The organism is Thauera sp. JM12B12 (assembly GCF_039614725.1).
GTDB lineage: Bacteria > Pseudomonadota > Gammaproteobacteria > Burkholderiales > Rhodocyclaceae > Thauera.
The window spans coordinates 3,470,447-3,581,291 of sequence record NZ_CP154859.1 but is presented as its reverse complement, the minus strand read 5'-3'; the positions used below and the strand labels follow the sequence as shown (position 1 = coordinate 3,581,291).

108 protein-coding genes and 1 pseudogene (2 of these 109 cut by a window edge) are annotated in these 110,845 nt (G+C 68.8%); 77 read left to right on the top strand and 32 right to left on the bottom strand.

Going from position 1 to position 110,845, the window contains the following annotated elements:
• The 6 genes in view from AAG895_RS16275 to AAG895_RS16250 are tightly spaced (at most 3 nt apart) and all read right to left on the bottom strand, a layout consistent with a single transcriptional unit that may run on beyond the window.
• Positions 1-522, bottom strand: the 5' portion of a protein-coding gene (locus AAG895_RS16275) for a type II secretion system protein (protein WP_345793029.1). Its footprint begins 183 nt before the window's first position; the window shows 522 of its 705 coding nt (coding positions 1-522); it begins with the start codon at positions 520-522; its stop codon lies beyond the left edge, outside the window.
• Positions 510-1,841, bottom strand: a complete 1,332-nt coding sequence (locus AAG895_RS16270) for a hypothetical protein (protein WP_345793028.1) — start codon at positions 1,839-1,841, stop codon at positions 510-512. Before AAG895_RS16270 ends, AAG895_RS16275 begins: the two co-directional genes overlap by 13 nt.
• On the bottom strand, positions 1,838-3,370 hold the full coding sequence (locus tag AAG895_RS16265; RefSeq protein WP_345793027.1) for a hypothetical protein: 1,533 nt from the start codon (positions 3,368-3,370) through the stop codon (positions 1,838-1,840). Before AAG895_RS16265 ends, AAG895_RS16270 begins: the two co-directional genes overlap by 4 nt.
• A 3-nt stretch (positions 3,371-3,373) precedes the next feature.
• Entirely contained in the window at positions 3,374-4,573 is a 1,200-nt protein-coding gene (locus AAG895_RS16260) for a type II secretion system F family protein (RefSeq protein WP_345793026.1), read from the bottom strand.
• Positions 4,570-6,285 carry a GspE/PulE family protein gene (locus AAG895_RS16255; protein ID WP_345793025.1) on the bottom strand — a complete coding sequence of 572 codons (1,716 nt, stop codon included), beginning with the start codon at positions 6,283-6,285 and terminating at the stop codon, positions 4,570-4,572. Before AAG895_RS16255 ends, AAG895_RS16260 begins: the two co-directional genes overlap by 4 nt.
• The gene (locus AAG895_RS16250; protein WP_345793024.1) at positions 6,282-8,012 is read right to left on the bottom strand and encodes a secretin N-terminal domain-containing protein; all 1,731 of its coding nucleotides are present in this window, start codon (positions 8,010-8,012) and stop codon (positions 6,282-6,284) included. The genes AAG895_RS16255 and AAG895_RS16250 overlap by 4 nt, the downstream gene beginning before the upstream one ends.
• A gap of 218 nt (positions 8,013-8,230) precedes the next feature.
• Between AAG895_RS16250 and AAG895_RS16245 the strand changes: the two genes are divergently transcribed.
• Genes AAG895_RS16245 through murA form a run of 10 tightly spaced genes read left to right on the top strand, consistent with a single transcriptional unit; the run spans position 8,231 to position 15,372 of the window.
• Positions 8,231-9,052 carry an ABC transporter ATP-binding protein gene (locus AAG895_RS16245; protein ID WP_345793023.1) on the top strand — a complete coding sequence of 274 codons (822 nt, stop codon included), beginning with the start codon at positions 8,231-8,233 and terminating at the stop codon, positions 9,050-9,052.
• Positions 9,049-9,837 carry a lipid asymmetry maintenance ABC transporter permease subunit MlaE gene (gene mlaE / locus AAG895_RS16240; RefSeq protein WP_345793022.1) on the top strand — a complete coding sequence of 263 codons (789 nt, stop codon included), beginning with the start codon at positions 9,049-9,051 and terminating at the stop codon, positions 9,835-9,837. The genes AAG895_RS16245 and mlaE overlap by 4 nt, the downstream gene beginning before the upstream one ends.
• 2 nt (positions 9,838-9,839) lie before the next feature.
• Positions 9,840-10,310 (top strand): outer membrane lipid asymmetry maintenance protein MlaD, encoded by a 471-nt coding sequence (mlaD, locus tag AAG895_RS16235; protein WP_345795316.1) that lies wholly within the window; start codon positions 9,840-9,842, stop codon positions 10,308-10,310.
• Positions 10,311-10,339: 29 nt separating this feature from the next.
• Positions 10,340-11,179, top strand: coding sequence for a VacJ family lipoprotein (locus tag AAG895_RS16230; RefSeq protein WP_345793021.1), 840 nt, complete (start codon positions 10,340-10,342; stop codon positions 11,177-11,179).
• A 16-nt stretch (positions 11,180-11,195) separates the two neighbouring features.
• Positions 11,196-11,855: an ABC transporter substrate-binding protein gene (locus AAG895_RS16225; RefSeq protein WP_345793020.1), complete on the top strand. Its 660-nt coding sequence runs from the start codon at positions 11,196-11,198 to the stop codon at positions 11,853-11,855.
• A complete protein-coding gene (locus AAG895_RS16220; RefSeq protein WP_345793019.1) occupies positions 11,852-12,145 on the top strand; it encodes an STAS domain-containing protein in 294 nt (97 codons plus the stop codon). The genes AAG895_RS16225 and AAG895_RS16220 overlap by 4 nt, the downstream gene beginning before the upstream one ends.
• On the top strand, positions 12,142-13,038 hold the full coding sequence (locus AAG895_RS16215) for an ABC transporter ATP-binding protein (RefSeq protein WP_345793018.1): 897 nt from the start codon (positions 12,142-12,144) through the stop codon (positions 13,036-13,038). Before AAG895_RS16220 ends, AAG895_RS16215 begins: the two co-directional genes overlap by 4 nt.
• Before the next feature lie 34 nt (positions 13,039-13,072).
• Entirely contained in the window at positions 13,073-13,846 is a 774-nt protein-coding gene (locus AAG895_RS16210) for an ABC transporter permease (protein ID WP_345795315.1), read from the top strand.
• A gap of 10 nt (positions 13,847-13,856) precedes the next feature.
• On the top strand, positions 13,857-14,114 hold the full coding sequence (locus tag AAG895_RS16205) for a BolA/IbaG family iron-sulfur metabolism protein (RefSeq protein WP_345793017.1): 258 nt from the start codon (positions 13,857-13,859) through the stop codon (positions 14,112-14,114).
• Positions 14,115-14,121: 7 nt separating this feature from the next.
• Complete coding sequence (gene murA, locus AAG895_RS16200) at positions 14,122-15,372, top strand: UDP-N-acetylglucosamine 1-carboxyvinyltransferase (protein WP_345793016.1); 1,251 nt, start codon at positions 14,122-14,124, stop codon at positions 15,370-15,372.
• Positions 15,373-15,564: 192 nt separating this feature from the next.
• Here the strand turns inward: murA and rnk are convergent, their stop codons facing one another.
• Positions 15,565-15,972, bottom strand: coding sequence for a nucleoside diphosphate kinase regulator (gene rnk, locus AAG895_RS16195; protein ID WP_345793015.1), 408 nt, complete (start codon positions 15,970-15,972; stop codon positions 15,565-15,567).
• Positions 15,973-16,122: 150 nt separating this feature from the next.
• On the opposite strand from rnk, the gene hisG reads away from it, so the two are divergent.
• Together hisG and hisD are read left to right on the top strand one after the other, a co-directional pair.
• Positions 16,123-16,767, top strand: a complete 645-nt coding sequence (gene hisG, locus AAG895_RS16190; protein ID WP_345793014.1) for an ATP phosphoribosyltransferase — start codon at positions 16,123-16,125, stop codon at positions 16,765-16,767.
• A 10-nt stretch (positions 16,768-16,777) separates the two neighbouring features.
• The gene (gene hisD / locus AAG895_RS16185; RefSeq protein ID WP_345793013.1) at positions 16,778-18,085 is read left to right on the top strand and encodes a histidinol dehydrogenase; all 1,308 of its coding nucleotides are present in this window, start codon (positions 16,778-16,780) and stop codon (positions 18,083-18,085) included.
• A 68-nt stretch (positions 18,086-18,153) separates the two neighbouring features.
• On the opposite strand, the gene hisC is transcribed toward hisD, so the two are convergent.
• Entirely contained in the window at positions 18,154-19,239 is a 1,086-nt protein-coding gene (hisC, locus tag AAG895_RS16180) for a histidinol-phosphate transaminase (RefSeq protein ID WP_345793012.1), read from the bottom strand.
• A gap of 182 nt (positions 19,240-19,421) precedes the next feature.
• Between hisC and hisB the strand changes: the two genes are divergently transcribed.
• The 10 genes from hisB to tatC all read left to right on the top strand — a co-directional run bounded on the left by hisB (position 19,422) and on the right by tatC (position 24,995).
• A complete protein-coding gene (gene hisB / locus AAG895_RS16175) occupies positions 19,422-20,009 on the top strand; it encodes an imidazoleglycerol-phosphate dehydratase HisB (protein WP_345793011.1) in 588 nt (195 codons plus the stop codon).
• Positions 20,010-20,070: 61 nt separating this feature from the next.
• Positions 20,071-20,709, top strand: a complete 639-nt coding sequence (gene hisH, locus AAG895_RS16170; protein ID WP_345793010.1) for an imidazole glycerol phosphate synthase subunit HisH — start codon at positions 20,071-20,073, stop codon at positions 20,707-20,709.
• A 49-nt stretch (positions 20,710-20,758) separates the two neighbouring features.
• A complete protein-coding gene (gene hisA, locus AAG895_RS16165; RefSeq protein ID WP_345793009.1) occupies positions 20,759-21,508 on the top strand; it encodes a 1-(5-phosphoribosyl)-5-[(5-phosphoribosylamino)methylideneamino]imidazole-4-carboxamide isomerase in 750 nt (249 codons plus the stop codon).
• 19 nt (positions 21,509-21,527) lie between these two features.
• Positions 21,528-22,289: an imidazole glycerol phosphate synthase subunit HisF gene (gene hisF / locus AAG895_RS16160; protein ID WP_345795314.1), complete on the top strand. Its 762-nt coding sequence runs from the start codon at positions 21,528-21,530 to the stop codon at positions 22,287-22,289.
• Positions 22,286-22,681, top strand: a complete 396-nt coding sequence (gene hisI, locus AAG895_RS16155) for a phosphoribosyl-AMP cyclohydrolase (RefSeq protein WP_345793008.1) — start codon at positions 22,286-22,288, stop codon at positions 22,679-22,681. Before hisF ends, hisI begins: the two co-directional genes overlap by 4 nt.
• Positions 22,678-23,016, top strand: coding sequence for a phosphoribosyl-ATP diphosphatase (locus AAG895_RS16150; protein ID WP_345793007.1), 339 nt, complete (start codon positions 22,678-22,680; stop codon positions 23,014-23,016). Before hisI ends, AAG895_RS16150 begins: the two co-directional genes overlap by 4 nt.
• The gene (locus AAG895_RS16145; protein ID WP_345793006.1) at positions 23,013-23,360 is read left to right on the top strand and encodes a histidine triad nucleotide-binding protein; all 348 of its coding nucleotides are present in this window, start codon (positions 23,013-23,015) and stop codon (positions 23,358-23,360) included. Before AAG895_RS16150 ends, AAG895_RS16145 begins: the two co-directional genes overlap by 4 nt.
• Before the next feature lie 10 nt (positions 23,361-23,370).
• Positions 23,371-23,607 (top strand): Sec-independent protein translocase subunit TatA, encoded by a 237-nt coding sequence (gene tatA, locus AAG895_RS16140; RefSeq protein ID WP_345793005.1) that lies wholly within the window; start codon positions 23,371-23,373, stop codon positions 23,605-23,607.
• A 96-nt stretch (positions 23,608-23,703) separates the two neighbouring features.
• Positions 23,704-24,177: a Sec-independent protein translocase protein TatB gene (tatB, locus tag AAG895_RS16135; RefSeq protein WP_345793004.1), complete on the top strand. Its 474-nt coding sequence runs from the start codon at positions 23,704-23,706 to the stop codon at positions 24,175-24,177.
• Entirely contained in the window at positions 24,174-24,995 is an 822-nt protein-coding gene (gene tatC / locus AAG895_RS16130) for a twin-arginine translocase subunit TatC (protein ID WP_345793003.1), read from the top strand. Before tatB ends, tatC begins: the two co-directional genes overlap by 4 nt.
• Before the next feature lie 53 nt (positions 24,996-25,048).
• Here the strand turns inward: tatC and AAG895_RS16125 are convergent, their stop codons facing one another.
• Positions 25,049-26,206: a Do family serine endopeptidase gene (locus tag AAG895_RS16125; RefSeq protein WP_345793002.1), complete on the bottom strand. Its 1,158-nt coding sequence runs from the start codon at positions 26,204-26,206 to the stop codon at positions 25,049-25,051.
• Positions 26,207-26,294: 88 nt separating this feature from the next.
• Here AAG895_RS16125 and AAG895_RS16120 point away from each other — a divergent pair, with 88 nt between their 5' ends.
• Positions 26,295-27,044, top strand: a complete 750-nt coding sequence (locus AAG895_RS16120) for a Nif3-like dinuclear metal center hexameric protein (RefSeq protein ID WP_345793001.1) — start codon at positions 26,295-26,297, stop codon at positions 27,042-27,044.
• Here AAG895_RS16120 and AAG895_RS16115 read toward each other — a convergent pair.
• A complete protein-coding gene (locus AAG895_RS16115; RefSeq protein WP_345793000.1) occupies positions 27,041-28,855 on the bottom strand; it encodes a hypothetical protein in 1,815 nt (604 codons plus the stop codon). The genes AAG895_RS16120 and AAG895_RS16115 overlap by 4 nt on opposite strands.
• 237 nt (positions 28,856-29,092) lie before the next feature.
• Here AAG895_RS16115 and AAG895_RS16110 point away from each other — a divergent pair, with 237 nt between their 5' ends.
• The 16 genes from AAG895_RS16110 to AAG895_RS16035 all read left to right on the top strand — a co-directional run bounded on the left by AAG895_RS16110 (position 29,093) and on the right by AAG895_RS16035 (position 47,990).
• A complete protein-coding gene (locus AAG895_RS16110) occupies positions 29,093-29,647 on the top strand; it encodes a DUF2889 domain-containing protein (RefSeq protein WP_345792999.1) in 555 nt (184 codons plus the stop codon).
• A 254-nt stretch (positions 29,648-29,901) separates the two neighbouring features.
• The gene (gene sucC, locus AAG895_RS16105; RefSeq protein WP_345792998.1) at positions 29,902-31,062 is read left to right on the top strand and encodes an ADP-forming succinate--CoA ligase subunit beta; all 1,161 of its coding nucleotides are present in this window, start codon (positions 29,902-29,904) and stop codon (positions 31,060-31,062) included.
• 12 nt (positions 31,063-31,074) lie between these two features.
• Complete coding sequence (gene sucD / locus AAG895_RS16100) at positions 31,075-31,968, top strand: succinate--CoA ligase subunit alpha (protein ID WP_345792997.1); 894 nt, start codon at positions 31,075-31,077, stop codon at positions 31,966-31,968.
• Positions 31,969-32,115: 147 nt separating this feature from the next.
• On the top strand, positions 32,116-32,859 hold the full coding sequence (locus tag AAG895_RS16095) for an FHA domain-containing protein (protein ID WP_345792996.1): 744 nt from the start codon (positions 32,116-32,118) through the stop codon (positions 32,857-32,859).
• 120 nt (positions 32,860-32,979) lie between these two features.
• The gene (locus AAG895_RS16090) at positions 32,980-33,747 is read left to right on the top strand and encodes a 3',5'-cyclic-nucleotide phosphodiesterase (protein ID WP_345792995.1); all 768 of its coding nucleotides are present in this window, start codon (positions 32,980-32,982) and stop codon (positions 33,745-33,747) included.
• A gap of 79 nt (positions 33,748-33,826) precedes the next feature.
• Positions 33,827-36,175, top strand: coding sequence for a GspE/PulE family protein (locus tag AAG895_RS16085; protein ID WP_345792994.1), 2,349 nt, complete (start codon positions 33,827-33,829; stop codon positions 36,173-36,175).
• A gap of 64 nt (positions 36,176-36,239) precedes the next feature.
• Entirely contained in the window at positions 36,240-36,935 is a 696-nt protein-coding gene (gene rpe, locus AAG895_RS16080; protein ID WP_345792993.1) for a ribulose-phosphate 3-epimerase, read from the top strand.
• A complete protein-coding gene (locus tag AAG895_RS16075) occupies positions 36,932-37,612 on the top strand; it encodes a phosphoglycolate phosphatase (RefSeq protein ID WP_345792992.1) in 681 nt (226 codons plus the stop codon). Before rpe ends, AAG895_RS16075 begins: the two co-directional genes overlap by 4 nt.
• 285 nt (positions 37,613-37,897) lie before the next feature.
• The gene (gene trpE / locus AAG895_RS16070; protein ID WP_345792991.1) at positions 37,898-39,370 is read left to right on the top strand and encodes an anthranilate synthase component I; all 1,473 of its coding nucleotides are present in this window, start codon (positions 37,898-37,900) and stop codon (positions 39,368-39,370) included.
• A gap of 211 nt (positions 39,371-39,581) precedes the next feature.
• Entirely contained in the window at positions 39,582-40,169 is a 588-nt protein-coding gene (locus AAG895_RS16065; protein ID WP_345792990.1) for an aminodeoxychorismate/anthranilate synthase component II, read from the top strand.
• A gap of 21 nt (positions 40,170-40,190) precedes the next feature.
• Positions 40,191-41,234, top strand: coding sequence for an anthranilate phosphoribosyltransferase (gene trpD / locus AAG895_RS16060; protein ID WP_345792989.1), 1,044 nt, complete (start codon positions 40,191-40,193; stop codon positions 41,232-41,234).
• Positions 41,231-42,031: an indole-3-glycerol phosphate synthase TrpC gene (trpC, locus tag AAG895_RS16055; protein ID WP_345792988.1), complete on the top strand. Its 801-nt coding sequence runs from the start codon at positions 41,231-41,233 to the stop codon at positions 42,029-42,031. Before trpD ends, trpC begins: the two co-directional genes overlap by 4 nt.
• A gap of 60 nt (positions 42,032-42,091) precedes the next feature.
• The gene (locus tag AAG895_RS16050; RefSeq protein ID WP_345792987.1) at positions 42,092-46,318 is read left to right on the top strand and encodes a translocation/assembly module TamB domain-containing protein; all 4,227 of its coding nucleotides are present in this window, start codon (positions 42,092-42,094) and stop codon (positions 46,316-46,318) included.
• A 102-nt stretch (positions 46,319-46,420) separates the two neighbouring features.
• Entirely contained in the window at positions 46,421-46,990 is a 570-nt protein-coding gene (gene msrA, locus AAG895_RS16045; RefSeq protein WP_345792986.1) for a peptide-methionine (S)-S-oxide reductase MsrA, read from the top strand.
• 36 nt (positions 46,991-47,026) lie between these two features.
• Positions 47,027-47,371 (top strand): FKBP-type peptidyl-prolyl cis-trans isomerase, encoded by a 345-nt coding sequence (locus tag AAG895_RS16040; protein ID WP_345792985.1) that lies wholly within the window; start codon positions 47,027-47,029, stop codon positions 47,369-47,371.
• A 160-nt stretch (positions 47,372-47,531) separates the two neighbouring features.
• Positions 47,532-47,990, top strand: coding sequence for an Lrp/AsnC family transcriptional regulator (locus AAG895_RS16035; protein ID WP_345792984.1), 459 nt, complete (start codon positions 47,532-47,534; stop codon positions 47,988-47,990).
• Between the two features lie 49 nt (positions 47,991-48,039).
• Here the strand turns inward: AAG895_RS16035 and AAG895_RS16030 are convergent, their stop codons facing one another.
• Complete coding sequence (locus tag AAG895_RS16030) at positions 48,040-49,380, bottom strand: sodium-dependent transporter (RefSeq protein WP_345792983.1); 1,341 nt, start codon at positions 49,378-49,380, stop codon at positions 48,040-48,042.
• Positions 49,381-49,846: 466 nt separating this feature from the next.
• Here AAG895_RS16030 and AAG895_RS16025 point away from each other — a divergent pair, with 466 nt between their 5' ends.
• The 6 genes from AAG895_RS16025 to AAG895_RS16000 all read left to right on the top strand — a co-directional run bounded on the left by AAG895_RS16025 (position 49,847) and on the right by AAG895_RS16000 (position 59,263).
• The gene (locus AAG895_RS16025) at positions 49,847-53,428 is read left to right on the top strand and encodes an indolepyruvate ferredoxin oxidoreductase family protein (protein WP_345792982.1); all 3,582 of its coding nucleotides are present in this window, start codon (positions 49,847-49,849) and stop codon (positions 53,426-53,428) included.
• A 130-nt stretch (positions 53,429-53,558) separates the two neighbouring features.
• Entirely contained in the window at positions 53,559-54,608 is a 1,050-nt protein-coding gene (locus AAG895_RS16020; protein WP_345792981.1) for a Glu/Leu/Phe/Val dehydrogenase dimerization domain-containing protein, read from the top strand.
• A 390-nt stretch (positions 54,609-54,998) separates the two neighbouring features.
• The gene (gene coxB / locus AAG895_RS16015; protein ID WP_345792980.1) at positions 54,999-56,165 is read left to right on the top strand and encodes a cytochrome c oxidase subunit II; all 1,167 of its coding nucleotides are present in this window, start codon (positions 54,999-55,001) and stop codon (positions 56,163-56,165) included.
• A 3-nt stretch (positions 56,166-56,168) separates the two neighbouring features.
• Entirely contained in the window at positions 56,169-57,767 is a 1,599-nt protein-coding gene (gene ctaD / locus AAG895_RS16010) for a cytochrome c oxidase subunit I (protein WP_345792979.1), read from the top strand.
• Positions 57,768-57,795: 28 nt separating this feature from the next.
• Positions 57,796-58,323 (top strand): cytochrome c oxidase assembly protein, encoded by a 528-nt coding sequence (locus tag AAG895_RS16005; RefSeq protein ID WP_345792978.1) that lies wholly within the window; start codon positions 57,796-57,798, stop codon positions 58,321-58,323.
• Between the two features lie 55 nt (positions 58,324-58,378).
• On the top strand, positions 58,379-59,263 hold the full coding sequence (locus AAG895_RS16000; protein ID WP_345792977.1) for a cytochrome c oxidase subunit 3: 885 nt from the start codon (positions 58,379-58,381) through the stop codon (positions 59,261-59,263).
• Positions 59,264-59,314: 51 nt separating this feature from the next.
• Here the strand turns inward: AAG895_RS16000 and AAG895_RS15995 are convergent, their stop codons facing one another.
• Complete coding sequence (locus AAG895_RS15995) at positions 59,315-59,524, bottom strand: DUF2909 domain-containing protein (RefSeq protein WP_345792976.1); 210 nt, start codon at positions 59,522-59,524, stop codon at positions 59,315-59,317.
• A 26-nt stretch (positions 59,525-59,550) separates the two neighbouring features.
• Between AAG895_RS15995 and AAG895_RS15990 the strand changes: the two genes are divergently transcribed.
• The 4 genes from AAG895_RS15990 to cyoE all read left to right on the top strand — a co-directional run bounded on the left by AAG895_RS15990 (position 59,551) and on the right by cyoE (position 63,144).
• A complete protein-coding gene (locus AAG895_RS15990; protein ID WP_345792975.1) occupies positions 59,551-60,429 on the top strand; it encodes an SURF1 family protein in 879 nt (292 codons plus the stop codon).
• The gene (locus AAG895_RS15985; protein ID WP_345792974.1) at positions 60,416-61,006 is read left to right on the top strand and encodes a hypothetical protein; all 591 of its coding nucleotides are present in this window, start codon (positions 60,416-60,418) and stop codon (positions 61,004-61,006) included. The genes AAG895_RS15990 and AAG895_RS15985 overlap by 14 nt, the downstream gene beginning before the upstream one ends.
• 10 nt (positions 61,007-61,016) lie before the next feature.
• Positions 61,017-62,168, top strand: coding sequence for a COX15/CtaA family protein (locus AAG895_RS15980; RefSeq protein WP_345792973.1), 1,152 nt, complete (start codon positions 61,017-61,019; stop codon positions 62,166-62,168).
• A 67-nt stretch (positions 62,169-62,235) separates the two neighbouring features.
• Positions 62,236-63,144 carry a heme o synthase gene (gene cyoE, locus AAG895_RS15975; protein WP_345792972.1) on the top strand — a complete coding sequence of 303 codons (909 nt, stop codon included), beginning with the start codon at positions 62,236-62,238 and terminating at the stop codon, positions 63,142-63,144.
• A 7-nt stretch (positions 63,145-63,151) separates the two neighbouring features.
• Here the strand turns inward: cyoE and recQ are convergent, their stop codons facing one another.
• Positions 63,152-65,080 (bottom strand): DNA helicase RecQ, encoded by a 1,929-nt coding sequence (gene recQ, locus AAG895_RS15970; RefSeq protein ID WP_345792971.1) that lies wholly within the window; start codon positions 65,078-65,080, stop codon positions 63,152-63,154.
• A 221-nt stretch (positions 65,081-65,301) separates the two neighbouring features.
• Between recQ and AAG895_RS15965 the strand changes: the two genes are divergently transcribed.
• On the top strand, positions 65,302-66,219 hold the full coding sequence (locus AAG895_RS15965; protein ID WP_345792970.1) for a MerR family transcriptional regulator: 918 nt from the start codon (positions 65,302-65,304) through the stop codon (positions 66,217-66,219).
• A 4-nt stretch (positions 66,220-66,223) separates the two neighbouring features.
• Here the strand turns inward: AAG895_RS15965 and AAG895_RS15960 are convergent, their stop codons facing one another.
• Positions 66,224-67,840, bottom strand: coding sequence for a Na/Pi symporter (locus tag AAG895_RS15960; RefSeq protein ID WP_345795313.1), 1,617 nt, complete (start codon positions 67,838-67,840; stop codon positions 66,224-66,226).
• A gap of 276 nt (positions 67,841-68,116) precedes the next feature.
• On the opposite strand from AAG895_RS15960, the gene AAG895_RS15955 reads away from it, so the two are divergent.
• The 11 genes from AAG895_RS15955 to AAG895_RS15905 all read left to right on the top strand — a co-directional run bounded on the left by AAG895_RS15955 (position 68,117) and on the right by AAG895_RS15905 (position 77,473).
• Positions 68,117-68,359 (top strand): hypothetical protein, encoded by a 243-nt coding sequence (locus AAG895_RS15955; protein ID WP_345792969.1) that lies wholly within the window; start codon positions 68,117-68,119, stop codon positions 68,357-68,359.
• The gene (gene folE2 / locus AAG895_RS15950) at positions 68,356-69,162 is read left to right on the top strand and encodes a GTP cyclohydrolase FolE2 (RefSeq protein ID WP_345792968.1); all 807 of its coding nucleotides are present in this window, start codon (positions 68,356-68,358) and stop codon (positions 69,160-69,162) included. Before AAG895_RS15955 ends, folE2 begins: the two co-directional genes overlap by 4 nt.
• Before the next feature lie 5 nt (positions 69,163-69,167).
• Positions 69,168-70,523 (top strand): FAD-dependent oxidoreductase, encoded by a 1,356-nt coding sequence (locus AAG895_RS15945; protein ID WP_345792967.1) that lies wholly within the window; start codon positions 69,168-69,170, stop codon positions 70,521-70,523.
• A complete protein-coding gene (locus AAG895_RS15940; RefSeq protein WP_345792966.1) occupies positions 70,523-71,293 on the top strand; it encodes a DUF1365 domain-containing protein in 771 nt (256 codons plus the stop codon). Before AAG895_RS15945 ends, AAG895_RS15940 begins: the two co-directional genes overlap by 1 nt.
• Positions 71,293-72,534 (top strand): cyclopropane-fatty-acyl-phospholipid synthase family protein, encoded by a 1,242-nt coding sequence (locus AAG895_RS15935; RefSeq protein ID WP_345792965.1) that lies wholly within the window; start codon positions 71,293-71,295, stop codon positions 72,532-72,534. The genes AAG895_RS15940 and AAG895_RS15935 overlap by 1 nt, the downstream gene beginning before the upstream one ends.
• Before the next feature lie 137 nt (positions 72,535-72,671).
• Positions 72,672-73,199: a chalcone isomerase family protein gene (locus tag AAG895_RS15930; RefSeq protein WP_345792964.1), complete on the top strand. Its 528-nt coding sequence runs from the start codon at positions 72,672-72,674 to the stop codon at positions 73,197-73,199.
• A complete protein-coding gene (locus AAG895_RS15925; RefSeq protein WP_345792963.1) occupies positions 73,196-74,662 on the top strand; it encodes an MFS transporter in 1,467 nt (488 codons plus the stop codon). The genes AAG895_RS15930 and AAG895_RS15925 overlap by 4 nt, the downstream gene beginning before the upstream one ends.
• Complete coding sequence (locus tag AAG895_RS15920; RefSeq protein ID WP_345792962.1) at positions 74,659-75,192, top strand: DUF3833 domain-containing protein; 534 nt, start codon at positions 74,659-74,661, stop codon at positions 75,190-75,192. The genes AAG895_RS15925 and AAG895_RS15920 overlap by 4 nt, the downstream gene beginning before the upstream one ends.
• Positions 75,189-76,172: an SDR family NAD(P)-dependent oxidoreductase gene (locus AAG895_RS15915; protein ID WP_345792961.1), complete on the top strand. Its 984-nt coding sequence runs from the start codon at positions 75,189-75,191 to the stop codon at positions 76,170-76,172. The genes AAG895_RS15920 and AAG895_RS15915 overlap by 4 nt, the downstream gene beginning before the upstream one ends.
• Positions 76,173-76,295: 123 nt before the next feature.
• On the top strand, positions 76,296-76,727 hold the full coding sequence (locus tag AAG895_RS15910; protein ID WP_345792960.1) for a nuclear transport factor 2 family protein: 432 nt from the start codon (positions 76,296-76,298) through the stop codon (positions 76,725-76,727).
• A 143-nt stretch (positions 76,728-76,870) separates the two neighbouring features.
• The gene (locus AAG895_RS15905) at positions 76,871-77,473 is read left to right on the top strand and encodes an SCO family protein (RefSeq protein WP_345792959.1); all 603 of its coding nucleotides are present in this window, start codon (positions 76,871-76,873) and stop codon (positions 77,471-77,473) included.
• A 57-nt stretch (positions 77,474-77,530) separates the two neighbouring features.
• Here AAG895_RS15905 and AAG895_RS15900 read toward each other — a convergent pair whose 3' ends face one another.
• The 7 genes from AAG895_RS15900 to AAG895_RS15870 all read right to left on the bottom strand — a co-directional run bounded on the left by AAG895_RS15900 (position 77,531) and on the right by AAG895_RS15870 (position 80,483).
• Positions 77,531-77,740 carry a hypothetical protein gene (locus tag AAG895_RS15900; RefSeq protein WP_345792958.1) on the bottom strand — a complete coding sequence of 70 codons (210 nt, stop codon included), beginning with the start codon at positions 77,738-77,740 and terminating at the stop codon, positions 77,531-77,533.
• Entirely contained in the window at positions 77,730-78,176 is a 447-nt protein-coding gene (locus AAG895_RS15895) for a PIN domain protein (protein WP_345792957.1), read from the bottom strand. The genes AAG895_RS15900 and AAG895_RS15895 overlap by 11 nt, the downstream gene beginning before the upstream one ends.
• A 4-nt stretch (positions 78,177-78,180) precedes the next feature.
• On the bottom strand, positions 78,181-79,032 hold the full coding sequence (gene rpoH / locus AAG895_RS15890; protein ID WP_345792956.1) for an RNA polymerase sigma factor RpoH: 852 nt from the start codon (positions 79,030-79,032) through the stop codon (positions 78,181-78,183).
• Between the two features lie 87 nt (positions 79,033-79,119).
• Entirely contained in the window at positions 79,120-79,539 is a 420-nt protein-coding gene (locus AAG895_RS15885; protein WP_345792955.1) for a type II toxin-antitoxin system VapC family toxin, read from the bottom strand.
• A complete protein-coding gene (locus AAG895_RS15880) occupies positions 79,536-79,799 on the bottom strand; it encodes an AbrB/MazE/SpoVT family DNA-binding domain-containing protein (protein ID WP_345792954.1) in 264 nt (87 codons plus the stop codon). The genes AAG895_RS15885 and AAG895_RS15880 overlap by 4 nt, the downstream gene beginning before the upstream one ends.
• Positions 79,800-79,887: 88 nt before the next feature.
• A complete protein-coding gene (locus AAG895_RS15875; protein ID WP_345792953.1) occupies positions 79,888-80,178 on the bottom strand; it encodes a type II toxin-antitoxin system RelE/ParE family toxin in 291 nt (96 codons plus the stop codon).
• Positions 80,175-80,483, bottom strand: coding sequence for a type II toxin-antitoxin system Phd/YefM family antitoxin (locus AAG895_RS15870; protein ID WP_345792952.1), 309 nt, complete (start codon positions 80,481-80,483; stop codon positions 80,175-80,177). The genes AAG895_RS15875 and AAG895_RS15870 overlap by 4 nt, the downstream gene beginning before the upstream one ends.
• 150 nt (positions 80,484-80,633) lie before the next feature.
• On the opposite strand from AAG895_RS15870, the gene AAG895_RS15865 reads away from it, so the two are divergent.
• The 3 genes from AAG895_RS15865 (at position 80,634) to AAG895_RS15855 (ending at position 82,452) form a co-directional block, all read left to right on the top strand.
• Positions 80,634-80,864, top strand: a complete 231-nt coding sequence (locus tag AAG895_RS15865; RefSeq protein WP_270069311.1) for a type II toxin-antitoxin system Phd/YefM family antitoxin — start codon at positions 80,634-80,636, stop codon at positions 80,862-80,864.
• A complete protein-coding gene (locus AAG895_RS15860; protein ID WP_345792951.1) occupies positions 80,861-81,262 on the top strand; it encodes a type II toxin-antitoxin system VapC family toxin in 402 nt (133 codons plus the stop codon). Before AAG895_RS15865 ends, AAG895_RS15860 begins: the two co-directional genes overlap by 4 nt.
• Positions 81,263-81,435: 173 nt before the next feature.
• Positions 81,436-82,452 carry a porin gene (locus AAG895_RS15855; protein WP_345792950.1) on the top strand — a complete coding sequence of 339 codons (1,017 nt, stop codon included), beginning with the start codon at positions 81,436-81,438 and terminating at the stop codon, positions 82,450-82,452.
• Between the two features lie 450 nt (positions 82,453-82,902).
• Here the strand turns inward: AAG895_RS15855 and AAG895_RS15850 are convergent.
• Positions 82,903-84,171 (bottom strand): annotated as a pseudogene (locus AAG895_RS15850) (IS66 family transposase); the annotation flags it as partial.
• Between the two features lie 644 nt (positions 84,172-84,815).
• On the opposite strand from AAG895_RS15850, the gene AAG895_RS15845 reads away from it, so the two are divergent.
• From AAG895_RS15845 to AAG895_RS15835, 3 genes are all read left to right on the top strand, one after another.
• Entirely contained in the window at positions 84,816-85,685 is an 870-nt protein-coding gene (locus AAG895_RS15845; RefSeq protein WP_345792949.1) for a transposase, read from the top strand.
• Positions 85,682-86,236, top strand: a complete 555-nt coding sequence (gene ampD / locus AAG895_RS15840; protein WP_345792948.1) for a 1,6-anhydro-N-acetylmuramyl-L-alanine amidase AmpD — start codon at positions 85,682-85,684, stop codon at positions 86,234-86,236. Before AAG895_RS15845 ends, ampD begins: the two co-directional genes overlap by 4 nt.
• A gap of 297 nt (positions 86,237-86,533) precedes the next feature.
• The gene (locus AAG895_RS15835; RefSeq protein ID WP_345792947.1) at positions 86,534-87,415 is read left to right on the top strand and encodes a transglycosylase SLT domain-containing protein; all 882 of its coding nucleotides are present in this window, start codon (positions 86,534-86,536) and stop codon (positions 87,413-87,415) included.
• Positions 87,416-87,506: 91 nt separating this feature from the next.
• On the opposite strand, the gene AAG895_RS15830 is transcribed toward AAG895_RS15835, so the two are convergent.
• A complete protein-coding gene (locus AAG895_RS15830; RefSeq protein ID WP_345792946.1) occupies positions 87,507-88,682 on the bottom strand; it encodes a pyridoxal phosphate-dependent aminotransferase in 1,176 nt (391 codons plus the stop codon).
• A 257-nt stretch (positions 88,683-88,939) separates the two neighbouring features.
• The gene (locus tag AAG895_RS15825) at positions 88,940-90,787 is read right to left on the bottom strand and encodes a phosphoenolpyruvate carboxykinase (GTP) (RefSeq protein ID WP_345792945.1); all 1,848 of its coding nucleotides are present in this window, start codon (positions 90,785-90,787) and stop codon (positions 88,940-88,942) included.
• 359 nt (positions 90,788-91,146) lie between these two features.
• Here AAG895_RS15825 and AAG895_RS15820 point away from each other — a divergent pair, with 359 nt between their 5' ends.
• Positions 91,147-93,420, top strand: a complete 2,274-nt coding sequence (locus AAG895_RS15820) for an NADP-dependent malic enzyme (RefSeq protein ID WP_345792944.1) — start codon at positions 91,147-91,149, stop codon at positions 93,418-93,420.
• Between the two features lie 83 nt (positions 93,421-93,503).
• Positions 93,504-94,652, top strand: a complete 1,149-nt coding sequence (locus tag AAG895_RS15815) for a patatin-like phospholipase family protein (RefSeq protein WP_345792943.1) — start codon at positions 93,504-93,506, stop codon at positions 94,650-94,652.
• 61 nt (positions 94,653-94,713) lie between these two features.
• Here the strand turns inward: AAG895_RS15815 and AAG895_RS15810 are convergent, their stop codons facing one another.
• Positions 94,714-95,073, bottom strand: a complete 360-nt coding sequence (locus AAG895_RS15810; RefSeq protein ID WP_345795364.1) for a hypothetical protein — start codon at positions 95,071-95,073, stop codon at positions 94,714-94,716.
• Between AAG895_RS15810 and pbpG the strand changes: the two genes are divergently transcribed.
• A complete protein-coding gene (gene pbpG, locus AAG895_RS15805; protein WP_345795312.1) occupies positions 94,955-95,989 on the top strand; it encodes a D-alanyl-D-alanine endopeptidase in 1,035 nt (344 codons plus the stop codon). The two genes, AAG895_RS15810 and pbpG, sit on opposite strands and share 119 nt — an antisense overlap.
• 51 nt (positions 95,990-96,040) lie before the next feature.
• On the opposite strand, the gene AAG895_RS15800 is transcribed toward pbpG, so the two are convergent.
• Positions 96,041-96,841, bottom strand: coding sequence for an IclR family transcriptional regulator (locus AAG895_RS15800; RefSeq protein WP_345792942.1), 801 nt, complete (start codon positions 96,839-96,841; stop codon positions 96,041-96,043).
• Between the two features lie 250 nt (positions 96,842-97,091).
• Between AAG895_RS15800 and AAG895_RS15795 the strand changes: the two genes are divergently transcribed.
• From AAG895_RS15795 to AAG895_RS15765, 7 genes are all read left to right on the top strand, one after another.
• Positions 97,092-99,953, top strand: coding sequence for a monovalent cation/H+ antiporter subunit A (locus tag AAG895_RS15795; RefSeq protein ID WP_345792941.1), 2,862 nt, complete (start codon positions 97,092-97,094; stop codon positions 99,951-99,953).
• Positions 99,953-100,369 carry a Na+/H+ antiporter subunit C gene (locus AAG895_RS15790; RefSeq protein ID WP_345792940.1) on the top strand — a complete coding sequence of 139 codons (417 nt, stop codon included), beginning with the start codon at positions 99,953-99,955 and terminating at the stop codon, positions 100,367-100,369. The genes AAG895_RS15795 and AAG895_RS15790 overlap by 1 nt, the downstream gene beginning before the upstream one ends.
• A complete protein-coding gene (locus tag AAG895_RS15785) occupies positions 100,366-101,886 on the top strand; it encodes a monovalent cation/H+ antiporter subunit D (RefSeq protein ID WP_345792939.1) in 1,521 nt (506 codons plus the stop codon). The genes AAG895_RS15790 and AAG895_RS15785 overlap by 4 nt, the downstream gene beginning before the upstream one ends.
• The gene (locus AAG895_RS15780) at positions 101,886-102,413 is read left to right on the top strand and encodes a Na+/H+ antiporter subunit E (protein ID WP_345792938.1); all 528 of its coding nucleotides are present in this window, start codon (positions 101,886-101,888) and stop codon (positions 102,411-102,413) included. The genes AAG895_RS15785 and AAG895_RS15780 overlap by 1 nt, the downstream gene beginning before the upstream one ends.
• Entirely contained in the window at positions 102,410-102,679 is a 270-nt protein-coding gene (locus tag AAG895_RS15775; RefSeq protein WP_345792937.1) for a K+/H+ antiporter subunit F, read from the top strand. The genes AAG895_RS15780 and AAG895_RS15775 overlap by 4 nt, the downstream gene beginning before the upstream one ends.
• A gap of 12 nt (positions 102,680-102,691) precedes the next feature.
• Positions 102,692-103,099, top strand: a complete 408-nt coding sequence (locus AAG895_RS15770; RefSeq protein WP_345792936.1) for a Na+/H+ antiporter subunit G — start codon at positions 102,692-102,694, stop codon at positions 103,097-103,099.
• Between the two features lie 603 nt (positions 103,100-103,702).
• Positions 103,703-104,500, top strand: coding sequence for a pseudouridine synthase (locus AAG895_RS15765; RefSeq protein WP_345792935.1), 798 nt, complete (start codon positions 103,703-103,705; stop codon positions 104,498-104,500).
• Positions 104,501-105,021: 521 nt separating this feature from the next.
• Here the strand turns inward: AAG895_RS15765 and mnhG are convergent.
• The 6 genes in view from mnhG to mbhE are tightly spaced (at most 2 nt apart) and all read right to left on the bottom strand, a layout consistent with a single transcriptional unit that may run on beyond the window.
• Complete coding sequence (gene mnhG / locus AAG895_RS15760) at positions 105,022-105,387, bottom strand: monovalent cation/H(+) antiporter subunit G (protein WP_345792934.1); 366 nt, start codon at positions 105,385-105,387, stop codon at positions 105,022-105,024.
• Positions 105,384-105,755 carry a monovalent cation/H+ antiporter complex subunit F gene (locus tag AAG895_RS15755; protein WP_345792933.1) on the bottom strand — a complete coding sequence of 124 codons (372 nt, stop codon included), beginning with the start codon at positions 105,753-105,755 and terminating at the stop codon, positions 105,384-105,386. The genes mnhG and AAG895_RS15755 overlap by 4 nt, the downstream gene beginning before the upstream one ends.
• Positions 105,752-106,261: a Na+/H+ antiporter subunit E gene (locus AAG895_RS15750; protein WP_345792932.1), complete on the bottom strand. Its 510-nt coding sequence runs from the start codon at positions 106,259-106,261 to the stop codon at positions 105,752-105,754. The genes AAG895_RS15755 and AAG895_RS15750 overlap by 4 nt, the downstream gene beginning before the upstream one ends.
• A gap of 2 nt (positions 106,262-106,263) precedes the next feature.
• The gene (locus AAG895_RS15745; RefSeq protein ID WP_345792931.1) at positions 106,264-107,757 is read right to left on the bottom strand and encodes a proton-conducting transporter membrane subunit; all 1,494 of its coding nucleotides are present in this window, start codon (positions 107,755-107,757) and stop codon (positions 106,264-106,266) included.
• Positions 107,754-108,221 (bottom strand): NADH-quinone oxidoreductase subunit K, encoded by a 468-nt coding sequence (locus tag AAG895_RS15740; RefSeq protein ID WP_345792930.1) that lies wholly within the window; start codon positions 108,219-108,221, stop codon positions 107,754-107,756. The genes AAG895_RS15745 and AAG895_RS15740 overlap by 4 nt, the downstream gene beginning before the upstream one ends.
• A gap of 2 nt (positions 108,222-108,223) precedes the next feature.
• Positions 108,224-110,845, bottom strand: partial view of a hydrogen gas-evolving membrane-bound hydrogenase subunit E gene (gene mbhE / locus AAG895_RS15735; RefSeq protein WP_345792929.1) — the 3' portion only. It continues 105 nt past the right edge of the window; the window shows 2,622 of its 2,727 coding nt (coding positions 106-2,727); its start codon lies beyond the right edge, outside the window; its stop codon occupies positions 108,224-108,226.

Here is a 110,845-nt window from a genome sequence, read left to right as displayed (position 1 = left end):
CGACTCGGTGGTGGTGATGCGGCTGCCGTCGTGGCTGCGGATCTGCAGGTTGCCCGTGGGCGCGGTTGCCGCGCCGATGGCGGCGGATGCAAAGGCGGGGTCGACCCGATAGCGCCAGTGTCCGGCCCAATCGTCTTCGGTGCGCAGGCGGGGTCGGCCCCAAGGGTCGGTGGCCGGCAGGGCGAGCGTGCGCCAGGGCAGCCGGCCCTCGGCCGCGTGGTTGCAGGGCGGCGGGTCCTCGACACCATAGGCGGGGGCCGCCGGATCGGTTTCGGTGCTCGGACAGGGCAGGCGGCCGTGGATGATGGCGAAGCCGGTGAGGGCGTGCTGGATGTCGCGCAGGCGCTCCGTTGCGGCCTGGCGGTCGCGCGCCTCGATGCGGCTGGCGAGCGGCACCACCAGGCTGCCGCCGAGCAGGGCGAGAATCACCAGCACCATCGCCAGCTCGACCAGGGTGAAGCCGTGGGTGCGTTGCGGGGACGCGGCGCGCGGCGGGCGTGGGTTCGGTTTCAGGGCAGGCATCGGATCACGTCGGCAGTCGCGGGCTGGGTGCGGTCGGCGACGGAGAACCGCGCTGCGCCGTCGAAGGTGGGGCTCCCCGTGGCGAGGTGGAGGGCGTTGTGCCCCTCGAAGTACTGCGCCGGGTCGGCCCGCTGCGTTTCGTCCAGGCGCTGCTGGGCGCCCGTGCCGCCGCGGATGCGCTCGCCCCCAAAGGCGAGGATCGCGTGGCAGTGCGTGACGTCCCCGTTCTCGCGGCTGACGGCGATGCAGGCGGTGCCGTCTGCGCAGGCGGCAAAGCGCATCTGGTCGCGCCAATGGTCGATCGGCGGGCGCGCGCCGGCGGGCAGGCCTAGCGCTTCGGCCGTGGGCAGGCCGCCGATGACGAGCGCGCCGCGGGCGACGCCGTGGGCCGTCCGCCAGGTCTCGCCGCCGTTCGCGGGGTCGAGCCGCGCCGAGAGCGCGGCTGCGGCACGGTCGATGAGCGCATCGATGTGGCCGGCATGGTCATGGCGGCGGCGCAGGGCATCGAAGACGTCATCGATGCCGACCCAGGCCAGCAGGTCGTTGGTTGCGGACGCGTCGTCCGGGCGCAGCGCGCCCTGGGCGAGGCGCTGGGAGCCGGTATCGCCGACCGCGAACGGATGGTCGAGATAGTGCGGCAGATCCTCGCTCGCCGCGTCGCTGCCGCTGCATCTGAATGGGCGCGCGGGGGGACGCAGTTGACCGGAACGTGCGCGTCCAGGTGCGAAGACGACCGCGATTGCACGGCCGTCGGGGGCCGCGACCGGCAGCGGCGCGCCCCCGGCGTCCTCGAGCGCGAACTGGCCGCGGCTGTCCCAGTTGAGCGCGAGCGGCTTGGGGTTGTGCTTGGCACTGCCGGAGACCGCGTACCACAGGCACTCGCCCCAGCCGTCGCGCAGCTCGGGCAGACCGAGCGTGCGCCAGGGCAGGCGCCCGATCGCGGCCGTGTCGCGCGCACCACAGGCGCCGATCGGGGTGGAGCCCTCGTTGCCGCGGTCCGGGCAGGGCAGAAAGCCATAGCCCTCGCCGGGATGACGCTCCTCGTAGCTGATCGCATAGCCGATCAGCGCGTTGCGCGCCTGGGCGAGCGCCTCGAGGCTACGCGCATGGGCGATGGCCTCGGCGCGCGTGCGCAGCGCGCCGCCGGCGAGCATGGTGCCTGCCGCAAGCACGGCCGCCAGCAGCAGCGCCGCGCTCAGTGCCTGGCCGTGGGAGCGCCCTGCGTCGGAGCCATCGGCGCGGGGGCGGCGCGTCGGGCGTGGCCGGCGATGGAGGTGTTTGCGCGTGCGTTCGGGCAGGCTCAGTCCGGACACGCTCATCCGCCCGCCTCCGCAGTGCTCCGCTCGGCGGCCTCGGAGAGGGGGGTGGTGGGCCCGGGCGGTGGCGCGCGTCCCGTGGCGGGGAGGCTGGAGGGCGCGCTGGCCGCTGCGGGCGGGGTCCAGGTGTCGCCGGTGCGCAGCGTCCTGCGGCCGTCGTGGCGCGCGGAGAGCGCCGGCGCCTGGCCCCGCGGCCGGTGAAGGCCCGCCGCCCGGGCGGTGCCCAGCGTACCGTCGAGCCAGACCAGAGCCTCGCCATCGGGGCGCAACAGGATGCCGTCGATGCGCTGCGGCGTCGGCAGTGGGGATGGCGGCGGCGCGACCGCAGGCGCGCACGGCGGCGGGGTGATTGGAGGCGCGGTTTCCTCCGGTGGGGGCGCGAGGACGGGCGCCTCGATCGGAGCGGTCGGCGGCGCGGGCGGTTGTGTGGGGGCCTGCGCGGCGATCCGTGCCGCCTCCTCGCGCGCGCTGCGGGCTGCGGCTTCGGTGGCCCGCGCCGCGGCGGCGGCTTCCTGCTCGCTGAGCCAGACGCCTGCGCCGACGGTGCCGGCGACGACCACGCAGGCGAGCGCCAGCGCACGCGGCGAGGGGCGCAGGCGTTCGTGCAGGGGCATGCCAGCGCCTGCCGCGTCGAGGCTCCAGCCGATCTTCCCGGGGGCGCGCAGCAGGGCGTGAAGCAGCTGCGTTTCGAAGACGCTGGGCGTCTCGTCGGCATCGCTAGGCCCGCCGGAGGTGCTGCCTGCGGTAGCCGTGCCTGCGAACGTGACGCCGGGACGGCCGTTCTCCGCCGGCGTAGGTGCCGGCGTCAGCGTGTGCACGGCCTCGGCGCGCTCGAGCACGAGGATCGGCGCCACGCTGCCGGACGCCAGGCGGTGCTGGGCGAGCAGGTAGGCGCGGGTGCGCTCGATCTCATCGCGCCAGGCGGGCGACTGGCGGGCGGTGGCGAGCGTGCAGTGCTCGACCAGGCGCGAGAAGTGCAGTCGGCCGTCCTCGATCAGGCTGATGCGCAGACCGCCGCGCGTGAAGCCGGCGACGAGCTGCGGCCCCCGCAGTGGCGCACCGCCCGTCGCCGGAAGCGCGAGAATCAGTGGCAGCAGGCTCCCTGCCGATACCAGCCTGGTCACGCGCAGGCGGCTGGTGCGCACCACCTCCAGCCACGGCAGCAGGGCGTCGGTGCGTTCCAGTCCGGCGAAGACGATGCGCTCGGCGCCGGCGCGGCCATCGGGCGGGGCGCCCAGCGACCAGTTGCGGGCGAACGCGGGGGGCGGGAACCAGGCCGCGCTGCGGCGCGCGAGCAGGGCCTTGCGGTCGCCGCCGCGCAGGCGCGGGAGATCCTCGATCTCGTAGGCCTCGTCGGCGAGGTTCACCACGATGCGGCAGGTTTCGGCGACGCTGCGGCCAGCGAGCCAGGCGGCCAGCGCCGCGTGTTCGCCGACCGCGAAGCGGGCGCCGCGGACGAGTCGGTGGTCATGCATATGCCATACGTCCAGGCCGAGCGCGTCGATGGCCAGCAGGAGAGGTTTGCGCAGCATGGTTCAGACCGGCAGGCGGGTGATGAGGTCGTAGATCGGGCCGAGCACGGCGCTGGCGATCCACAGCAGAAGGCCACCGAGGAGCAGGGTCAGCGCCGGTTCCGCCGCGGCCTGCAGGCGGCCGATGCCATCCTCGACATCGCGCTGGTAGAGGGCCGCGACCTTGGCCAGGGCGTGGTCGAGCGCTCCGGTGTGCTCGCCGAGCTGCAGCATGCGCGTCACCAGGGGCGGGAAGACGGCCGCGTCCGCGAAGGCGGCGGAGATCGTTCTCCCCTGCTCGATGCCCTGGCGGGCGGTGCGCAGGCCCTCGCGCAGCGCGAGGTTGCCGGTGGCGTCCTCGCTCGCGCGCAGGGCGTCGATGACGTTGATGCCGGCACGATAGAGTGTGGAGAAGAGCGCGGCAAAACGGGCCAGCGCGAGCTTGCGCAGGAGCTCGCCGACCAGCGGCAGGCGCAGGCGCAGCGCGTGGGCGCGGATACGCAAGGCTTCGGAGCGGGCGAGGGCGTGGGCCGCAGCCCCGAGCGCCGCAGCGCCGCCGAGGAGGATTGCCCAGCCCCAGTCGCGCACCAGCTGCGACAGGCCGACCAGGATGCGGGTCTGCAGCGGCAAGGCCTGGCCTGTGGTGCGCAGCAGCTTCTCGACCTCGGGGACGACCTGGGTGAGCGCGACCACGATGGCGAGCAGCAGGACCGCGCCGACGACCAGCGGGTAGACGCTGACCCGACGCGCGTGGGCGGCGAGCGCCTCCTCCTGGCTCAGCATGGCGCCGATGTCGCGGATGGCCTGCGGCAGGTGGCCGGCGGTCTCGCCCGCGCGCAGCAGGCTCACCGCCACCGGGGAGAAGGCTTGTGGCTGGCTGGCGGCGGCGTCCGACAAGGGGCGCCCGCGCTCGACGTCGGCGAGCAGGGCGGCGATCGTGCGCTGCAGGCGGGGCTCGGTGACGGCGTCGCGCAGCGCGGAGAGACTCTCGAAGGGCGGGACGCCGGCCTCGAGCAGCTGTTCGAGGTGAAAGCAGAAGGTGATCAGCTCGCGCCGCGGGGGGCGTGCTGCGCCCAGCAGGCCGGGACGGCGGGCGCGGGCAGTGATCAGGAGCAGGCCTTGGGCGCGCAGGCGCAGCTCGAGCCCGGCGAGGTCGTCTGCGTCGAGGGCGCCGCGCACGCGACGGCCGTCCTCGGCGACGGCGCGGTAGCGGAAATGGCTCATGGCTGAGCGGGCCGTGTGGCGCCCGGGGCAGCGGCCAGCGGCGACAGATCGACCACGCGCGCGAGCTCGCGCAGGCTGGTGCTGCCGTCGAGCACGCGGCGCACGCCATCCTCGGCGAGGCTGCGGTGGCCCTTGCGGCCTGCGGCGGCACGCAGTTCGGCCGCGTGCGCGCGGCGGGCGACGAGCGCGTCGAGTTCGGCGTCGATGGGCAGGATCTCGGTGATCGCCAGGCGACCCCGGTAGCCGCGGAAGTCGCACGCCGGGCAGCCTGCGGCTTCGTGCAGCGTCGGCGGATCGGCATCCGCGGCGAGGCCGAGGCGGTTGCGCTCGGTGATGGTGGCTGGACGTGTCCGGCTGCAGTCGGGGCACAGGCGGCGCACCAGGCGTTGCGAGAGCAGGCCGGTGAGGTTGCCGGCCAGAAGCTCGGGGGCGAGGCCGATCTCGACCAGGCGGGGAAGCGCGCCGAACACCGAGTTGGCGTGCAGCGTGGCGAACACCTGGTGGCCGGTGAGCGCGGCGCGCAGGGCCATGGTCGCGGTGTCGGCGTCGCGGATTTCGCCGATCAGGATCACGTCCGGGTCCTGGCGCAACAGGGCGCGCACGCCATCGGCGAAACCCAGGCGCGAGGCCTCGCCGACCTGGGTCTGGCGGATGAGGGCGAGCGGGTACTCGACCGGGTCCTCCAGGGTCATGATGTTCACCGCCTCGGTGCTGAGGTGGTTGAGCATCGAGTAGAGCGTGGTGGTCTTGCCGCTGCCGGTGGGACCCACCACCAGCACCAGGCCTTCCGGACGCGCGAGGATGTGCTCGAGGGCGGCCGCCTGCTCTGGGGTGAGGCCGAGCGCAGCGAGCGGGACGATGCCCTTGTCGCGGTCGAGGATGCGCAGCACGATGTTCTCGCCATGCACCGTGGGCTGGGTGGCGACGCGGAAGTCGATCGGCCGCCCACCGACCGCGAGGCTGATGCGGCCGTCCTGCGGGCAGCGCGATTCGGCGATGTCGAGGCCGGCGAGCACCTTCAGGCGCACTGCGAGCTCGGGCCAGCACGTGCGGGCGAGGGCGCGCACCTGGCGAAGCGCGCCGTCGATGCGGTGGCGGATGCGCAGGAAGCCGGCCTCGGGTTCGAAATGCAGGTCGGAGGCGCCGCGCGCGGCGGCCTCCGCGAGCAAGGCATCGACGAGTCGCACCACCAGCTGCGGGTCGCGCGCCGCGCCGCCGCTTCCGCCGTTGCGCGCCTCGAGCGCATGCACCAGTGCTTCGATCGAGCCCGCCTGGCCGTAGTGCTGCTCGATGGCGCGTCCGAGCTCGTTGTCGCCGGCGAGGCGCAGCTCGATATGCACCTCGGGGCCGAGTTCCGCGCGCAGGCGGTCGAGCGCGACAATGTCATGGGCGTCGGCCATCGCCACGATCAGGCGGTGGCGGGCGGCGTCGTAGTGCAGGGGCAGCAGGCGGTGGCGGCGGGCGAGCGCCTGCGGCACGCGCGCGATCGCGTCCGGATCGGCGAGCGCGGTGGCCAGGTCGACGCAGGGCAGGCCGCTGCGGGCGGCGAGCGCCTCGCGCAGTGCGGCCTCGCTGACGAAGCCGAGTTCGACCAGCACGCGGCCGAGCGGCTGGTGGCGGGTGTGCTGTTCGTGGAGGGCGATGCGCAGTTGATCCTCGCCGATGAGGCCGGCGGCGATCAGGATCTGGCCGATGGGCAGGGGGGCGTTCATGGCGCGAGTCCGGGGGCGGGAGCTGTGTCCGTGGCAGCCGGCACCAGCAGCGGGCGCAACGGAAGGTGCGGAAAGTTGCGTTGCCCGGGGGAGGGCGCGGCGGAGAGGAAGGCGTCGTCGGGAAGATGCGCCGCGTAGCTCGCATAGCCGTCCTCCAGCCCCGGCTCGTCGATCAGCAGCGGGCGCAGGAAGATCAGCAGCTCGGTGCGCCGCACCGCGTTGTCGCGGCGGGTGAACAGCTCGCCCAGCACCGGCAGGTCGCCGAGCAGCGGGATGCGCCCGGTGTCGTGGTCGATGCGGTCTTCCATCAGGCCGCCGAGCACGGCGATCTCGCCGCTGCGCAGGCGCAGCATGGACTCGATCTCGCGCGTGCGGATCTGCGGCACGCGGTTGGGGATGTCGCCGAGCGAGGGGTTGGGGTCGTCCTTGAAGCCGGAGATGCCCGAGATCGTCGGCCGCACGTTGAGCGTGATCTCGCCCTCTGCGCTGATCTGCGGGGTGACCGACATGACCATGCCCACCGACACCGACTGGGGCGTCGTGGTGGCGGTGATGCGCGCCTGCTTGCGGTCGTCGTATTCGGTGGTGGTGCTGTCGACGAGAAAGTACACCACCTCCTCGACCACCTTGAGCATCGCGGTCTGGTTGTTGAGCACCGACAGGCGCGGGCTGGACAGCACCTTCACGGTGCCGAATGTCTCGAGCAGTTCGAGGCGGACGTCGTTGCGGGCCGAGAGGTAGGACACCGTCGGCTGTCCGGGCATGGCGTCGCCGCTCCCCCGTGGGCGCACGTTCCAGCCCGGCACCCCGATCCGCGTCCAGTCGATGCCCTGGCGGTAGCCGTCGGCCAGGGTGACCTCGACGATGGTGGCCTCGATCATGACCTGGCGGCGCGCCGCCTTCTGCACGTGGCCGAGATAGGCGCGCAGTTGCTCGTGCTGGCGGGCGGTGGCGCGCACCATCAGCACGCCGCCCTCGCGGTTGATCATCACGTCCGGGTTGCGGCAGCGACTGCTGTCGCCGCTGCAGCGCGAGGCGCCGTCTGCGTCGGCGAGGATGCTGGCGAGATTGGCCTCGAGCGCCGACCAGAAGTCGTTGCTGGCGCGCGTCTCGATCTGGGTGACGGAGGCATTGCCGGCGGCGTTGGCGCCTGCCTGGTTCGCCGAACCGGTGGTGGCGATCTGCGTGCTGGTGGCGACGGTGCCGCGCATCTCGCGGCTCAGATTGACGTAGTCGAGCGCGTAGCTGCGGATGATCGGGGTGTCGGGGCGGACGACGAGGTGGCGGCCGTTGAGTTCGTAGCGGATGTCCGCCTGGCGGGCGATGCGGGCGAGCAGTTCGCGCAGCGGCTGGTCGTGCGCGCGCAGGGTCACGCGGCCCTCGATGCCGGCGTGCAGGTCGAGCTCGAGGCCGGCATCGCGGCCGATGGCGAGCAGCAGTTCGGCGACCGGGATGTCACGCACGTCGAGCGAGTAGCCTCGCTGCGACCGCGACTGCGCGGCTGGTAGCGGGGCGTCCGGCGCGCGCGCGTCTCCGGCGTCGGTATGCGCGGCCCGCGCCGGCTGCGGCGTGGCCTCGGCCGCGCTCTCGGCCCGCTGCGACGGGGCGGCGGACGCGGTGCGGGCATCGAGGTGGCCGCGGATCTCGGGGGGCGCATGCAGGGGCGCGCAGGCGGTGACTGCGAACAGGCTCGCGATGAAGACGGCATGGGTTGTCGAGGGGTGCATGCGGAAATGCTAAATGGATTAACGGCAAATTGGAATAACCCATTTGCATTTCTTAGGAGGTCTCGGGGAAGCCTGCGCCCGGCGATGCAAGTATCTGGTCGGCAACGCATCTGGAGGCCGCGGGGTCTCGCGCCGGCTGTTGTTGCATTGCAGCAACGGCGGACCGGATGTCGTCCGGCTCTGCTATAGTTCGACGTTTTTCCCGCCCCCGCTTTTTCGTGCGTACCCCTGCCGAATCGACCCCCCCGCTGGTTTGCCTGCGCGACGTGCGCTTCGCCTATGGCGAGCGCGAGGTCCTGCGCGGTATCGACCTGAGCGTGCATCGCGGCCAGGTCGTCGCCATCATGGGCGGCAGCGGTTGCGGCAAGACCACGCTGCTGCGCCTGATCGGTGGGCAGTTGCGCGCGACCGCCGGCGCGGTCGAGGTCGAGGGGCGCGATGTGGCGCGGCTGTCGGGCAGCGAGCTGTACGCGCTGCGGCGGCGCATGGGCATGCTGTTCCAGTTCGGCGCCCTGTTCACCGACATGAGCGTGTTCGACAACGTCGCCTTCCCGCTGCGCGAGCACACCGAACTGCCCGCTGGCATGGTCCGCGACCTGGTGCTCATGAAACTGCAGGCGGTCGGCCTGCGCGGCGCGGCGAAGCTGCATCCGAACGAGCTCTCCGGCGGCATGGCGCGACGGGTGGCGCTGGCGCGCGCGGTGGCGCTCGACCCGATGCTGATCCTGTACGACGAACCTTTCGCCGGCCTCGACCCGATCTCGCTCGGCATCATCGGCCAGCTCATCCGCAAGCTCAACGACGCGCTCGGCGCGAGCTCGGTGATGGTCACGCACGACGTGCACGAGTCGCTCGAGATCGTCGATTACATCTATTTCGTGTCCGATGGACGCATCGTCGCCCAGGGCACGCCGGCTGAGATCCGCGCCTCGACCGATCCCTTCGTGCATCAGTTCGTCAATGCCGAGGCGGACGGGCCGGTGCCGTTCCACTATCCGGCGTCGCCGATCGACAGCCTGCTCGGCGGAGAGGGAGCATGAACGCGATCGCGTCCGCGCTGCGGCGCATCGGTGCGCTGAGCATCGACGGTGTCTGGCGGCTGGGTTTCGCCACCCGCTTCCTGCTCGCGGTGCTGATGAACTCCGGCCAGTCGCTGCGCCGCATCCATCTCACCATCCGCGAGCTCTACTTCAGCGGCGTGCTGTCGCTCTTGATCATCGTGGTGTCGGGGCTCTTCGTCGGCCTCGTGCTGGGACTGCAGGGCTACGACATCCTGCAGCGCTACGGCTCGGCCGACGCGGTGGGCGTGATGGTGGCGCTGTCGCTGCTGCGCGAGCTCGGTCCGGTGATCGCGGCGCTGCTGTTCGCCAGCCGCGCAGGCTCGGCGATCACCGCCGAGATCGGCCTGATGAAGACCACCGAGCAGCTGAAGGCGATGGACATGATGGCGGTCAACCCGATCGCGCGCGTGGTCGCGCCGCGCTTCTGGGGCGGGGTGCTGTCGATGCCGCTGCTGGCCGCGCTGTTCTCGGCGATGGGCATCTTCGGCGGCTGGTTGATCACCGTGGTGGTGATCGGTGTCGATGACGGCGCCTTCTGGTCGCAGATGCAGGCCGCGGTGGAATTCGAGTACGACGTGATGAACGGCGTGATCAAGTCCGCGGTCTTCGGTACGGTGGTGTCGCTGATCGCGGTGTTCGAAGGCTACGATTGCCAGCCCACCGCCGAGGGCGTGTCGCGCGCGATCACCCGCACCGTCGTGACCTCCGCGCTGGCCATCCTGGCGCTGGACTTCGTGCTTACCTCTTTCATGTTCCGGGGTTGATGATGAGTCGTACCGCGCTCGACCTGTGGGTCGGCATTTTTGTTGCGATCGGTTTCGCCGCGCTGGTGTTCCTGGCGATGAAGGTCGGCAATTTCTCGGGCATCAATGGCAGCGAGACCTATCGTGTCGAGGCGCCCTTCGACAATATCGGCGGCCTCAAGGTGCGCGCGCCGGTGAAGAGTTCGGGCGTGCTCGTCGGCCGCGTCGCCGGCATCCGCTTCGATTCGCAGATCTACCGCGCCGTGGTCGAGCTCGAGATCGACAAGCGCTACGCCTTTCCCGCCGACACCACGGCGTCGATCCTGACCTCCGGCCTGCTCGGCGAACAGTACGTGGGGCTCGAGGCCGGCGCCGACAGCGGCATGCTCGAGAATGGCGATCGCGTGCTGATCACCCAGTCCGCGGTCGTGCTCGAGAAGCTGATCGGCCAGTTCATGTTCGACCGTGCCGCCGACGCCCCGCCGGCGCAGTGAGGCGGCCAGGATTTCCGGAGAAAACAACAATGCCAGACGTCTTCCGTTCTTCCCGTGCCGGCGTGATCGCGGTCGCGCTGTCGGCCGCCTTGATGACCGGTTGTGCGAGCACCGGCAACCCCAAGGACCCGCTCGAGGGTTACAACCGCGCCATGTTCGGCTTCAACGAACAGGTCGACAGGGTCGCCATCAAGCCGGCTGCGCAGGTGTACGAGGCCGTGCTGCCCAGCCCGCTGCGCACCGGCATCGGCAACGTGCTCGGCAATCTCGCCGATCCGTGGATCGGGCTCAACAACATGCTGCAGGGCAAGTTCGCCGAGGGCATGAGCGACCTGATGCGCTTCGCGCTCAACTCCACCTGGGGGCTGCTCGGCCTGCTCGACATCGCCAGCGAGGCCGGCCTGGCCAAGCACGACGAGGACCTCGGCCAGACGCTCGGGCGCTGGGGCGTGGGCGAGGGCGCCTACATCGTGCTGCCCTTCTTCGGGCCGCGTACGGTGCGCGACGCCGTCGCCTTGCCTGCGGACATGATGGGTAACGAGCCCTTCAGCATCGATCACGTGCCGACGCGCAACACCGTGGTGGCGACCCGCGTGGTCCATGGCCGCTCGGTCCTGCTCGGTACCGACCGTACCCTCGAGCAGGCGGCGCTCGACCGCTACGCCTTCGTGCGCGACTTCTATCTCGAACAACGCCGTTACAAGGTCAATGATGGCCGCCAGGAGCGGGTGTACGAAGATTTCGATGAACAGTCGGCCGCCCCTCTGGGCGAGGCGGTCGATGTCGCCGCGGTCACCGCGGTGGAGCGCCTCGAACTCGCGGGGCTCGGCCGCCCCGCCGGCACCGGTGTGCGGCCCGAAAACCGGTAAGGACTGAAAGACGAAAATGAAACGACTGCTGAACCGCTTCCTGCTGCCCTTCTTCTGTCTGCTGCTCGCCGGCGCCTTGCCCGCCGCAGCCGAGGTCAAGGGCCCCGACGACCTGGTGCGCGACGTCACCAACGAGGTGCTCGAGATCGTGCGTGCCGACAAGGCCATCCAGGCTGGCGACACCAAGCGCGTGATCGCGCTCGTCGACGCCAAGGTGCTGCCGCACTTCGATTTCCGCCGCATGACCATGCTCGCGGTCGGCCGCGACTGGCGCCAGGCCTCGCCCGAGCAGCAGACCAGGCTGACCGACGCCTTCCGCACCCTGCTCGTGCGCACGTATTCGAACGCGCTCACCCAGTATCGCGACCAGCGCATCGAGTTTCGCCCTTCGCGCTTCGCGCCCGCCGACACCCGCGTGCAGATCCGCACCGAGGTCATCCAGTCCGGCGCGCAGCCGATCGGGATCGATTACATGCTCGAGAAGAGCGAGCAGGGCTGGAAGGTGTTCGACGTGATCGTCGCCGGCGTCAGCCTGGTCACCAACTACCGCAGCAGCTTCGGCCAGGAGATCAGTCGTGGCGGGATCGACGGCCTGATCAGGTCGCTCGAGGAGCGCAACCGCACGCTCGCCGAGCAGCACGGCCTGCAGCAGGCCGAGGGCGCGCGCGGCGCATGAGCGATCCGGTGTCGATGGTTGTGTTTGCGCCCGAGGGCGAGCTGACCATGGTGTCGGCGCCCGCGATCCTCGAGGAGGGCCGGCGACGGGCACGCGCGGGCGACCTCGTGGTCGATTTCGCCCGCATCGGCGCGGCGGACTCGGCTGCGCTCGCGTTGCTGCTCGACTGGATGCGCTGCGCGCGCGCAGCGGGCAAGCGGCTCACCGTGCGCAGCTTGCCTGCCGGCATGAGCAGCCTTGCCGCGCTCTACGACATCGATGCGCTGTTGCCTTTGGAGTCGCGCGCATGAGCGTGCCGGCGATCCGTGTCTCCGGCGTGACCAAGCACTACGGTGCACTCAAGGCGCTCGGCGGCGTCGACCTCGAGGTGGAGCAGGGCGAGTTCTTCGGCCTGCTCGGCCCCAATGGCGCCGGCAAGACCACGCTGATTTCGGCACTGTCCGGACTCGTCCGTCCGGATGGCGGCACGCTCGCGATCATGGGGCACGACGTCGTCGGCGACTACCGCAATGCGCGCCGCAACCTCGGCGTGGTGCCGCAGGAACTGGTGTTCGATCCCTTCTTCTCGGTGCGCGAGCTGCTGCGCATCCAGTCGGGCTACTTCGGCATCCGCAACAACGACGACTGGATCGACGAGATCCTCGCCAGCCTGGATCTCACCCACAAGGCGCAGGCCAACATGCGCGCGCTGTCCGGCGGCATGAAGCGGCGGGTGCTGGTGGCGCAGGCGCTGGTGCACCGGCCCCCGGTGATCGTGCTCGACGAGCCCACCGCGGGCGTCGACGTCGAGCTGCGCCAGGGGCTGTGGCAGTTCATCCGCAAGCTCAACCGCGACGGCCACACCATCGTGCTGACCACGCACTACCTGGAAGAGGCCGAGACCCTGTGCGGCCGCATCGCCATGCTCAAGGCGGGCCGGGTGGTGGCGCTCGACACCACCGACAACCTGCTGCGCCGCTTCGCCACCCACAGTCTGCGCGCGCGCCTGGCACACCCGGAGCGCGGCGTGGCGCTGGGCGGCATCGCCGGCGAGGGCGGCTGGGTGGACTTCGCCTTCGACGCCTATGCCGACGTCGAGGCGCTGCTCGCCCGCCTGCGCGAGGCCGGCGCCGGCCTCACCGAGATGCAGCTCGGCGAGCCGGATCTCGAACGCGTCTTCGTCGAGGTCATGAACCGTGCCTGATCAACTGACGCCCTCCGCGCCGCGCATCGAGCCGATGGCGCCCGAGTCGCCGCTCACCGGCTTTCGCACCCTGCTCTACAAGGAGACGCTGCGCTTCTGGAAGGTCAGCTTCCAGACCGTCGCCGCGCCGGTGCTCAATGCGCTGCTGTTCCTGCTCATCTTCTCGCACGTGCTCGACCGCCACGTCACCGTCTATGGCGAAGTCGCCTACACCAGCTTCCTGGTGCCCGGGCTGGTGATGATGTCGGTGCTGCAGAACGCCTTCGCCAACAGCTCGTCCTCGCTGATCCAGAGCAAGATCACCGGCAACATCATCTTCGTGCTGTTGCCGCCGCTGTCCTACCGCGAGTTCTACGCCGCCTACGTCATCGCCTCGACCCTGCGCGGGCTGATGGTGGGCGGCGGCGTGCTCGCGGTGTCGGCGGCCTTCGTCGAGGTGCCGATGGCCAACCCGCTGTGGGTGCTCGCCTTCGCGCTGATGGGGGGCGTGATCCTCGGCTCCTTCGGCGTCATCGCCGGCATCTGGGCGGACAAGTTCGACCAGCTCGCCGCCTTCCAGAACTTCCTGATCATGCCGCTCACGATGCTGTCGGGGGTGTTCTACTCGATCCATTCGCTGCCGCAGTTCTGGCAGGACGTGTCGCATTTCAACCCGTTCTTCTTCATGATCGACGGGTTCCGCTACGGTTTCTTCGGTCAATCGGACACCTCGCCCTGGCTGTCGCTGGGCGTGGTGAGCCTGTGTTTCGTCGTACTCGCGGCGCTCACCCTGGCGATGCTCGCGCGGGGCTACAAGCTGCGTTCGTAAAGGATTCCAAATGTTTGAAGCAAGCGAGATCAAACGCCTGATCGAGCAGGGCCTGCCCTGCGAACTGGTGATCATCGAGGGCGAGGATGGCGTGCATTTCCGCGGCATCGTGGTCAGCGCCACCTTCGAGGGCAAGATGAAGGTGCGTCAGCACCAGGCGGTGTACGCCACCCTCGGCCGCCTGATGGGCAACGAGATTCACGCCCTGCAGCTGCAGACCTTCACCCCCGCGCAGTGGGAAGAAGGCCGCGGCGAACTGGGCATGTGAGACGACGATGGACAAGTTGCTGATCGAAGGCGGCGCCCGCCTGTCGGGCGAGGTCGCCATTTCCGGCGCCAAGAACGCCGCCCTGCCCATCCTGTGCGCGGCGCTGCTGACCGCCGAGCCGGTCACCTTCCGGAACGTGCCGCGGCTGAACGACATCGACACCCTGCTCGAGCTGCTCGGGCAGATGGGGGTGAAGGTCGCGCGCGACGGTGACGCCGTCACGCTCGACGCCGCGGGCCTGAACAACCCGGTCGCGCCCTACGAGATGGTCAAGACCATGCGCGCCTCGATCCTCGTGCTCGGCCCGCTGGTGGCGCGCTGCGGCGAGGCGCGGGTGTCGCTGCCCGGCGGCTGCGCGATCGGCGCGCGTCCGGTGGACCAGCACATCAAGGGCCTGCAGGCGATGGGTGCCGAGGTGCGCGTCGAGCACGGCTACGTGCATGCCACCGTGCCGCGCCTGAAGGGTGCGCGCCTGTTCACCGACATGGTGACGGTGACCGGCACCGAGAACCTGATGATGGCCGCCGCGCTCGCCGACGGCGAGACCGTGATCGAGAACGCCGCGCGTGAGCCCGAGGTGGTCGACCTCGCCAACTGCCTGGTGGCGATGGGCGCGCAGATCTCGGGTGCCGGCAGCGACGTGATCCGCATCCGCGGCGTCGAGCGCCTGCATGGTGCAACCCACCGCATCATGCCCGACCGCATCGAGACCGGCACCTACCTGTGCGCGGCCGCGGTGACCGGCGGCTCGGTGCGGCTGACCGGCACCTCGTCGTGTTATCTGGACGCGGTGATCGACAAGCTCATGGACGCCGGCTGCGAGGTGGTGTCCGAACGCGACGCGATCCGCCTGTCGGCGCCCGCGCGACTCAACGCAGTGAGCCTGCGCACCTCGCCCTATCCGGCCTTCCCGACCGACATGCAGGCCCAGTTCATGGCGATCAACTGCGTCGCCAACGGCGTGGCGATGATCCGCGAGACCATCTTCGAGAACCGCTTCATGCACGCGGTCGAGCTGCAGCGCCTGGGCGCCGACATCCGTATCGATGGCAACACGGCGGTGGTTCAGGGGGTGGCGAAGCTGGAAGGCGCGACCGTCATGGCGACCGACCTGCGTGCATCCGCCTCGCTGGTGGTGGCCGGGCTGGTGGCCGAGGGCGAGACCGTGATCGAGCGCATCTATCACCTCGATCGCGGCTACGAGCGCCTGGAGGCCAAGCTCGCCGCGCTCGGCGCGAAGGTGCGGCGCCTGGCCTGAGCGCCATTCCCACCGAAGCGGCGACCCGATGCAGGAGCGGGCGCCGCGGGAGCGGGCATCGTGTGAGCGGGCTTGCCCGCGAATGCCGTGCCCGACGAGCCGCCGTTCGCCGGCAAGCCCGCTCCCGCGGCGTCAGGCCAATGCCGGCGCGTTCGCCGGCCAGGCTGCGGACTGAAGGCGCGAGCCGCCCTTTCAGAGCTCGAACTGGCCGTTGGCCTCCGGCTGCCAGGTGACTTCCAGCACTTTCAGGCGGATTTCCTTGCCGTCGGAGGATTTCCAGTCGATCGACTGACCGGCCGAAAGACCGAGCAGCGCACTGCCCGCGGGCGAGAAGATCGACACGCGATGGGCTTCGGCGTTGGCGTCCTTCGGGTAGGCCAGGGTCAGCTCATACTCGCGGCCGGTGCCTTCCTCGACGAAGCGGGCGCGGCTGTTCATCGTGATGACGTCGGCCGGCATCTCCTCGGGTTCGCGCACGTCGGCGCGCTCGAGCTCCGCGCGCAGGCCGTCGAGGTCGCTGCGGCTGCGGAAGGCGGGGAGGGTGAGCAGACCCTCGAGGCGCTCGAGGTCGCTGCTGGAGACGATGATCGACGGTTTCATTCGGGACTTCCTGCGTGCTGTGCGCGCCGCCCTTGCGGCGAAACAAAAGAAAAGGCCGAACCGCCACTTGCGGTTCAGCCAGTTGCGGCGAAGGTTAACAGAAGCGGCGCCGGGTTACAATGCGCGGTCCCCCCGATCAAGGCTTTTCACGTGTCCAGCATCACGCTCGCCCTCTCCAAGGGCCGCATCTTCGAAGAGACCCTGCCGCTGCTCGCCGCCGCGGGCATCGTGCCCACCGACAACCCCGAGTCCTCGCGCAAGCTGATCATCGGCACCAACCGGCCGGACGTGCGCCTGGTCATCGTGCGCGCGACCGACACGCCGACCTACGTGCAATACGGCGCTGCCGACCTCGGCATCGCCGGCAAGGACACGCTGGTCGAGCATGGCGGCGCCGGCCTCTACCAGCCGCTCGACCTCGAGATTGCCAAGTGCCGGCTGTGCGTCGCGGTGCAGAAGGGCTTCGACTACGCCGCCGCGACGCGCCCGGGCGGACGTATCCGCGTCGCCACCAAGTACATGAACGCGGCCAAGGCGCACTTCGCCGGCAAGGGCATGCATGTGGACCTGATCAAGCTCTACGGCTCGATGGAACTCGCGCCGCTGGTCGGGCTGGCCGACGCGATCGTCGACCTGGTTTCGACCGGCGGCACACTGCGCGCCAACAACCTGGAGGAGGTCGAGGACATCATGCCGATCAGTTCGCGCCTGATCGTCAACCAGGCCTCGCTCAAGCTCAAGCGCGAGCTCATCCAGCCGGTGCTCGACGCCTTCGCCGGCGCGATCACATCGTAAGGAACCGTCCATGGGCCAGACACCGATCCGCCGCCTCGACGCGCGCGAACCCGAATTCCTGTCCACCCTCGATGGGCTGCTCGCCTTCGAATCGGAGGCCGACGAGCGTATCGACACCGCGGTCACCGAGATCCTGCGTGCGGTGCGCGCCACCGGCGACGCCGCGGTCGTCGAGTTTACACGCCGTTTCGACGGCCTCGACGTGCACTCGATGGCGGCGCTGGAGCTGCCCAGGTCCGAACTCCACGCCGCGCTCGATGGGCTTTCGAAGGAGCAGCGCGAGGCGCTGACCATCGCCGCCGATCGCGTCCGCGTGTATCACGAACGCCAGAAGGGCGAGTCCTGGGAGTTCACCGAGGCCGACGGTACCCGCCTGGGGCAGAAGGTCACGCCGCTCGACCGCGTCGGCCTCTACGTGCCGGGCGGGCGGGCGTCCTACCCGAGCTCGGTGCTGATGAACGCGATCCCGGCCAAGGTGGCCGGTGTCGGCGAGCTGATCATGGTCGTGCCCACCCCGCGCGGCGAGAAGAATCCGCTGGTGCTGGCCGCGGCCGCGATCACCGGGGTCGACCGCGTGTTCACCATCGGCGGCGCGCAGGCGGTGGCGGCGCTCGCCTACGGCACGCAGACCATCCCGCAGGTGGACAAGATCGTCGGGCCGGGCAACGCCTATGTGGCCGAGGCCAAGCGCCGGGTGTTCGGCACGGTCGGCATCGACATGGTCGCCGGGCCCTCCGAGGTGCTGATCATCTCCGATGGTTCCGGCCACGCCGACTGGGTGGCGATGGACCTCTTCGCCCAGGCCGAGCACGACGAGCTGGCGCAGTCCATCCTGCTGTGCACCGACGCCGGCTTCATCGACGCGGTGCACGCGGCGATCGACCGCCTGCTGCCCACCATGCCGCGCCGCGAGACCATCGCCAAGTCGCTCGCCAACCGCGGCGCGCTGGTCCATGTGGATAGCCTCGAGCAGGCCTGCGCGCTCGCCAACCGCATCGCCCCCGAGCACCTCGAGCTGTCGCTGGACAATGCGGAGGCCTGGATCGACCACATCCGCCACGCCGGCGCGATCTTCGTCGGCCACTGGGCGGTGGAGGCGCTCGGCGACTACTGCGCCGGCCCCAACCACGTGCTGCCGACCATGCGCAGCGCGCGCTTCTCGTCGCCCTTGGGTACCTACGATTTCCAGAAGCGGACCAGCATCGTGAACATCTCGCAGGCGGGCGCCCAGCACCTGGGCAAGGTGGCGTCGATCCTCGCCCATGGCGAGGGATTGCAGGCGCACGCGCGTTCGGCCGAGATGCGGCTGAAGGTGTGAGTGCCCGGGGGTGGCCCGCGTAGCGCCGGCGGACACGGCTCCCCGGCGCGCGCGGACGTGCCCGCGAATCAGCCTTTCAGGATTTCGTGCAGCGCCTGCACCAGCGTCGCGCACTGTGCATCCGTGCCCACGGTGATGCGCATGAACTGATCGATGCGCGGCGCCTTGAAGTGGCGCACGATGATCGCGCGTTTGCGCAGTTCGGCCGTCAGCGCGCCGCCGTCACGATGCGGATGGCGGGCGAAGATGAAGTTCGCCGCCGAGGGCAGCACGTCGAACCGCAGCGCCTGCATGTCCGCGACCAGCTTGTCTCGGGTCGCGATCACCTTGCGGCAACTCTCCTGGAAAAACGCCTCGTCCTCCACCGACGCCACGGCGCCGGCAATCGCGAGGCGGTCGAGCGGGTAGGAGTTGAAGCTGTTCTTGACGCGCTCCAGGGCGTCGATGAGCTCCGCGTGGCCGACCGCGTAGCCCACGCGCAGACCGGCGAGCGAGCGGCTCTTGGAGAACGTGTGGGTCACCAGAAGGTTCGGATAGCGATGCACGAGCGCGATCGCGCTCTCGCCGCCGAAGTCGACGTAGGCCTCATCCACCAGCACCACGGCGTCCGGGTTGCCGGCGACGATGCGCTCGACCTCGGGCAGGGGCAGCAGACGGCCCGTGGGGGCGTTGGGGTTGGGGAAGATGATCGCGCCGGGGCGATCCGCGTCGGTCGCATCCGCTCGCGGCAGGTAATCTTCGACACGGATGGAGAAATCCTCGGCGAGCGGAATCTGCCGGTGAGCGATCCCGTACAGCCCGCAGTACACCGGATAGAAGCTGTAGCTGATGTCGGGAAACCACAGTGCGCGATCGTGCCTGAGCAGCGCCATGAACGCATGCGCGAGCACTTCGTCCGAACCGTTGCCGACGAAGACCTGCTGCGGCTGCACGCCGTGGCGGGCTGCGAGCGCGCCCTTGAGGGCGTCGGCGTTCGGGTCGGGATAGAGGCGAAGGCTGTCGCTGGTCGCTGCGCGGATCGCTTCCAGCGCCTTGGGCGACGGGCCGTAGGGGTGTTCGTTGGTGTTGAGCTTGACCAGGTTGTCGAGCTTGGGCTGCTCGCCCGGGACGTAGGGGGTCAGGCCGTGAACGACGGCGCTCCAGAAACGGCTCATGAGGATGCCTGCGGTTGGGGTGGAACGAGCGCTCGCTGCACACGCCCGGCGTGAGCGCCTTGCGGCGCGGGTCGGCCACGCGGTGGCGCGACCGATCTCACGCCCTAGCCTGCGCGTTGCGGCGAGTTTGCCGGGCGATGTTATCATGGCCACGACCCTCACCCTTTGGCCAGAAGTCTCCCATGCGGCAAGCAGAAGTCACTCGCAACACCCTCGAAACGAAGATCACCGTGCGCATCGACCTCGATGGCACCGGCCAGGGCAAGCTCGATACCGGCGTGCCCTTCTTCGATCACATGCTCGACCAGATCGTCCGTCACGGCCTCATCGATCTCGACATCCACTGCGAGGGCGACACGCACATCGACGACCACCACACCGTGGAAGACGTCGGCATCACGCTCGGCCAGGCTTTCGCCAAGGCCCTCGGTGACAAGAAGGGGTTGCGCCGCTACGGCCACGCCTACGTGCCGCTCGACGAAGCCCTGTCGCGGGTCGTGGTGGACTTCTCCGGCCGGCCCGGGCTGCACTATTTCATCAATTTCACCCGCGCCCGCATCGGCAACTTCGACGTGGACCTGGCGCGTGAATTCTTCCAGGGCTTCGTCAACCACGCCGGCGTCACGGTGCACATCGACAACCTGCGCGGCGACAACGCCCACCATCAGTGCGAGACGGTGTTCAAGGCTTTCGCGCGTGCGCTGCGCATGGCTGCCGAGCGCGACGAGCGTGCGGCGGGCACCATTCCCTCGACCAAGGGCGCGCTCTGATTGCTTCCTTCTCGCGGCTGCGTCTTGTGGCCGCCTTCCCGTTGAAAAGCGAGTCAAGCCGATGACCACCGTGGCCATCATCGATTACGGCATGGGCAACCTGCGCTCGGTCGCCAAGGCGATCGAGCACGTGGCGCCCGGCCAAGATGTCTTCGTCACCTCCGATCCGGCCCGCGTGGCCGCTGCCGAGCGCGTCGTCTTCCCCGGCCAGGGCGCCATGCCCGACTGCATGCGCGAGCTCGATGCGCGCGGCCTGCGTCCGGCGGTGCTGGCCGCGGCGGCGAGCAAACCCTTTCTCGGCATCTGCATCGGGCAGCAGATGCTGTTCGAGCACAGCGCCGAGGGGGACGTGCCGGGCCTCGGCATCCTGCCCGGCGAGGTGGTGCGCTTCCCCGAGGCGCGCATGCAGGCTGCGGACGGCAGCCGGCTGAAGGTGCCGCACATGGGCTGGAACGAGGTCTGGCAGTCGGTGCCGCACCCGTTGTGGGAGGGCATCCCGGATGGCGAGCGCTTCTACTTCGTGCACAGCTATTTCGTGGTGCCCGCGGATGCGGCGCTGACCGCGGCGGAAACCGACTACGGGCTGCGCTTTACCAGTGCGGTAGCGCGGGCTAATATCTTCGCGGCCCAGTTCCACCCGGAAAAGAGCGCCGCGGCCGGCCTCCGGCTTCTTGCAAATTTCATCCGCTGGCAGCCCTGAGCGCCGACGGCCCGTCTCACGACTCCGCCTCATCTGAACTGATCCCCGTATGTTGCTGATCCCCGCCATCGACCTCAAGGACGGTCACTGTGTTCGCCTGAAACAGGGTGAAATGGAAGGCGCCACGGTGTTTTCCGAAGATCCCGGCGCCATGGCGCGCCACTGGCTCGACGCCGGCGCCCGCCGCCTGCATCTGGTCGACCTGAACGGCGCATTCGCCGGCAAGCCGAAGAATGGCGGTGCCATCCGCGCGATCACCGACGTCGTCGGCGACGACATTCCGGTTCAGCTCGGGGGCGGCATCCGCGACCTCGACACCATCGAGCACTACCTCGACAACGGCATCAGCTACGTCATCATCGGCACCGCCGCGGTCAAGAACCCCGGATTCCTGCACGACGCCTGCAGCGCCTTCCCCGGTCACATCATCGTCGGCCTCGACGCCAAGGATGGCAAGGTGGCGGTCGATGGCTGGTCCAAGCTCACCGGCCACGACGTGGTCGATCTCGCGAAGAAGTTCGAGGACTACGGCGTCGAAGCGGTGATCTACACGGACATCGGCCGCGACGGGATGCTCTCGGGCGTCAATATCGAAGCCACCGTGCGCCTGGCGCGCGCGCTGCGCATCCCGGTCATCGCCAGCGGGGGCATCACCGACCTGCGCGACATCGACGCGCTGTGCGCGGTCGAGGAGGAAGGCATCATGGGCGCGATCACCGGGCGCGCGATCTACGAAGGCACGCTGGATTTCGCCGCTGCGCAGCTGCGTGCGGACGAATTGAACGGCGTGACCGAATGATTTTCCTCACTGAGCGCCGCTGATGCTCGCAAAACGCATCATCCCCTGCCTGGACGTGAAGTCCGGGCGCGTGGTCAAGGGCGTCAATTTCGTCGAGTTGCGTGACGCCGGCGATCCGGTCGAGATCGCGCGCCGCTACGACGAGCAGGGTGCCGACGAGATCACCTTCCTCGACATCACCGCGAGCTCCGACGACCGCGACATCATCCTGCACGTGGTCGAGCAGGTCGCCGAGCAGGTCTTCATCCCGCTCACCGTCGGCGGTGGCGTGCGCGTGGTCGAGGATGTGCGCCGCCTGCTCAACGCCGGTGCCGACAAGGTCAGCATGAACACCGCGGCGGTCAACAACCCGCAGCTGGTGCACGACGCCTCCAGCAAGGTCGGCAGCCAGTGCATCGTGGTCGCGATCGACGCCAAGCAGACTGCGCCCGGCAAGTGGGAGGTGTTCACCCACGGCGGTCGCAACAACACCGGGCTCGACGCGATCGAGTGGGCGCGCAGGGTCGAGTCGCTGGGCGCGGGCGAGATCCTGCTCACCAGCATGGACCGTGACGGCACCAAGAGCGGTTTCGATCTCGCGCTCACGCGTGCGGTGTCCGATGCGGTGCGCATCCCGGTGATCGCCAGTGGCGGCGTCGGCACCCTGGAGCACCTTGCCGAGGGCGTCTCGGAGGGCCGTGCCGATGCGGTGCTGGCAGCGAGCATCTTCCATTTCGGACAGCACACCGTGCGCGAGGCCAAGGAGCTGATGCGCGCGCGCGGCATCGAGGTGCGCTTGTGAGCGAGAACACGCGCTGGTTGAACGAGGTCAAGTGGGACGAGCACGGTCTGGTGCCGGTGATCGCACAGGAGGCCGCCAGCGGCGATGTGCTGATGTTCGCCTGGATGAACCGCGAGGCCCTGCAGCGTACCGCCGAGACGGGCGAAGCCATTTACTGGTCACGTTCGCGCCGTAAGCTGTGGCACAAGGGCGAGGAGTCCGGTCACGTGCAGAAGGTGCTCGACATCCGCATCGACTGCGACAACGACGTGGTGCTGCTGAAGATCGAACAGGTCGGAGGCATCGCCTGCCACACCGGGCGCCACAGCTGCTTCTTCCAGAAGTATTTCGCCGATGGCCGCTGGGAGGCCGTCGAACCGGTTTTGAAAGACCCGCAGGAGATCTACAAATGATCGATATCGAAGTGCTGCACCGCGTGGCCGAGACCCTGGCCGCGCGCAAGAAGGCCGATCCGGACTCCTCCTACGTCTCCAGCCTGTACCAGAAGGGCACCGACGCGATCTGCAAGAAGGTCGCCGAGGAGGCCGCCGAGACCATCATGGCGGCCAAGGACAAGGACATGCTGCATCTGGTGTGGGAGGTCACCGACCTGTGGTTCCACTCCATGGTGCTCCTCGCTCACTACGGACTCTCGGTGGACGACGTTCTCGCCGAGTTCCGCCGCCGCGAGGGCGTGTCGGGCATCGACGAGAAGAAGTCGCGCACCGCCACGGGTACGAACGCATGAGCGACTGCATCTTCTGTCGCATCGTGCGCGGGGAAATTCCGTCGAAGAAGGTGTACGAAGACGAGCACGTCTATGCCTTCCACGACATCAGTCCGGTCGCGCCGGTGCATGTTCTGGTCGTCCCGAAGGTGCACGTGGATTCGATGGCGGAGCTCGGCGAGGAACACGAGGCCTCGATGGGGCGTCTCATGGTTGCAGCGGGCAGGATTGCGCGCGAGCAGGGTTGTGCCGACGGCTTCCGGACGATCGTGAACACCGGCAGGGTCGGCTTGCAGGAGGTGTATCATCTGCACCTTCACATTCTGGGCGGGCCGAATCCCCTGCCGCCCATGTTGAAGCGCTAAGGAGAGCGGTATGGGTTCTTTGAGCATCTGGCACTGGCTGATCGTGCTGGTCATCGTCCTCTTGGTGTTCGGCACCAAGAAGCTGCGCAACATCGGTTCCGACCTGGGTGGCGCGGTGAAGGGCTTCAAGGAGGGCATGAAGGAAGGCGACGCCGGTGCGTCCACCGATGCCAGCCAGGAGAAGATCGCCAACGGCCAGACGATTGAAGGCGAGGCGCGCGAGAAGGTCGACCGGACCCAGTCCTGATCTTCGCGTCTCGATGCAAGAGGGGCGCCCTGACCGGAGCGCCCCTTCGTTTTACTGCGGTCTGTCATCGACAGGCCGCGTCGCGAGCGAGCACACATGTTCGATTTCGGCTTTTCGGAACTCATCGTGATCGGCATCGTGCTGCTGGTCGTGGTCGGGCCCGAGCGCCTGCCCAAGGTCGCACGCACTGCCGGCCATCTGCTGGGCCGTGTCCAGCGCTACGTGACGGACGTGAAGTCCGACATCCAGCGCGAGATGCAGCTCGAGGAGCTGAAGAAGCTCCAGGAGCAGGTCAAGCATCAGGCGCAGGAGCTGGAATCCTCCGTTCGTTCCGGAATGGCCAGCGTCGAATCCGAGGTTGACCGCACGGCAGGCGAACTGCGCTCGATCCTGCCGGATGGCGCCCCCGCCCAGCCGGGAGACGCTTCTGCCACCCCGGCTCCGGCGACCGCCGGCAGCCAGCTGCTGGCGGCGGAACGCCCGTCCGAGGGGGGTGGGCGTCCGCAGCTCGAGCTCGGGCTGGATGCAGGCGCGGGCGTGGCCTCCGGCGCGGAAAAGACCAAGGCATGAGCACACAACAGGAAACCTTCATCGCGCATCTCATCGAGCTGCGCGACCGCCTCATCCGCGCGCTGCTCGCGCTCGTGATCGTGTTCGTCTGCCTGATGCCGTGGGCCGGCGACATCTACGACATCCTCGCCAAGCCGATGATGGACACCCTGCCCGCGGGCACGAACATGATCGCCACCGGGGTGGTCACCCCGTTCTTCGTGCCGGTGAAGGTCACGATGATGGTGGCCTTCGTGCTTGCGCTGCCGTGGGTGCTGTATCAGGCCTGGGCATTCATCGCGCCCGGGCTCTACGCACACGAGAAGCGGCTCGCGCTGCCGCTCGTGCTTGGCAGCACGCTGCTGTTCCTCATCGGCATGGCGTTCTGCTACTTCTTCGTGTTCGGGATGGTGTTCAAGTTCATCGCCGAATTCGCGCCCAAGAGCATCGTTCCGGCGCCGGACATCGAGCAGTACCTGTCTTTCGTGATGTCCATGTTCATGGCCTTCGGGATCACCTTCGAGGTGCCGGTGGCGGTGATCCTGATGGTCAAGGCCGGCATCGTGGACGTGGCGAAGCTGCGTGAGGCCCGCCCCTACGTGATCGTCGGCGCTTTCGTGATCGCGGCGATCGTCACGCCGCCCGACGTGGTCTCGCAGTTCATGCTCGCGGTGCCGATGTGTCTGCTCTACGAGCTCGGCATCTTCCTCGCGAACTTGATGAGCCGGCCCTCGCCACGGGAGGAGGCTGCCGCGGACTACGTCCCGCCTTCGATCGAGGACATGGATCGCGAGCTCGACCGCATCGAGAGCGAGGATCGCCAGGCCGGCAAGCACTGAGCGCCGCGGCCGCGGTTTGGCCGGCATGCCGCGGCTGTCCCCTGGCGGCCCTCTCAGCGGTTCGCCGCCGGGACCGGGCGGCGGCCGACTTCCACAGTCAGATCCAGTTCTTCGCCACCGCGGCGGACGCGGAAGGCGGCGCTCTGCCCGGGCGGCAGCGCAGCCACCATGTCGAGCATGGTCTTCGGATCGGGAACCGAGCGGCCATCGAGCGCGATCAGCACGTCGCCCGGGCGCACGCCAGCGCGATCGGCCGGGCTCCCGCGCAGCACGCCGGCAATGAGCGCGCCCGCGGCGTCGCGATAGCCGAAGGACTCTGCCAGGTCGGCCGTCAGCTCCTGGATCTCCACGCCCACCCAGCCGCGCACCACTTCGCCGCGGGCCACGATCTGCTCGAGCACGTTGCGGGCGATCGACACGGGGATTGCAAAGCCGATCCCGAGCGAGCCGCCCGAGCGCGAGTAGATCGCGGTGTTGATGCCGACAAGGTGCCCGGCGCTATCGACCAGCGCGCCGCCGGAGTTGCCCGGATTGATCGCGGCGTCGGTCTGGATGTAGTTCTCGAAGGTGTTGATCCCGAGCTGGCTGCGGCCGAGTGCGGAGACGATGCCCATGGTCACCGTCTGGCCGACGCCGAATGGGTTGCCGATCGCGAGCACGACGTCGCCGACGGTGAGGCTGTCGCTCGTGGAGAAGGTGATGGCCGGCAGCGCTGCTTCGCTCTCGATGCGCAGCACCGCGAGGTCCGTCTCAGGGTCGCGGCCGATCAGCCGGGCGGCGTACTTGCGTCCGTCATTGAGCGCGACCTCGATCGCGTCGGCAGTCTCGATCACGTGGTTGTTGGTGAGGACATAGCCGTCGGGGCTGACGATGACGCCGGACCCCAGCCCGGATTCGCGCTGACTCGGCCCATTGTCCGGGCGCTCGCCGAAGAAATGACGGAACAGCGGGTCATCGAACAGTGGATGGCGCTGGCTGCGGCCGGCCTTGGTGGTGAAGATGTGCACCACCGCGGGCATGGACTGCTGCGCGGCCGGGGCGTAAGAGCCCGCCGCCGGCGCGCGCTCGGCTCCGGCCGGAGCCTCGAGAATTGCCACCACCGCCGCGGGCGTGGCCTCGCGCAGCCATTCGGGCTTCAGGGTGTTGAGCACGAACAGGACCGCGACGCTGACGGTCACGGCCTGCGCGAAGATGAGCCACAAGCGGCGCATAATGTAGGGCTTTACGAACGAAGGTCGCGAACGCCTCACCGCGGTCCGGATTCCGCGCCGACGTTCGCTTCATGAAGGGGGAGGCTGCATGCAACTCATCGAGCTCAGGAACCATCTCGACACCCTGCTCGACGCCCAGCGGCTGAAGGATTATTGCCCAAACGGTCTGCAAGTGGAAGGACGGCCCGAGGTGCTGCGGGTGCTGTGTGGCGTGACCGCCAGCCAGGCACTGCTCGACCATGCGGTGGCGGGTGGATATGACGCCGTATTCGTGCATCACGGGCTGTTCTGGCGAGGTGACGACGGCAGGGTTACCGGTTTTCGGCGCCAGCGACTGCGCGCGCTGCTCGCCAACGACATCAACCTCTTCGCCTATCATCTGCCCCTCGACGTGCATCCCGAGCTCGGCAACAACGCTCAGCTTGCGCGCCTGATGGGCTGGGAGGGCGAAGGGCGTTTCGCGGACCAGGACCTGGGCTGGATCGGCCGCCCGACCGGCGCGGTGGCGTCGGGAGAGGAGATGGCGCTCGCCCTCGCCGACAAGTTGGGTCGGATGCCGCTGCTGGTCGGCGATGGCGGGCGGCTCGTACGCCGCATCGCCTGGTGCACCGGGGGCGCGCAGGGCTATTTCGAGCAGGCGATCCTGGCCGGCGCCGACCTCTACGTGTCGGGCGAGATTTCCGAGCAGACCGTGCACCTGGCGCGCGAGACCGGGGTGCCCTACATCGCCGCCGGCCATCATGCCACCGAGCGCTACGGCGCCCGTGCGATCGCCGCGTACCTGAAGCGCGAACTCGGCCTGGAAGCCGAATTCCTCGATCTCGACAATCCCGTCTAGCCGCGCGCGCTCCGCCCCTGATCCGGTTTCGGGCAGGGGCCGAGGTCCTCCTCGAGGATCGCGGAGAGGGTCAACACCTCGTCGATCACGGTGAAGGGGAAGCCGAAGCGCGTACCGTCGCGGTTGTCACGCAGCAGTTGCTGAAGGTAGCGCTGGCAGGCGGTGGTGCGCCAGCTCCGCTGCAGGGTCTCGGAGATGTGCGGCAGGTCCTCGAGGCTCATGCGCGAGTCCCGCAGGCTCTGGTAGTTGTCCCAGTTCACCTTGCTGACGTTGAAGGTCTTGTTCAGCTCGCCGGCGATGGCGTCGAATTCCGCGCGCAGTCCGGCGGCGCGATAGACCTCGAGCAGCTTGAGCCAGGGGGTCACCGCCTCGCGCGGATTGCCGCGAATGAACTCGGCCAGGGTCTCCGCGGCGCCTTGGACGCGGCCGAAGCTCATCATGATGTCGGCAAGCTCGACCGCGGACTTGTGCTCTTCGACCACGGTGCCCTCGGCGAGGCGGGGGTCGGTGACGGTGTCGACCGCGCCCTGGCCTTGCGGCAGCGCTTGCGCCACGCCGGGGGCCGCCGGGCTGCGCTCCGGATCGCGCACGGGAAGGGCTGCGCTACGCTGCGGATGCTCGGCGGGGCTGCGGGGCACGCGCTCCGGATCGCGGCGGCGACGCAGCAGCAGGGCGGCCAGCAGCAGGGCGGCCGCCCCGAGACCGGCGAACAGGTAGAGATCGTGCGACACGGCCGCGGGCGCCGGGGCCTGCACTGCGGTGGGCGCTGGCGGCGGGTTTGCCGCGGCCGTGACTACCGCTGCGGCGGGCGGTGGCGGTGCCATGCTGCGCACGCGCGCCTCCAGGCGGGCCTGCAAGTCCTCGAGCTCCTTGATGCGAGCCAGCAGTTCCATCTCGGCAATGATGCTGCGGTCGATGGCTGCGGCCACTTCGCGCTCACGTGCGCTCAGGCTGTCTGCGGCCGCAGCCGCGGCGCCGGTGTCCCCGCCTGCCTGCCTTGCATCCGGGGCCGGGACGGTCGCTCGTTCCACCACCAGCCGGTCTTCGCCCGTGGCCGGCGCCACCGCCTGCCCTCTGGCTTGCGCGCCGCCCGCCGGGGCGGCGTTGGCGGTGTTGGCAGCGACGCGGCGCAGGTCGGGAATGACGACGCGGGTGCCCGCGGGCAGGGCGCGTCCGTGCGCTGACGTATCGGGGAACAGTCGCGGATTGGCCGCAGCGGTGGCGCGCGTGAAGCGCGCGCGTGCTGCCTCGTCGTCAGGGTAGAGGGCTTCGCCGAGTGAGGCCAGGGACTCGCCCGGGGCGGTGGTCCATGTGCGATTGGCGGCCTTGGGCCGTGCCGGTGCCGGCGCAGGGGCGGACGCCCGGCGCGGCGGCGGTGCCGCGCTGCGATCGGCGGCGCGCGCGCCTGCTGGCGCTGGGGCGCTCGCCGTGGCGGTGAAGGGCATCAGCAAGGTGTATTCGCGCCGCAAGCGGGCGTCGCAGACGTTCTCGATCGCCAGGCGGACGATGGGGTCATGCACTGCGCGGCTGTCGCGCACGAGCAGGCGTGCGCCCGCGGCGCTGCCGACGACGCTCACCCGGCCTCGCGTCAGCGCGGGGAGGTCGTTGCCCGCGTCGCCTGGCGTGACCACGCGGAAGCAGTCGGCGCGTGGCGTGCCGTCTGCGCGCGCGAACCGGATCTCGGCGCTGAAGGCTTCTCCCAGCGCGGAAAGGGCCACGACTTCGCCGAGCACGGCGGAAAAGGCGGTGGGAGTCGAGCCGAGGAGGGCTGCGGTGATGGCGATGGCAAGCGGTATCCGTCTGGTCTTCATGTTCCGCGCGTCCGGCGCTGGGTTGGCAGATGTTCCGCTTTTAGCAGAGTCGTTGCGGCCGCTCCAGCAACTGTTACGCACTTTGGTTGATGAATTCGCCGCACCGTGACGGGGTGCGCACTTCGCGCAGGGCCGCGAGGAAGGTATGGAGCGGAGAAGCTTGGGGAAGGGGTCGGACGCAGCGCCGAAATCGGCTAAGATCGCCTTTCCATACGTTGCCGTACGCGCAGGATTCCCATGCCGCTGCCCGACCCCACCGTTCCGCGACGTCGAGCACACACCCGGCGCATCGAACTCGAAGGCTTCGTGCGCGAGGACGGGCTCTACGAACTCGATGCGGCCCTCATCGACGTTAAGGATCTCGACTACCCGCTCGCCTCGGGGCTGCGCCGCGCGGGCGACCCGGTGCATCTGATGCGGGTACGTCTCACGCTCGACGATGCCTTCAACATCGTCGATGCCGTCGCGTGCTCGGACTCCGTTCCCTATCCCGGGCAGTGCGACACGATCGGGCCTGCGTACCGCAGGCTGGTCGGGCTCAACCTGGTGCGCGGCTTCCGGCGCACGGTGGGGGAGATGTTCGCCGACGTTCGCGGCTGCACGCACATGACCGAGCTGCTGCTGTCGTTGCCGACCGCGGCGATCCAGACTTTCGCGACCTTCCGGCGCGACAACGAGGAGGTGGCCGAGAAGCCCTTCCAGCTCGATCGCTGCCATGCGCTCGAGAGTTCGGCCGAGGCCGTGCGCCGCTACTATCCGCGCTGGTACCGCCCGACGACGGGGCAGCGCTGAGGCGCTGCGCGCGCGCACGTTTTCCCGATGCCGCCGTTCGGCAGTGCACTGCGCAAAACCGGTTATAATTATAGGGTCTTGCGGTCGGGGTGGTTTCGTGCCCGGCCAGCGGGTCGGGTCGGGGGGTCCCGATTCATGGCGGTGGGCGACGGTCGAGGGAGACGTCGTCCGTCGTGGAGCGCCTGCGCTCCGAAGCATGCCATCAACCTGTTCGCGACGGCGCTTACCGTCGCGGCTTCGATCGAAGGGCAACCATGAAGATTCATGAGTATCAGGCAAAAGAACTGTTGAGGAAGTATGGCGTCGTCACGCCGCGCGGTTTCCACTGCGTGTCGGTGGACGGGGCGGTCAAGGCGGCCGAGGAACTCGGCGGCAAGATCTGGGTGGTGAAGGCCCAGATCCACGCCGGCGGCCGCGGCAAGGGCGGCGGCGTCAAGCTCGCCCGCTCGCTCGACGAAGTGCGCCAGCACGCCAACGACATCCTCGGCATGCAGCTGATCACCCACCAGACCGGCCCCGAGGGCCAGAAGGTGCGCAACCTGCTGATCGAGGAAGGCGCCGACATCAAGCACGAGTACTACGTCGCCGCGCTGACCGACCGCGCCACCCAGAAGGTCGCCATGATGGCCTCCTCGGAAGGCGGCATGGACATCGAGGAAGTCGCGCACAACACGCCCGAGAAGATCATCAAGGTCTTCGTCGATCCGCTCGTCGGCCTCACCGACGCACAGGCCACCGAACTGGCCAAGGGCATCGGCATTCCGGAAGGCTCGCTCGACAAGGCGGTCGACACCCTCAAGAAGCTCTACACCTGCTACATGGAAACCGATGCCTCGCTCGCGGAGATCAACCCGCTGATCCTCGAGGGCAACGGCAACATCAAGGCCCTGGACGCCAAGTTCAACTTCGACTCCAACGCCCTCTACCGTCACCCGGAGATCGTCGATTTCCGTGACTTCGACGAAGAGGACGCCGACGAGATCGAGGCCTCCAAGTTCGACCTCGCCTACATCAGCCTCGACGGCAACATCGGCTGCCTGGTGAACGGTGCCGGTCTGGCGATGGCCACCATGGACACGATCAAGCTGTTCGGCGCCGAGCCGGCCAACTTCCTCGACGTCGGCGGCGGCGCGACCACCGAGAAGGTCACCGAAGCCTTCAAGATCATGCTCAAGAACCCCAAGGTCAAGGGCATCCTGGTCAACATCTTCGGCGGCATCATGCGCTGCGACACCATCGCCACCGGCGTGGTCGCGGCGGCCAAGGAAGTTCATCTCTCCGTCCCGCTCGTGGTGCGCATGAAGGGCACCAACGAAGACCTCGGCAAGAAGATCCTCGCCGAGTCGGGTCTGCCGATCATCACCGCCGACACCATGGCGGAAGCTGCGACCAAGATCGTCGCTGCGGTCAAGTAAGGAGAGCTTCGAATGTCCATCCTGATCAACAAAGACACCAAGGTCATCACCCAGGGCATCACCGGCAAGACCGGCCAGTTCCACACCGAGAAGTGCCAGGAATACGCCAACGGCAAGAACTGCTTCGTCGCCGGCGTGAATCCGAAGAAGGCGGGCGAGAAGATCTTCGACATCCCCATCTACGCCTCGGTCAAGGAAGCCGCCTCGGAGACCGGTGCCACCGTGTCGGTGATCTACGTGCCGCCCGCGGGCGCCGCCGATGCCATCTGGGAAGCCTGCGAGGCCGACCTCGACCTGGCGATCTGCATCACCGAAGGCATCCCGGTCCGCGACATGCTGGTCGTGCGCAACAAGATGAAGCAGAAGGTTGCCGCCGGCGGCAAGGAAACCCTGCTGCTGGGTCCCAACTGCCCCGGCCTGATCACGCCCGACGAGATCAAGATCGGCATCATGCCCGGCCACATTCACCGCAACGGCCGCATCGGCGTGGTGTCGCGCTCCGGTACCCTGACCTATGAAGCCGTGGCCCAGCTCACCGAGATCGGCCTCGGCCAGTCCTCGGCGGTCGGCATCGGTGGCGACCCGATCAACGGCCTGAAGCACATCGACGTGATGCGCATGTTCAACGACGATCCGGACACCGATGCGGTGATCATGATCGGCGAGATCGGCGGTCCGGACGAAGCCGAAGCCGCGATGTGGTGCAAGGAAAACATGAAGAAGCCGATCGTCGGCTTCATCGCCGGCGTCACCGCGCCCGCAGGCAAGCGCATGGGCCACGCCGGTGCGCTGATCTCGGGCGGCGCGGACACCGCCGATGCCAAGCTCGCCATCATGGAAGAGTGCGGCTTCAAGGTCACCCGCAACCCGTCGGAGATGGGCAAGCTGCTGAAGGCGATGCTCTGATCCCCGAGCGTTGAATGCATCACGAAGGCGCCGGCAAGTCCGGCGCCTTTTTCGTTTACCGGGCCGGGCGCGCGCTAGAATGGCCTTCTTGGTTTTCATTCGCCGGGCCGTATGCGGCGCCGGTGCAACTTTAGAACGGGTAAGGGCATGCCGAAGTTGGTTCTCAGCATGGACGGGCTGGTGCTCAAGGAAATGCCGCTCGGCAAGGAGCGCACGACCATCGGTCGCAAGCCGGACAACGACATCCAGATCGACAACCTGGCGATCAGCGGGCATCACGCGATCATCACCTGCATCACCAACGATGCCTTCCTGGAAGACCAGAACAGCACCAACGGCACCTACCTGAACGGTCAGCCGGTCAAGAAGAACGTCCTGCGCAACAACGACGTCATCGAGCTCGGCAAGTACAAGATCAAGTTCATCGCCGACGATGCCAAGCCGGCCCTGTCGCCTTCCGAGATGATCGAGACTGCGGCGCTCAAGCCCTTCGAGATGCCGGGTACGGCAACCGACGTCAACGCCTCGGCGAGCGGGCCTGCTCCGCGCGAGACACAGATTCTCTCGGCTGCCGCGCGCCAGGCGGCTGCGGCCGAGGCTGGCGCCCCGGCCCCCGCGCAGCTCGCTGCGGTGGGCGTGATCCAGGTCCTGAGCGGTGCCAACGCGGGGCGCGAGCTCCAGCTCACGAAGTCGCTCACCACCCTCGGCAAGCCCGGTCGCCAGGTCGCGGTGATCACGCGCCGGCCGCACGGCTATTTCATCACCCACGTCGAAGGCGCCAGCTTCCCGCTCGTGAACGGCCGCGCGATCGATGCCCAGGCGCGCCTGCTTCATGACCACGACATCATCGAGCTCGCCGGCGTGAAGATGGAGTTCTTCCTGCGCAGCTGACGCCGGCTGGCGTCGTGAATTTGTGCCGCGCGCACCGTCGGGGGGCGGTGATAAGGTCTGCAGCGATGTGGGGATTTCGCGGCAGCCCGAGCACTGCCGGTCTTGCGGGTGGTCGAGGTGATGAAACTCAAGGTGCTGGGTTGCAGCGGCGGGATCGGCGGTTCGCAGTCGCGTACCACCTCCTTCCTGGTCGACGATGACATCCTGCTCGACTGCGGGACGGGTGTCGGCGACCTGCCGCTCGAGGTGCTCAAGGGGGTGGATCACGTCTTCCTGACCCACGCCCATCTCGATCACATCGCTGCGCTGCCCCTGATGATCGACTCGGTGGGCGAACTGCGCGATGCGCCGGTCACCATCCACGCGACGCCGGAAACCATCCGCATCCTGCATTCGCACATCTTCAACTGGCTGATCTGGCCGGACTTCTCGGCCATTCCCGATCATGCCCGGCCGTTCATGCGCTTCCAGCCGATGAACGTCGGCGAGCGCGTCGAACTGGACGGCCGCGGCATCACGGCGCTGCCGGCGCGCCACACCGTGCCCGCGGTCGCCTATTGCCTGGACAGCGGCGCGGGGCAGCTGGTGTTCTCGGGTGACACCGCCTACTGCGCGGAGCTCGTGACGCGGATCAACGCGTGCCCCGCCCTGCGCCATCTGATCCTCGAGACCGCCTTCGCCGAGGAGCAGCAGGGCCTGGCGGTGGCTTCGCGCCACCTCTGCCCGAGCATGTCGCGCACCCTGCTCGACGAGATCCGCGGCACGCCGGCGGTGCATATCAGCCATCTCAAGCCCGGCGTCGGCGCGCGCATCATGGCGCAGCTGCAGGCGGCGGGCAGTGCCCTCGGCGTGCGCCGCCTCGACCAGGGCGACGTGCTCGAGTTCTGAGCCGACGGGTGCGATGCCCCCGACCTTAATCGACGCGGGCGCAGCGAGCGCCCGTGCGCAGCAAGGAAACCTCAGCCAGATGAACGCAGCTTCTTCCGCTTCGAGTGCCGTGTCGCGCCGGCTGGCCTTCTTCAAGGGCCTGCAGACGCTTACCAACCGCATCCACGCCAGCAAGGACGTGGACGAGATCATGCTCGAGCTTGCCCCGGAGCTGTGCACCCTGTTCGAGGCCGAGCGCTTCACCATCTATGCGGCGGAGGAGGGCGGCGGCTCCATCGTCACCCGCGTCAAGACCGGCCTCAGCGGCGTGCAGAGCATTCGCCTGCCGATCGGTGAGAACAGCATCGCCGGCTACGTGGCGATGAGCGGGGCGGCGGTCAATATCCGCGACGTCTATGACGACGAGGAGCTGCGGCGCATCTCGCCGCGTCTGCAGCTGCGCCGCGAGATCGACGCGAGCACGGGTTTCCACTCGCGGCAGATGCTGGTGGCGCCGATCCGCGACCCCGACACCGGCGCTCTGCTCGGCGTCGTCCAGCTCATCAACACCCTGAACGGGGAGCCGTTCTCCAAGGTGGCCGAGGAAGGGGTCCTCGGCCTGGCGCAGACGCTGGGCGTGGCCTTCCTGCGCCATGCGCGGCAGCCGGGGCGGCTGCGTTCGCGTTTCGATGCCCTCGTCGTCGATGGCCGCATCACCGGAGAGGAGTTCGCCGAGGCGGCGCGCGCGGCGCGCGAGCTCGGACGCAGCACCGAGGCCGAGCTGAGCGAGCGCTTCGGGCTCAGCGCGGCCGAGCTCGGTGCCGCCGCCGCGCGTTATTTCGGCGTGCCCTACCAGGGTTTCGCCGCCAGTCACGTCAAGCCGATGGACCTGCTGCGCAACATCAAGCGCGAATACGTCGAGCAGACCTTGTGGCTGCCCTACGAGGAGAACGCCGAAGGTGTCGTGATCCTGTGCGTGGACCCCGAGCAGGTGCGCAGCTCCGGGGTCGCGCAGAACGTGCTGCCGAAGAAGCGGCTCCAGTTCCGCGTCACCACGCTGCGTGACTTCGAGCTGACGGTCGAGCAGTTCTTCGGGGCGTCGCTCGACGACGCCTCGGTGAGCGAGCTGCTGTCCGGCCTCGACGAGCCGGACGAGGAGGGGTCGCTGAAGGACGACGTCAGCGCCGCGGCCGACAACGAGCTCGTGAAGCTGGTGAACAAGGTCATCATCGACGCTTACCGCCAGGGCGCTTCGGACATCCACATCGAGCCGCGCCCGGGCAAGGAAAAGACGCTGATCCGCTTCCGCAAGGATGGCTCGCTCGTGCCCTACATCGAGGTCCCGGCCAGCTACCGCAATCCGCTCGTCACCCGCATCAAGATCATGTGCGACCTCGACATCGCCGAGCGCCGCAAGCCGCAGGACGGCAAGATCAAGTTCCGCAAGTTCGCGCCGCTCGACATCGAGCTGCGGGTGGCGACCCTGCCCACACAGGGTGGCATGGAAGACGTGGTGATGCGACTGCTCGCCAACAGCGAGCCGATCCAGATCGACAAGCTCGGGCTGCTGCCCTTCAACCTCGAGCGCCTGAAGGGGGCGATCGCCAAGCCCTACGGCATCTTCTTCGTGTGCGGCCCCACCGGCTCGGGCAAGACCACCACGCTGCATTCCATCCTCAACCACATCAATACCGCCGACACCAAGATCTGGACCGTCGAGGATCCGGTCGAGATCACCCAGAAGGGTCTGCGCCAGGTGCAGGTCAACCGCAAGGCCGGCATCGACTTCGCGACCATGATGCGTGCCTTCCTGCGCGCCGATCCGGACGTCATCATGGTCGGCGAAATGCGCGACCACGAGACCGTGTCGGTGGGTATCGAGGCCTCGCTCACCGGTCACCTGGTGTTCTCCACGCTGCACACGAACAGCGCGCCGGAGTCGGTCGTGCGCCTGCTCGACATGGGCATGGACCCGTTCAACTTCGCCGACGCGCTGCTCGGTGTGCTCGCGCAGCGCCTGGCCAAGCGCCTGTGCCTGAAGTGCCGCGAGGCCTACCAGCCGGGTGAGGATGAGGTCATGCGCCTGCTCGACGAATACTGCGAGGACATGCACCTGACACCTGCCTTCGCCGCCGACCCCGAGGCCGCCCGCCGTGACGTGCTGGCGCGCTGGCGCGCGGACTTCGCCGCCGCCGACGGTCGCTTCACCCTCTACCGGCCAGTGGGCTGCGAGCATTGCAACCAGGGCTACAAGGGCCGCGTCGGCCTGCACGAACTGATGCTGGGATCGGATGCGATCAAGCGCCTGGTCCAGTCGCGCGGCCGTGTCGAGCAGGTGCTCGGACAGGCGCTCTCCGAGGGCATGCGCACGCTGCGCCAGGACGGCATGGAGAAGGTGCTCGCCGGCATCACCGACATGAAGCAGGTGCGCAAGGTGTGCGTGCGCTGAGCGGGCCGGGGCGCGTCGGCAGCGGTTAGAATCGGGGCTGACCCCCATTCTCCCGGAGCGCCCCATGTACCGCATCGCCCCCAGCCTGCTGTCCGCCGACTTCGCCCGTCTCGGCGAGGAGGTGCGCAACGTCATCGCCGCCGGCGCCGACTGGATCCATTTCGACGTGATGGACAACCATTACGTCCCCAACCTCACGATCGGCCCGCTGGTGTGCGAGGCGATCCGCCCGCACACCACCGCGCCGATCGACGTGCACCTGATGGTGAAGCCGGTCGACCGCATCATTCCCGATTTCGCCAAGGCCGGCGCCAACGTCATCACCTTCCACCCCGAGGCCTCCGAGCACATCGACCGCAGCCTCGGCCTGATCCGCGATGCCGGCTGCCAGGCGGGGCTGGTGTTCAACCCCGCCACGCCGCTGCACCACATGGACCACGTCATGGACAAGCTCGACGTGGTGCTGCTGATGAGCGTGAACCCCGGCTTCGGCGGACAGAAGTTCATCCCCGAGACGCTGGTCAAGCTGCGCGCTGCGCGCGCGAAGCTCGATGCCTATGCGGCGCGCACCGGCCGCCGCATCCTGCTCGAGATCGACGGCGGGGTGAAGACCGACAACATCGCCGAGATCGCCCGCGCCGGGGCCGACACCTTCGTCGCCGGCTCGGCGGTGTTCGGCGCCGGCAAGGACGGCGACCCCCACCGCTACGACTCGATCATCGGCGCGCTGCGCGCCGAACTGGCGAAGGTGGCGGCATGAGCGTGCGGGCGCGCTTCTCGCCGCGTGCGGTGCTGTTCGACCTCGACGGCACCTTGCTCGACACCATTGCCGACCTCGCCGACGCGGCCAACCTGATGCTCGCCGAGCTCGGCCGCCCCGGCCGCAGCGAGGACGAGATCCACGGCTTCGTCGGCAAGGGCATCCCCAACCTCGTGCGGCGTTGCATGACCGAGGGCAGCACGGCCAGCGAAGACGAGATCGACTTCGCGGTCGGCGTGTTCCGCCACCATTACGCGCGCGTCAATGGCGCGCGCACCCGCATCTACCCGGGCGTCACCGAGCTGCTTGTCACCCTGCGCGCGCGCGATCTGCCGCTCGCCGTGGTCACCAACAAGGCCGAAGCCTTCACGCTGCCGCTGCTCGAACGCATGGAGATCGCCCACTACTTCGATACCGTGGTCAGTGGCGACACCCTGGCGGTGAAGAAGCCCGACCCTGCGACGGTCCACCTGGCCTGCACGCGGCTGGGCGTGGCGGCCACCGAGGCGCTGATGATCGGCGACTCGGCCAACGACGCGCTCGCCGCCCAGGGCGCGGGCATGCCGGTGCTGTTGGTCACCTACGGCTACAGCGAAGGCGTGCCGGTGGACACCATCGAATGCGATGGGCTAGTATCGAACGCGCTTCAGGTTCTGGATCACATCGTTCCGGCATAGCCGCGGACGCCGTCCGCCAGCTTGTCTCTCAGGGCTGTCCGGGCACCGCCAGGGCACGTCCGCCGTTCATCCTCCACCACAGACCGACATCGTGATGCGCGCACAACGGGATCGCTTCCTCGCCGCCTTCTCCTCCGTCCAGCTGGGCTGGCGGAGCGGCTGGCGCTGGCCTCTGGGCCACTGAACGCGATCCCCCTTCGCGGGGCCCGGATGGCTGCGAACGCACCTCCGCCTGCCCCGTCTGCTGCAAGCCGCCCCGATTCACCCGCTGTCCGTGGAGTCCCCATGCTCGAACACGAATTCAACGCCCTCGCCGCCGAGGGCTACAACCGTATTCCGCTCACCCTCGAGACCTTCGCCGATCTCGACACCCCGCTGTCGATCTACCTGAAGCTCGCCAACGAGCCCTACACCTACCTGCTCGAGTCGGTGCAGGGCGGCGAGCGCTTCGGGCGCTACTCCTTCATCGGGCTGTCCTCGCCCACGCGCATCGAGGTCTATCAGCGCTCGGCGCTGCTGCTCACCGGCAACCGCCTGGTCGAGCGCCGCGACTACGGCGATCCGCTCAACTTCGTCGCCGAGTTCATGAACCGCATCAAGGTGCCGCCGCGCGAGCACCTGCCGCGCTTCGCCGGCGGCCTGGTGGGCTGCTTCGGCTACGACACGGTGCGCTACATCGAGCCCAAGCTGGCGCAGACCGAGAAGCCCGACACCCTGGGCACGCCCGACATCCTGCTGCTGCTCTCCGAAGAAGTCGCGATCGTCGACAACCTCAGCGGCAAGCTCACCCTGGTGGTCTATGCCGAGCCCGAGGTTCCCGGTGCGTACAAGCGCGCGCAGAAGCGCCTGCGCGAGCTGCTCGCCCGCCTGCGCGCGCCGGTGCAGATCCCCGAGGAGACGCGCGCCGAGTCCGCGCCGCCGGTGTCGAGCTTCGGCGAGGAGGCCTTCAAGGACGCGGTGCGCCGCGCCAAGCAGTACATCGTCGACGGCGACGTCATGCAGGTGGTGCTGTCGCAGCGCATGAGCAAGCCCTACGCCGCCAGCCCGATGGCGCTGTACCGCGCGATCCGCTCGCTCAATCCCTCGCCCTACATGTTCTATTTCAACTTCGAGGACTTCCACGTCGTCGGCGCCTCGCCCGAGATCCTCACCCGGCTCGAGGACGACGTCGTCACCGTGCGCCCGATCGCCGGCACCCGCAAGCGCGGCGCCACGGTGGCCGAGGACCTCGCGCTCGAGAAGGAGCTGCTCGCCGACGAGAAGGAGCGCGCCGAGCACCTGCAGCTGCTCGACCTCGGCCGCAACGACGCCGGCCGGGTGTCCGAGACCGGTACGGTGAAGGTCACCGAGCGCTTCACCATCGAGCGCTACTCGCACGTGATGCACATCGTCTCCAACGTCGAGGGCAAGCTCAAGGAAGGCCTCAACGCGCTCGCCGTGCTGCGCGCCACCTTTCCGGCCGGCACGGTTTCGGGCGCGCCCAAGGTGCGGGCGATGGAGATCATCGACGAGCTCGAGCCGGTCAAGCGCGGCGTCTATGCCGGCGCGGTCGGTTATCTCGGCTTTCATGGCGACATGGACCTCGCGATCGCGATCCGCACCGCGGTGCTCAAGGACGGCCAGATCCACGTCCAGGCCGGCGCCGGCATCGTCGCCGACTCCGACCCCGACGCCGAATGGCAGGAGACGCAAAGCAAGGCCCGCGCCATGCTGCGCGCCGCCGAGATGGCCGAAGGCGGGCTGGACACGCGGGCCTGAGCGACATGCGGGCGAGGGCGCGCGGATCGCTGGCTGTGTTGCTGCCCACCGTGGGAGCGGGCTTGCCCGCGAAAACTGCGGCAGGGTCACCGACGTTCGCGGGCCAGCCCGCGCCCACAGCCTCGGTGCCGCAGGCGCCCTGCGTACCCTCGAAATCTGAATCCAGGCGAAGCCGGCCCGATCGCCGCCGGTCCTCGCGAAGGGAATGACCATGCTGCTGATGATCGACAACTACGACAGCTTCACCTACAACCTCGTGCAGTACTTCGGCGAGCTCGGTGCCCAGGTGAAGGTTTTCCGCAACGATGAGATCACCCTCGACCAGATCGAGCGCCTCGCCCCCGACCACCTCGTCATCTCGCCCGGGCCGTGCTCGCCGGCCGAGGCCGGCATCTCGGTGCCGGCGATCAAGGCCTTCGCCGGCAAGCTGCCCATCCTCGGCGTCTGCCTCGGTCACCAGAGCATCGGCGCGGCCTTCGGCGGGCGCATCGTGCACGCGCAGAAGCTGATGCACGGCAAGACCTCGCCGGTGCATCACCTCGACGCCGGCGTGTTCCGTGGCCTGCCCAATCCGCTCACCTGCACCCGCTACCATTCGCTGGCCATCGAACGTTCCAGCCTGCCCGACTGTCTGGAAGTGACGGCGTGGACCGACGACAACGAGATCATGGGCGTGCGCCACCGGACGCTGGACGTCGAAGGCGTGCAGTTCCACCCCGAGTCGATCCTCACCGAGTGCGGCCACGCGCTGCTGAAGAACTTCCTCGACCGTCGCGCCGCCGCGCCTGCGGCTGCCTGAATCGAACGCTGCGAGACGAACATGACCACGATCACTCCCCAGCAAGCCCTGCAACGCACGATCGAGCACCGCGAGATCTTCTACGACGAGATGCTGTCGCTGATGCGCCAGATCATGGCCGGCGAGATCTCGCCGGTGATGACCGCCGCCATCCTCACCGGTCTGCGCGTCAAGAAGGAAACCGTCGGCGAGATCACCGCTGCCGCCACCGTGATGCGCGAGCTGTCGACCAAGGTGGTGGTGCAGCCGCCGCACGACCATTTCCTGGACGTCGTGGGCACCGGCGGCGACGGCGCACACACCTTCAACATCTCCACCGCCACCATCTTCGTGGCCGCCGCGGCCGGTGCGCGCGTGGCCAAGCACGGCGGTCGCAGCGTGTCGTCCAAGTCCGGCGCGGCCGACGTGCTCGAGGCGCTCGGCGTCAACCTGGACCTCACGCCGCAGCAGATCGCCGAGTGCATCGAGGCCACCGGCATCGGCTTCATGTACGCCCCGGCGCACCACAGCGCGATGAAGAACGTCGCCCCCGTGCGACGCGAGATGGGCGTGCGCACCATCTTCAACATCCTCGGCCCGCTCACCAATCCGGCCGGTGCGCCCAACACGCTGATGGGCGTGTTCCACCCCGACCTGGTCGGCATCCAGGCGCGCGTGATGCAGCGCCTGGGCGCCAACCACGTGCTCGTGGTGCATGGCCTGGACGGCATGGACGAGGTCAGCCTCGGCGGCACGACGCTGGTCGGCGAGCTCAAGGACAACAAGGTCACCGAGTACGAGATCCATCCCGAGGATTTCGGTCTCGCCATGGCGGGGAGCCGCAACCTGCGCGTCGAGGACGTCGCCGAGTCGCGCGCGGTGCTGCTCGGCGTGCTCGAGAACCAGGCCGGGCCGGCACGCGAGATCGTCGTCTTCAACGCCGGCGTGGCGCTGTACACCGCCAATCTGGTGGATACCATCGGCGCCGGCATCATGCGTGCGCGCGAGGCCATCGAGAGCGGCGCGGCGCGCGCCGGGCTCGACGCCTTCGTGCGCTTCACCCAGCAGTTCCGGAGCGGCAAATGAGCGACATCCTGCAGAAGATCTGCGCGGTCAAGGAGCAGGAGGTCGCCGCCGCGCGCGCCGAGCTGCCGCAGCCGGTGCTGCGCGCGCAGGCCGAGGCGCAGCCGCCGGCGCGCGATTTCGTCGGCGCGCTTCGCGCCAAGCATGTGGCGGGCCGTGCCGCGGTGATTGCCGAGATCAAGAAGGCCAGTCCCTCCAAGGGCGTGATCCGTGCCGACTTCCACCCCGCCGAGATCGCCGTCGCCTACGAGCGCGCGGGCGCGGCCTGCCTGTCGGTGCTCACCGACCGTCCGTTCTTCCAGGGCGCCCCGGAATACCTGCAGGCAGCGCGTGCAGCCTGCCACCTGCCGGTGCTGCGCAAGGACTTCCTGATCGACGCCTACCAGGTGTTCGAAGCGCGCGCGATGGGCGCCGACGCCATCCTGCTCATTGCCGCCTGCCTGGATCTGGCGCAGATGCGCGACATGGAGCAGCTGGCCATCGCGCTCGGCATGGCGGTCCTGGTGGAGGTTCATGACGGCGCCGAGCTCGAGCAGGCCCTGCAGCTGCAGACCCCGCTGATCGGCATCAACAACCGCAACCTGCGCACCTTCGAGGTCTCGCTGCAGACCACGCTCGACCTGCTGCCACGGATCGTCAGCGGGCCGGGCGGGCGCATCGTGGTCACCGAGTCCGGCATCCTGCAGGCGCAGGACGTCGCCCTCATGCGCGACCATGATGTGCACACCTTCCTCGTCGGCGAGGCCTTCATGCGCGCGCCCGACCCCGGCGCCGAGCTGCAGGCGCTGTTCGGCGGCTGAGGACGCCCGCCGATGAGCTTGCAGTGTCCGCGGGCCGGACGCTTCAGTTGAGCGGATACGATGCCTGAGCAGCCCGCCGGCCTCGACCGCGATGCGCCCCCGGCCGCCGCGCCCCGACGCTCGCCCGAGACGCCTCCCCGGCGGCGCTGGCTGCGTTGGCTGGGCTGGGGGGTGGCCTTGCCGGTGGCGACGCTGGTTGGCGCCAGCGCCTGGTTGCTCGGCACGCAGTCCGGACTCGATGCCGGCCTGGCGCTCGCCGAGCGCGCGACCGGCGGCGCGCTGCAGGCGGAGGGGGCACGCGGGCGCGTGCTCGGCGGTTTCCAGGCCGACACGATTGCCTGGCGCACGACCGATCTCGAGCTCGAGCTGCACCAGTTCGCCTTGGCCTGGCGGCCGGGCGCGCTGCTGCAGGGCCGGGTCCATATCGACGAGCTGAGCGCGGCCCGCGTGCGGCTCGCCCAGACGGTGGCCGAGGACGCGCCGGAGGCCGCGCCGCCGAGCGCGCCCGCATCGCTCGAGCTGCCGGTGGCGGTCGAGCTGACGCGGCTCGCGGTGGGCGTGTTCGCGATGCGCGACCTGCCCGCCGCGCAGCATGGGCGGGACGCGCTGTCGGCTGCGGCCGAGGCCGTGGAGCGCGCCGAGGCGGCCGTCACCGACCCGGCGATCGCCGCCGAGGCGGTGACCGAGGTGGCCGCGGAGCAGGGTGTGGTGTTCTCCGCGCTCGAGGCCGCGCTCGACAGCGACGGCCGTCATCATCGCCTGCGCGCGCTCACGCTCGATCTGCCGCAGGGCAAGGCGAAAGTGGCGCTGGCGCTCGATGGCGCCTCGCCTTTCCCGCTCAGCGGCGAGGGCAGTTTGGAGGGCGTCATCGAAGCCCATCCCCTGGCGTTGAAAATTGGCCTGGCCAACACCCTGCTCGAGCCGCGCCTGCAGGCCGAGGGCCAGCTTGCGGGCACGCAGGTGCAGGTGGTGGCCGAGGCCGCAAGCTTCGCGCCTAACCCGCTACGCCGCTTGAAGATCGACGCAGGCGACTTCGATCCTGCCATCTTCCTTGCCGGCGCCCCGCAGGCAGCCCTCAGCCTGCAGGCCGAGCTTGCGGCACCGACAGCCCATGACGGCCTGCTCACCGGCCCGGTGCGCCTGACCAACAGCCGCCCGGCGGCCGTGGACGCCAGCGGCATCCCGCTGCAGGCGCTCTCTGCCGTGCTCGACTGGCGCAGCGGAGAGGTCGCGCTCGACGCGCTCGCGATCCGACTGCCGGGCGAGGGGCGCATCGACGGCCGCATCGCCTGGCGTCCGCCGCAGGCCACCTCCGCAGCGTCGCCGCCGGTCGATGCAGCGGCGGCGGGCGACGGTGCAGCAGACGGCGGCGAGGAGCCTTCGGAGAAGGTGACGACCGCTCCCGGCTTCGGTCAGCTCGTCGCCGCTCTCGAACTCGTCGGCATCGACACCCGGCAGCTCGACACCCGCCTGCCGCGCCAGATCGTCGCCGGGCGCGTCGACGCCGAGGCCGACGCGCTGCGTCAGCAGGTGCGCGTCGGCCTCGAGGCGGGACGCGCGCGCATCGAGGCCGAGGCGACGGTGGCGGTGCTTGCGGTGGAGGCCGCGACCGGGTCCGCGGCGGATGCAGGCGGGGACGAGGCCGGCCCCACGCCGCGCCGGCGCCTGGTCCTCGACGCCCGGCTACGCGACGTGGATCCGCGTGCGCTCGTCCCCACGGCGCCGTCCGCGCGCCTGAACCTCGATCTGAAAGCCGACGCCACGCTGCCGCCCACGGGGCTGCCACAACGGGCCACGGTCGATTTCCGCATCCCGGACAGTGTGCTCGAAGGCCTGCCGCTCAGTGGCGATGGTCGCGTGCGTCTCGAAGGCCAGCGCCTGCCCGAGCTGCGCCTCGCCCTGAGTGTGGCGGGCAACGCGCTCGAAGCGAGCGGCGCACTCGGCGCTGCGAGCGACAGCCTTGCCGTGCGCCTGGACGCACCGAAACTGTCGGCGATCGGTTTCGGCCTGGCTGGCCGCGCGGGCGCCGAGGGGCGGGTCGGCGGGACGCTGGAGGCGCCGAACGGCGCGCTTCAGTTCTTCGGCGAAGGTCTGAGCCTGCCCGGCGCAGTGCGGCTGGCCGGCGTCAACGGCAGTGCCCGGCTCGACGCCGGCATGGACGGGCCGTTCACGCTGGCGCTCGGCCTGTCCGGCCTCGGGCCCGCAGGGCGTGACGCCGACGGCAAGGTTCAGGCCGACTGGCTTGCCAGCGCGCGATTGAGCGCCGAGGGCACGCGCGCGCAGCATCGGCTCGAGCTCAGCGCCGCCACGCCCGAGCAGCAGGGCGTCGCCGACGCGCTGCGCCTCGTGCTGCAGGGCGGGATGGCGGCGGGCGATTCCGCGCGCTGGCGTGGCCAGCTCGCCGCACTCGAGAGCGCCGGGCGCTTCGTCGCGCGCCTGGTCGCGCCGGCAACGCTCGAGCTCGCGCCCGATGGCGTGCGCCTGGGCGCGGCCGAGCTCAATGCCGGCGACAAGGGCCGCATCCGCCTGCAGGAGACGGCGTGGTCGCCGACCCAGAGCGTGCTGCGCGGCGATCTCAGCGGGCTCGTGCTCGATCTCGAGCCGAAGCGGCGCGACGGTCGGCCGCGCCGCAACGCCGATCCGCTCACCCTCGGCGCGCGCTGGGACCTGTCCGTGGGCCGCACGCTGCAGGGCGAGGCGAGGGTGTTCCGCGAGACCGGCGACCTCAGCGTCGAGGGCGAGCTCCGCACCCGGCTCGGCCTGGAGACCCTGGAGGCGGTACTCGACGCGCGCGGCGACCGGCTGACGCTCAGCCTCGACGCGCGCGGGCGCGAGTTCGGCAGCGTGCAGGGCGAGGTCGGGCTGCGCGCGCGCCGTGGCGCCGATGGCGTGTGGCGCGTGCCGCCCGAGACGGCGCTCGGTGGCTCGGCCCGGCTCGACATGCCCTCGATCACCTGGCTAGGCCGGCTGGCGCGCGAGAACATCGAAACCGCGGGACGGGTCTCCGGCCGCGTCGGCATCGGCGGCACGCTTGCCGCGCCGCGCGCCAGCGGCCGCATCGAGGGGCGCGCGCTCGGCTTCACGCTCATCGACCAGGGCCTGATCCTCGCCGGCGGTGAGCTCGACCTCGACTTCGACAGTGACAGCCTGCGCCTCGAGCGCCTCGAGTTCGTGTCCACCAATCGTGTGCGTCCGCGCGAGAACCGTATCCCCTTCGACCGCCTCACCGCGACCCCGGGGCGCTTCACCGCGCGCGGAGCGGTGGCGCTGGCGAGCGGGGAGGGCAGCTTCCGCTTCGATGCCGACCGCCTGCCGCTGCTGCAGCGCGACGACCGCTGGATGCTGGTGTCCGGCGCAGGCAGCGCGCGCAGCACCTGGAGCTCGCTCGCGCTCGATGCCGAGTTCCGCGCCGACGCCGGCTACATCGAGTTCGCCGAGTCGCCGCCGCCCAGCCTGTCCGACGACGTCGTCGTGCTCGGCCGTCAGGAAGCGGCCGCGGGCGAGGGCGGCTTCGCGGTGACTGCGGACGTGCGCGTGAGCCTGGGGGACGCGCTCTACCTGTCCGCCCTCGGGCTGGAGACGCGCCTTGCCGGCGACCTGCGCATCCGCCTGCAGCCTGGCAGGCCGTTGTCGGCGGTGGGCACGATTTCCACCGTGGGCGGTAGCTATCGCGGCTACGGGCAGAGCCTTTCGATCGAGCGCGGGGTGGTCAATTTCCAGGGGGCGCTCGATGCGCCCGGGCTCAATATCGTCGCATTGCGCAAGGGGCTCGAGGTCGAGGCTGGCGTTGCGGTCACCGGCAGTGCCAAGCGTCCGCAGATCCGCCTGGTGTCCGAGCCCAACGTGCCCGATCCGGCCAAGCTGTCGTGGATCGTGCTCGGTCGCGCGCCGGATGCCGGCTCCGGCGCCGACCTCGGCCTGCTGCTGCCGGCTGCGGCGGGGCTGCTCGGCGGTCCGGGCGGCGGCATGACCGAGGAGCTGTCGCGCAGCCTGGGCTTCGATTCCTTCTCCTTCGGCCAGGGCGAGTTGAACAGCACCAGCCGCGCCGCCAGCAGCCGGGTGCTCGGCAGCGGCTCGACGGTCGCCAGCGGTCCCTCGGTGTCGGGCCAGGTGCTGAGCCTGGGCAAGCGCCTGGGACCGGACCTCTTCCTGTCCTTCGAGCAGAGCCTCGGTGGTGCGGCCACCCTGGTGAAGCTCACCTACCAGATCTCGCGCCGCATGTCGGTGATCGCGCGCGGCGGCACCGATACCGCGCTCGATGTGCACTACGGCTTTTCCTTCCGCTGACGCCGGCGCGGCAGGCCGGAAGAACGTCCTGGCGGCGCGGGAATGAATCGCGCGCCCGGCGGTCTGCCGAGATGAATACCCACCCCCTGATGGAGTCCGTAAATGAACGAGAACAAGACCGATCAAACCCTCGACACCGCCATCCTTGGCGGTGGCTGCTTCTGGTGCCTGGAGGCGGTGTTCGACCTCGTCGATGGCGTCGAGGAGGTCGTGTCCGGCTATTGCGGCGGTCATGTCGACGCGCCCACCTACCGCCAGGTGTGCACCGGCGGCACCGGCCATGCCGAGGTCGTGAAGGTCGTGTTCGATCCGGCGCGGGTCAGCTACCGCGAGTTGCTCGAGATCTTCTTCACCATCCACGACCCCACCACGGTGGACCGCCAGGGCAACGACGTCGGGCCGCAGTACCGCTCGGTGATCTTCGTCACCAGCGATGCCCAGCTTCGCACCGCGCTCGACCTGATCGAGGAACTGGGCGAGCAACGCGTCTTCCCGAAGGCCATCGTCACCCGCGTCGAGCGCGCGCCGACCTTCTGGGCGGCCGAGCCCGAGCATCACGACTACTACGTCAACAACAGCGATCAGCCCTACTGCCAGTACGTGGTGGCGCCGAAGATCGCCAAGTTCCGCAGCCGCTTCGGCGTGCGGCGCGTGCCGGGGAGCAAGGGTTAGAATGCCGACTTTCAATCATCAAGGCAGGAGAACGGCATGACCCAGACCACCACCGCCAGCGGACTCGTGATCGAGGACCTCGAGGTCGGCAGCGGCGACACCGCGGTCGCGGGCCGCATGGTGTCGGTGCATTACACCGGCTGGCTCACCGACGGGCGCAAGTTCGACTCGAGCAAGGACCGCAACGACCCCTTCGCCTTCCCGCTCGGTGCCGGCCACGTGATCCGCGGCTGGGACGAGGGCGTGCAGGGCATGCAGGAAGGCGGCAAGCGCAAGCTCACCATTCCGCCCCAGCTCGGCTACGGCGCACGCGGCGCCGGCGGCGTGATCCCGCCCAACGCCACCCTGGTGTTCGAGGTCGAACTGCTGAAGGTGCTGTAAATCCTCTTGTGGGAGCAACGATCTGTGGGAGCGGGCTTGCCCGCGAACGACGGCGCTGCGCGGCCGCCGCTTTCGCGGGCAAACCCGCTCCCACGGGGACTCGCCATTGGCGTCCCGACGCCCGCAGCAACCAGACGACAGCCGCACAAGGCCACCCCTCATGAAGCTCGACCCGGCGCAGCGCCACATCCTGACGCTCCTGCAGAAGGACTCCACCCTCAGTACCCAGGCGCTCGCCGACAAGGTCGGGATGTCGCCGACCCCGTGCTGGCGGCGGGTGCGCGACATGGAGGAGGCGGGCGTGATCCGCGGCTACGTCGCGCTCGTCGATAGGCACAAGGTCGGGCTGGGCACCTGTGTGTGGGTGCGGGTCAAGCTCAAGCAGCACAGCGCCGACGTGCTCGAGCGCTTCGAGAAGGTGGTGAAGGCCTGCCAGGAGGTGGTGGAGTGCTACGAGCTGCTCGGCGAGACCGACTGCCTGCTCAAGCTCTACCTGCCGAACCTGGAAGCCCTGTCCGTCTTCATGCACAACTTCCTGCTCAAGATCCCCGAGATCGACGTCACCCACTCCGCGGTGGCGCTGCGCGAGATCAAGAACGAGACGGCCCTGCCGCTGTGAGGCGGGCAGGGCCGTTCGTCCGCTCGCGCGCGGGTGCGCGCGGTGCGCCTTACAGGTTGTTCCAGAACACGTAGAGCACGCCCAGCGGTGCGACGTAGCGCGCCAGCACCGTCCACAGCGCGAAGCCGGTGTCGCCGAGGCGCAGCTCGTGCTTCACGCTCGCCTGCTCCAGCTTCCAGGCTGCGAACACGATCGCACCCAGGCCCGCCAGCGGCAGCATGAACTTGCTGGTGACGTAGTCGAGCAGGTCGAAGATGTTGAGCCCGGCGAGCTTGACCTCGCTCCACACGTTGAAGGACAGCAGCGCGGCGATGCCCAGCGCCCAGATCGTCAAGCCGGCGACCACGGTGGCAGTGACGCGGTTCATCGGCGTGCGCTCCTCGAGCAGCTCGACCACCGGTTCCAGCAGCGAGATCGACGAGGTCAGCGCGGCGAAGGTCAGCAGCAGGAAGAACAGGGTGCCCAGCACGAGGCCGCCGCCCATGTTGCCGAAGGCCAGGGGCAGGGTGACGAACACCAGGCCAGGGCCGGCCGCGGGGTCCAGGCCGTTGGCGAACACGATCGGGAAGATCGCCAGGCCGGCGCACAGGGCGAACACGGTGTCCATGATCACCACGGTGCGCGCGGTGCGCAGCAGGTTCACATCCTCGCCGAGGTAGGAGCCGTAGGCCATCATGATCCCCATGCCCAGCGACAGGGTGAAGAAGGCATGGCCGAGCGCAGCCAGCAGTACCGAGCCGTCGAGCTTGCTCCAGTCGGGGTTGAACAGGTAGGCGATCGCCTGCCCGAAGGCGCCGGTGGTCATCCCATAGCCGACCATCACGATCAGGATCAGCGCCAGCGCCGGCATCATCAACTTGCTGCCGCGCTCGAGGCCGGACGAGACGCCCATCGCCACGATGATCACGGTCAGCAGCATGAACACGCTGTGCCAGCTCAGCAGCTCACCCGGGCTGGCCAGGAAGCCCTCGAAGATCGCGCCGACGCCGCCCTTGTCCAGGCCGGTGAAGCTGCCGGTGGCCGCGTCGCGGATATAGGCCAGCGCCCAGCCGCCGATCACCGAGTAGAAGGACAGGATCAGGAAGGCTGCGAGCACGCCGACGATGCCGACCACCGCCCAATTGCGCGTGTGCCCGTTCTGGTGCGCGAGCTGGGCCATGGTGTTGATCGGGTTCTTCTGGCCGCGGCGGCCGATCATCCATTCCGACACCAGGATGGGCACGCCGATCAGCGCGATGCACAGCAGGTAGACGAGCACGAAGGCCGCGCCGCCGCTCTGGCCGACCATGTAGGGAAACTTCCAGATGTTGCCGAGGCCGACGGCGGAGCCGGTGGCGGCGAGCACGAAGCCCATCCGCGACGACCATTGGGCGTGCGTGGTGGCGCTCATGTCATCGCTCCTGGCAGACGGTCGGCATCGGGGTCGCAGGGGTGGGTGCGGGGTGCCGCACCCGGCCGGAAGTGGCGGATTGGATCACGGTAGTCTCCTCGTTCATGTCGGCGCTCGTGGCGCGGAGGGCAAAAAAGGCCGCAGTGTAGCCGCGCGCTTGCCGTTTGTGCGGCGCAGACATGGCCTCGATGCGACCTGATGGCCCTTGTTTTTTTGCTGTCCGCTGGCTGGATGGCCGTGGTCGGACGCGGCGAATAGTAAGTGTGATGAGTGGAATAATTTTTCTTATCTCGCAGCCTCGGCGGCGAAAACAGAAAAATTATTTCGTCGGCGCGCCGTAGCATGCGATGCGTTGTCCGCGTAACCGGACGAAACAGAAAACTCATCACCCAAGGAGACAACGCCAGCCAGCACTTCCTGTGCGCTACCCGTGCGCAGGTTCCTGCCGGCGGCGGTTCACGCCACCATGTCGAACACCGTGCCCCCCGTCAGCCTCGACGACAAATACACCCTGAAGACCGGCCGCGCCTGGATGACCGGCATCCAGGCCCTGGTGCGCCTGCCGATGATGCAGAAGATGCGCGACGAAGCCGCCGGCCTGAACACCGCCGGCTTCGTCACCGGCTACCGTGGCTCGCCGCTCGGCAACGTCGACCAGGAGTTCTGGAAGGCGAAGAAGTATCTCGAGCCGATGCAGATCCGCTTCCAGCCCGGCCTCAACGAGGATCTCGCCGCGACCTCGGTGTGGGGCACGCAGCAGGTCACGCTCGACCCCAATGCCAAGCACGAGGGCGTATTCTCGATCTGGTACGGCAAGGGCCCGGGCGTGGATCGCACCGGCGACGTGTTCCGCCACGCCAACGCCGCCGGCACCTCGAAGCACGGCGGCGTGCTGGTGATCGCCGGCGACGACCACGCCGCCAAGTCCTCGACCCTGCCGCATCAGACCGAGCACGTGTTCAAGGGGCTGATGATGCCGGTGCTGGCGCCGGCGGGCATCCAGGAATACCTCGAGTACGGCCTGCACGGCTTTGCGCTGTCGCGCTACTCGGGCTGCTGGGTCGCGTTCAAGGCGCTCACCGACACGGTGGAGACGTCCTCCTCGGTGGACGTCGATCCCTTCAAGGTGCAGACACGGATCCCGACGGCGGCGGATTTTCCGCTCCCCGAGGATGGCTTGAACCTGCGCTGGCCCGATCCGCCGCTGGTGCAGGAGAAGCGCCTGCTGCACCACAAGCTCTATGCCGCGCTCGCCTACTGCCGGCTCAACAACCTGAACCGCACCGTCATCGACAGCCCGAACGCCAAGCTGGGCATCATCACCAGCGGCAAGAGCTATCTCGACGTGCGCCAGGCGCTCGACGACCTCGGCATCGACGAGGCCACCGCGTCGGCCATCGGCCTGCGCCTGTACAAGGTCGGCATGGTGTGGCCGCTCGAGGCCGAGGGCGTGCGCAAGTTCGCCGAAGGCCTGGACGAGATCCTGGTGATCGAGGAGAAGCGCCAGTTCCTCGAGTACCAGCTGAAGGAAGGGCTCTACAACTGGAAGGACGAAGTCCGCCCGCGCGTGATCGGCAAGTTCGACGAGAAGGGCGAGTGGGCCCTGCCGCACGCCGACTGGCTGCTGCCCGCCGCCGGCGAGCTGACGCCGGCGATGATCGCCCGCGCGATCGCCGGCCGCATCGCGCGCTTCCACACCTCCGACCGCATCAAGGCGCGGCTCGCCTTCATCGAGGCCAAGGAGGCCGCGCTCGCCAAGCCGCGGCTGTCCATCCAGCGCGTGCCGCACTACTGCTCGGGCTGTCCGCACAACACCTCGACCAAGGTGCCGGAGGGCTCGCGCGCCATCGCCGGCATCGGCTGCCACTACATGGCGACCTGGCTGTCGCCCGAGCACACCCAGACCTTCTGCCAGATGGGCGGCGAGGGCGTGCCCTGGATCGGCCAGGCGCCCTTCACCGACACCCCCCACGTTTTCGCCAACCTCGGCGACGGCACCTACATGCACTCGGGCATCCTCGCCATCCGCGCGGCGGTGGCGGCGAAGGTCAACATCACCTACAAGATCCTCTACAACGACGCGGTGGCGATGACCGGCGGCCAGCCGCACGACGGCACCCTGTCGGTGCCGATCATCGCCCGCCAGCTGCTCGCCGAGGGCGTGGGCACGGTGGTGGTGGTCAATGACGGCACGTCGCGTGCCTACGGTCCGGCCGACCTGCCGCATGGCATCGCCATCCGCCACCGCGACGAGATGGACGCCGTGCAGCGCGAGCTGCGCACCGTGCCGGCGGTCACCGCGATCATCTACGACCAGACCTGCGCCGCCGAGAAGCGCCGCCGGCGCAAGCGCGGCAAGTTCCCCGACCCCGCCAAGCGCGTGGTGATCAACGATCACGTGTGCGAAGGCTGCGGCGACTGCAGCGACAAGTCGAACTGCATGTCGGTGGGCGCGGTGGAGACCGAGTTCGGGCGCAAGCGCTTCATCGACCAGTCCTCGTGCAACAAGGACTACTCCTGCGTGAAGGGCTTCTGCCCGAGCTTCGTCACCATCGAGGGCGGCAAGCTGAGGAAGGGCAAGGCCGCGGGCAAGGCCGCCTTTGCCGAGCTGCCCGAGCCGCAGCTACCCTCCACCGCCACGCCCTGGGGCATCCTGATCACCGGCGTCGGCGGCACCGGGGTGGTGACCATCGGCGCGCTGCTCGGCATGGCCGCGCATCTGGAAGGCAAGGGCATCTCGGTGCTCGACATGGCCGGCCTGGCGCAGAAGGGCGGCGCGGTGTGGTCGCATGTGCGCATCGCCGACCGCCAGGCGCAGCTGCACGCCGCCCGCGTCGCCGCCGGCGAGGCCAATGCGGTGATCGGCTGCGACCTGGTGGTGGCGGCCAGCGACGAGTCGCTCGCCAAGATGCAGAACGGGCTCACCCGCGTCGTCATTAACCGCGACCAGACCAACACCAGCGAGTTCGTGCGCGGCTTCGCCGCCCAGGCGCGCAGCGGCAACGTCGGCGCCAACCCCGATCCGCAGTTCCCGGCGGCCTCGATGGAGGCGCAGATCGTCGATGCGGTCGGCGCGGACAAGGCCGAGTTCCTCGATGCCACCCGCATCGCCACCGACCTGCTGGGCGACTCGATCGCCACCAACCTGTTCATGCTCGGTTACGCCTGGCAACGCGGCCTGGTGCCGCTGTCGCGGCAGGCGATCGAGCGTGCGATCGAGATCAACGGCGCCGCGGTCGAGGCCAACAAGGCCGCCTTCCTGTGGGGCCGGCGCGCCGCGGTCGACCTGAAGGCGGTGAACGAGGCCGCCAAGCCGCAGTTCGGCACGCCCGAGCATCACAAGCTCTCGACCAGCGTCGATGAGCTGATCGCCCGCCGCAAGGCCCAGCTGACCGAGTACCAGAACGCCGCCTACGCCGAGCGCTACGCCAGGCTGGTCGAGCGCGTGCGCGCCGCGGAGACGAAGCTCGCCCCGGGCATCACCCTGCTCACCGAGGCGGTGGCGCGCGGCTACCACAAGCTGCTCGCCTACAAGGACGAGTACGAGGTCGCCCGCCTGTACACCGCGACGGACTTCCTCAAGCGCGTCGAGGAGCAGTTCGAGGGCGACTACAAGCTGGTGTTCCACCTTGCCCCGCCCACCCTGGCCGACAAGGACCCGCAGACCGGCGCGCTGCAGAAGAAGGCCTACGGCCCGTGGATGCTCAAGGCGATGCGCACGCTGGCGAAGTTCCGCCACCTGCGCGGCTCGATGCTCGACCCCTTCGCCCGCAGCCACGACCGCAAACTCGACCGCGAGCTGATCGCCGAATACGAGCGCGTGGTCGAGGAGATCCTCCTCAACCTCGACCGCAGCAACCACGAGGCGGCGATCGAACTCGCCGCCATCCCCGACCAGATCCGCGGCTATGGTCACGTTCGCGAGCGCTACCTCGCCAGCGCCCGCAAGCGCCAGGCCGCCCTGCTCGAGGACTTCCGCCACCGCCGCCCGGTCAGCGCCCCGCTCGCGACCAAGGTGCGCAAGACCATCGCCATCATCCCCGGCTGAAGATCAATGGGGTCAGACCCCATTGATCCGAAGCAAGGGTTCCACACCCTGCCAACCTGCACCGGCCTGCCACGAGCAGCGTCGGGCGGGACGGCTCACACCCACGTTCCCATAAGGAAGGAGACACAGCATGGCCGTATTTTCCCTGAGCGACTTCGCCGACCACGAGCAGGTGGTCTTCGTCAGCGATGACAAGAGCGGACTGAAGGCGATCATCGCCGTCCACAATTCCAACCTCGGCCCGGCGCTCGGTGGCTGCCGCATGTGGCCCTACGCCAGCGAGGAGGAGGCGATCCGCGATGTGCTGCGCCTGTCGCGCGGCATGACCTACAAGTCGGCGATGGCCAACCTCAAGCTCGGCGGCGGCAAGTCGGTGATCATCGGCAACCCGCGCACGCAGAAGACGCCCGAGCTGCTCGCAGCCTTCGCCCGCGCGCTCGAGCAGCTGAACGGCCGCTACATCGCCGCCGAGGATTCCGGCACGAGCGTCGCCGACATGAAGTACATGGCGCAGTTCACCCAGCACGTGGCCGGCATCGTCGACAAGCCGTCCGACCAGGGCACGCGCAGCGGGGATCCGTCGCCCGCCACCGCCTATGGCACCTTCATCGGCATCAAGGCGGCGGTGAAGGAGCGCCTCGGCCGCGACTCGCTCGAAGGCTTGCGCGTGGCGGTGCAGGGCGTGGGCAACGTCGGCTACGACCTCGCCCGCCAGCTCAAGGAAGCTGGCGCCCAGCTGTGGGTGACCGACATCCACCGCGAGCCGCTGGTGCAGGCTGGCCGCGAGCTTGGCGCCATCGTGGTCGCGCCGGAGGAGATCTTCGCGCTCGACGTCGACGTCTTCGCCCCGTGCGCGCTCGGCGCCATCCTGAACGACAGCACCATCCCGCAACTGAAGGCGAAAATCGTCGCCGGCGCCTCCAACAACCAGCTCGCCGAGCCGCGCCACGGCGTCGAGCTCATGAAGCGCGGCATCCTGTACGCGCCCGACTACGTCATCAACGCCGGCGGCATCATCGACGTCTACCACGAGCGCATCGGCTTCGACCGCGGCGCGCTGCTCAAGCACATCGAGGGCATCCACGACAACCTGATGGAAGTCTTCGAGCGCGCGCGCAAGGAAGAGCGCCCGACCGGCGAGGTCGCGGACGCGATCGCCGAGGAGCGCTTCAAGCGCTGAGCCCGGCGCGCGATGATACGAAGAACGGCGGCCTGCGGGTCGCCGTTTTTCGTCCGGCATGGGGCCGGGCGCGCGCTGGCGACGATCCCTCCGCGCGAGGTGCAGGTATTCCCCGATTGATCCGGACCACGCTTTGAGGGGTCAATAGGGCGAATTGGAATCGATCTCGCGCGCGTTCTTGTCGTGCCTTGCCTTTCCCTTGTTGAGGTTTATATTGAATCTAAACTCCGGGTCGTCGTGGCCATTCCGTTGGCGCTGACGAGGGTCGAGGGGAGAGGGGGAAACGGCATGCCGCGCTCGCGGGCTCGGCGAAAGGCACAGGGAGCAGTCAGGACTTCAGTTGCGCTGTTGTAGCGGCATCACACCCATAACGATAAGAGGGGGTCGGCAGTGAGACACCGTTCATCCGGGTTGTGGCAGGCGAGGACGTATCTGAACCACCCCACGGTCGCAGCCACGCTGCTCGCGACCGGTATTCCGGCGGGCGCGCAGGAACCCCGCTTCAACATGACGCGCGGCGCCACCGAGATCAGCCAGCAGGTCTTCGACCTGCACATGACGATCTTCTACATCTGCGTCGCGATCGCGCTGGTCGTGTTCAGCCTGATGTTCTGGTCGATCATCCACCACCGCAAGGCCAAGGGCGTGGTGCCGGCGCAGTTCCACGGCAGCATGAAGATCGAGATCCTGTGGACCGCGATCCCGGTGCTGATCCTGATCGCGATGGCCGTGCCGGCTACACGCACGCTGATCGCGATGGAGGACGTCTCCGCCTCCGAGCTCACCGTGCTCGTCACCGGCTCGCAGTGGAAGTGGCACTACAAGTACCTCGACTACCCGATCGAGTTCTATTCGGTGCTTGCCACCCCGCGCGCGCAGATCGCCAACGAGGCGGAGAAATCCCCCGACTACCTGATGGCGGTGGACAAGCCGCTGGTTCTGCCAACGGGCAAGAAGGTGCGCTTCCTGCTCACCGCCGACGACGTCATCCACTCGTGGTGGGTGCCCGACTTCGCGATCAAGAAGGACGCCGTGCCCGGCTTCATCAACGAGACCTGGACGCGCGTCGACAAGCCCGGCCTGTACTACGGCAAGTGCGCCGAGCTGTGCGGGCGCGACCACGGCTTCATGCCGGTTGCGGTGGAGGTGAAGACGCCCGAGGACTTCGAGGCCTGGGCGGCCCAGCAGGTGGCGCTTGCCGAGCAGGCGAGGGCCGAGGCGGCGACCGCCGGCCCGATGAGCATGGACGAGCTGATGGCACTTGGCCAGGAGGTCTACGACCGCGCCTGCGTGGCCTGCCACCAGCCCAATGGCGAGGGCCTGGCGGGCGTGTTCCCCGGCCTGAAGGGTAGCGCGATCGCGATGGGCGAGCCGGCCGCGCACATCCACATCGTGCTCTTCGGCAAGGAAGGCACCGCGATGCAGGCTTTCGGCAAGCAGCTGAGCGCGAAGGAACTCGCCGCCGTCATCACCTACGAGCGCAACGCCTGGGGCAACGCCAAGGGCGACATGGTGCAGCCGGCCGACGTCGCGGCCGCGATCGAGAAGGGGGAATGAGCGATGAGCACCCAGATCACCGGCACCCTGGACGCACACGGGCACCTTGACCACGACCACAAGCCGCGCGGCCTCGCGCGCTGGCTGTTCAGCACCAACCACAAGGACATCGGCACGCTCTACCTGCTGTTCTCGCTGACCATGCTGTTCATCGGCGGCAGCCTGGCGATGGTGATCCGCGCCGAGCTGTTCCAGCCCGGGCTGCAGTTCGTCGATCCGCACTTCTTCAACCAGATGACCACGGTGCACGGCCTGGTGATGGTGTTCGGCGCGGTGATGCCGGCCTTCGTCGGCCTGGCCAACTGGATGATCCCGCTGATGATCGGTGCGCCCGACATGGCGCTGCCACGGGTGAACAACTGGAGCTTCTGGATCCTGCCCTGCGCGTTCGCGATCCTGCTGTCCACGCTGTTCATGGAGGGCGGCGCGCCCGCGGCCGGGTGGACCTTCTACGCGCCGCTGTCGACCACCTACAGCGGCGACTCCACCGCCTTCTTCGTGCTCTCGGTGCACCTGATGGGGGTGTCCTCGATCATGGGCGCGATCAACGTAATCGTCACCATCTGGAACATGCGCGCGCCCGGCATGACCTGGATGAAGCTGCCGCTCTTCGTGTGGACCTGGCTGATCACCGCCTTCCTGCTCATCGCCGTGATGCCGGTGCTGGCCGGGGTGGTCACCATGGTGCTCACCGACAAGTACTTCGGCACCAGCTTCTTCGACGCCGCGGGCGGCGGCGACCCGGTGATGTTCCAGCACATCTTCTGGTTCTTCGGCCACCCGGAGGTCTACATCATGATCCTCCCGGCCTTCGGCATCGTCTCCAGCATCATCCCCACCTTCGCGCGCAAGCCGCTGTTCGGATACGAGTCGATGGTGGTGGCCACCGCCAGCATCGCCTTCCTGTCCTTCATCGTCTGGGGCCACCACATGTTCACCACCGGCATGCCGGTGGTCGCCGAGCTCTTCTTCATGTACGCCACCATGTTGATCGCCGTGCCCACCGGGGTGAAGGTGTTCAACTGGGTGGCGACGATGTGGCGCGGCTCGATGAGCTTCGAGGTGCCGATGATGTTCTCGCTCGCCTTCATCGTGCTGTTCACGATCGGCGGCTTCTCCGGGCTGATGCTGGCCATCATCCCGGCCGACTTCCAGTACCAGGACACCTACTTCGTGGTCGCCCACTTCCACTACGTGCTGGTGACGGGCGCGGTGTTCGGCATCATCGCCGCGGTGTACTACTGGATCCCGAAGTGGACCGGCGTGATGTACAACGAGCGCCTCGCCCAGGTGCATTTCTGGTGCTCGCTGATCTCGGTGAACATGCTGTTCTTCCCGATGCACTTCGTCGGCCTGGCCGGCATGCCGCGCCGCATCCCGGACTACGCGCTGCAGTTCGCCGACCTTAACGCCTTCATGAGCATCGGCGGCTTCCTGTTCGGCCTGTCGCAACTGCTGTTCCTGTGGGGTGTGGTGCGCTGCATGCGCGGGATCGGCGACAAGGCGACCGACCGGGTGTGGGAAGGCGCGCAGGGGCTGGAGTGGGAGGTGCCCTCGCCGGCGCCCTATCACACCTTCGACACCCCGCCGGTGGTCAAGTGATTGCACGGCGGCGCACGGAGGACGCGCGATGTCTGACCACCGTAGCCTGATCAACAAGCTGCTGCTCGCCTGCTTGGCGATGTTCGCGTTCGGCTTCGCGCTGGTGCCGCTGTACGACGTGTTCTGCGACATCACCGGCATCAATGGCAAGACCGACAAGGTTGCCGCCGCCGCGCCCGACCGGATCGATCGCGGGCGTGAGGTCACGGTCGAGTTCCTCGCCACCCACGACCCTGCCGTCGCGGTTGATTTCGCCCCCGAGACCGCACGTGTGCGCCTCAATCCGGGTGACCTGCAGGTGGTGTCCTTCGTGGTCGAGAACCGCACCGGGGAGCCGATCGTCACCACCGCCGTGCCCTCCGTTTCGCCCGGAGAGGCCGCCCGCCACTTCATGAAGATCGAATGCTTCTGTTTCCAGGAGCAGCCGCTGGCGCCGGGCGAACGCAAGGCCATGCCGGTTCAGTTCTATGTCGATCCGGAATTGCCGGCGCGCTTCAAGAACCTGACGCTGTCCTACCGCCTGTATCGCAGCGTCGGCCAGACCGCGAGCCGCTGAAGCCACGCGGTCCCGGCGCACGCCGCGCCGGGTTCCGCAGCAAGGGAGGGGCACCATGACGACGACCACGCATCAGAAGTACTACGTCCCGCACGACAGCGCCTGGCCGATCGTCGGCGCGCTTGCCTTGCTGCTCATCGGCTACGGCGCGGCGCTGTGGATCAGCCAGCTTGACCAGCCCGGGGCGCGCGGTGGGCCCTGGGTGCTCGCCGCCGGCATCGCGCTGCTGGTGGTGACGCTGTTCGGCTGGTTCGGCAAGGTCATCGACGAATCCCAGCGCGGTTTGTACTCCGCCCAGCTCGACCGCTCCTTCCGCCAGTGCATGAGCTGGTTCATCTTCTCGGAGGTGATGTTCTTCCTCGCCTTCTTCGGCGCCCTGTTCTATGCCCGCGTGGTATCGGTGCCATGGCTGGACGGCGCCAGCAACAACGCGATGACCGCCGAGATCCTGTGGCCGGACTTCGAGGCCGCCTGGCCGCTGCTCAAGACTCCGGGCGGTACCGAGACCCAAGCCATGCCCTGGTCGGGCCTGCCGCTGTGGAACACGGTGATCCTGCTTGCCTCCTCAGTCACGCTGCAGGTCGCGCACGTGGCGATCGAGCAGGGCAATCGGCTGCGGCTCAAGCTCTTTCTCGCGATCACCGTGCTGCTCGGGGTGACCTTCCTGTTCCTGCAGGGCTATGAATACATGCACGCCTACGAGGACCTCGGTCTGCGCCTGGACTCCGGGGTCTACGGCAACACCTTCTACCTGCTCACCGGCTTCCACGGCCTGCACGTGACCATAGGCGCGCTGATCCTGCTGGTCATGCTGCTGCGCATCGTGATCAAGGACCACTTCACCGCGGAGCACCACTTCGGCTTCCAGGCCGCGGCCTGGTACTGGCACTTCGTGGATGTGGTGTGGCTCAACCTCTTCATCTTCGTCTATGTGCTGTGAGGCGGGCGCGATGCGGGCGGGCGCTCGGGCGGGCACGCAATACGCGCGGGCTCAGTATGGACGCGGATTCGGCGTGATCACCCCGGTGGCGAGCAGCACCAGCAGCAGCGCCATCACCGCGACCGAGAACGCGAGCCGGCGGCCGAGGTGTTTCGACATCCGGGTCGTACCGTCTCCGCCCTTGAGCATCACGAACAGCGCCTGGAACAGGCTGACGACGACAAGTGCGAGCAGCAGCACGAAAACGATCTTGACGGCCATGAGGGCTCTCCGGCGGCAGGGTGGCGATGAAGATTAGCGCGTTCGGACACTGCTGGGTGCTGCGCTGGCCATGGGTGCTCGCGGTGCTGGCGGTCGCCGCGGTGCCGGCGGGGCTGTCGGTGTGGCAATGGCAGCGCGGCGAGGACAAGCTGGCGACGCTGGCGCGCATCGCGCAGTGGGAGCGCGAAGGCGCGGTGGGCCTGGCGCGGCTGGCAGCGCTGGCCGGAGGCGATGGGCGCGCGGCCGCGGGCGGCCGTTCCGGTGAACGCGGTGCAGCGGGCGCCAGCGCGACGCGCGATTCCGCCAGCGTGCGAGCGCGGAGGGCGCTCGTCGACGGCGTGCAGCTCGACTTCGAGGCCCGCTGGATTGCGCCCATGGTGTGGCTGGTCGACAACCGTGTCCTCGACCGTCAGCCCGGCTACGACGTGGTGATCGCGGTGGAAGACATCGCCGACCTGCGCGCAGCGGGCAGCAGCGGCGCCGCGCCGCGCGCGGCGCTCGTCAATCTGGGCTGGATTCCGGCCGGGGGCGCGCGCGACGTGCTGCCGCTGCCGGCGATTCCGGCGCAGCTGCGTGTGCAGGGCCTCTTCCGCACCGACGTCACCGGCCTCCTGCTTGGCGCCAATGTCGAGGACCACGGTCGTTGGCCGATGCGCATCCAGCAGCCCGACCCGGAGCAGCTCGCGCCCTGGCTGGCGGTGCCGCTGGCGCCAGGGCTGATCCAGCAGCAGCAGGCTTCACCCTTCCACATCCACTACCAGCCGGTCGTGCTGCCGCCCGAGCGGCATCGCGGCTATGCGCTGCAATGGGCGCTGATCGCGCTCGCGGTGATCGGTGTCGCGCTCGCTGCCAGCGCGCGCCGGAGGCCGGCCGAATCAGGGGAGATCGCCCATGAGCAGTCGTAAATTCCTGACCCTGTTCCTGCTCTGTGCGCTTGTGCCGCTGGCAGCGGCATGGGCGAGTCTGCGCTTTGGCTGGTTTGCTGCCGCGCCGACTCTCAACCACGGCGAGTGGCTGACGCAGGAACTGCGCCTGCTGCCTCCACCCGCGCAGGGCGGCGGGCAGTGGCATCTGGTCTATGTGCCCGCGGTCGGGGGCGAAGCGGCCTGCCCGGAAAGCGGCGAGGCGCTCGTTCCGCCTGGCGTCGGCATCGCGCCGACGGCCCCGGCCACGCGCTGCGAGCAGGCGCTGATGATCCTGCAGCAGCTTCACGCGGGCCTCGGCCGCAAGCAGGCGCGGGTGCAGGCGCTGGTGCTGGCGGCGGACAATCCCGCGGTGCGTGCGCGCTATCCGCATGTCGAATGGCAGGCCGCGCAGGTCAGCGACGCGGCGCTGCTGGGGCGCATCGTGCTGGTCGATCCGCGCGGCCTGGCCTTGCTGCGCTATGCGGTCGAGCCGGGGGCCGAGCAGGCGCAGCGCGTGGCCGGCGATATCCGCAGCGACCTGCTGCGGCTGATGAACTACGACCGCAGCGGCGTATGAGGAGGTGGCGATGAGGCGCGCACGCTGGCTGGTGACCGCGACCCTGGCGCTCGCGCTGGCGGTGATCGCGCTCGGCGCCTACACCCGACTCACCGACGCCGGGCTGGGCTGTCCGGATTGGCCGGGCTGCTACGGCCGGCTCACGCCGCCGGTGCACGACACCCACATCGCCGCGGCCCAGGCGCGCTTTCCCGACGCCGAGGTCGACCCCTTCAAGGCGCGCAACGAGATGGTGCACCGCTATCTCGCCGGCCTGCTCGGGCTCTGCGTGCTGGCGATCTTCATCGTCTCGCGCCGCCTGCCTCGCGGGCGCGGGGTGCGCGGGCTCGCTGCGCTGCTGCTGGCGCTGGTGGTGTTCCAGGCCGCGCTCGGCATGTGGACGGTGACGATGAATCTGATGCCGGTGGTGGTGGTGGCGCACCTGTTCGGCGGCTTCGGGCTGCTTGCGCTGCTGGCCTTGCTGCGCTTCGAGTTGAGGCCTGAGCCTCCCGTGGCCATGGAGCCAGTCGAGCCCCGTCTCGCCCGCCTGCTGCCGCTGGCCTGGCTGGCCTTCGCCGTGCTCCTTGCGCAGATCGCCCTCGGCGGCTGGACGTCGGCGAACTACGCGGCGGCGGTGTGCTACCAGTTGCCCTTCTGCGAGAGCGGCTGGAGCGCGCAGTTCTCGCTGCGAGCCGCCTTCAGCCTGCCGCTGGGCCACGAGACCTACGAGTTCGGCGTGCTGCCTTACGAGGCGCGGATGAGCATCCATGTGCTGCATCGCATCGGCGCCCTGGTCGCCACGGGCGTGCTCGCCAGCCTGGTGCTGCTGTGCTGGCGCCATGCGGCGGGTGCGCGCCTGCGCCGGCTGGCGGCGGCGGTCGGCGTGCTGCTGGCGCTGCAGGTGACACTCGGCCTGATCAACGTGATTGGTCAGGTGCCGCTCTTCAACGCGGTCGCGCACAACCTCACCGCAGCCTGCCTGCTCGCCACGCTGGTGTTGCTGATCCGGCAGATGCAGGCGTCGGCCGCGCAGTCCCGTCGTTCGGCGCAGCGCACCCATCCGGCTGCCCGGCCGACGTTCCCGGCGGATCCGGGCATGGGCGCCGACCGTGGGTGCGGGCTTGCCCGCGAATGGACAGACCCGGAGCCGCTGCCTTCGCGGGCAAGCCCGCTCTCACGGTAACGCACAACCGTGGCGGCCTTCGCCGTGAATGGTGGTCGCAGCAAGGACAACAGGGGGAGACGGAGACATGGACGGCTACAAGCGGATTCCGACAGCGGCTGCCAGCCTGGGCGAGGCGATGGCGCTCGGTCGCGCGTTCTGGCAACTCACCAAGCCGCGGGTGGTGGCGCTGCTGGTGCTGACCGCCTGGGTGGGCATGATGCTCGCCAGCGAGGGCTGGCCCGACCTCGGCCTGATGGCGACGGCGAGCCTGGGCATTGCGATGGTCTCGGGCGCGGCGGCGGCCTTCAACCATGTGCTCGACCAGAAGATCGACGCCCGCATGGCGCGCACCCGGATGCGTCCGCTGCCCACCGGCCGGCTGAGCAACGCGCAGGCGGTGAGCTTCGCCTTCGCGCTCGCCGCCGGCGGCTTCGTGCTGCTGCTGGTGGCGGTCAATGCGCTGACTGCGTGGCTCACCCTGGCCGGGCTGTTCGGCTATGCAGTGATCTACACGGTGTTCCTCAAGCGCGCCACGCCCCAGAACATCGTCATCGGCGGGGTCGCCGGCGCGCTGCCGCCGGTGCTCGGGTGGACGGCGATGACCGGAACGGTGGGCGCCGAGGCCCTGTTGCTGATGATGATCATCTTCACCTGGACGCCGCCGCACTTCTGGGCGCTCGCCATCCACCGCGTCGAGGACTACCGCCGCGCCGGCCTGCCGATGCTGCCGGTCACCCACGGTATCGAATTCACCCGCACGCTGGTGCTGCTCTACACCGTGCTGCTGCTCGCGGTGTGCCTGCTGCCGTATCTGGTGGGGATGAGCGGGCCGTTCTACCTCGCGGGAAGCCTGCTGCTCAACCTGCAGTTCCTGCGCCACGCCTGGCGCCTCAAGTTCGCCCCGCGCGCCGACACCGCGATCCGCACCTTCCGCTTCTCGATCACCCACCTCATGCTGCTGTTCTTCGTGCTGCTGGCGGATCACTACCTGTGATCGAGGATCAGCCCGCTCCGGCGACCAGCTCCAGGATCGCCGCCCCGTAGTGCTCCAGCTTGCGGTCGCCCACGCCGCTGATGTGGGCCAGTTCGGCGAGCGTCTGCGGGCGGGCGATGGCGATCTCGCGCAGGGTGGCGTCCTGGAACACCACGTAGGCGGGCACGTTGCGTTCCTTGGCGGTGGCGAAGCGCCAGGCGCGCAGGCGGTCGAAGAGGGTGGTGGGGATGCCATCCGGGATCTCGAGCGCGGCGGCGCTGCGCCGCTTGGTGCGACTGCGCCCGCGTTCGCGCTCGAGGCGCAGGTGGAACTCGGCCTCGCCGCGCAGCAGCGGACGGGCGGCGTCCGTGAGGCGCAGCGCGTTGTAGCGCTCGTGGTCCACGGCGACGAATTCGCGCGCCACCAGCTGGCGGAAGATCGTGCGCCAGCGCTTCTCGTCGAGCTCGCTGCCGATGCCGAAGGTGGTGATGTCCTGATGCTTGCGCTCGATCACCTTGTCCGTGAGTTCGCCACGCAGCACGTCGATCAGGTGGCCGGCGCCGTAGCGCTGGCCGGTGCGGTACACGCAGCTCAAGGCCTTGCGCGCGGCCTCGGTGGCGTCCCAGGTCTGCGGCGGGTGCAGGCAGTTGTCGCAGTTGCCGCAGGGGCTGGACTCTTCGCCGAAGTAGGCGAGCAGGTGCTGGCGGCGGCAGGTGGTGGCTTCGACCAGGCCCACCAGCACGTCGAGCCGGTTGCGCGCGAGGCGCTTGAACTCCTCGCTCGCTTCGGACTCGTCGATCATCCGCCGCTGCTGCACCACGTCCTGCGCGCCCCAGGCCATCCACGCCTGCGCCGGCAGGCCGTCGCGGCCAGCGCGGCCGGTTTCCTGGTAGTAGCCCTCGATCGAGCGCGGCAGGTCGAGGTGCGCGACGAAGCGCACGTCGGGCTTGTCGATGCCCATGCCGAAGGCGATCGTCGCCACCATGATCAGCCCGTCCTCGCGCAGGAAGCGGGTCTGGTGCTCGGCGCGCATCTCCTGCGTCATGCCGGCGTGGTAGGGCAGGGCGTTCAAGCCCTGTTCCTGCAGCCAGGCGGCGGTCTCCTCGACCTTGCGCCGCGACAGGCAATACACGATGCCGGCCTGGCCGGGGCATTCCTCGCGGATGAAGGCGAGCAGCTGGCGGCGGGCGTCGTCCTTGTCGACGATGGTGTAGCGGATGTTCGGGCGGTCGAAGCTGGAGATGAAGCGGCGCGCGTGCTGCAGGTTCAGGCGCTCGGCGATCTCCTCGCGGGTCTGGCGGTCGGCGGTGGCGGTGAGCGCGATGCGCGGGATGGCCGGGTAGCGCTCGGGCAGGATCGAGAGCTGCAGGTACTCGGGGCGGAAGTCGTGGCCCCACTGCGACACGCAGTGCGCCTCGTCGATCGCGAACAGCGCCAGCCGGCCGGTGTCACGCAGGTGGTCGAGCTGGTCGAGGAAGCGCGGCGTCATCAGCCGCTCCGGGGCGACGTAGAGCAGCTCGAGCGTGCCGTCCCACAGCGCGCGCTCGACCGCGCGGGCGCGTTCCATGTCCAGGCTGGAGTTGAGGAAGGCGGCATTGACGCCGGCTTCGACCAGCGCGCTCACCTGATCCTGCATCAGCGCGATCAGCGGCGAGACCACGATCGCGGTGCCGGTGCGCAGCAGTGCCGGGATCTGATAGCACAGCGACTTGCCGCCTCCGGTAGGCATCAGCACGAGCGCGTCGCCGCCGGCCGCCACATGCTCGACGATGGCCTGCTGCTCGCCGCGAAAGGCGGGGTAGCCGAAGACGTGCTCGAGGATGCGCAGCGCGCCTGCCGACAGGGTGGCGTCCTGCGCCGGCAGGCGGGGCTGATCCGGTGCGCCGGGTGGCCGGGCGTTGGGATCGGCGTCGAAGCGGTGGTCGAAGTCGGGATCGAGGCGGGGGGCGGCGAACATGGGGCGCATTTTACCGCTGCCGTCACTGCGTCAGGGGCGAACGCGGGCCAGCCGCTGACGCAGCGGTGGCGAAGTGGACAGGTATCTTAGTTTGTCCTGGACAAACAGCGCTCGCTTGCCTACCATTTCATCGACAGCGCTCACGCGTCGCGCCTCCGGGCAGACGACTGGCCTGCGCCTTTTCTCGCACGCATCCTCTCTCACGTCGGCCGACCATCACGATGAACGATCTCGCCCGCCCCGAAGCCGCCTCCAGCATCGCCGCCGTCGAGCGGGACACCGGGCTGCCCAAGGACACCCTGCGGGTGTGGGAGCGGCGCTACGGCTTCCCGGCGCCGGCGCGCGACGCCAACGGCGAGCGCCTGTATCCGCCCGAGCAGGTGGAGAAGCTGCGCCTCATCCGACGCCTGCTCGACCATGGCCGGCGCCCGGCCGGCATCGTGCGTGCGAGTGCGGAAGAGCTCGCCCGCATGCTCGACGAGTGCCTGTGCCCGCCGGATGCCGCGGCCGCGGCGCGCGACGACAGCCTGCTGCAGCTCGTGCGCCTGCATCGCAGCATCGAACTCAACGCCGCCTTGCGCAAGGCGCTGATGAAGCAGGGCCTGCAGCGCTTCGTGGCCGATACGGTGGCGCCGCTCGCCGCTGCGGTCGGCGAGGCGTGGATGCGCGGCGAGGTCGATGTGCCCGAGGAGCACCTGTTCACCGAGCAGGTGCAGAACGTGCTGCGCAGCGCAATCGGCGCCCACGCCGTGGCCGGCGGGCGGCCGCGCGTGCTGCTCACCACCTTCCCCGAGGAAGAGCACGTGCTTGGCCTGCTGATGGCCGAGGCGATGCTCGTGCCCGAGGGGGCGAGCTGCCTGTCGCTCGGCACGCGCACGCCGCTGGCCGACATCCGCAGCGCGGCGGTGGAGGGCGGGTTCGACATCGTCGGCCTGTCTTTCAGCATCGCCTATCCGGCGCGCCAGGCGATCGACGGCCTGCTCGAGCTGCGTGCGGCGCTGCCGTCGAGCGTCGACATCTGGGCCGGCGGGGGCGCGGTGCGCGACAAGCAGAAGCGGCTGGCCGGCATCCGTGTCGTCGGCGACCTCGACGACACGCTTGCCGCGCTGCGCGACTGGCGCGCGACGCACGCGAGCTGAGCGCTCAGGCGCTCGCGCCGCTGCCGTCCTCCACCGGCTCGAGGCCCGCATCCGCAGCCTGCTGCGGGGTGAGGTCGCCGTCGAGCACCGCGAGCATGCGCGCCGCCTTGGCGACCTGCTCGATCGCGCGCCGCTCCAGGCTCGCCAGGCGCAGCCAATCCTGCATGGCGCGGATGTCGATGCGGGCGTGCGCGCCCTCGAGCAGCAAGCCCTCCTTGAACGCCTGGTAGCGCACCTCCGCCTCCTGCAGGCGGATCTCGACCGCCGCCGCGCTGAACTCGTCACGCCCCGCGTCGGCGCAGGCCGCCAGCGTCGCCGTGGTCTGGCGGAAGGCGAGCGCGATCGACTCGAGCGCGGGGCCGGGCGGACTGCCGAGCGTGTTGGCGAGGCTGCAGGCCTGGCGCACGGCCGTGACCGCGCTCTCCTGGTATTGCAGCGCGCGCAGGCTGTGGGCGAGGGCCTCGACGAGCGCAGGCGGGAGGCGCGCGGCGCTGAGCTTGCGTACGTAGTCGGTGATCGCGGGGGCCAGGGCATCGAGCGCACTCGCCTGGCGCGCGATCCAGGGCTCGTCGGGCGGCACGCGGGTGACCGCGGTGAGCGCCGTCACCGCGAACGACTGGGTGCGGCCGAGCTCCAGGCGCAGCGCGCGCAGGGCCAGATCGGGCACCGCCAGCGAGGGCGCATCCAGGTAGCGCGGGCGCGCGATCTCTTCCTCGCGGCTGCGGAAGTGGCCGGACATGAAGCGCATCAGCGGCCGCGCCAGCGGCACCATCAGCAGCACCCCGAGCAGGTTGAAGGCGGTGTGGAACATCGCGATCATCACCGCCGGCGTGGCGGGCTGCTCGAACCACTCGCGCAGCAGCCCGAGCAACGCGATCAGGAGCGGCAGCATCACGATCGCCACCGCGCCGGTGACCAGGTTGAAGATGACGTGGGTGGCGGCCAGACGGCGCGCGTTCGAGGTCGCGCCGATCGCCGACAGGATCGCGGTCGAGGTGGTGCCGATGTTGGTGCCGATCACCATCGCGCACGCGGCCTCGATCGACATCAGGCCGCCCTGCGCCGCGGTGATGATGATCGCGATCACCGCACCCGAGGCCTGCATCAGCACGGTGAGCAGGGTGCCGATCCCGACCAGGATCAGCCAGCCCATGAAGCCCGGGGCGATGTGGTCCTGCAGGTTCATCGCCGCACCGAAGCCCGAGAAGGTGTCCTTGAGCACGTCGATGCCGAGGAAGAGCACGCCGAAGCCGGCGAGCGCCTGGCCGAGCGCGCGCTGGCGCACGGTGCGGCCGGCGAGCATCAGCACCGCGCCGAAGCCGACGAAGGGCAGGGCGAAGGCGTCGATCTTGAAGCTGAAGCCGAGCGCCGCCACCAGCCAGGCGTTGAGCGTGGTGCCGACGTTGGAGCCGAAGATCACCCACATCGCGTTGTGCAGCGACAGCAGCCCGGTGTTGACGAAGCCGATGCTGGCCACGGTGACCGCGGTCGAGGACTGCACCAGGGCGGTCATCGTCATGCCCGCGCCGAGGCCGCGGATCGGCGTCGCCGTGCCGCGCTCGAGCAGGCCCTCGAGGGCGCGGCCGGCGGCGAGCTTGAGGCCCTCGGTGAGCATGTGCATGCCGAGCAGGAACAGGCCGATGCCGCCAGCGAGTCCGGCGAAGACCGCGAACGGGGTGATTGCGCTCGTATCCAGGGGAGGCTCCTGCTGAGGGTGTTGTTGCAAGCCTAATGCCACCGCAGAGGCTTGTGGAGGACATTTGTTGCAAGAAAAGGCGCGGTCGGGGTGGGTGGACGAGTTGCTCGAATATCCTGCTTTGTCCTGGACAAACGATTGACAGCTGCGACGAGCTGGCCTATCGTTCAATCGTCATCTTCACCTGTCCAGGACACAGCCATGAAAGCGAACAAGTTCCACCCGCGCTGCGCCATGCTGTCCGTGATTGCCGCGGCCGCCATTGCGCCATCCCTAGCGGTTTCTGCCCAGCCGGTCGCCGGTGCTCCTGCGATCAGCCTCGCCCCGGCCAAATTCATCGTCGTGGACAAGACCCAGGCTGCGCCGCTCGAACTGCTGCTCTTCGTCCATCGCGCCGACCTGCCGCTCCGCCCCCTCCCCAACAAGCAAAAGGAAAACTCATGAACGCCCCGGAAAAGTTCTTCCTGCCCGACGTGCAGGCCAGCGCCGATCACCGTGCGCTCGTGATCCAGCGTGTCGGCGTGCGCGGCCTGCGCTACCCGATGTCCATCCGTGACCTCGACGGCAGCGTGCAGCACACCGTGGTGACGCTCGAGATGACGGTGGCGCTGCCGGCCGAGGTCAAGGGCACCCACATGTCGCGCTTCGTCGAGCTGCTCGAGGCCGAGCGCGGCGCCCTCGACCTCGACGGCATGCGTACCCTCTTCGCCGGCATGCTCGAGCGCCTGGAGGCGACCAGCGGCCGCATCGAGGCGCGATTCCCGTGGTTCATGAAGAAGACCGCGCCGGTGTCGGGTGTCGACAGCCTGCTCGACATGGACGCCTGTGTCGTCGTCGACAAGGCCGAGGGCGGCGAGGTGCGTACCACGCTCGAGGCCGTGGTGCCGGTGACCAGCCTGTGCCCGTGTTCGAAGAAGATCTCGGCGTACGGCGCCCACAATCAGCGCTCGCACATCACGCTGTCGGCCACGCTGCGCGGCGACCTCGGGCTGCGCGAGCTGGTGCGCATGGCGGAGGAGGAGGCCTCGTGCGAGGTCTTCGGCCTGCTCAAGCGCCCGGACGAGAAGTGGGTCACCGAGCGCGCCTACGACAACCCGAAGTTCGTCGAGGATCTCGTGCGCGACATCGCGCTGCGCCTGCGCGCGGACGGGCGCGTGGCCTCGTGGCGGGTGCAGTCGGAGAACTTCGAGTCGATCCACAACCATTCCGCCTACGCCCTCATCGAGGGCGACAACGCCCCGGAGTAATCGCCATGAAGATGGGTGAGATCGAGCGCCTGCAGCGCGCAGCGTCCATCGGTGAGGGCCGCCGCATCGCGGTGATCGGCGGCGGTATCGCCGGCCTGTCCGCCGCCTGGCTGCTTGCGCAGCAGCACCGCGTCACGCTGTTCGAGGCGGGCGGTTACGTCGGCGGCCACACCAACACCATCGACGTCACCGTAGACGGGCTCACCCACCCGGTCGACACCGGCTTCCTGGTCTTCAACCGGCGCACCTACCCCAACCTGTGCGCGCTGTTCGCGCTGCTGCAGGTGGAGACGGTGGAGACCGAGATGAGCTTCGGCGTCAGCCTCACCGAGCCCGAGCTCGAGTGGGCTGGCACCGACCTCGCGAGCGTGTTCGCCCAACGCCGCAACCTGGTGCGCCCGGCCTTCCTCGCCATGCTGCGCGACATCCTGCGCTTCAATCGCGACACCACGCGCATGGCGAAGGACGGCACCATGCCGGCGCTCTCGCTCGGCGACTACCTCGACATCGAGGCCTACTCGCAGGCGTTCCGCGACTGGTACCTGCTGCCGATGGCCGCGGCGATCTGGTCGTGCCCGACACACACGATGCTCGCCTACCCGCTCGCCACCTTCGTGCAGTTCTGCCACAACCATGGCCTGCTGCAGGTCTTCGATCGCCCCACCTGGATGACGGTGAAGGGCGGCGGGCGCAGCTACGTGCGCCGCATGCTCGCCCGCCTCGAAGATGTGCGTGTCAACGCGCCGGTGAGACGGGTCGTGCGCGGCGCCGACGGCGTGTGGGTGCATACCGCGGAGGGTGCGGAGCAGTTCGACGAAGTGGTGTTCGCCTGCCACAGCGACCAGACGCTGGCCATGCTCGGCAGCGAGGCGAGCGCTGACGAGCGCCGCATCCTCGGCGCCGTGCGCTACCAGCCGAACGTTGCCTGGCTGCACACCGACACCGCGCTGCTGCCGCGTCGCCAGCAGGTGTGGTCGGCCTGGAACTACCTTTCCGGCCGTGGCGCGCCCGACGCGCGTCCGGTCTCGGTGAGCTACCTGATCAACCGCCTGCAGCCCTTGCCCTTCAAGACCCCGATGGTGGTGTCGCTCAACCCCTTCAGCGAACCCGCGGCCGACAAGACCGTCCGCCGCATCGAGTACGCCCACCCGGTGTTCGACCAGGGGGCCATCGACGCCCAGGCCGCGCTGCCCGCGCTGCAGGGGTGCAACCGCAGCTGGTTCGCCGGCGCGTGGACCGGCTACGGCTTCCACGAGGACGGTCTCAAGTCCGCGGTGGCGGTGGTCGAGGCGATGGGCGTCGAGGTCCCGTGGCGCCGCGGCCGGGTGCGTGCCTCCGCCGCAGCCGAGGCGATGGCGTGATGAGCGCCCTGGCACATCCGGCGGTGTGCTTCGGTGCAGTGATGCACGAGCGTCACGTGCAGGCCCACAACCGCTTCATCTACCCGACCGCCTTCCTGCGCCTGCCGCTCGGCGATCTGGACACGCTGCGTGCGCCGCTGCTGGGCATCGAGCGTGCCAACGTGTTCAGCTTCCGCAGCCGCGACCATGGCGCGCGCGACGGATCGCCGCTGCTGCCATGGATCCGCAGCCTGCTGCGCACGCACGGCCTCGCCGAGGTGTGCGACGGCGAGGTCGTGCTGCAGACCATGCCGCGCATCCTCGGCTTCGTGTTCAACCCGGTGAGCTTCTGGTTCTGCCACGACCGCGAAGGGGCGTTGCGTGCCGTGCTCGCCGAGGTCAACAACACCTTTGGCGAGCGCCACAACTACCTGGTGCGCCACCCCGACCTGCGTCCGATCGTCTCCGGCGACGAACTGCGCGCGAGCAAGTGCTTTCACGTCTCGCCCTTCTTTCCGGTGCGCGGCGAATACCGCTTCCGCTTCGAGCAGCGCGGCGACGTGCATGCGGTCTCGATCGACCTCTGGGACGGCGGCCACCGCCAGCTGTCCACCCGCCTGTCGGGCCGCGCCGAGGCGATCACCGGCCGCAGCATGGCGAAGTGGCTCCTGCGTCAGCCCTTCATGACCCTGGGCGTCGTCGCCCGCATCCACTGGCAGGCGCTGCGCCTGGCCCTGCGCCGGGTGAGCTTCTTCCGCAAGCCCGCCCCGCCGCTCGAGGAGACTACCTGATGAACGCACTCGACCACGCCCTGCAGCCGCTGGCCGGCCTGCACCTGACGCGCCTGCCACGCGCCACCCGGCTGTGCCTGGAGATGCTCGACCGCCTCGACGGCGGCGCAATCGCCGTCGAACTGCCCGACGGCCTGCGCGTGCGCGCCGGCCACGGCCCGCTCGTCGCTCACCTGCGCGTGCGCGACCACGCGGTCTTCGACGAGGCGCTCGCGCGCGGCGACATCGGCTTCGGCGAGGCCTGGATGGACGGCCTTTGGGACACCGAGGACCTTACCGGGCTGCTGCGCCTGCTGTCGGCCAACCGCGCCCGCCTGCAGGGCGCGATCTACGGTCGCATGTTCCGCCTGCTGAGCTATCGCCTGCAGCACCTGCTGCGTGCCAACACGCGCAGCGGCTCGCGGCGCAACATCGAGGCGCATTACGATCTCGGCAACGACTTCTACGCGCTCTGGCTCGACCCGACGATGACCTATTCGGCGGCGGTGTTCGCCGCGCCCGACGAGTCGCTGCGCGACGCCCAGCTGCGCAAGTACCGCCGCATCCTCGGCGAGCTCGGCGCCCAGCCCGGTCAGACCATCCTCGAGGTCGGCTGCGGCTGGGGCGGATTCGCCGAGGTCGCCGCCACCGAGTTCGGCTGCAAGGTGCTCGGCATCACGCTGTCGCCTTCGCAGCTCGCGTTCGCGCGCGCGCGCGCCGAACGCGGCGGCTGGGCCGACAAGGTTGACTTCGAGCTCTGCGACTATCGCGACGTGCGTGGCCAGTACGATCACATCGTGTCGATCGAGATGATCGAGGCGGTGGGCGAGCGCTTCTGGCCGACCTACTTCGGCCAGCTCTCCGCGCTGTTGAAGCCGGGCGGGCGCTGCGTGGTGCAGGCGATCACGATCGACGACGCGCTGTTCGCGCGCTACCGGCGCGGCACCGACTTCATCCAGCGCCACGTCTTCCCCGGCGGCATGCTGCCCAGCCCGGGTGCGGTGGCGCATCAGGCGCAGCGTGCGGGGCTGGACGTGGTGGGCGATTTTGCCTTCGGTCGCGACTACGCGCGCACGCTCGCGCACTGGCACCGCGCCTTCGAGGCGCAGGCCGCCTTCGTGCGCGCCCAGGGCTTCCCCGAGCGCTTCCTGCGCATGTGGCGCTTCTATCTTTCCTATTGCGAGGCGGGTTTCGAGACCGGAGACATCGACGTGCATCATTACGTCTTCGCGCATGCGGGGCGCGAGGTGGAGGCGGTGTGATGGCCTGCGCGGCCTCCGTTCGCGGGCCAGCCCGCTCCCACGACGGCGAACCCTCCACGCACATTTCCCTCGTGGGAGCGGGCTTGCCCGCGAATGCGCAGCGCGCTCGCGCCCGAATTGCAAGATGCTTCGCGGCAGTGTTCCTGTTTGTGCTCGCCCTCTCCACGACGCCGCCAGCGGCGGCAGTCTCCTTGCCGCCGCTGGCGCAGGCGACCGATGCGCGGCTCGAGCAGGTCGGCCAGGGCGAGATGCGCTGGCTCGGCTTCAAGCTCTACGACGCGGCGCTGTGGGCGGGCGCGCGTGGCGAGGCGGCGGTGGGCGACGCGCATGTGCTGTCGATCCGGTACGCGCGCGCAATCAGCAGCGAACGCCTGGTGTCGGTCAGCCTCGACGAGATGCGCCGCCTCGGTTTCAACGACGAGGCGCAGCTCGCGCGCTGGGGCGAGGCGCTGGCGGCGGCCTTGCCGTCGGTCGAGGCCGGCGACACGCTCGCCGCGCTTCACCGTCCGGGCGAGGGTGCGCAGTTCTGGCACCAGGATCGCCCCACCGGCGAGATCAGGGACCCCGAGCTCGCGCGCGCCTTCTTCGCGATCTGGCTCGATCCGCGCACGCGCGAGCCGCAACTGCGCGCGCAGCTGCTCGGGCTGGTGGAATCGGCGCGATGAGCGCGGGGACCCCGGGCGCGGGCTCGCCGGCGCCGGTCGCGATGCCGTCCGCCGGCGCCGACGCGATCCGTAGCGCTGCTGCGGCAGGCGGCGGGCAGGCAGGCGGAGAGCTCGGAGCCGGGCGGGACGGCACCGACGCGCGTGCCCTGCTGGCCTATGGGGCGCTCGGTCTGCCGCTCGCCTTCGCCGCGCTGCCGATCTACGTTCATGTGCCGCGCCTGTATGCCGACGGCCTTGGCCTGTCGCTCGCCATGGTGGGTGCGGTGCTGCTCGCTGCGCGCATCCTTGATGCGGTGACCGATCCGCTCATCGGCTGGGCCAACGATCGCTTGCCGCGGCGGCGGCTGTGGATCGTGCTCGCGCTGCCAGCACTCGCTGCCGGCATGCTCGGACTGCTGGCGCCGCCTGCAGGTGCTGGGGCAGGGTGGCTGTTCGCGCTGCTGGTGGCGGTGTCGCTGGCCTACTCGGTGGCCACCATCGCCTACAACGCCTGGGGTGCGGAGGTGGCCTCCACGCCCGATGCGCGTACGCGTTTCGTCGCCAGCCGGGAGGGTTTCGCGCTTGCCGGCGTGGTGCTGGCGGCGGCCCTGCCCGGCGTGCTTGCCGCGGGCGAGGGCGAGGCCGCCGGGCTCGCGCGGCTGGCCTGGGCCTTCCTGCCCCTGCTGCTGGTGTTCGGTGTGTGGACGCTGTGGCGCGCGCCAGCGCCGCCGCAGCTCGCGGGTGCCGATGCGCCGGTGTGGGCCGGGCTGCGTGGGGCGCTCGGCGAACCCGGCTTCGCGCGTCTGCTCGCGGTGTTCGCCGCCAATGGCATCGCGGCGGCCATCCCGTCGGCGACGGTGCTGTTCTTCGTCGCCGACGTGCTCGAGGCGGCGCAGCTCGCCGGGCTTTTCCTGGTGCTTTACTTCATTGCCGCGGCGGCGAGCCTGCCGCTGTGGGTGAGGGTCTCGCAGCGCGTCGGCAAGCTGCGCGCGTGGCTCGCCGGCATGGTGCTGGCGGTGGCGGTGTTCGCCTGGGCAGGCCTGCTCGGGAGCGGTGACGTGGTCGCCTACGGGGTGATCTGCGTGCTCTCCGGCCTGGCCCTGGGGGCGGACCTGAGTCTGCCGCCTTCGCTGCTGGCCGACCTGATCGCACAGGGGCGCCGCGGCGAGCGCGCCAAGCCGCTCGAAGCCGGGGCCTGCTTCGGCTGGTGGAACTTCGTCACCAAGGCGAACCTTGCCCTCGCGGCCGGCCTGGCCTTGCCGCTGCTGGCACTGCTCGGCTACGCGCCGGGCGCGCGCGACGCGGCGGCGGTGGCGGCGCTCGCCGGCGTGTATGGCTTTGCGCCGCTGGTGCTCAAGCTCGCGGCGATCGTGCTGCTGTGGCGCTGGCGGCAGGCGATCGAGCCCGGGCATACGCGGCCAGGCCCGCTCCCACGGTCGCGGCGAGGGAAAGAAGACAGGCTTAAGCGAGGAGAAGGCGCGTGAAACGTTTCTGGATGATCCTGGTGGCCGTGTTCGGCCTGTGGGGGTGCAGCTCGGTGAATATCGACCACTATCGTGCAGAGCAGCCGGTGCTCGAGTTGCGCGACTACTTCAACGGCACACTCGACGCCTGGGGCATGTTCCAGGACCGCTCGGGCAAGGTGGTGAAGCGCTTTCACGTGCTGATCGACGCCCGCTGGGAGGGCGAGGTGGGGACGCTCGACGAGCGTTTCACCTATTCCGACGGCTCCACCCAGCGTCGCGTGTGGACCATCACCCGGCTCGGCCCGGGGCGCTACAGCGGGCGGGCCGACGACGTGGTCGGCGAGGCCACCGGAGAGGCCGCCGGCAACGCGTTGCGCTGGCGCTACGTGCTGGCGCTGCCGGTTGACGGCAAGGTGTACAACGTCGACTTCGACGACTGGATGTTCCTGATGGACGACAAGGTCATGCTCAACCGCTCGCTGATGAGCAAGTTCGGTTTCCGCCTCGGTGAGGTCACGCTGAGCTTCGTCAAGCGGGCCCCGCAATGAGCGGTGGCAGGGGCGTGCTGCAGCGACTGTTCGGCCCGCTCAATACGCCGATTCGCGACTGGGCCGGGAGAAGGGTGTGGATCGTCGGCGCCTCGACAGGGATCGGCGAGGCGCTCGCGCTGGCGCTCGCCCGCCGTGGCGCCCGCCTGGCGCTGTCGGCGCGCGGCGCGGACAAGCTGCGCGCAGTGTGCGCGGCCTGCGACGCGGCGCGCGCGCTGGTCAGCACCCGCTCGCCCGCCGACGCAGGGAGAGCCGTCAGCCCCTCCAGCCCCGCCGACCCCGTGGGAGCGGGCTTTCCCGCGAATGGCGAGGCCTCAGCCGCCGCTTTCGCGGGAAAGCCCGCTCCCACGGGGCTGCCGCCGGAGCTTGAGGCGGATCGCAGCCTCGCTCTGGCGCTGGACCTCACCGACGCCTTCGCCTTCGCCCGCGCGTGCGACGACATCCTCGCCCGCTGGGGGGGCATCGATCTCGTCGTGTTCAACGCCGGCACCTATCGCCCGCTGCGCGCCTGGGAGCTGAGCGCAGACAGCGTGCGCGAGACCCTCGACGTCAATCTCGTTGGCACCATGAGCGGCGTCGCCTGCGTCCTGCCGACCCTGCTCGCCCAGGGCGGCGGGGCGATTGCGCTGGTGGGCAGCGTCGCCGGCTATGGTGGGCTGCCGAAGGCGGCGGTGTATGGCCCGTCCAAGGCCGCCCTGATCAACTTTGCCGAGGTGCTCTACCTGGATCTTGCGCCGCGCGGTGTGGATGTGTTCCTGATCGACCCCGGCTTCGTCGCCACGCCGCTCACCGCGCAGAACGACTTCACCATGCCGGCGCTGCAGACCCCGGAGCAGGCCGCGCAGGCGATCCTGGAGGGCTTCGCCGCGGGCGATTTCGAGATCCACTTCCCGAAGCGCTTCACGCGGGTGCTCAAGTGCCTGCAGCTGCTGCCGCGGCGGCTGTACTTCCCGCTCGTGCGGCGTGCGACCAGGCTTTGAGGAGGGGTGATGAGCGACACAGTTTCTGATTCCGGTTCTGTGCGGGCGTCCAGCGAGGCATGTTCGCGGGCAAGCCCGCTCCCACGGCCTCTCGTGGCACCCCCGGATCCTGTGGGAGCGGGCTTGCCCGCGAACCCGAGCTCCGCGCGCCGTCTGGCCGATTTCTACGCAACGCTGACCCCCGCCAGCCTCGCCACGCTCGACCACTACTACGCTCGCGATGCCCGCTTCAAGGACCCCTTCAACGAGGTCGCCGGCATCGACGCCATCCGTCGCATCTTCGAGCACATGTTCGCGACCACCGAGGGCCCGCGCTTCGTCGTCACCGAGCGCATCGAGCAGGGCGACCAGGCCATGCTCGGCTGGACCTTCCACTTCGGCTTGCGCGGACGGGCCCTGACGGTGCGGGGCGTGACCCACTTGCGTTTCGATGCGGCTGGACGGGTCGAACTGCACCGCGACTACTGGGACGCCGCCGAGGAGCTGTACGAGAAGCTGCCTTTGATCGGCGCGCTGATGCGCGGGCTGCGGCGGCGCCTGTCGGCCTCGGCGTGAGCGGCTGCGGGGCGAGCGTGCGTGCGATGCGCGCCTTCCCTGGCCCCGCCCCGGGCGGCGCGACTCATTGCCGCAGCGGGTTCCGGCGGGGCGGCGATCGGACTATCATCACGCGCTGATTCACTCGCCCCACAGGCAAGCCCATGGCATCCCGCTTCTCCGCCCGCCTGCGCACGCTCGCCCTGCCGCTGCTCGCCGTCGGCCTGATCGCCGGCTGCACGCCGCCCGAGCCCGCCTTCAAGAGCACGGACATCACCGGCGCCGAGTACGGCAAGCGCTTCGCGCTCACCGACCACACCGGCAAGGCGCGCACGCTCGCCGACTTCAAGGGCAAGGTCGTCACCATCTTCTTCGGCTACACCCAGTGCCCCGACGTGTGCCCGACCGCACTCTCGAGCATGAGCAGCGTGATGCAGGCGCTCGGCCCCGATGCCGATCGCGTGCAGGTGATCTTCGTCACCGTCGACCCCGAGCGCGACACGCAGGAATTGCTCGCCGAGTACGTGCCGGTGTTCGATGCGCGCTTCCTCGGCATGTATGGCTCGCCGGAGAAGATCGCCGAGATCGCCAAGGATTTCCGCGTGTTCTACCGCAAGAGCGGCGACCTCGCTGGCCACTACACCATCGACCACACCGCCGGCACCTACGTTTTCGGACCAGACGGGCGCCTGCGCCTGTATGTGAAGCATGCCGAAGACCCGCAGGTGATCACTGCGGACATCAAGGCGCTGCTGGCGGGGAAGTGAAGGGCGCTTGGGCGGGGGAGGTTTCGTGCTTCAGGTCTTTACAGAGCAGAGCCGCGATCACTCGCCACTGCTCAGTGTCTGCGAATATTTCTCGGCTTGTGCACTCAGCACGCTCAAGTCTGCCGGTGGGAGGCCGTGCCGCCGCCACTGCGTGTAATCGAAGCGGTCGCGCGAGATGGAGGCGATGAAGCGTTCGGCTTCCACCGGGCCAAGCGCCTTGACCAGCGCCTCCAGCCCCGTCTGACGGATTTCGGCATCAGTTTTCATACCACTTCTCCACGAAGGCGAGTGCAGGTCCCGGGGTGAGCGCCTCAAGCAGACGGGTGCGTTCCACCTTCCTCAAGAGCCGGTCGTCAGTGCTGACGAAAACATCGCATTTGCCCGCCACCGCGCAGCCTACATGCAGCGCATCGTAAGCACTGGCGCCATCTGCAACCAGTCGCTGCGCGACTTCAAGCACCTCCCCGGACTCGTGAATCACTTCAGCTGCGAGCGTTCTCCATTCCAGGATGTGGCGAATGCGTTCCTCGAATGGATTGTTGGCGACTTCAAAATCCATGATGTAGGACCAGACGAGCGCATGCTTGCCTGCCCGCACTAAGTCCTGCAACACGAGTTTTGATTCGGTCTCGAGGCGAATCCGCGTCTGCGCTTGATCGTCGAACGGTCTGTTGAAACAGCAGACGTCCAGATAGAGCCGCATCTGATCAGGCCACCGCCGCCAGCATGCCGCGCATCTTCTGCATCGCCTTGGCTTCGATCTGGCGGATACGCTCGGCCGAGACGCCGTATTCCGCGGCCAGTTCGTGCAGCGTGGCGCTGTCGCCTTCGCTGAGCCAGCGGCGCTGGACGATGGCGCGGCTGCGCTCGTCGAGGCTGGCGAGCGCGCTCTTGAGGCCGTGGTCCTGCAGGTGGGCGAGCTGGGCCTGCTCGATCACCTCGCTGGGCTCGGCGTGCGGGTCGGGCAGGTAGGCGATCGGCGCGAAGCGCTCGTCCTCGTCGTCGCTGCCGGCGTCGAGCGGAATGTCGCGCCCGGTGAGGCGGGTTTCCATCTCCACCACTTCCTCGGGCTTGACGCCGAGCTGGGTGGCGATCGACTGCACCTCGGCGGGCTGCAGCGTGGTGCTGTCCTGCTTCATGCCGCGCAGGTTGAAGAACAGCTTGCGCTGCGCCTTGGTGGTGGCGATCTTCACCAGGCGCCAATTCTTGAGGATGTATTCGTGGATCTCGGCCTTGATCCAGTGGATCGCGAACGACACCAGACGCACCCCGCGCGTGGGGTCGAAGCGCTTGACCGCCTTCATCAGACCGATGTTGCCTTCCTGGATCAGGTCGGCATGGGGCAGGCCGTAGCCGAGGTAGCCGCGCGCGATGGCGACGACGACGCGCAGATGCGACATCACCAGCTGCCGTGCCGCATCCACGTCGCCCTCGTCACGCAGCCGCGTCGCCAGTTCCACCTCCTGCTGCTCGCTCAGCATCGGCATGCGATTCACGCTCTGGATGTACTGGTCCAGGCTGCCGGCGGCGGGAACGGGAAAGGTCAGGGCGTGTGACATGGGCTTGGGTCCTCCTTGTGCGCTTCAATATTAGCACTCGGGGCGTGAGAGTGCTAAGGGGCGGCGGGAGTTCCGGGGTGGCCTTTTTCAGTCTTTTTCGGCGGACACCCAGTCCTCGACGCACAAACCCGAAATGCGCCTGAACTCGCGCGTATTGTGGGTGACCACGGTGGCCCCCTCCGCCAGCGCGTGGCAGGCGATCCACAGGTCGTTCGCGCCGATCGGTGTGCCCGCCTCCCTGAGGCGGGTGGCCTGTTCCGCGTAATGCCGGCAGATGGCGGGATCGGCGGGATAGCGCACTGGTACCTGGCGTGTCAAGGCGTTCAGCCGCCGCAGCACCTCCGTCTTGCGGGTGCTGCGCTCGGCGCCTTTCAGCAACTCTGCCCAGGTCACGAAAGACATGCACAGCGTATCGGTCTCGGGGAGTGCGTCGACGCGCTGCGCGAGGCTGGGCGGCTGGTTCTTGATCAGGTAGATGAGGATGTTGGTGTCGAGCAGGTAGATCACAGCGCCTCACGCTCCTGCACAGGCAGCGCCGCCTCCCGCTCGGCCTCGAGTGCGGCAATGAAGTCGTCGTCTACTTCGCCCAGCGCTTTAAGGGCCTGCATCAGGGCGGTGCCACGCTGTACGCGCAAGGGGTGAATCACTAGGTCGCCCGCGTCGTTGCGCGTGATGCTGACGCGGTCGGTGTCGAGGCGGAACTCTGCCGGGATGCGGACCGCCTGGCTGTTGCCATTGTTGAAGACGCGGCTTAGCAGTGTTTCCATCACGCCACCCTTTGTAATTACGATTATGTGTGTATATTAGTGTTTGTCTAACAGTACGGCAAACCTTCGCTGCTCCCTTCGTGGCATCTCAGTGGCGCGCAGGAAACTCCCGTGCGGTATGAACCACGTTGAGCACGATCACCGAGTCATCCGTCACTTTCACGAAGGCAACATAGGGCAGTCGGCGAATGACGAGCTCACGTGCCCCCGGGATTCGCATACTTGCCCGAATACGCTCGGGGAAGACGCGCAAGGCTTCGATCTCGGCAACGATGCGCGAATGGACGGCTTCCGCAGTCAGGGGGCCTGCCTCCGAGTGGTAATAAACAAGGATCTCCTCAAGGTCGTCCAGCGCCTCGTCAGTCCAGAGGATGTTCATGCACGGCGATTCCGTGCTGCCACACGCTCGCGTAGCAGCGCCATGGCTTCGTCGTGAGCATGTAGCGTGGACTGGCCTGCATCGATGCGTTCGAGCGTCGCCGTAACCTTCTCGAAGAGCCAGCCGTCGTAACCGGGGGTCTTGTCGAGCAGGAATTCCGGCAACAGTGTGTCCGCTGCGTCCTCGATCGACACCATGATGCCGACGGGGCGATCGTTCCTGGTGATGACGACCGGCTCCCGGCGCGATGCATCGAGGAATTCGCCGAACCGGTTCTTTGCTTCGCGTGCGGTCATGACTTTCATGATCAGTGTCCTGATTAGCGTTGAGATGAGTCCATAGTAGCTACTTTAGGCGGTGCGGCAAGCGTCTGTATCCGGGATGGTGGATTGGGCTTGATCTCATGTGCAACCATGGTCATGATCATGGTCATCTATTATCCAGGGAGTACGACCATGCAAACCATCCAGGCCTCCGAATTCAAGGCCCGCTGCCTCGCCCTGATGGACCAGGTGGCGGCCTCCGGCGAGATCCTTGTCGTCACGAAGAACGGTAAGCCCGTGGCCGAACTGCATCCCTATCAGGGCGCGCGCGCATCTTCGCCTTTTGGTCTGCATCCAGGCTTACGTATCCTCGGAGACATCGTGTCACCGGTTGCCGACGATGACTGGGAGGTGTTGTCGTGATCGTTCTCGACACGCACGTCCTCATCTGGATGGACGCCGACGATGCCGCGCTCGGCCCGCAGGCGCGTGCGCGCATCGAGCAGGCCTGGCGCGCGGGCGAGGTCGCGGTGAGTGCGATCAGCTTCTGGGAATGCGCAATGCTTGCAGAGAAAGGTCGCATCGTTTTGCCGCTCGCTCTTGAAAGCTGGCGGGCAGGCCTGCTGGGCGCGGGGCTGCTCGAGATCCCGCTCGATGGCCGCGTTGCGCTCGCGGCCGCGGGGTTCGCCGACCTGCATCGCGACCCCGCTGACCGCTTCATTGCCGCTTCCGCCGTTGTGCGCAGCGCGACGCTGGTGACGGCGGACGAAAAGCTGCTGGCATGGAACTCGACCCTGGCGCGGCTCGACGCGCGGCGCTGATCGGGGGTTCTGTTGCACGTCCGCAACAACAAAGCCCGGAATGTCGCGTTTTCGCGTTGTCATGCTTGCAAGGCCGGCGGCAGGTTTGCAGAATCGCCTCAACTTCTCGCCAGAGAGGTGAGTAGGGCCAAGGCAAGTGCCGAGGTCTCAACTTCATATTTGAGGAGAAACATATGCAGAAGAAACTGATCGCGCTGGCTGTTGCTGGCCTGGTTTCGGCTCCGGCCTTCGCTCAGTCGAACGTGACCATCTACGGTGTGGCTGACGCCTACATGGCTTTCGGTGACCACGGTGCCAATGATTACTCCGCAGTTAACAGCGGCGGCCTGTCCGGCAGCCGTATCGGCTTCCGCGGCACTGAGGATCTGGGCAATGGCCTGAAGGGTGTCTTCACGTACGAGCAGGGCATCGCTATCGATGACGCCGCCACTGGCATGGGCGGGGCTGCCCGCCAGGCTTTCGTTGGTCTTTCGAGCGGCTTCGGTACCGTCAGCCTCGGCCGCCAGTATGCTCCGGGCTTTGATCACATCGTTGATGCGTTCGGTAACTCGGCCATCCTGTCGCCCGCTGCGATCCTTGTTTCGGGCGAAGGCTCCACGATTGACGCTGGTTCTGGCGCACGCTGGAACAACTCGGTTGCCTACAACGGCTCGTTCTCGGGTCTCGGTGTGCGTGCCATCTACTCGATGGACGCTGTTGAGCAAGCTGCGAATCCGTCCGATGACGACGCATACGGCCTGGGTCTGAACTACATGAATGGCCCGCTGCGTGTTGCGGCGATTTATCAGGTTGTTCAGGATAACGCCGAAGACCAGAAGGAATGGTCGCTGGGCGCCAGCTATAACTTCGGCGTTGCGACGCTCACCGCTCACTATCAGGACGCAAAGTCGCTTGGTAATGCCGCTGGTGACGATCTTGATCTGTGGCAGGTTGGCGTGATGGTGCCGGTCGGCGCTGCTGGCACTGTTCACCTTGGCTACGGTCAGGCTGATTATGATCTGGTTAATGCTGAAGCCAAGTCTTACTCGATCGCTTACACCCACGCCCTGTCGAAGCGGACCACTGCTTATGTTGGTTACAACCAGACCGACAACGACAATGGCCTTACCAAGGGTGTCGTGGGTGCCTCCGCTGGCGTGACTGGCGACAAGGCTAATGTCTTCGCGGTTGGCATGCGTCACACCTTCTAATCTGTCCCCTCGACAGGTTTGAAAGTAAAAACGGGAGCTTCGGCTCCCGTTTTTTTCGTCTACGGCGACCGCAAGGGGTCGCGCGCTACGGGCTCTCCAACGGGCTCTAGGGTCAGGTCTTTCATTTGCTCACGAGCCTCCCAAGCCTCCGCGCGGCTCGGCTCGGCTCGGCTCGGCTTCGGGCTCCGAGGGGCTCTAGGGTCAGGTCTTTCATTTGCTCAGGCTTGGCTCAGGCTTGGCTTCGGGGTCACGGCTTCGGGGTCAGGTCTTTCATTTGCTCACGAGCGGTCCGTGGATGCGTGCGGGGTGTTCCTGAAGAGGCGAGGACTGTCCGAGTCGAGCGTAGCGACGACGAGTTCCGCAGCCTCGGAAGGAATACCCCGTGCGTGTCCTTTGCCGAGGCGCTCGAGCAGCGTAAGCGATCCACGAACCCCATCCTTCCCGGGCTCGCTACGCTGTGATCAACTGCTCAGCCTTGAGATTCCAGGGCAGGAGGGCCTCGAAGTGTTCGACGGTGGTGGCGGTGGGCAACGCCCGCAGGACATGGCGCAGCCACAGATACGGCTCGACGTTGTTGGCTTTGGCGGTTTCAACCAGCGAGTAGATGAGCGCGCTGGTGCGCGCACCGGCCTGGGTGTCCGAGAAGAGCCACGCTTTCCTCCCGACCACGAAGGGGCGGATGGCGTTTTCGGCGGGGTTGTTGTCGATCGGCAGATCGCCGCGCTCGAGGTAGCGCGTCAGTCGCGGCCACTGCCGATGCAGGTAGCCCAATGCGCCGCCGAGCACCGAGGTGGGCGGCACGGTGGGGAGCACCTGGTCGAGCCATCGGCGTAGTTCGTCGATGACGGCGCGACTGCCGGTCTGGCGTCGCGCCAGGCGCTCGGCGTCGTCCAGTTCGCGCGCCTCCTTCTCGATGGCGTAGAGCTTGCCGATCAGGGCCAGCGCTTCGTGGGCGCGGCCGCGCTTGCCCTCGGGCAGCACCTTGGTGGCGTCGACGAAACGACGTCGCGCATGCACCCAGCAGCCGAGCCGGGTCACCCCTTCGGTGAAGGCAATCGCCCCGTAGCTCTCGAGCCCGTCGGCCATCAGATGCCCCCTCCAGCCTTCGAGCAGGCGTAAGGGCACCGCCTGCGCGCGGCTCGGATCGTACTCGAAGAGGATCACCGGCTTGCCCGGCGGGCCACCGCGTTGCACCCACATCTGGCTCTTGCTCGTTGCGGCCCGACCGGGTTCCTTGAGCACCTGGACCGGAGTTTCGTCCATGTGGATGACGTCGTGCCCGAGCAGCACGTCGCGCATCAGGTTGGCGATCGGCTGCAGTGCCCGTGCGGTGCCGATCACCCAGCGCGCCAGGGTCTGGCGTGGCACGAGCACGCCCGCGCGGGCGAGCACGTACTCGAAACGGGCCAGCGGCAGCCCATCGACGTACTTGGTGACGAGCAGCATCGCCAACAGGTCGTTGCTGGCGTTGCTCTTGGGCAGCACCTGCGTCGGCGCGTGGGCGGTGACCGGCGCCTGGTCGCCCTTGGGGCAGCCGTAGCGCTTCTTGATGTGGCGCAGCACGCGCACCTGCATCGGGACGATGTCGAGCTGTTCGCTGACGTCCTGGCCGATCTCGACCATGGGCGTGCCGCAGGCGCAGGTGCGCTCGGCCTCGGGGACGTCATGGACGACATGGATGCGCGGCAGCTCGATGGGCAAGGGCTTGCGCTTGCCGCGCGCCTTCTTCTTGCGGCTTCGGGGTCAGGTCTTTCATTTGCTCACGAGCGGTCCGTGGATGCGTGCGGGGTGTTCCTGAAGAGGCGAGGACTGTCCGAGTCGAGCGTAGCGACGACGAGTTCCGCAGCCTCGGAAGGAATACCCCGTGCGCGTCCTTTGCCGAGGCGCTCGAGCAGCGCGGGTTTGCACGCCTCCCAAGCCTCCGCGAGGCTCCGGCATCAGGTCTTTCATTTGCTCACGCGTGGTCTCCAGATGCGTGTGGTTCTTCCGCTCTAGGTTCGGGCAACTTCGCGGGCAACTTCGGGGGCAGGTCTTTCATTCGAAGCTTTTCGAAGCTTCGGGGTCAGGTCTTTCATTTGCTCACGAGCGGTCCGTGGATGCGTGCGGGGTGTTCCTGAAGAGGCGAGGACTGTCCGAGTCGAGCGTAGCGACGACGAGTTCCGCAGCCTCGGAAGGAATACCCCGTGCGCGTCCTTTGCCGAGGCGCTCGAGCAGCGCGGGTTTGCACGCCTCCCAAGCCTGCGCGAGGCTCCGGCATCAGGTCTTTCATTTGCTCATCCCACGTGCCGGGTGATGCGTGACGGGCTTGCGGACGAAAAATGGCGTACGCATAATCCGGGCTCTCCTTTCAAGGGATGGGTATCATGGCGCGGCCGTTGCGAATCGAGCTTGCGGGCGGTGTGTACCACGTGACCTCGCGCGGCGATCGGCGCGAGATGATCTACGGTGACGATGCCGACCGGCGGACGTGGCTCGATCTCTTCGGTGATGTCTGCGAGCGCTTCAACTGGCGCTGTCATGCGTGGTGCCAGATGGGCAATCACTACCACGTCGTCGTGGAAACTGCCGAAGCAAACCTTGCGCGCGGCATGCGGCAGCTAAACGGGGTGTACACGCAGGCGGTCAATCGCCGCTATGGTCGTGTCGGTCACGTTTTCCAGGGGCGCTACAAGGCGATCCTCGTGGAGGCGGACGCCTACCTCGTGGAGCTCGCGCGCTATGTCGTGCTCAATCCGGTGCGTGCCGGACTGTGCAAGGATGCGGCGGACTGGCCGTGGAGCAGCCATCGCGCGCTGCTCGGCCGGGTGGAGGCGCCGTCATGGTTGGCGACGAACTGGGTCCTGGGCCAGTTTGGCGAAGTGCGGTCGCGCGCCATCGGCCGCTACGAAGACTTCGTGCGCGCCGGCATCGGTCTTCCGCCCATCTGGGAGGGCCTGAATGCGCAGATCTACCTGGGCAGCAAGGACTTTGCGGGTCGCATGGCGAGCAGCTTCGCCGACGATGAACGCTTGAGCGAGGTGCCCAGGATGCAGCGACGCCCGAAGGGTGTGGCCCTCGACACCTACGTCGAGCGTTTCCCCGCACGGGACCAGGCCGTCCTCGAGGCGGCTGATTCCGGCGACTTTACCTACGCCCAACTCGCTGCTTTCTTCGGCCTGCATTACAGTTCGATCAGCCGCATCGTCGCCAAGGGGCGTGAGGCACGGCGGCCTCAACGGACTGTGAGCAAATGAAAGACCTGACCCCCCTATGCCTCAACCACGACGCCCGCCCGCCCGGCGAGGCCGTGCGCCTGATCGTCGTCCACGCCATCAGTCTGCCCCCCGACGAATTCGGCGGCCCGGGCGTGGAGCAACTGTTCTGCAATGCCCTCGACCCCGCTGCGCATCCCTACTACGCCAGCATCCACCACCTGCGCGTGTCGGCGCACTACTTCATCCGCCGCGACGGCGAGACGATCTGCTTCGTCGACCCGGATCGCCGCGCCTGGCACGCCGGTGTGTCGAGCTGGAACGGGCGCGAGCGCTGCAATGACTTCTCCATCGGCATCGAACTGGAGGGCTGCGACTCCCTGCCATTCGAGCCGGTTCAGTACGAGCGCCTGGCGGCGCTGATCGCCGGGTTGAAGCGGCGCTACCCGATCGAGGCGGTGGTCGGGCACTCGGACATCGCGCCCGGGCGCAAGACCGATCCAGGGCCGTTTTTCGACTGGAATCGGCTCCAGGCCTTGCTTGCGCTCAAGGATGACATGCGGGCAGGGGCGCACCCGGATGTCAAGTTTTGACAAAATCCTTGGCTGCGAATAGAATTCGCTCCCTGTTGCATCGCAACATTTTAATTTGAATTCGGTGCGGCGCCTCCCCATCCCGGGGTAGACGCAGTTTCATGGACGCTCGCACCGCGGGGTCCGTCGTCTGGTTGCGGCGACGGGCTTTAACACCTACTGGCGACCGAGTTCGTTTGCCCGTCGTGGCGGCCCACCGGCCGCGCGGCGCACACACCGTACGAAACAGCGGTGGTGGCTGGTCCCCGACCCGGGGCGAGGCAAGGCGGCGACTCTGGCCACAGCACGGAGGACACCATGAAACACGCAACTCGATTCAACGCGCTCGCGCGTCAGGCGGGCGGGATTGCGCGCACTGTGGCGCAAGGCGCGGCCCTCTCGGCCGGCCTCATGGGCATGGCCTACATGAACGGCGCGGTCAGCGATCCGATCCGCGTCCAATACAGTGACACGATGGTCGAGGTGGTGGCCGAGCCGACGATTTCCGAGTCGGCGATGGCGTCCGGCCTCGGCCTGCGGGTGACGCCGCCGGTACAGCTGAGCGTCGTGGAGCCCGAGATCGGCTACACGCCGCCGGTCCGCCTGGCGCCCGTGCGCGAGCCGTCGCTGTCCGTGTCGCCGCCGGCGCTCAAGCTCGCGAAGGCGAGGCCGGTAGGCATCGAGGCGCTCGGCGCCGACCCCTTCGCGCAGGAAGAGGGCGAACTCTCCGCAGAGATGGCGCGCGTGCGCGACTGGATCGCCGACACCTACCGCGTGTCCGAGCAGACGATCGCGCCCGCGCTGGCGGCCGCCGAGACGCATGCCGAGGAGCTCGGTTTCGATCCGCTGCTGATCGTGGCGATCATGGCGGTGGAGTCGAGCTTCAACCCGCGCGCGGTGAGCAACATGGGCGCGCAGGGGCTGATGCAGGTCATCCCGCGCTACCACAAGGACAAGATCGGCCCCAACCGCGGCCGCAATGCGCTCTTCGACCCCGAGGTCAATGTCCGCGTCGGCACCCTGGTGCTGCACGAGGGGCTGCAGCGCTACGGCAGCATGCAGCGCGCGCTGCAGTACTACAACGGCGCACTCAAGGACCCCAAGGCGCGCTACACGCGCAAGGTCATGGCGGTCAAGAAGCGGCTGATGCTGATCGCAGGCCGCACCGACACGCGCACCGCCATCGAGCTCGCGGGCTGAGCATCGGCGCCCACCCCGTGGGCGCGTCGGTTTTCGCATGCGGCGGGCGGGCAGGATCGTGGATCCTGCCCGCCCGCTGGCGTTTACGCCTTCAGCGGCCGAGGTCGAGCGCGCGGATGCGCGCCACCGCCTCGAGCAGGCGTTCGCTGCGCGTGGTGTAGGCGATGCGCAGATGGCGGCGCGGCAGGTGATGGCCAAAATCCAGTCCGGGCGTGGCGGCGACGCCCGCGTCCTCGATCATGCGGCGGGCGAGCGCTTCCGAATCCTCGGCCAGCCGGGAGATGTCCGCGTAGATGTAGAAGGCGCCCTGCGGCTCGGTCGCGATCGTGAAGCCGGCGTCGCGCAGGGCGGGCAGCAACGCGTTGCGGCGCGCGGCGAACTCATGGCGGCGGGATTCCAGGATCTCGATCGTCCCGGGTGCGAAGGCGGCGAGCGCGGCGTGCTGCGCGGGCGTCGATGGCGAGATGAAGAAGTGCTGGGCGAGCTTCTCGATCTGCCGCGTGAAGCCCGGCGGCACCACCAGCCAGCCGAGGCGCCAGCCGGTCATGCCGAAATATTTCGAGAAACTGTTCACCACGAAGAGGTCGTCGGCGGCATTCAGCGCCGGGTGCCCCAGCGCAGTCTCGGCCTCCACGCCGTAGCTCAGGCCCTGGTAGATCTCGTCGACCAGGAGCACGCCGCCGCGCCGGCGGGTGATCGCATGCAGGGCGGCGATTTCATCCACGCTGAGCAGGGTGCCGGTGGGGTTGGACGGCGTGGCCACCATGAGGCCGCGGGTGGTGTCGGTCCAGGCTGCGTCGACCTGCGCCGCAGTGGGCTGGTAGCGCGTGTCGGCATCCACCGGGAGGGCCTGCGCCACACCTTCGAACGCGCGCACCAGATGACGGTTGGACGGGTAGCCGGGGTCGGGCAGCAGCCAGGCGTCGCCCGGGTTGGTGGTGGCGGCGAGCGCGAGCATGAGCGCGCCGGAGGCGCCGGCGGTGACGACGATGCGCTCGGGCGCGACGTCGGCCCCGAAGCGGTCCTGGTAGAAGCGCGCGATCCCCTCGCGCAGTGCTGGCAGCCCGAGCGCGGGGGTGTAATGCACGTCGCCGCCGGCGAGAAAGCGGGTGGCGGCCTCGATCACCGGCTGCGGGGTGGCGAAATCGGGCTCGCCGACCTCCATATGGATGATGTCGCGGCCCTGCGCCTCGAGCTCGCGAGCCCGGCGCAGCAGCTCCATGACGTGGAAGGGCTGGATGTCGTCGAGGCGGCATGAGCGGTGCATGGTGGAACTCCGGTGGTGAAAAGCAGAAAAGCGCCGGCGGGCGCTTTTTTGGGTAGTTCGCGGGCAAGCCCGCTCCCACGGGGCGGTGACGGCAATCAAGGTCGCGAAAGAAACCCCCGTGGGAGCGGGCTCGCCCGCGAATGAACCCCACCGTGGGAGCAGCCCGGCCCGCGAATGAACCCCACCGTGGGAGCGGGCTTGCCCGCGAACGGAGGCGGCCAGTCGGAAACCGGCCGGCCGCTTCCCGGCGCGCTTCCTCAGTCGGTGCCGAGCGCCAGCTCGAACAGCTCGCGCTTGAGCACGAGCTGGCGCGGCAGGCGGTCCTGCAGCTTGTCGAACCACTCCTTGTGCGAGTTCAGCTCGCTGCGCCAGGCGTCGGCATCGACCTTGGTCAGGGCGTCGAACTCCTCGCGGGTGATCTCGGCGCCGGTCCAGTCGAGGTCTTCGAAGCGCGGCATCCAGCCGAGCGCGGTTTCCTTGGCCTGGACCTTGCCCTCGCAGCGTTCGACGATCCACTTCAGCACGCGCATGTTCTCGCCGAAGCCGGGCCACATGAACTCGCCCTTCTCGTTCATGCGGAACCAGTTGACGCAGAAGATCTTCGGCGTGTCTTCGACGACGTGGCCCATGCGCAGCCAGTGGTTGAAGTAGTCGCCCATGTGGTAGCCGCAGAAGGGCAGCATCGCGAACGGATCGCGACGCACCACGCCCTGCGCGCCGAAGGCGGCGGCGGTGGTCTCGGAGCCCAGCGTCGAGGCCATGTACACGCCGAAGTTCCAGTTGAAGGCCTCGTACACCAGCGGCACGGTGGTGGCGCGGCGGCCGCCGAAGATGAAGGCCGAGATCGGCACGCCGGCGGGATCTTCCCAGGCCGGGTCGATCGACGGGCACTGGCTGGCGGGGGCGGTGAAGCGCGCGTTGGGGTGCGCGGCCTTGCGGCCGGTTTCCTTGGCGATCTCGGGCGTCCAGTCCTTGCCCTGCCAGTCGACCAGGTGCGACGGGGCTTCCTTGCTCATGCCTTCCCACCACACGTCGCCGTCGTCGGTGAGCGCGACGTTGGTGAAGATGATGTTTTCCCTCAACGTGGCCATCGCGTTGAAGTTGGTCTTCTCGGAGGTGCCCGGGGCGACGCCGAAGTAGCCGAATTCGGGGTTGATGGCGCGGAACTTGCCGTCGGGGCCGGGCTTGATCCAGGCGATGTCGTCGCCGACCGTGGTGATCTTCCAGCCGTCGAAGGTCTTGGGCGGGATCAGCATGGCGAAGTTGGTCTTGCCGCAGGCCGAGGGGAAGGCCGCCGCGACGTAGGTCTTCTCGCCCTGCGGCGACTCGACGCCGAGAATCAGCATGTGCTCGGCCAGCCAGCCCTCGTCACGCGCCATGGTGGAGGCGATGCGCAGCGCGAAGCACTTCTTGCCCAGCAGCGCGTTGCCGCCGTAGCCCGAGCCATAGGACCAGATCTCGCGCGTCTCGGGGTAATGGACGATGTACTTGGTGGTCGGGTTGCACGGCCAACGGCTGTCCTTCTCGCCGTGGGCGAGCGGGGCGCCGACGGTGTGCACGCAGGGCACGAACTCGCCGTCGGTGCCGAGCACCTCGATCGCGCCGCGGCCCATGCGCGTCATCGTGCGCATGTTCACGACGACATAGGGGCTGTCGGAGATCTCGACGCCGATGTGGGCGATCGGGCTGCCGAGCGGGCCCATCGAGAACGGGATCACGTACATGGTGCGGCCGTGCATCGAGCCCTTGAACAGGCCGTTCAGGGTCTCGCGCATCACCGCCGGGTCTTCCCAGTTGTTGGTGGGGCCGGCGTCGCCCTTGTTCTGCGAGCAGATGAAGGTGCGGTCCTCGACGCGCGCGACGTCGGAGGGGTCGGACCAGGCGAGGTAGGAATTCTTGCGCTTTTCCGGGTTGAGCTTGATCAGCATGCCGGACTCGACCATCTCGGCGCACAGGCGGTCGTACTCTTCCTGCGAGCCGTCGCACCAGACCACGCGGTCCGGTTCGGTGAGGGCGGCGATCTCGCCGACCCACTTCTTCAGGCCTTCATGGCGGACGTAATCGGGGGCAGCGGCAATCGCCGCCTGGGCGTGGTTCTGAGACATGTAAACAGCTCTCCCGTGCTGTGATGCGAAACCATCCCCGTCGGTCGGCCATCGTGTGATGCAGGGTGCTGCCTGGCCGGCGGGCTGCGAAGGCGCGTGGCGCCTGATCTTGCGACTGGCGCGGTGCAGGCTGGGGTCCTGTCCCGCAAGAGCCCATAATTATGCCATGGCCGGGCGGTTTCGATCAGCGTCTGGCTGACTATCATGAAGATCAAGAAGGGCAATATACGTACTTTTCACATCGCAAATTTACTTTTCGTAATGCGGTAATTAGTCGTTCCGCGGTATCCTTCGGCACTGATGCGCCGGCATCGGCGCTCTAGGCCAAGAACATCACCAGACGAGAGGGGAAGACAAGCATGGACGAACTGATCCGCGCGGCAGCGCTCGACTATCACCGCTATCCGCGCCCGGGCAAGATCTCGGTCACGCCCACCAAGGTGCTGTCCAACCAGCGCGACCTGTCGCTGGCCTATTCGCCGGGCGTCGCGGCGGCCTGCGACGCCATCGTCGAGGACCCTGCGCAGGCGGCCGAGCTGACCGCGCGCTCGAACCTGATCGGGGTGGTCACCAACGGCACCGCGGTGCTCGGCCTGGGCAACATCGGCCCGCTCGCCGCCAAGCCGGTGATGGAAGGCAAGGGCGTGCTGTTCAAGAAGTTCGCCGGCATCGACGTCTTCGACCTCGAGATCGACGAGCCCGATGCCGACAAGCTGATCGACATGATCGCCGCGCTCGAGCCCACCTTCGGCGGCATCAACCTCGAGGACATCAAGGCGCCCGAGTGCTTCTACATCGAGCAGAAGCTGCGCGAGCGCATGAAGATCCCGGTCTTCCACGACGACCAGCACGGCACCGCGATCGTGGTCGGCGCCGCGGTGCTCAACGGCCTGCACCTGCAGGGCAAGGATCTGAAGAAGGTCAAGCTGGTGACCTCGGGCGCCGGCGCCGCGGCGCTCGCCTGCCTGGGCCTGCTGGTCAAGCTCGGCGTGCCGGTCGAGAACATCTGGGTCACCGACATCGAGGGCGTGGTCTACGAGGGCCGCACCACGCTGATGGACCCGATCAAGGCGCGCTACGCGAAGAAGACCGATGCACGCAAGCTTGCCGAGATCATCGAGGGCGCCGACGTGTTCCTCGGCCTGTCGGCCGGCGGCGTGCTCAAGGGCGAGATGGTGGCGAAGATGGCGGCCAACCCGCTGATCCTCGCGCTCGCCAACCCGACCCCGGAGATCCTGCCCGACGAGGTGAAGGCGGTGCGCAACGACGCGATCATCGCCACCGGTCGCTCGGACTATCCGAACCAGGTCAACAACGTGCTGTGCTTCCCCTTCATCTTCCGCGGTGCGCTCGACGTCGGCGCGACCACGATCACCGACGAGATGCAGCTCGCCGCGGTGAAGGCGATCGCCGAGCTGGCGCGCGTCGAGCAGAGCGACATCGTTGCCGCCGCCTACGGCGAGAAGGTCGGCGGCTTCGGCCCCGAGTACATCATCCCGCGCCCCTTCGACCCGCGCCTGATCGTCAAGATCGCGCCGGCGGTCGCCGAGGCGGGCATGGCCTCGGGCGTGGCGACGCGCCCGATCACGGACTGGAACGCCTACCGCAGCCAGTTGAACAACTTCGTCTGGCACTCCGGCCTGATCATGAAGCCGGTGTTCGCCGCCGCGCACAAGAACCCGAAGCGGATCATCTTCTCCGAGGGCGAATCCGAGAAGGTGCTGCGCGCGGTGCAGCAGGTGGTGGACGAGGGCCTGGCGCGTCCGATCCTGATCGGCCGGCCGGACGTCGTGACGCACAACATCGAGCGCTTCGGCCTGCGCATGGCGGCCGAACGCGACTTCGAGCTGGTGAACCCGGATTCCGACCCGCGCTTCAACGAGCTGTGGCAGCACTATCACAGCCTGATGGAGCGCCACGGCGTGTCGGTCGAGTACGCCAAGAAGGAGGTGCGCCGGCGCACCACTCTGATCGGCACGCTGCTGCTCAAGTTCGGCTATGGCGACGGCCTGATCTGCGGCACCTACGGCATGCACCGCCTGCACCGCGAGTTCGTCGAGACGGTGCTCGGCCGCCGCGAGGGCGTGGACCACCTGTATACGGTGAACCTGCTCAGCCTGCCGGGGCGCACGCTGTTCCTTGCCGACACCTACGTCAATTACGACCCGACGCCCGAGCAGGTGGTCGAGATGACCCTGCTCGCGGCCGAGGAGATGAAGCGTTTCGGCATCGAGCCGCGCATCGCGCTGCTGTCGCACTCGTCCTTCGGCTCGGCCGATTCGCCCACCGCCGAGAAGATGCGCGCCGCGCTGCGCATGCTGCACGAGCGCCATCCCGAGCTCCAGGTCGAGGGCGAGATGCACGGTGACTCGGCGCTCGACGCCCGCCACCGCCTGCAGATCTTCCCCAACGCCAAGATGCGCGAGGACGCCAACCTGCTCATCTTCCCGACCCTGGACGCGGCCAACATCGCCTTCAACCTGCTGAAGAACGCGGCCGGCAGCGGCATGACGGTGGGGCCGATCCTGCTCGGTGCGGCCAAGCCGGTGCATATCCTGACGCCGTCGGCGACCGTGCGCCGCATCATCAACATGACTGCGCTCACCGTGGTCGAGGCCGGCCAGGCCGGCTGAGTGCCGGACTGAGACTTTTGCGCTTGTCTGTCGCTCGCGCCCTGCGCCATGCTCGCGCCAGGGTGTGAGCGGAGGCGGCGCGAATGCAGGATCGAGATGAGCGGGCGGGGCGCGCGGCGCTGGTGCTGACCGGCGGCGGCGCGCGCGCGGCCTATCAGGTCGGCGTGCTCGGCGCGATCCGCGAGCTGCGCGGCAAGCGCACGGGCAACCCCTTTCCGATCCTGTGCGGCACCTCCGCCGGGGCGATCAACGCCACCGCGCTGGCGGTGCACGCCGCCGACTTCGGGCGGGCGGTCCGCCACATCGAGCGCGTGTGGCGCGGCCTGCACGTGCACGACGTGTATCGCGTCGATCCTGCCGCCCTGCTCGGCAGCGGGGTGCGCTGGGGTTCGGCGCTGTTCGCCGGCTGGCTGGTGCGGCAGACGCCGCGTGCGCTGCTCGACAATGCGCCGCTGCACGGCCTGCTCGAGCGTGTGCTCGACCTGTCCGCCATCGATCCCGCGATCGCGCGCGGCGAGCTTCATGCGCTGAGCGTCACCGCCTCGGGCTACTCCTCCGGCGAGAGTCTCGCCTTCTTCCAGGGTGCGATCGACATCCTGCCGTGGCGGCGCGCACAGCGCCTCGGGGTGCGCTGCGCGCTGCGCATCGACCACCTGATGGCGAGCTCCGCGCTGCCCTTCGTGTTCCCCGCGGTGAAGATCAACCGCGAGTTCTTCGGTGACGGCTCGATGCGCCAGCTTGCACCGGTGAGCCCGGCGATCCATCTCGGTGCCGACCGCATCCTGGTGATCGGTGCCGGGCGCACCGCGGAGGAGGGGCGGGTGCGCGTCGAGCGCTACCCCTCGCCGGCGCAGATCGCCGGCCATGCGCTGTCGAGCATCTTCCTCGACACGCTCGCGGTCGATCTCGAGAGCCTGTCGCGGATCAACGACACCGTCGGCCGTCTCGACCCCGCCCAACGCGCCGCGGCCGGCATCGCCCTCCGGCCGATCGAGACCCTGGTCATCCAGCCCTCCCAACGTCTGGATACAATAGCGGGCCGCCACGCCTACAGCCTGCCGCCGCTGTTGCGTACGGTACTGCGCGGCCTCGGGACCTTCCGGCGCGAGGGTTCGACCCTGCTCTCGTACCTGCTTTTCGAGCCCGGTTTCGTGCGCGCGCTGATCGAACTCGGATATCACGACGCTATGGCGCGCGAGCCCGAGCTGCGGCGATTCCTGCGTCTCGAGTGAGATGGGACGGCGGGTTTTCATGCGCGCGCCGGGACGGTGCCGTGGCGAATGTGGGAAAATTTCACGCCGTTCTTCGAAACGACTTGAAATCCTTTTTGTATCTGCTTATTTTTAAACCGAAACGCAGTAGCGCCCCGGCTGTCCCACTTTCGCATCCCGCCATCATGAAGCTCAAAGTCCTCATTGCCGCCTTTGCGGCGCTGTTCGCGCTGCACTCAGGAATGGCAGGCGCCGCCAGCGGCACGAGCCGCACGTCGGACAAGGCCTCGGCCAGTGCCAAGAAGTCCGCCTCGAAGGCCGCGGTGCAGAAGAAGGCGGTCGCGACCAAGCCAGCGGCGAAGCAGGGCGGCGCGCGCAAGGCAGCCAAGCCCGCTTCGCGCGCGTCGACGAAGAAGGCGGCAAGCAAGGCCAGGGCGTCCATGGCGAAATCCGCCACTCGCGCCAAGGGCGCGCCGGTGCGCGCCAGCTTGCGCAAGGCCGCGCCGGCTGCCCTTGCCCTCCCGCCCGCAGCCGCGGCCGCCGATCAAGCCGAGACGGATCTCGCGCTCGATGCGAGCGGAATGCCCGTGCTGGGGTCGAGCGCCTTCTACGTGATCAACCAGAACACCGGCGAGGTGCTGCTCGAGCGCAACGCCACCGCGGTGTTGCCGATCGCCTCCATCACCAAGCTGATGACCGCGATCGTCGTCCTCGACTCCGGGCAGAGCCTGTCCGAGTCGATCGCCATCACCGAGGGGGACATCGACCGCCTCAAAGGCACCGGCTCGCGCCTCTCGCTCGGCGCCACGCTGAGCCGCGAGGAGATGCTGCAGCTTGCGCTGATGTCTTCCGAGAACCGCGCCGCGTCCGCGCTGGCGCGCAACTACCCGGGCGGCGAGGCGGCCTTCGTCGAGGCAATGAACGTCAAGGCGCGCCTGCTCGGACTGTGGAACACGCGCTTCCATGACAGCACCGGGCTCAACCCGGGCAACGTGTCCAGCCCGCGCGACCTCGCCAAGCTGGTGGCGGCGTCGGCTTCCTACCCGCTGATCCGCGAGTTCTCCACCGCGCACGAGCGCTATGTGGACGTCAATGGCCGCAGCCTGCGCTTCGGCAACACCAACAGCCTGGTACGCAGCCCGGAGTGGGCGATCAGTGTCTCGAAGACCGGCTACATCTCGGAAGCCGGCCGCTGCCTGGTGATGCAGACCTGGCTGCACCAGCAGCCGGTGGTGATGGTGCTGATGGACTCGCAGGGGCGCTACACCCGTACCGCCGATGCCAAGCGCGTGCGCAAGTGGCTCGAGCAGACCTCTCCCCAGCGCCTGGCTGCGGCGCTTCAGGGCAGCGGCGGATGAGCGCGGTCGCCGAGGTCCGCTTTGCCGCGTCCCGCGGCTTTGCGCGCGGTCTCAGCTCGCACGCGGCGCCAGGTAGCCGAGCGCGCGCGAAATCTCATCCGCCGTCTCGCGCACGAGCGGGGCCCAGTCGGGGTTGAAGCGCTCGGACGGCGTCGACAGCGACAGGCCCGCAATCAGCTCGCCATCGTCGTCGCGGATGCCGGCGGCGATGCAGCGTACGCCGGCTTCGACTTCGTCGAGGTCGAAGCCCACGCCGTGGCGGCGCACGCGGTCGAGTTCCTTTTCCAGTGCGGGCAGGGTGGTGATGGAGGCCGGCGTCGATGCCGGCAGGCCGGTGCGGCGCGCGTAGTCGCGGATGCGCTCGAGGCCGTCTTCGACCAGGAAGAGCTTGCCGGTGGCGGTGGTGTGCAGCGGCGCCCGCGCGCCGACGATGTGCACCACGCGCACCGAGGCGCGGCCGCTGGAGGTGCGCTCGACATAGACGATCTCGTCGCCCGCGCGCACGCCGAGGTTCACGCTCTCGCCGGTCGCCGCGTGCAGCTTGAGCATGAAGGGCATCGCCGTCTCGCGCAGCGAGATGCGCGACTTGACGATGCTGCCGAGCTCGAGCAGGCGGATCCCCAGCCGGTAGATGCCGGCGTCCGAACGCTCGACGAAGCCGCTGTGGGTCATCGCGCCGAGGATGCGGTGCGCGGTCGACGGGTGCAGCCCGGTCTCGAGCGCGAGCTGCTTGAGCGGGACGGGGTCGGCGTGGTGGGCGAGCACGTCGAGCAGCTTCATCATGCGTTCGATGACCTGGATTGATGTCTTGCCTTCGGCGCTGGCGCTCGGGTCGGTCTTGTTGGCTGACACGGATGTCTCGGTGGAATGCAGTGCGAGGGATTGCTTGGGCGGAATGGTAACCGGGTGCCCTGATTTCGCCTAGTGAAACAGCGTACCATGCAGGCGTTGCTGCGCTTGCATATATACTTTGCCCGGGATGCACGGCTGGCGTGGCTTCGAGCGCCTTGAGCCGGAGCTGGCGGCCGCTGCGCAGCCCCGTGTGCGGCTGCATGACCGGTGCTTCCGCCCGCAATCACCCCATTCCTCGCCGGATGCCCAGATGAGTCTCGTCCTGATCGTGCTGTTGCCCTTCATCGGTGCCCTGTTCCCGGCCTTGATGATCCGTGCCGGCCGCAGCGCCTGCGCCACCAGCACCTTCGCGTTCACCCTGCTCGCCTTCGCCTTGCTGATGTCGCACGTGCCCGCGGTGTTTCGTGGCGAGATCGTCTCCGCGAGCTGGGACTGGCTGCCTGCGCTCGGCCTGCAGGCGAGCTTCTTCCTCGACGGACTGGGCCTGTTCTTCGCCGGGCTGATCCTCGGCATCGGCATGCTGATCATCGTCTATGCGCGCTTCTACCTCGCCAAGGACGACCCGATGGGGGTGTTCTACACCTACCTGCTGCTGTTCCAGGGCGCGATGGTGGGCGTGGTGCTGTCGGACAACATCCTGCTGCTGCTGGTGTTCTGGGAACTGACCAGCCTGTCGTCGTTCCTGCTCATCGGCTACTGGAAGCACCTGCCCGAAGGCCGCCAGGGCGCGCGCATGGCGCTCACCGTGACCGGCGCCGGCGGGCTGGCGATGATCGCCGGCATGCTGATCCTGGGCGACATCGCCGGCTCCTACAATCTCACCGACATCCTGCAGAACCGGGAGGCGATCCAGGCTTCGCCGCTGTATGTGCCGGCGCTGGTGCTGATCCTCGCCGGCTGCTTCACCAAGAGCGCGCAGTTCCCCTTCCACTTCTGGCTGCCGCACGCGATGGCGGCGCCCACGCCGGTGTCGGCCTACCTGCACTCGGCGACGATGGTGAAGGCGGGGCTGTTCCTGATGGCGCGCATGTGGCCGGTGCTCGCCGGCACGCCGGAATGGTTCTACATCGTCGCCACCACCGGCCTGGTGACCATGCTGGTGGCGGCCGGCATCGCGCTCTTCAAGGACGACCTCAAGGGCCTGCTGGCCTATTCCACCGTCAGCCACCTCGGCCTGGTGACCATGCTGCTCGGCTTCGGCACGCCGCTCGCCGCGGTGGCGGCGGTGTTCCACATCCTCAACCACGCCACCTTCAAGGCCGCGCTGTTCATGAACGCCGGCATCGTCGACCACGAGGCCGGCACGCGCGACATCAAGCGCCTCGGCGGCCTGCTGCAGCTGATGCCGATCACGGCGACGATGGCGATGGTGGCGGGCGCGTCGATGGCCGGGCTGCCACCGCTGAACGGGTTCATCTCCAAGGAGATGATGCTGCACGAGGCGGTCGACACCGCCTGGCTGGGCAACGGCTGGGTGGTCGCCGCGCTGGCGACGCTGGCGGCGTGCTTCTCGGTGGCGTACTCGTTCCGCTACATCGTGCATGTGTTCTTCGGCGCGCGCCGCGACGACTATCCGCGCGCGCCACACGACCCGCCCGCCGGCATGTGGCTGCCGCCGGCGCTGCTGGTGGTGCTGGTGGTGGCGATCGGGCTGTTCCCCGACACGGTGGCGGGGCCGCTGGTGGCGGTGGTCTCGCGTGCGGTCACCGGCGGCGCGCTGATGGATTACCACCTCGCGCTGTGGCACGGTTTCACCCCGGCGCTCGCGCTGTCGGCGGTTGCCGTGGTGGTCGGCCTGACTGCGCTGGCCGCCTATCGCCGCGTGCGCGCGCTCTGGCAGGCGGGGCCGCACCCGGAGGCGAAGGCGATGTTCGATGGCTTCATCGCCCGCGCGGTGGCGGCGGCGGAGCGTCTCACCCACGGTCTGCACAACGGCTCCCTGCAGCGCTACCTGGCGTTTGCGCTCGGCGCGGTGACCCTCGCCGGCTTCGTCGCCTTCTTCAACGCGCCGCATGCGGCGGGTTCGCGCGAACTGCTGCCGGCCGCGCCGGCGGCGATCGTCGCCTGGGTGCTGTTGGTGGGCGGTTGCGCGCTCACCGTGATGCTGTTCCGCCGCCGCGTGCTGTCGGTGCTGATCGTCGGCACGGTGGGCCTGATCGTGTGCGTGGCCTTCATCTACCTGTCGGCGCCCGACCTCGCGCTGACGCAGATCTCGGTCGAGGTCACCACGGTGATCCTGATCCTGCTCGCGCTCTATTTCCTGCCCAAGGAGGGGCCACACAGCTCCTCGGTGCGCGCCGATCCGCTGCGCCACCTGCGCGACGGCGTGCTCGCGACCATCGCCGGCCTCGGCATGGCCGGGGTGAGCTGGGCGATGCTGACCCGCGACGGCACCTCGCTGTCGCACTACTACCTCGAGAACGCGGTCTCGGGCGGCGGCGGCACCAACGTGGTCAACGTGATCCTGGTGGATTTCCGCGGCTTCGACACCTTCGGCGAGATCACCGTGCTCGGCATCGCCGCGCTGACGATCTACGCCCTGCTCGACGGCACCCTGTTCGGCCGCGTCGGCCGCCGCCTGAGCGCCTGGTCGCCCGACATGCCGCAGTCCGCCGATCGCCACCCGATGATCATGGTGGTGGCCACCCGCGTCATGCTGCCGCTGGCGATGCTGGTCGGCGCGTACATCTTCCTGCGCGGGCACAACCAACCGGGCGGGGGTTTCATCGCCGCGCTGGTCGTGTCCATCGCGCTCATCATGCAGTACATGGCGAGCGGCTTCGGCTGGGCGGCGCGACGGGTGAGCGTGAACTACCACGCCATGATCGGCGCCGGCGTGCTCGTCGCCGCAGCGACCGGCGTGGCTGCGATGGTGCTCGATCAGCCCTTCCTCACGTCCACCTTCGGTCATTTCCATCTGCCGCTGGTGGGCGAGTTCGAGCTCGCCAGCGCGATGGCCTTCGACACCGGGGTCTTCCTCACCGTGGTCGGCGCGGTGATGCTCGCGCTCGCCAACCTGTCGCGCATGGGGCGGTGGACGAGTTCGTGCACGATCAACAAGTCGGCGATGGACGTCGACCCCAGCGCCACCGCCCGCAAGGAGCACAGCTGATGGAATTCCTCGTCGCCAGCGCCATCGGCGTGATGACCGCGGCCGGCATCTACCTGGTGCTGCGCGCGCGCACCTTCCCGGTGGTGATCGGACTGTCGCTGATCACCTACGCCACCAACCTGTTCCTGTTCGCCACCGGCCGGCTGGCGATCAACCAGCCTCCGGTCATCTCGCCCGCTGCCGCCGCCTATATCGACCCGCTGCCGCAGGCGCTGGTGCTGACCGCGATCGTGATCTCCTTCGGCATGACCGCGGTGATCGTGGTGATGGCGCTGCGCGCCTATCTCGAGACCGGCAACGACCACGTCGACCTGCCGGGCGATGCCTCGCCCGAAGCCAGCGACGACGACTGGAAGCTGCGCGGCCGCAAGCAGGCAGCCGGGCCGGGGGCGAAGAAGGGCGGGGCGCGCGCATGAACCACGCCCTGATCCTGCCCATCCTGGTGCCTGCGGTGGTGGGCGCGCTGCTGGTCATCGCGGCGCGCTTCGACCGCGTGCTCGCGCGCGTGTTCTCGATCGCCTCGATGCTGGCGATGCTGGCGATCGCAATCGGCCTCTTCGTCGCCGCCAGCGACGGCGGCGTGCGCACCTACGCGCTCGGCGCATGGCCGGCGCCCTTCGGCATCGTGCTCGCGCTCGACCGCCTGTCGGCGCTGATGCTGCTGCTCGCCGCGGTGCTCGGCCTGGGCGTGCTGCTCTATGCAACCAGCGGCTGGGACCTGCGCGGCAAGCATTTCCACCCGCTGTTCCAGTTCCAGCTGATGGGTATCAACGGCGCCTTCCTCACTGGCGACTTCTTCAACCTGTTCGTGTTCTTCGAGATCCTGCTCATCGCCTCCTACGGCCTCATGGTGCACGGCGGCGGCGGGCTGCGGATGAAGGCGGGTGTGCAATACGTGGTCACCAACCTGGTCGGCTCCTCGGTGTTCCTGATCGCGGTCGGCCTCATCTACAGCGTCACCGGCACGCTCAACATGGCCGACCTGGCGGTGAAGGTGCCGCAGGTGGCGGCGGCCGATCAGGCGCTGCTGCAGACCGGTGCGGTGTTGCTGCTGCTGGTGTTCGCGGTCAAGGCCGCGCTCGTGCCGCTGCACTTCTGGCTGCCCGGCACCTACGCCAATGCGCCCGGGCCGGTTGCGGCGCTGTTCGCGATCATGACCAAGGTCGGTGCGTACTCGATCATCCGCCTGTACGTGCTCGCCTTCGGTGCCGATGCCGGCGAGGCGGCCTGGCTGGCGGCACCCTGGCTGCTGCCGGCGGCGCTGGTCACGCTGGTGCTGGGCATGACCGGCGTGCTCGCCGCGCGCAGCCTCGGGCAGATGGCGAGCTTCGCGGTGATCGGCTCGATGGGCATGCTGCTTGCCACCGTGGCGGTGTTCACCGAGCAGGCCACGAGCGCGGCCCTGTTCTACCTGATCCACTCCACGCTCGCCGCCGGCGCATTGTTCCTGATCGCCGACCTCGTCGCCGAGCGCCGCGGCCTGCTGCGCGACCGCCTGGTGCTCGCGCCACGCTTCGCCCAGGGCGGACTGATCGGCGCGCTGTTCTTCGTCGCCGCGATCGCCATGAGCGGCATGCCGCCGCTCTCGGGCTTCGTCGGCAAGCTGCTGGTGCTCGACGGCGTGCGCGCCTCGGCGCATGCGGGCTGGTTCTGGACGCTGATCCTGGCGACCTCGCTGATCGCCATCGTCGGTTTCTCGCGCGGTGGCAGCCTGCTGTTCTGGAAACCGCACGCGCAGCCCACGGCACCGGCCTCCGGGCGCGCTGGGGACACGCTCGGCTTCGTGGCCGTGGGCGGGCTGCTCGCCTGCCTGGTGGCGCTGACCGTGTTCGCGGGCCCGGTGCACGCCTGGCTGGAGACGACCGCCAGGCAGCTCTATGCGCCGGCGGCTTACATCGAGGCGGTGCTCGGCGCCGCAGGAGCGTTGCGCTGATGGCCGTCCAACACCCTCCGACCGACTCGCGCAGCCGCCTCGAGCGCTGGCTGCCGCATCCCTGGCTCACCCTCGTGCTGGTGCTGTTGTGGATGCTGCTCCTCAACGACTTCAGCGTCGGGGGGCTGCTCGTGGGCACGGTGCTGGCGGTCGTGATTTCGCGTCTGACCAGCCAGTTCTGGCCCGAACGCCCGCCGATCAAGTCCTACCGCAAGGCGCTCGCCTACCTTGGCGTGCTGGCGTGGGACGTGGTGGTGGCCAACCTGCAGGTGACCCGGCTCATCCTCTTCCGCCGCGCGCGCGAGCTCGAGGTGCGCTGGGTGGTGCTGCCACTCGAGCTGCGCTCGCCCGAGGCGATCACCGTGCTCGCCGGCACCATCACGATGACGCCCGGGACGGTGTCCTGCGACCTGTCCGCCGATGGCCGCAGCCTGCTCGTCCACTGCCTCGATGCGCCCGACGCCGAGGACGCGGTGCGGCAGATGAAGGAGCGCTACGAGGCCCGTCTCAAGGAGATCTTCCCGTGATCGAACACGCGCTTCATTTCGGCTTCGCCGCGATCTCGCTCGCGCTGCTGCTCAACCTGTGGCGCCTGCTGCGCGGCCCCACGCTGATGGACCGCGTGCTCGCGGTCGACACCATGGTGATCAACGTCATCGCCCTCATCATCCTGTTCGGCATCCAGCAGCGCACCACGATCTTCTTCGAGGCTGCGCTGCTGTTCGCCATGTTCGGCTTCATCGCCACCGTCGCCTACTGCCGCTTCGTGCTGCGCGGCGACGTCATCGAGTGAGCGGGGCACGCCATGACATTCCTTCTTGAACTGCTCGTCTCGGTGCTGATCGTGCTCGGCGGTCTCTTCGCCCTGGTGGGCTCCGTCGGCATGGTCAAGCTCCCCGACCTGCTCACCCGCCTGCATGCGCCGACCAAGGCCACCACGCTCGGCGTCGGCGGCGCCCTGGCGGCCTCGATGGTGTATTTCGCCGCCTTCGAGGGCGACCTGTCGATCCACGAGGTCCTGATCACCGCCTTCCTGTTCCTGACCGCGCCGATCAGTGCGCACTTCATCGCCAAGGCCCACCTGCACGAGCACGCCGAGCTGCGCGAGGGCCTGCCGCCCACCGGCCGCCCCCATGGCTGGAGCACCTTCGAGAGCCTGCCCGGCGACGGCGAGGACGACGGTGGCGACGACGCGCGCGCCGCGCACCACTGATGCCTCGCGCGCGGTGAGCCGCGGCCGCGGGGCTGATTGGGCGATAATGCGGCCTTGAACAGCCAGGGGACGCTCTTGAACACGATTCGCCGAAACCCGCCCAAGCCCGCACCGTCGACGCTGCGCGGCACGCTCAAGTTGCGCACGCGCGAGGCCGGCGAGCCCGACGAGGCGGACCGGACTCCTGCGCCGGTGGCCGACGCGCCTGAGCGGAGCAAGGCGGAGGTGCAGCGAACCAGGCCCGCCGAGGCGCCGCGCGCTGGTCGTGGCGAGGCGCCGCGTACCGGTCGCAGCGAGAGGCCGCGCGAGGAGCGCGGCGACGCAGCAGGCGGCGCGCGCAGTGACGCACCGCGCGCTGCAGGTCCCGGAGCGCCGCGCAGTGTGCGCTCCGATGCACCTCGTGGATCACGGTCCGAAGGCGGCCGGCCCGCGCGCGGGGAGGCGTCGCGGCCCGAGCGCAAGGAGGCTACGCGTCCAGCGCGGGCCGAGGCGCCGCGTACAGCTGGCGGCAAGGCCGCCGATGGCTCGCGCGGCAAGGGGCGCGATGCCACCCGCGCCAAGGTGGAGGATGTCGCCCCTGCGGTGCCCCGCGGAGGTGTCCGCGTGAAGGCCTCCGAGACCGCTCCCCGCGCTGTGCCGGGGCGTGCTTCCGCTGAGGATCGGGTGCCGCCCGAGGGCGTGCGCCTGTCAAAGGTGATGGCCGAGCGCGGCATCTGCTCGCGCCGCGAGGCCGACGAGTTCATCGAGCGCGGCTGGGTCTTCGTCGACGGCAAGCGGGTGTCGGAGCTGGGGGTGCGCATCGACCCTGACGCGCGCATCACGCTTGCGGCCGAGGCCACCCGCACCCAGCAGCAGCGCGTGACCATTCTGCTGCACAAGCCGGTGGGCTACGTATCCGGCCAGCCGGAGCCGGGCTATGCCCCCGCGGTGAGCCTGGTCGGCGCCGACAACCAGGCCGACCGCGAAAGCGCGCAGCGCTTCCATCCCAGCCACCTGAAGAACCTCGCCCCTGCCGGTCGCCTCGACATCGATTCCACCGGGCTGCTGGTGCTGACCCAGGATGGCCGCGTGGCGCGCCAGCTCATCGGTGATGACTCCAAGGTCGAAAAGGAGTACCTCGTGCGTGTCGAGGGTACGCTGGCCGAAAATGGCCTGACGCTGCTCAACCATGGCCTGTGGCTGGATGATCGCCCGCTGCGCCCGGCGCAGGTGGAGTGGATCAACGACGACCAGTTGCGCTTCGTGCTGCGCGAGGGGCGCAAGCGTCAGATCCGGCGCATGTGCGAGCTGGTCGGGCTGAAGGTGGTGGGTCTGAAGCGGGTGCGGATCGGGCGCGTGAAGCTGGGTGATCTGCCGCTGGGGCAGTGGCGCTTCCTGCGTGAGGATGAGCGCTTCGGGTGAGGGGGTTTTCAGGGGTGCTGGAGCTTGGCGGATGGTGGTTGAAGGCGAAAAACCGCTCAGCTTGGCGGCTCGCTGCGGGGACGCGCACGGGGTGTTCCTTCCGTGGCTGCGGATCTCGCCGTCGCTGCGCTCGGCTCGGACAGTCCTCGCCCCTTCAGGAACACCCCGCACGCATCCGGGAATCGTGGGTGCAGATCAACGGAAAGCAGAACACTGAGTCTGAGGCTCCGCCGCAGCCCCCACCGCAAGAGAGCAAAGCGTCAGAGATCGATGGTTCTTGGGCAGTCGAGCGGCAACCACGGTAGCCGGGGATGTGTGGGGTATTCGTGAAGGGGCGAGGACTGTCCGAGCGAGGAATCGAGTGAGTTCCGCAGCCCCGGAAGGAATACCCCGCGCGTCCCCGGCGGACTTTCCGCATCCCATGCGGCGTTCGGTTAGAAAGCACGCCGAGTCTGCGCCCTTGCCCAGGAGCAATCCCAAGAAGCTGATGAACGCTCGCGAGCGGACCTTCGCGCGAGGCCTCATGTTTTCGCCGAATCCGTAACGTCTTTCGCCCGCTCCTCTTCAGCCAGCGCATCCCCCAGCGCCCCCGTCACCGGTGTGATCCCCGCCCGATGTGCGGCGCGCGCCATGGCGTGTGCGGCGAGCGGGGCGGTGGCCAGGAGCACGACGAGGGCGAACACCGCGGCGAGCGCGAACGCGCCTTCGCTGGCGGCCGCGACCCCGGCCAGAATCATCGCCGCGCCGAGCGCGCCGGCCTTGCTCGCCGAGTGCATGCGCGTGTAGCTGTCGGGCAGGCGCAGCACGCCGATGGCGCCGATCAGGCCGATCAGGGCGCCGCCGAGCAACAGTGCCGCCGACAGCCAGGGCAGCATGCCGCCGCTCATGGCCGCTCTCTCGGACTACGCGGACTGACCGCCGCCGGCTCGATTGCCGGCGGACGCGGGTCGGGCCAGGTCACCGCCTCGTCGGGACCGCGGCCGCGCCGGCGGAACATCAGGATGAAGGCGGTCGTGCCGAGGAAGGATACGAGGGCAAGCACCACCGCCGCGTCGAGCAGCATCGGCTGAGCGCCCCACACCGCCAGCAGCGCGATCACGCCGATGCCGATCATGGTCAGCGCGTCGATCGCCACCACGCGGTCGGTGGCGCGTGGTCCGCGCACCAGTCGCGCGAGGATCAGCAGCGCGCTCAGCCCCTGGAGCGCAAAGGTGAGCGGCAGCACCCAGGCTGCCCCGGCAATCTCGTTCATCATGCGTCGTCCCTCCAGGGGTCCGCTCCCGAAGCGGGTTCGCCTGCCTCCAGCCAGCGCAGCAGGCGGCGCTCGATCGCGCGCACGCCGGCCTCGACCGCATCGGCGTCGCGTGCGTCCAGTGCGTGGACGTACATCACACCCGAGTCGGGGGCGTAGTCGAGCGCCATCGTTCCGGGCGTCAGCGTCAGCAGGCAGCCGAGCAGGGTGGCGAAGCGCGCGTCCCGACGCGCAAGGCGCAGGCGTACCACCGCTGGCTGCGGATCCACCCGGCGGCCGAGCACCACGCGGGCGACGTCGATGCTGGCGCGGAAGACCTCGCCCACGAACCAGAACGCGAACGCGGTGCCGAGCTCCAGCCGGCGCAGGTAGCGGCGGATGCCGATGAGGTCCATCGCCAGCCGCAGGGCCACGTAGCTGAGCAGGAAGGCGGCCGCCACGCCGAGCGGGCTGAGCGCATCGGCGAAGGCGGCCAGGCCCACCGCCAGCAGGATATGTACGCCGAGCATGCTCAGTTCCCTCCCGCGCGGATGACCGCTTCGATATAGCCGCGGGGGGTCGCGAGTTGCTCCGCCGCCGCCACCGCATAGTCCATAACCGGGCCGGCGGCGAGACCGATCGCCACCGTCATCGCCGCGAGCGCCGTCACCGCCCACACCGCCGGGCGCAGTCCGGCCGCGCTGCGGGCGCCCTGCGCGCCGGCCGGATGCGGCTTGAGGAAGGCCTCGTTCCAGATCTTGCTCATCGACAGCAGGGTGAAGATGCCGGTGACCAGCGCCACCGCGGCGGCGATCCAGGCGCTCGTGTCCAGGCTGGCCTTGACCAGCACGAACTTGGCCCAGAACCCCGACAGCGGCGGGATGCCGGCGAGCGACAGCGCGGGAATGGCGAACAGCACCGCCAGCCAGGGCGCGCACGCATACAGCCCGCCCATCGCCGCCAGCCGCTCCGAACCGGTCAGGCGCGCGGCGATGCCGCCGATGAAGAACAGGTTGGCCTTCACCACGATGTGGTGGATGAGGTAGAACACCGCGCCGGCGAGCGCGAGCGGGGTGGCGAGCGCGAGGCCCAGGATCATGTAGCCGACCTGGCTGACGATGTGGAAGGACAGGATGCGCCGCACCTCGACCTGGGCCGCGGCGCCGAGCACGCCGATCAGCATGGTCGCGCAGGCGACCCACAGCAGCACCTCGTGGGCCACCCCCGCCTGCGGCCAGAACAGGGTGACGATGCGGATCAGCGCATACACGCCGACCTTGGTGAGCAGGCCGGCGAAGAGCGCCGAGATCGGCGTCCATGCGACGTGGTAGGAGGCCGGAAGCCAGCCGAACACCGGGAACAGCGCGGCCTTGATCGAGAACGCGGTCAGCATCAGCACCACCGCCGCGTGCGCCGTCGCCGGCACCTCGCCGGCGGCAAAGGCCTGCGCCAGCAGGGCCATGTTGAGGCTGCCGCTCGCGCCATAGAGCATGCCGGCGGCGAGCAGGAACATCATCGTCGCCACGAGGTTGAGCACGACGTACACCACGGTGCCCGACAACCTGCGCTTGCCCCCGCCCAGCACCAGCAGCGCGAAGGAGCCCACCAGCAGCACCTCGAACCAGACGTAGAGGTTGAACACGTCGCCGGTGACGAAGGCACCGCACACGCCGACGAGCAGGCCATGCACCAATGGATGGAAGTCGCGCCCGCGCGCCGGGTCCTCGTCGCGAGCGAGCGCGAACACGATGGTGGCGGTGCCGACGATGCCGGTGATCGCCACCATCACTGCCGACAGGCGGTCGATGACCAGGGTGATGCCGTAGGGCGCGGCCCAGCCGCCCGCCTGGCTGGCGAGGATCTCGCCCTGCGCCGCCAGCCCCACCAGGGCGAGGCCGGCGGCGGTGAGCGCGAGCGCACCGAGCAGGCTGAGCGCAGCCACCAGGCGCGGGGCGCGGCGAGCGAGCAGGGTCGCCACCAGGGTGGCGAGCGGGATGATCAGCGGCGAGACGACGAGTGCGTTCATGTCGTGCCGCCCTCGTGTGCCGCCGGCGTGCCCGCGGTGCTTGGCGCCCGTTTGCCTCCGGCCGTGCGTCGGCCCGCGTCAGCGCCTGCCGGCACCGGGGGGGCGGGCAGGTCGGGCGATGGCTCCTCGGCGACCGCGGTGATGCGGTCGGTCTCGACGTTGTCGTGCAGTTCCCAGCTGCGCTTGAGGACCGCGAGCGCGAACACGAAGAGCGCGAAGCCGATCACGATCGCGGTCAGCACCAGCGCCTGCGGCAGCGGGTTGGCGGCGAGCGCGGGGGCACCGGCCTCGGTGACGAAGGCTGCGGCGCGACCGTCCAGGCGCCCGGCGGAAAACACCGCCAGATTCACCCCGTTGCCGAGCACGATCACACCGAGCACCACGCGCAGCAGTCCGCGGTCGAGCATCATCCAGATGCCGATCGCGACCAGCACGCCGACGGTGATCGAAACGATGATTTCCATCTTCAGGCCTCCCGCTCGAGCAGGCGCAGGAGCATGTGCAGCACCGCGCCGAGCACGGTGAGGAACACGCCGACGTCGAACAGCAGGGGCGTGCCGAGCGGCAGCCCTGCGGGGAAGATCCAGTTGCCGGTGAGGAAGGGCTCGCCGTGGATGAGCCCGATCATGCCGGCGAAGGTGGCGATGCCGAGCCCGATCGCCAGTACCGCGACCGGCGGCAGGGGCAGCACCGCGCGTGCGCGCGTGGTGCCGAAGGCGAGCGCCAGCAGCACCGCGGCGCAGGCTGCCACCAGGCCGCCGATGAAGCCGCCGCCGGGCAGGTTGTGGCCACGCCACAGCAGCATCAGCGACACCAGGGCGAGCAGGGCCGACAGCGGCAGGATGCCCTGGCGCAACAGCACCGAGCCGAAGTCCGAGCTACCCTCGGCCGCGCCGCGCCCCGGCTTGCCGCTGGCGAGCAGGCTTGCGGCCGCGAGTCCGGCGAGGCCGACGACGAGGATCTCGCCCAGGGTGTCGAGCGCGCGGAAATCCACCAGGATCACGTTCACCACGTTGGCGCCGTGCCCTCCGGGCAGGCTGTTGTCGAGATACCAGCGCGCGATGTCGCCGGGCAGCGGCTGGCTCACCGTCATCAGCATCATCGCCGCCACCACCGTGCCGATCAGGATCGCAACCACGGCGTGGAAGCGCTTCGCCGCCGGCTTGCGCGAGCCCACCAGCTGCGTCGGCGGCAGGCGGCGGAGCACGAGCGCGAGGAAGATCACGGTCAGGGTCTCGACCATGAGCTGGGTGATCGCCACGTCGGGTGCGCGCGAGGCGAGAAAGAACATCGCCATCCCCAGCCCGCTCGCGCCCAGGGTGGCGACGAGCGCGACGCGGCCGGGCATCACCGCCGCCGCGGCGGCGCCGGCGATCGCGAGCAGGCAGCCGAGCACGGCGGCGAGGTTGATCGCGCTGGTGACCTCCGGCCAGACGAGGTCGTCGCCGGTCGAGGCGATCAGCCCGATCAGCGCGAAGCCGGCGATCGCCAGCACCAGCGCGCTGATGTGCTGGCGCAGCGAGCCGTGCTGGAAGCGGTCGGCGACCCGGGTGGCGAACGCGAAGACGCGCTTCAACAGGCGGTCCCAGATCATGTCGCCGCTCACCCGCCACAGCACCCGCCACAGCGACAGGCGGCGGCGCAGGCGGGTGCGCTGCAGGTAGAAGAAGACGCCCAGTGCCACGGTGAGCAGGCTGGCGAGCAGGGCCGGGGTGAAGCCGCCCCAGAGGTAAAGGTTCACCGGCACCGTGCCGCGCGAGATCGCCTGCACTGCGGCGTCGATCAGCCACAGCTCGGCGAGGTTGTTGAAGGCGCCGAACACGAAGCCGCCGATCGCCAGCAGCATCGGCCCGATCCACATCGGCAGGCTGACCTCGTGCGGCGCGTGCGGGTAGCGCCCCTCCCTGCCGAGGAAGGCGCGCACGAAGACGAGGCCGGCCGCGGTCAGCAGCAGCGCGTTGGTGAGGATCATCACTGCTGTGGTGATCCAGCCCGCGAGGCCGAGCGCGATCAGGCCGGCGTAGGTGAACTCCTTGGCGATGAAGCCGAAGAAGGGCGGCAGGCCGGCGTTGGAGAAGGCGGCGAGCGCGACCGCGAAGCCGGTCAGCGGCATGTAGCGGAGCAGCCCGCCGAGGAGTGCGATCTGGCGCGTGCCGGTGGCGTGGTCGATCGAGCCCACCGCCATGAACAGCGCCGCCTTGTAGAAGGCGTGTGCCACCAGGTAGATCGCGAAGGCCTGCAGGCCGTAGTGGGTGTTGGTGCCCAGCAGCATGGTGAGCTGGCCGAGCACCGTCACCGTGGTGTAGGCGAGCACGCGCTTGAGGTCGGACTGGCGGATGGCCAGCACCGCGCCGACCAGTGCGGTGGCGGCGCCGATGCTGATCAGGATCGTGCTCCAGGCGATCGAGTCGCCGAGGGCCGGATTGAGGCGGGCGAGCAGATACACGCCGGCCTTCACCATCGTCGCCGAGTGGAGGTAGGCCGATACCGGCGTGGGCGCCGCCATCGCATTCGGCAGCCAGAGGTGGAAGGGCAACTGGGCCGACTTGGTGAAGGCCCCGATCAGCACCAGGACGAGGATCGCGGGGTAGAGCGCATGCCCGGCGATCGCCTCGCCCGACAGTCCGGAGAACTGCCAGCTGCCGCCGACCGTGCCGAGCAGGATCAGGCCGGCGAGCAGCGCCAGCTCGCCGCCGCCGGTGATCAGCAGGGCCTGCAGCGCCGAGCGGCGGGACTCTGCCTTGTCGTGCTGGAAGGCGATGAGCAGGAAGGAGGTGACGCTGGTCAGCTCCCAGAACACGAACATCACGATCAGGTCGTCGGCCAGCACCAGGCCGAGCATGGCCGCCATGAAGCCGAGCAGGTAGGCGTAGAAGCGGCCGAGGTGATGGTGGTCGGAGAGGTAGGCGCCGGCATAGAGGACGATCAGGGTGCCGATGCCGGTGATCAGCAGCGCGAACAGCAACGACAGGCCGTCGAGGCGGAAGGCGAGCTCGACGCCCAGCGCCGGTACCCAGGCGAGGGTCGAGGAAATGACGCCGCCGGCAGCGACGGCGGGCATCTGAGTCAGAAAATGGACGAAAGCGGC

What these genes read in the sequence shown, in the direction of transcription:
- AAG895_RS16085 (WP_345792994.1), top strand. Translation starts at nt 33,827, where the DNA reads ATGAACGCAGCTTCTTCCGCTTCGAGTGCCGTGTCGCGCCGGCTGGCC.
- AAG895_RS16205 (WP_345793017.1), top strand. Translation starts at nt 13,857, where the DNA reads ATGTTTGAAGCAAGCGAGATCAAACGCCTGATCGAGCAGGGCCTGCCC.
- AAG895_RS15870 (WP_345792952.1), bottom strand. Translation starts at nt 80,483, where the DNA reads ATGAAAGTCATGACCGCACGCGAAGCAAAGAACCGGTTCGGCGAATTC.
- hisH (WP_345793010.1), top strand. Translation starts at nt 20,071, where the DNA reads ATGACCACCGTGGCCATCATCGATTACGGCATGGGCAACCTGCGCTCG.
- AAG895_RS16120 (WP_345793001.1), top strand. Translation starts at nt 26,295, where the DNA reads ATGCAACTCATCGAGCTCAGGAACCATCTCGACACCCTGCTCGACGCC.
- AAG895_RS16220 (WP_345793019.1), top strand. Translation starts at nt 11,852, where the DNA reads ATGAGCGATCCGGTGTCGATGGTTGTGTTTGCGCCCGAGGGCGAGCTG.
- AAG895_RS15830 (WP_345792946.1), bottom strand. Translation starts at nt 88,682, where the DNA reads ATGCACCGCTCATGCCGCCTCGACGACATCCAGCCCTTCCACGTCATG.
- AAG895_RS16090 (WP_345792995.1), top strand. Translation starts at nt 32,980, where the DNA reads ATGAAACTCAAGGTGCTGGGTTGCAGCGGCGGGATCGGCGGTTCGCAG.
- hisC (WP_345793012.1), bottom strand. Translation starts at nt 19,239, where the DNA reads ATGAGCCGTTTCTGGAGCGCCGTCGTTCACGGCCTGACCCCCTACGTC.
- AAG895_RS15900 (WP_345792958.1), bottom strand. Translation starts at nt 77,740, where the DNA reads ATGAAAACTGATGCCGAAATCCGTCAGACGGGGCTGGAGGCGCTGGTC.
- AAG895_RS15915 (WP_345792961.1), top strand. Translation starts at nt 75,189, where the DNA reads ATGAGCGGTGGCAGGGGCGTGCTGCAGCGACTGTTCGGCCCGCTCAAT.
- AAG895_RS15960 (WP_345795313.1), bottom strand. Translation starts at nt 67,840, where the DNA reads ATGCACATGCTCACCGAGGGCCTCAAGCTCGCCGCCGGCCGCGCCCTC.
- AAG895_RS15820 (WP_345792944.1), top strand. Translation starts at nt 91,147, where the DNA reads ATGGACGAACTGATCCGCGCGGCAGCGCTCGACTATCACCGCTATCCG.
- AAG895_RS15770 (WP_345792936.1), top strand. Translation starts at nt 102,692, where the DNA reads ATGACATTCCTTCTTGAACTGCTCGTCTCGGTGCTGATCGTGCTCGGC.
- AAG895_RS16040 (WP_345792985.1), top strand. Translation starts at nt 47,027, where the DNA reads ATGACCCAGACCACCACCGCCAGCGGACTCGTGATCGAGGACCTCGAG.
- AAG895_RS15740 (WP_345792930.1), bottom strand. Translation starts at nt 108,221, where the DNA reads ATGGAAATCATCGTTTCGATCACCGTCGGCGTGCTGGTCGCGATCGGC.
- AAG895_RS15745 (WP_345792931.1), bottom strand. Translation starts at nt 107,757, where the DNA reads ATGAACGCACTCGTCGTCTCGCCGCTGATCATCCCGCTCGCCACCCTG.
- trpE (WP_345792991.1), top strand. Translation starts at nt 37,898, where the DNA reads ATGCTCGAACACGAATTCAACGCCCTCGCCGCCGAGGGCTACAACCGT.
- tatA (WP_345793005.1), top strand. Translation starts at nt 23,371, where the DNA reads ATGGGTTCTTTGAGCATCTGGCACTGGCTGATCGTGCTGGTCATCGTC.
- AAG895_RS15945 (WP_345792967.1), top strand. Translation starts at nt 69,168, where the DNA reads ATGAAGATGGGTGAGATCGAGCGCCTGCAGCGCGCAGCGTCCATCGGT.
- mlaE (WP_345793022.1), top strand. Translation starts at nt 9,049, where the DNA reads ATGAACGCGATCGCGTCCGCGCTGCGGCGCATCGGTGCGCTGAGCATC.
- folE2 (WP_345792968.1), top strand. Translation starts at nt 68,356, where the DNA reads ATGAACGCCCCGGAAAAGTTCTTCCTGCCCGACGTGCAGGCCAGCGCC.
- AAG895_RS16225 (WP_345793020.1), top strand. Translation starts at nt 11,196, where the DNA reads ATGAAACGACTGCTGAACCGCTTCCTGCTGCCCTTCTTCTGTCTGCTG.
- AAG895_RS16050 (WP_345792987.1), top strand. Translation starts at nt 42,092, where the DNA reads ATGCCTGAGCAGCCCGCCGGCCTCGACCGCGATGCGCCCCCGGCCGCC.
- hisA (WP_345793009.1), top strand. Translation starts at nt 20,759, where the DNA reads ATGTTGCTGATCCCCGCCATCGACCTCAAGGACGGTCACTGTGTTCGC.
- AAG895_RS15985 (WP_345792974.1), top strand. Translation starts at nt 60,416, where the DNA reads ATGAGCAGTCGTAAATTCCTGACCCTGTTCCTGCTCTGTGCGCTTGTG.
- AAG895_RS15780 (WP_345792938.1), top strand. Translation starts at nt 101,886, where the DNA reads ATGGCCGTCCAACACCCTCCGACCGACTCGCGCAGCCGCCTCGAGCGC.
- AAG895_RS16000 (WP_345792977.1), top strand. Translation starts at nt 58,379, where the DNA reads ATGACGACGACCACGCATCAGAAGTACTACGTCCCGCACGACAGCGCC.
- sucD (WP_345792997.1), top strand. Translation starts at nt 31,075, where the DNA reads ATGTCCATCCTGATCAACAAAGACACCAAGGTCATCACCCAGGGCATC.
- AAG895_RS16125 (WP_345793002.1), bottom strand. Translation starts at nt 26,206, where the DNA reads ATGCGCCGCTTGTGGCTCATCTTCGCGCAGGCCGTGACCGTCAGCGTC.
- tatC (WP_345793003.1), top strand. Translation starts at nt 24,174, where the DNA reads ATGAGCACACAACAGGAAACCTTCATCGCGCATCTCATCGAGCTGCGC.
- AAG895_RS15935 (WP_345792965.1), top strand. Translation starts at nt 71,293, where the DNA reads ATGAACGCACTCGACCACGCCCTGCAGCCGCTGGCCGGCCTGCACCTG.
- tatB (WP_345793004.1), top strand. Translation starts at nt 23,704, where the DNA reads ATGTTCGATTTCGGCTTTTCGGAACTCATCGTGATCGGCATCGTGCTG.
- AAG895_RS16030 (WP_345792983.1), bottom strand. Translation starts at nt 49,380, where the DNA reads ATGAGCGCCACCACGCACGCCCAATGGTCGTCGCGGATGGGCTTCGTG.
- AAG895_RS16265 (WP_345793027.1), bottom strand. Translation starts at nt 3,370, where the DNA reads ATGCTGCGCAAACCTCTCCTGCTGGCCATCGACGCGCTCGGCCTGGAC.
- ctaD (WP_345792979.1), top strand. Translation starts at nt 56,169, where the DNA reads ATGAGCACCCAGATCACCGGCACCCTGGACGCACACGGGCACCTTGAC.
- AAG895_RS16255 (WP_345793025.1), bottom strand. Translation starts at nt 6,285, where the DNA reads ATGAACGCCCCCCTGCCCATCGGCCAGATCCTGATCGCCGCCGGCCTC.
- AAG895_RS15750 (WP_345792932.1), bottom strand. Translation starts at nt 106,261, where the DNA reads ATGCTCGGCGTACATATCCTGCTGGCGGTGGGCCTGGCCGCCTTCGCC.
- AAG895_RS15875 (WP_345792953.1), bottom strand. Translation starts at nt 80,178, where the DNA reads ATGAACATCCTCTGGACTGACGAGGCGCTGGACGACCTTGAGGAGATC.
- mnhG (WP_345792934.1), bottom strand. Translation starts at nt 105,387, where the DNA reads ATGAGCGGCGGCATGCTGCCCTGGCTGTCGGCGGCACTGTTGCTCGGC.
- mlaD (WP_345795316.1), top strand. Translation starts at nt 9,840, where the DNA reads ATGAGTCGTACCGCGCTCGACCTGTGGGTCGGCATTTTTGTTGCGATC.
- AAG895_RS16075 (WP_345792992.1), top strand. Translation starts at nt 36,932, where the DNA reads ATGAGCGTGCGGGCGCGCTTCTCGCCGCGTGCGGTGCTGTTCGACCTC.
- rpe (WP_345792993.1), top strand. Translation starts at nt 36,240, where the DNA reads ATGTACCGCATCGCCCCCAGCCTGCTGTCCGCCGACTTCGCCCGTCTC.
- AAG895_RS16020 (WP_345792981.1), top strand. Translation starts at nt 53,559, where the DNA reads ATGGCCGTATTTTCCCTGAGCGACTTCGCCGACCACGAGCAGGTGGTC.
- rpoH (WP_345792956.1), bottom strand. Translation starts at nt 79,032, where the DNA reads ATGTCACACGCCCTGACCTTTCCCGTTCCCGCCGCCGGCAGCCTGGAC.
- AAG895_RS16110 (WP_345792999.1), top strand. Translation starts at nt 29,093, where the DNA reads ATGCCGCTGCCCGACCCCACCGTTCCGCGACGTCGAGCACACACCCGG.
- AAG895_RS15940 (WP_345792966.1), top strand. Translation starts at nt 70,523, where the DNA reads ATGAGCGCCCTGGCACATCCGGCGGTGTGCTTCGGTGCAGTGATGCAC.
- AAG895_RS15825 (WP_345792945.1), bottom strand. Translation starts at nt 90,787, where the DNA reads ATGTCTCAGAACCACGCCCAGGCGGCGATTGCCGCTGCCCCCGATTAC.
- AAG895_RS16145 (WP_345793006.1), top strand. Translation starts at nt 23,013, where the DNA reads ATGAGCGACTGCATCTTCTGTCGCATCGTGCGCGGGGAAATTCCGTCG.
- sucC (WP_345792998.1), top strand. Translation starts at nt 29,902, where the DNA reads ATGAAGATTCATGAGTATCAGGCAAAAGAACTGTTGAGGAAGTATGGC.
- AAG895_RS15790 (WP_345792940.1), top strand. Translation starts at nt 99,953, where the DNA reads ATGGAATTCCTCGTCGCCAGCGCCATCGGCGTGATGACCGCGGCCGGC.
- AAG895_RS16065 (WP_345792990.1), top strand. Translation starts at nt 39,582, where the DNA reads ATGCTGCTGATGATCGACAACTACGACAGCTTCACCTACAACCTCGTG.
- AAG895_RS15795 (WP_345792941.1), top strand. Translation starts at nt 97,092, where the DNA reads ATGAGTCTCGTCCTGATCGTGCTGTTGCCCTTCATCGGTGCCCTGTTC.
- AAG895_RS15905 (WP_345792959.1), top strand. Translation starts at nt 76,871, where the DNA reads ATGGCATCCCGCTTCTCCGCCCGCCTGCGCACGCTCGCCCTGCCGCTG.
- AAG895_RS15845 (WP_345792949.1), top strand. Translation starts at nt 84,816, where the DNA reads ATGGCGCGGCCGTTGCGAATCGAGCTTGCGGGCGGTGTGTACCACGTG.
- AAG895_RS15895 (WP_345792957.1), bottom strand. Translation starts at nt 78,176, where the DNA reads ATGCGGCTCTATCTGGACGTCTGCTGTTTCAACAGACCGTTCGACGAT.
- cyoE (WP_345792972.1), top strand. Translation starts at nt 62,236, where the DNA reads ATGGACGGCTACAAGCGGATTCCGACAGCGGCTGCCAGCCTGGGCGAG.
- rnk (WP_345793015.1), bottom strand. Translation starts at nt 15,972, where the DNA reads ATGAAACCGTCGATCATCGTCTCCAGCAGCGACCTCGAGCGCCTCGAG.
- AAG895_RS16095 (WP_345792996.1), top strand. Translation starts at nt 32,116, where the DNA reads ATGCCGAAGTTGGTTCTCAGCATGGACGGGCTGGTGCTCAAGGAAATG.
- trpD (WP_345792989.1), top strand. Translation starts at nt 40,191, where the DNA reads ATGACCACGATCACTCCCCAGCAAGCCCTGCAACGCACGATCGAGCAC.
- AAG895_RS15980 (WP_345792973.1), top strand. Translation starts at nt 61,017, where the DNA reads ATGAGGCGCGCACGCTGGCTGGTGACCGCGACCCTGGCGCTCGCGCTG.
- murA (WP_345793016.1), top strand. Translation starts at nt 14,122, where the DNA reads ATGGACAAGTTGCTGATCGAAGGCGGCGCCCGCCTGTCGGGCGAGGTC.
- AAG895_RS15965 (WP_345792970.1), top strand. Translation starts at nt 65,302, where the DNA reads ATGAACGATCTCGCCCGCCCCGAAGCCGCCTCCAGCATCGCCGCCGTC.
- trpC (WP_345792988.1), top strand. Translation starts at nt 41,231, where the DNA reads ATGAGCGACATCCTGCAGAAGATCTGCGCGGTCAAGGAGCAGGAGGTC.
- AAG895_RS15995 (WP_345792976.1), bottom strand. Translation starts at nt 59,524, where the DNA reads ATGGCCGTCAAGATCGTTTTCGTGCTGCTGCTCGCACTTGTCGTCGTC.
- AAG895_RS16005 (WP_345792978.1), top strand. Translation starts at nt 57,796, where the DNA reads ATGTCTGACCACCGTAGCCTGATCAACAAGCTGCTGCTCGCCTGCTTG.
- AAG895_RS16150 (WP_345793007.1), top strand. Translation starts at nt 22,678, where the DNA reads ATGATCGATATCGAAGTGCTGCACCGCGTGGCCGAGACCCTGGCCGCG.
- hisB (WP_345793011.1), top strand. Translation starts at nt 19,422, where the DNA reads ATGCGGCAAGCAGAAGTCACTCGCAACACCCTCGAAACGAAGATCACC.
- AAG895_RS16250 (WP_345793024.1), bottom strand. Translation starts at nt 8,012, where the DNA reads ATGCACCCCTCGACAACCCATGCCGTCTTCATCGCGAGCCTGTTCGCA.
- AAG895_RS16035 (WP_345792984.1), top strand. Translation starts at nt 47,532, where the DNA reads ATGAAGCTCGACCCGGCGCAGCGCCACATCCTGACGCTCCTGCAGAAG.
- AAG895_RS16115 (WP_345793000.1), bottom strand. Translation starts at nt 28,855, where the DNA reads ATGAAGACCAGACGGATACCGCTTGCCATCGCCATCACCGCAGCCCTC.
- AAG895_RS15865 (WP_270069311.1), top strand. Translation starts at nt 80,634, where the DNA reads ATGCAAACCATCCAGGCCTCCGAATTCAAGGCCCGCTGCCTCGCCCTG.
- ampD (WP_345792948.1), top strand. Translation starts at nt 85,682, where the DNA reads ATGAAAGACCTGACCCCCCTATGCCTCAACCACGACGCCCGCCCGCCC.
- AAG895_RS16230 (WP_345793021.1), top strand. Translation starts at nt 10,340, where the DNA reads ATGCCAGACGTCTTCCGTTCTTCCCGTGCCGGCGTGATCGCGGTCGCG.
- recQ (WP_345792971.1), bottom strand. Translation starts at nt 65,080, where the DNA reads ATGTTCGCCGCCCCCCGCCTCGATCCCGACTTCGACCACCGCTTCGAC.
- AAG895_RS15955 (WP_345792969.1), top strand. Translation starts at nt 68,117, where the DNA reads ATGAAAGCGAACAAGTTCCACCCGCGCTGCGCCATGCTGTCCGTGATT.
- AAG895_RS16215 (WP_345793018.1), top strand. Translation starts at nt 12,142, where the DNA reads ATGAGCGTGCCGGCGATCCGTGTCTCCGGCGTGACCAAGCACTACGGT.
- AAG895_RS16270 (WP_345793028.1), bottom strand. Translation starts at nt 1,841, where the DNA reads ATGAGCGTGTCCGGACTGAGCCTGCCCGAACGCACGCGCAAACACCTC.
- AAG895_RS15855 (WP_345792950.1), top strand. Translation starts at nt 81,436, where the DNA reads ATGCAGAAGAAACTGATCGCGCTGGCTGTTGCTGGCCTGGTTTCGGCT.
- msrA (WP_345792986.1), top strand. Translation starts at nt 46,421, where the DNA reads ATGAACGAGAACAAGACCGATCAAACCCTCGACACCGCCATCCTTGGC.
- AAG895_RS16210 (WP_345795315.1), top strand. Translation starts at nt 13,073, where the DNA reads ATGGCGCCCGAGTCGCCGCTCACCGGCTTTCGCACCCTGCTCTACAAG.
- AAG895_RS16025 (WP_345792982.1), top strand. Translation starts at nt 49,847, where the DNA reads ATGTCGAACACCGTGCCCCCCGTCAGCCTCGACGACAAATACACCCTG.
- AAG895_RS15810 (WP_345795364.1), bottom strand. Translation starts at nt 95,073, where the DNA reads ATGGACGCCCTGGCCTTGCTTGCCGCCTTCTTCGTCGACGCGCGCGAA.
- AAG895_RS15925 (WP_345792963.1), top strand. Translation starts at nt 73,196, where the DNA reads ATGAGCGCGGGGACCCCGGGCGCGGGCTCGCCGGCGCCGGTCGCGATG.
- AAG895_RS15755 (WP_345792933.1), bottom strand. Translation starts at nt 105,755, where the DNA reads ATGATGAACGAGATTGCCGGGGCAGCCTGGGTGCTGCCGCTCACCTTT.
- AAG895_RS15880 (WP_345792954.1), bottom strand. Translation starts at nt 79,799, where the DNA reads ATGGAAACACTGCTAAGCCGCGTCTTCAACAATGGCAACAGCCAGGCG.
- AAG895_RS15815 (WP_345792943.1), top strand. Translation starts at nt 93,504, where the DNA reads ATGCAGGATCGAGATGAGCGGGCGGGGCGCGCGGCGCTGGTGCTGACC.
- AAG895_RS15785 (WP_345792939.1), top strand. Translation starts at nt 100,366, where the DNA reads ATGAACCACGCCCTGATCCTGCCCATCCTGGTGCCTGCGGTGGTGGGC.
- AAG895_RS15835 (WP_345792947.1), top strand. Translation starts at nt 86,534, where the DNA reads ATGAAACACGCAACTCGATTCAACGCGCTCGCGCGTCAGGCGGGCGGG.
- hisD (WP_345793013.1), top strand. Translation starts at nt 16,778, where the DNA reads ATGGGCCAGACACCGATCCGCCGCCTCGACGCGCGCGAACCCGAATTC.
- AAG895_RS16260 (WP_345793026.1), bottom strand. Translation starts at nt 4,573, where the DNA reads ATGAGCCATTTCCGCTACCGCGCCGTCGCCGAGGACGGCCGTCGCGTG.
- AAG895_RS15990 (WP_345792975.1), top strand. Translation starts at nt 59,551, where the DNA reads ATGAAGATTAGCGCGTTCGGACACTGCTGGGTGCTGCGCTGGCCATGG.